The organism is Arthrobacter sedimenti (genome assembly GCF_042652025.1).
Lineage (GTDB): Bacteria > Actinomycetota > Actinomycetes > Actinomycetales > Micrococcaceae > Arthrobacter > Arthrobacter sedimenti.
Genome location: NZ_JBHSDQ010000002.1, coordinates 455514 through 568021 on the forward strand (window position 1 = coordinate 455514; position 112508 = coordinate 568021).

The window sequence follows — 112508 nt, forward strand, 5'->3', positions numbered from 1 at the left end:
GGGCCGGAAACCTTTGCTAATGTCATACCTGCTTCATTCCTCCTTAGCTCAATTGGCAGAGCATTCGACTGTTAATCGAAGGGTTGCTGGTTCAAGTCCAGCAGGAGGAGCGCAACGAAAAATCCCCGTTCCTCCGGCTGGAGGAACGGGGATTTTTCATTCCGCGGGGTGGGAAGCCTGGGGTGGGGAGATGGGCTCAGACGAAGTCCATTTCCACCTGCAGGAACCTTTCGGCCTCGGCGATGGCAGACTCGAAGGCCTCCCGCTCGGTGGGGGACTTCCGGGGTTCGCGGGGATTCCATTCGTGCGGGGCCGAGTGGATGCGGACAAAGCCGGCATCCGGCGGGGCGTAGAAGATGCCGAAGCGCTGGACGGGCCATTCCGGCGAGGTTTCCGGCGCTACCAGCAGGGCGGCCTTGAAGGCTGGATTGAACCACTGGGCGATGGGCCGGCGCCGGTCCTCCGTGAACAGCCCTGCCGCGTACAGCGCCGCTGATTGCTGGCCTGCCTGCGCGCACAGCCGCTCCCACCACAGTGGCAGGATCCTGGCGTCGCACCGTTGCCATGTGGCCGGAAGTGGCGGTTGGTTCTGCCAGCTGGACACGGGACCATTTTATCGCGCTGAGCTTTATCGTGCAGTGGAGCCGGACGGCAGGAACGGCCGGCGCCAAGCAGTATCCGGCAGCAGGAGCAGTCAGCGGCGGTTGCGGCGGCCCGGATTCACCCGGTACAGGAGCGCGGCACCCGCCAGCGTTCCCAGAATTATGCCCCAGGCGGGGTTGCCCACGGCACGGCCGGCAAAATAGCCGACGACGGCGCCAAGCACCGCCCCGAGGAAGAGTCCCCTTCCATTACGGTGCGGTCTGGGGGTCATGTGCTGCCTTCCTGGTGCCTGGCGGGTGCGGCCAGTGGGGTGTAGGTACTCAGTGGATCGAGGGTACCGTGCGCGGCCGGACCACCAGCCACAGGGCGCCAATGGCCACCAGGATGCATGCCGCCTGGACGGCCCCCATGGGCGCGGCGCTGGTGATGCCCACCCACCCCACTACGGGGGAGATCAGCCCGGCCATGAGGAACGTGGCCGCGCCGAGGAGGGATGCCGCGGTTCCCGCCTGGGAGGCGTGGCTTGCCAGGGCCAGCACCTGGACGCAGGGGAACATGAAGCCGGTGCCCAGGATGTAGAACCAGAGCGGCACCATGACACCCCACAGCCCCAGGCCCAGCTGGTCGAAGACCACGATCAGCAGGGCCATCAGGAACATCCATGCCGTGGCGGCGGCCAGGATCCATTGCGGCGGGACAATCCTGATCAGCCGTGAACTGGTCTGCACGCCTGCCACGATGCCCAGGGAGTTGATGCCGAAGAGCAGTCCGTACTGCTGGGCCGAAAACCCGAAGACGTCCTGGAACAGGAACGGGGAGGCCGACAGGTACGTGAAGAGGCCGCCGAAATTGAAGCCGGCCACCATGAGCAGCCCCACGAAGATCCGGTCGCTGAAGAGCGCCTTGTAGCGCTGCCTGGCCGTCATGCCGCTCTGGCCCCGCTTCTCCGGCGGAAGCGTTTCGCGCACCAGGAGCAGGGCGGCCACGATGACCAGAGTCCCGTACGCGGCCAGGAACACGAAGATGCCGGGCCACGGCATCACCAGGAGCAGTTGTGAGCCGATCACCGGGGCCAGGATGGGAGCCAGGCCGTTGACCAGGGCCATCCGCGAGAACATCCGCACCATGGCATACCCGGAGAACAGGTCGCGCACCATGGCCATGGCCACCACGCCGCCGCCGGCTGCGCCCACACCCATCAGGACACGGAACACCCCCAGTGTGGCGATGTCAGTGGACAGGGCGGCACCCAGGGACGCGGCAATGTGCAACGCGGTGGCAAGGATCAGCGGGGTTCGGCGCCCGAACTTGTCACTGAAGGGCCCTACCACCAGCTGGCCGAACGCAAATCCGACAGTGGTGCCCGCCAGGGTGAGCTGGACCTGCGCCTCGGTCACCCCCAGGCTTGCCTCCAGCGCGGGGAAGGCCGGCAGGTACAGGTCGATGGTGAATGGGCCAAGGGCCGTCAAGGCGCCCAGGAGGAGGATGTAGAGGAGCTTGCGGCGGCGGCTGAGCAAGTCGCCCGGATTGGGGGGATTGGTCACGGAGAACAATCCTAGGCCCCGCCGGGACTGTTTTTGCATCGTTGTAGGCCGCGCCGTCCGGCAAGCCCCCAAGTTCGCCCTGAACCTGAATGGTAGTTTTGGTGGCGTGGACTGTGCGGCTGCACATTTCCGCAATAAACGGAAGCAGTATCGACCCATGAAACCAGTAAGGCGGAACCGATGAGCGGACGTCACAGCGGGCGTACCAGCCCGGGATTGCGTATCACTGCACTGCCTGGAACGGCAAGACTCCTTTTCCGGTTGGCACCCCGCCAGCTCAACGACGAGATCGCCTTCGCCAAGATCGAACTCAAGCGCAAGGGCATCCAGGTGGGGGTGGCCGCCGCCTTCTTCGCGGTGGCGCTTCTCTTCCTGGCGTTCCTGGTGGTCGGCCTGATCGTGGCGGCAATCATGGGACTGGCCACCATCATGCCCGCCTGGCTGGCAGCCCTCCTGGTCTCCGCAGCCTTCCTGCTGATAGCCCTCATCGGCGGGCTGATTGGCCTCGCGAGGTTCAAGAAGGCCATGCCGCTGATGCCCGAGGAAACCATCCGTGGCATCAGGCACGATATCGGCGTTGCCCGGGAAGGCTCCGCCTTCAACCCCGCCATCCTGGACCCGGAGAGTCCCGAGGCGAAGGCTGCGAAGGCGGCCAAAGCCGAGGCCGCTGCCAAGGCAAAGGCCGAAAAGGAAGCAAAGGCCGCCCGCGAGCAGCAGGAGTTCCCGCACGCGTCCGAACCCGAGCTGGCACGCCGCCTGAGCCAGCGGAGGCACCACCTCACCGAAGTCCGCGACGACCTCGGTACCGAGCTGGACTTCAAAACCCAGGCCCGCTACCTGCTGGCCGCCGCACAAGTCAAGGCGCGCGAAGGCCAGGTGCTGGCGCAGCACGGCGTGGACGCAGCGGGCGAACGGTTCGCGGCGTTGTCCGGCTCCGCGGACCTGTCCAGGCGATGGAAGCCGCTGGCAGCCTTCGTGGCCGCAGGAACCGTCCTGGTTGTCCTCCTCCGCAGGCTGTTCCGTTCCAACTAGGCTGCTGCCTTATACGCACGGCCCGGTACACGGGGAATTACTGAACACTGCGCTCCGGCGCAGCAGGAAAGGAGAGGGGGACGGGTGAAGTTTATTGGTGCAGGCGCCCGCCCCGGCCGTCCCCAGGTGGACCATGACCTCGTGTTCACCATCCCCAACCTGCTCACCGTGGTGCGGTTCATGGGCGTTCCGCTCTTCATGTGGCTCGTCCTGGCCCAAAAGGAATACGGCGCCGGCGTGATCGTCCTGGCCGTCATGGCAGGCACGGACTGGATCGACGGCTACATTGCCCGGCGCTTCGACCAGGCCTCCAAGCTCGGCAGGGTCCTCGACCCCATCGCTGACCGGCTGGCTCTGCTGGCCGTGGCGTTTACCCTAGTGATTGCCGGCGTCGTGCATTGGCTCTACCTGGCCGCGCTTGTGGTGCCCGATGCCGTGTTGCTGGCCCTGACGCTCTCCTTCTTCCATGGCCACCCGGACCTCCCCGTCAGCGTGGTGGGCAAGGTGCGCACCGGGCTGCTGCTCCTGGGCACCCCGCTGCTGGTCCTCTCCCGCCTGGATACCGGCGTCTCGGACCAACTCCTTATCGCTGCCTGGGTGGTGTTGGGCCTGGGCCTGATCGGCCACTGGATTGCGGCCTACAACTACTTCTGGGCCATCCTGCGAAAGGGCAGGGAACTGAAACAGCACGACGGCGGGAACGGCTGATGGTGTGGCTTGCCGTCGGCCTGGCGGTGCTTGGTGCGTTCTGCCTCGCCCTGGGTGCCCAGCGCCAGGGCAGCGCCGTCAAAGCCGACACCGGCGGACTTGCCCTGAGTTCCAACGGCTTCCTGCGCCTGCTCCGCAATCCCCGGTGGATGTTCGGACTCCTGCTGCTCTGCACCGGGATGGCCATGAACGCCGTGGCTTTGGTGTCCGCACCGCTCACGGTGATCCAGCCCATCGGCGCCATCGCCCTGGTGATCACCACCGTGGTCAACGCCCGCGACCAGGACCTGACCATCAACCGCGCCACCGCCGTCTCCATCGGCGCCTGCGTCACCGGCTCGGCACTCTTTGTCCTCCTGGCGGTCAACGTCACGCAGGAAAGCCACCATGTCAGCCCCGAGGACGAGCTCACCATCGTCCTGCTGCTGGCCCTGGCTGTGGGGCTGTTCGGCACGCTGGCAGTGACGTTCAAGCACCGCATGAACGCCTTCATCTACATCCTGGGCGCCGGCATCCTCTTCGGCTTCGTGGCGGTCCTCACCCGGATCATCGGCAAACACCTCCTGGACCCCAACGGCCTCTTCCTGCTCAATGTCCAGTGGTACTCCGTGGTGGCCATCATTGCGGCCGGCGGCCTGGGCTCGTGGTTCGTGCAAAGCGCGTACTCCACAGGGCCGCCCGACCTGGTCATCGCCGGACTCACTGTGGTGGACCCGATGGTGGGCATTGCCATCGGCATCATCATCCTGGGCGAACTGCGTCCAGACGTCCATGCGGTCATGGCAATTGCGATGGGAACGGCTGCGTGCCTTGCTATCGTTGGGGTTATCGCCCTCTCCCGGCACCACCCGGAGGTCACCAAGCGCAAGAAGGATGCGCGGAAGGCCACCGGCAGGCCGTCCCACTAGCCCAGTTCCTTCCAGACCCAGCAAACCCACGAGGCCCGAGCCCCTGCGCCACCGGCCAACCGTGCTGTCAGTTCCATGCTGTCCGCACCGTGACCATCAGGAGTACTCCCATGACCACGCCAGCCGACCAGCGTCCCCTGACCATCCTCATTGCCGCCGACACCTATCCGCCGGACGTCAACGGTGCTGCCCAGTTCGGATACCGCCTGGCGAAGGGCATGACCGCCCGCGGCCACAACGTCCATGTCCTGGCCTCCCGCGACAGCAAGGGAAAGAGCTTCACCGAGTTCCGCGAGGAAGCAACCGTGCACCGGCTCCGCTCGCACAAGGCGTTCACCCATGAGAGCTTCCGCCTCTGCTTCCCTTGGGAAATCAAGAAGGAAATCAGCCTCCTCTTTGACCGCGTGAAGCCCGACGTCGTGCACATCCAGAGCCACTACATGATTGGCGAGCACGTGCTCTACGAAGCCGTGAAACGCGGCGTCCGGATCATCGCCACCAACCACTTCATGCCCGAAAACCTCAACCCCTTCCTGCCGTTCCCGCAGTGGTTCAAGGACATCATTGGACGGGTCTCCTGGAAGGACATGGGCAAGGTCATGGGCCAGGCGGACGTGGTGACAACCCCCACGCCGCTTGCCGCCCGGGCCATGCACGAACACGCTTTCCTGCGGAAGGTGCTCCCGCTGTCCAACGGGATCGATTCCGCCGCCTACGAGCTGCAGCCCGGCGAGCACATCGAGCCGCATGCCCACCCCACCGTCCTGTTCGCCGGGCGGCTTGCGGAGGAAAAGCACGTGGACGTGCTCATCCAGGCCATCGGCAAGACGCCGCCGGAGCTGAACGTTCATCTGGAGATCGTGGGCGGGGGAGAGGTGCGCCCTGCCCTGGAGGACCTGGTGCGGCGGCTGGGACTCACCAGCCGGGTCAAATTCCTGGGCCTTGCCAGCGACGACGAACTGCGCACCGCCTATATCCGGGCGGACCTGTTCTGCATGCCCGGAACGGCTGAGCTGCAGTCTCTGGTCACCCTGGAAGCCATGTCCGCCTCCACCCCCGTGGTCCTGGCCGACGCCATGGCCCTGCCGCACCTGGTGCGCGACGGCGAGAACGGCTACCTTTTCACGCCCAACGACAGTGACGACCTCGCCAAGAAGATCACCCAGGTCCTGGAGCTTCCCAAGGACCAGCAGCAGGCCATGGGCCGGGCCAGCCGCCACATGGTGGAACCGCACAGCATCCAGGGAACGCTGCAGACCTTCGAGGACCTGTACCGCGGCGCCACGTACGAGGACAAGGTGGTCTGAACCCGTTCCCGGGTTTGCTAGAGTGTTTTTGCCCTGCTGGAGCGTGGTGTTCCACGACGTTTTCGCGGGGTTTGGGGGCTATAGCTCAGCTGGTTAGAGCGCGGGACTCATAATCCTAAGGTCCTCGGTTCAAGTCCGAGTAGCCCTACCGAACAGCCAGGAAGAACCGCGGCCGACAGTTTTCGTCGGCCGCGGTTCTTCTTGGTTAACCCGGGGCCCTGCGGTAAGTTACTGCCCAGTAACATTCCGTGTCCGGTTCCGCGGCACGGCCAGCGCTGATCACCAAAGAAGGTACCCATGGCAACCTCCGCAGCCGAGTCCAACGAGCTTCCCTACGCCGACGGCGACTTCTTCGCCTTCGAGCAGCTTCTGTCCGGCAAGGAACAGGACAGGCTTGCCGAGGTCCGCGATTTCCTGGCGCGCGAAGTCAAGCCCCTTGCCGTGGACTGCTGGAACCGGGGGGAGTTCCCCATGGACCTGGTGCCCAAGTGCGCCGACCTGGACCTGGTCAGCCCGGTCCGGCGGCAGGGATACTCCAACCTCTTCGCCGGCATGCTGCACGCCGAGGTCACGCGCGCGGATGCCTCGATTGCCACCTTCCTGGGCGTGCACGACGGGCTCTTCACCGGATCCATCGAGCTGCTGGCATCCCAGGAGCAGAAGGACGAGTGGCTGCCGGACATCTACGCCTTGAAAAAGATCGGCGCCTTCGGCCTGACCGAGCCGCTGGGCGGCAGCGACGTGGCCGGCGGAACCCGCACCACGGCGCGCCGGGACGGCGGCAACTGGATCCTCAACGGGGCGAAGCGATGGATCGGCAACGCCACCTTCTCCGACTGGGTGGTCATCTATGCCCGCGACGTTGCCGACAACCAGGTCAAGGGCTTCCTGGTGGACACCAGGCTGGCTGGATTCAGCGCCACAAAGATCGAAAACAAGATCTCCCTGCGCACCGTCCAGAATGCCGACATCGTCCTCACGGACGTTGTAGTCCCGGACCACTTCAAACTGGCCAACGCCAACAGCTTCCGCGACGTCAACAAGGTACTCAAGGCCACCCGCCTGTCCGTTGCCTGGCAGGCCGTTGGGCTCCAGCTGGCCGCGTTCGACGTTGCCCGCCGCTATGCCGTGGAGCGGCACCAGTTCGGCCGGCCGCTTGCCTCCTTCCAGCTCATCCAGGACCAGCTGGTCCGGATCCTGGGCAATACCGTGAGCTCCATGGGCATGATGGTCCGCCTCTCCCAGCTGGAGGACGAAGGCACGGCCAAGGACGAACAGTCCGCCCTGGCCAAGGCTTTCGCCACGGGACGCATGCGGGACAGTGTGGCCCTGGGCCGCAGCATCCTGGGCGGCAACGGCATCGTGACCGACTATGAGATGGCCAAGATCTTCGCCGATGCCGAAGCCATCTACTCGTACGAGGGCACCGCCGAGATCAACACCCTGGTGACGGGCCGGGCCATCACCGGCATCTCAGCCATCGTCTAACCAGCTTCCTTCTACCCGGCCGCTTCCACCCGGCCTATGGCGGCCCGGGCAGTGGAAGCAGGATGGACGGGCGAAGGTCCAGGACGAACTGCAGGGGATTGACGTAGTCCTCTCCTTCCCGCACGCCCCAGTGCAGGCACTGCGCCGCGGGGCAGTGCCCAGGGATGGCTGTTCCGATCACCTGGCCGGCCGCGACGGTGGAACCCGCCACCAGAGTGCTGTCCACCGGTTCGAAACTGCTGCGCAGCCCGCCGCCATGGTCGATGGTGATCACGGGGCGGTCCACCACCACTCCCACGAAGCTGACCGTTCCGGCCGCCGGTGACACAACCTGTGATCCTGCCGCGAAATCCAGGTCCACGCCGCGGTGGCCGCTGAGCCAGGGCTTGGGTGGGGGATCGAAGCCCCGCAACACCCGCGGACGCGGTGCCAGCGGCCAGCGCCAGGAAGGCCTGGCACCCACCCCGGCAGCCGCCGTCGTCCTTTCTTCCCGGGTAATGGTGGACGGGGTGCGGAAGGGCTGCCCGTCGGCCGCGGTGTACTGGAAGGCCGGACCGGGGGAGGCCACGGATGCCGGCAGCAGCAGGAGCGCGGCCAGGAGGACTGGTGGTTTCATCCCACCAGCCTGCCCGGCTCGGTGCGGGCCGGGCAGGGCCTGTTCCGGCTATGTGGACAACGCCTCCGGCGGGGTGCTTCCCTGTCCGGCGGCCGGGGGTGCCTGTAGTACACTTGATGGAGCAGTTTGCTGCGCCCTCAACGCTTCCCGTCCCAGTGCTCCACCCTCGCGGTGCATTGCCCTGTCCGGATTGCGTCGGCACATCTCATTCAGGAGTGTGGGGGAGCAGCGGCTGACTACGCGCATCCAGCCCTCCGGCGGGCGACGCCCCGGCGTTCGTCCATGGAGGACCGCACTTCCTGCGGTCAGGCTTTGTTCCTGATGGGAAGAACGGTGGATGCCAGGAGCACGGCCCAACCGGGCCACGCTAATCAACCGTCAACTATTGGCAGGGTAAGAAGCCTCCGGGTTTTCTCATGAATGACCTGCCGGAAAATAAGGAGCGCCGGAATGCCCGTCGTAACCATGCGCCAGCTGCTTGACAGCGGCGTCCACTTTGGACACCAGACCCGCCGTTGGAACCCGAAGATGAAGCGCTTCATCTTCACCGAGCGCAACGGCATCTACATCATCGACCTGCAGCAGTCGCTGTCCTACATCGACCGCGCTTACGAGTTCGTCAAGGCCACTGTTGCCCACGGCGGCACCGTGCTCTTCGTCGGCACCAAGAAGCAGGCCCAGGAAGCAATTGCCGAGCAGGCAACCCGCGTGGGCCAGCCCTACGTCAACCAGCGCTGGCTCGGCGGTATGCTGACCAACTTCCAGACGGTCGCCAAGCGCATCCAGCGCATGAAGGAACTCGAAGAGATCGACTTCGACGACGTCGCCGGTTCCGCTTACACCAAGAAGGAACTGCTGCTCCTCAAGCGCGAGCTCACCAAGCTGGAGTCCAACCTGGGCGGTATCCGCAACCTGACCAAGGCACCCTCCGTGCTCTGGGTTGTCGACACCAAGAAGGAACACCTCGCCGTTGACGAGGCCAAGAAGCTGAACATCCCGGTTGTGGCCATCCTGGACACCAACTGCGATCCCGACGAAGTTGATTTCCCGATCCCGGGCAACGACGACGCCATCCGTTCCGTGAACCTCCTGACCCGCGTTGTTGCCGACGCCGTTGCCGAGGGCCTGATCGCCCGCAACAACCGCGGCACCGGCACCACCGAGGCTCCGGAAGAGCCGCTGGCCGAGTGGGAGCGCGAGCTCCTCGAAGGCAGCAAGGCAGAAGCCGCCGCCGCTCCGGCCGAGAACGCTGAAGCTCCGGCAGAGAACGCTGAAGCTCCGGCTGCCGCCGAGGCTCCCGCCGAAAACGCCAAGTAAGTCACTTAAATCCGGATTCTCCGCGCTGTCCGCAGCCGGAGCCGCTGACAGGATGGCAGCCCACCCCCGTGGGCTGCCGTCCTGTCGGTCCGTACACCACCACACATTTCTAGACAGAGGGGTTCACATGGCGAACTACACTGCCGCGGACATCAAGGCCCTGCGCGAGCGCACCGGCGCCGGCATGATGGACGTCAAGAAGGCTCTTGACGAAGCCAACGGTGACGCCGAGAAGGCCATCGAGATCATCCGCATCAAGGGCCTCAAGGGCGCTACCAAGCGTGAAGGCCGCTCCACCGCTGAAGGCCTCGTGGCCGCAAAGGTGAGCAATGGCGTCGGCGTCATGATCGAGGTCAACTGCGAGACCGACTTCGTTGCCAAGGCTGACAAGTTCATCCAGCTGGCCGACAAGGTCCTGGCCGTAGCTGTCGAGTCCGGCGCTGCCGACCTTGACACCCTGCTGGCCACCGACGTTGACGGCAAGCCGCTCTCCGAGGTCGTCGTCGAAGAGGGCGCCATCCTGGGCGAGAAGGTTGTTGTCCGCCGCATCTCCCGCGTTGAGGGTGCCACGGTTGACGCTTACCTGCACAAGACCTCCAAGGACCTCCCGGCCCAGGTTGGCGTGCTGTTCGCAGTCGACGGTGAAGGCGAAGCCGCTGCCACCGCCGCCCACGACGTCGCCGTGCACATCGCCGCCATGGCTCCGAACTACCTCACCCGCGAGGACGTTCCGGCCGAGCTCGTTGAGTCCGAGCGCCGCATCGCCGAAGAGACCGCCAAGGCCGAGGGCAAGCCCGAAGCCGCCCTCACCAAGATTGTGGAAGGCCGCGTGACGGGCTTCTACAAGGGTGAGGTCCTGGTTGACCAGGCATTCGCCAAGGACGCCAAGAAGTCCGTGGCACAGGTCCTCGAAGAGGCCGGTGTCAAGGGAACCGCGTTCACGCGCTTCCGCGTCGGCTCCTAGTCGAAACTGCAAGGGGTGGCCACTTCGGTGGCCGCCCCTTTTGCATGCGCCCAAACCACTGGAAGTCCAGTCCATGTGGAGCGCAGCCGGTTCCGGCCACCGGATCCGGCAGGATACCCTTTTTTCAGAGTCATCAACGGGAAGGCATCATGGAAGCCGTCAACACTGTCACGCATTCAGAGAAGAGCCGGCGGCGCGTCCTCCTGAAGCTCTCCGGCGAGGTCTTCGGCGGCGGAAAACTGGGTGTCGACCCCGAAACCGTCCGCGACGTTGCCAAACAGATCGCAGCCGCTGTCCCGCAGGTGGAAGTGGCCATCGTGGTGGGCGGCGGCAACTTCTTCCGCGGCGCCGAACTTTCCCAGAGCGGCATGGACCGCTCCCGGGCCGACTACATGGGCATGCTGGGTACGGTCATGAACTGCCTGGCCCTGCAAGACTTCCTGGAGCAGGCAGGCGTTGAAACCCGCGTGCAGAGCGCCATCACCATGGGACAGGTGGCCGAGGCCTACATTCCGCGCCGCGCCATCCGGCACATGGAAAAGGGCCGTGTGGTCATATTCGGCGCCGGCGCCGGCCTGCCATACTTCTCCACGGACACGGTTGCCGCCCAGCGCGCCCTGGAAGTGCATGCCGACGTGGTCCTCATGGCCAAGAGCGGAGTGGACGCCGTCTACACCGCAGATCCCAAGAAGGACCCCACCGCGGAGCGCCTGGAAACCCTCAGCTACGACGACGCCCTGCGCCGCGACATCCGCGTCATGGACCAGACCGCCATGACCATGTGCAAGGACAATAACCTTTCCATGGTGGTCTTTGGCATGGAGGGTGAAGGCAATGTCACCCGCGCCATCCTTGGCGAAAAGCTGGGCACCCTGGTCACCGCCTAGCTGCAGCTAGGATGATTTCAGGACAGTTCCGTCCCCGCCCCTCCCGGCGGGGACGGAAAACAGCAACCAAGAACCACGTGCGTGCAGATAACCGGCGCCCCGGACCGCACCAGAACCGTCAGGAGAGACCGTGATCGAAGAAACCTTGCTCGAAGCCGAAGAAAAGATGGACAAGGCGGTTGAGGTAGCCAAGGAAGACTTCGCTTCCGTCCGCACCGGCCGCGCCAACCCCGGCCTGTACAACAAGGTCCTGGTGGACTACTACGGTTCGCCCACGCCGCTGCAGCAGCTGGCTTCCTTTGCCATCCCGGACGCCCGGACCATCCTGATCACCCCGTTCGACAAGTCCGCCATGCGGGACATCGAGCGTGCCCTGAGCGATTCCGAGGTCGGCGCCAACCCGTCCAACGACGGCAACGTCATCAGGATCACCATTCCTGAGCTGACCAAGGAACGCCGCAAGGAATACGTCAAGATCGTCAAGACCAAGGGCGAGGACGCCAAGATCTCCATCCGCAACATCCGCCGCAAGGCCAAGGAGACGCTGGACCGCCTGGTCAAGGACGGGGAAGCCGGCGAGGACGAGGGCAACCGCGCCGAGAAGGAACTGGACAGCCTCACCAAGGCCCACGTGGACGGCATCGACGAGCTGCTCAAGCGCAAGGAAGCAGAGCTGCTCGAAGTCTGATGGGCCAGGCAGATCAGGCCCCCACACCCAGGGCGCGCACACGGGGGAAGCAGCCCAGGAGCAACCCGACACCAAAGGCCGGGCGCAACCTGCCCGCCGCCGTCGTGGTGGGGCTGGCCATGCTCATCGCCGTCCTGGGCGGGCTGCTGTTCCTCCCGCTGGTTTTCGTCGCCATCGTCACGGCCTTCGCTGTGTTCGGCGTCTGGGAGATCTACCGGGCGCTGGAGGCCAACGGTACAAGGATGCCCATTGTTCCGGTCATGACCGGAACCCTGGCCATGCCGTTCGCCGCCTACTTCGGCGGGATCGAGAGCCAGCTCTTTGCCCTCCTGCTCAGCGCCGTGGCGGTCCTGGTGTGGAGGTCCATCGAAAGTGCGGCCGGATCCGCGAACAGTATCTTCGCCGGCGTCTTCACCCTGGGCTGGGTGCCGTTCTTCATCAGCTTCGCAGCACTGCCGCTGCATGCCGCCGGCACGACACCGCTGGGACTCTGGCCGGGCGGCCTGGCCCCCATCGGAGCGTGGGAGATTGCGGTGATGCTGCTGCTGGTGGTCTCCAACGACACCTTCGGCTACCTGGTGGGCGCGTCGATCGGCAAGCACCCCATGGCGCCAAAGATCAGCCCGAAGAAGTCCTGGGAAGGATTCGCGGGATCGGTGGCGGGGGCCATGCTGATCGGCATCCTCGCAGCCCTTTTCGTGCTGGACAAGCCGTGGTGGGTCGGCGCCGTGCTGGCCGTGGGAACGGTGGCAGCCTCCACTGCCGGCGACCTCGCTGAATCCATGGTCAAACGTGAGTTGGGCGTCAAGGACATGAGCAGCATCCTGCCCGGACACGGAGGCGTGATGGACCGGCTGGACTCCATCGTGTTCGCCGCGCCTGTGGCCTTCATCCTGTACGGACTTGTGGCCGGCGCCTAGGCCCCTACAGCCAGGCGCACCCGGGCACTGACACAAACAGGGTCCGGACGGGCTTACCAGGCCCGGCACCCTAAACTGGTGCGGAAGCACTACGGCTGAAGAGCATTGAAGGAATCGAAGTGGCATTGGACATTCATCGGCAGATCCCTGCGTCCTTTGAGCGCGTGCAGCGCACCGAGTACGGCTACAACGCCAAGCAGGTGGACCAGTTCCTGCAGCGGGCGCGGGTTTCCCTGGAAACGCCTGAAGCTGCAACCGAGCCGGTCAACAGCTCCGACGTGCGGGCAGTGTCCTTCGATCCCGTCAAGGGCGGCTACTCGGCTGCCGTGGTGGACGCAGCGCTGGACCGGCTCGAGGACGCCTTCGCCCGCCGGGAGCGGGACGAATTGATCGCAGCGCAGGGCGAGGAAGCCTGGCTGCGCGAAATCGGAAACCTGTCCGGCATCCTCCGGGGACGGCTTCACCGGCCGGACGGCGACCGCTTCCGCCGGCCCAGCAAGAAGAAGGGGCGCAGCTACAACACGGACGACGTCGACCGGCTGTGCCATGAGCTCATCGCCTACCTTGAGCAGGACAAGCCGCTGAGCGTGGACAGTGTGCGGCGCGCAGTCTTCCGTCCTGCCGTGGGCCAGGAGGGATACGAGGAATCCCAGGTGGACGCCTTCCTGGACCGCGTAGTCGAGCTGATGGCAGCCATCGACTGACCTGCCCCTGCCGGAGGCCCTGCTCCTGGACGCTTAGTCCCCGGACGGCGGCGTGGGGGACAAGGGCGTAAAACGGCGCCACACATCGCGGTAGCTCCGGTACCCGCGGACCGCGGAGGCAGCCAGGAACGCGGCCCCGCACACTGCACCCGTCACTGCGGCCGGTGCCGTACCGGCGCCTGCCAGTGTCACCAGCAGGCCCGCCAGGATGGCAATCAAGGCAGCGTTCGCCGTCGTCATGAAGATCATGCTGCTGCCCGCCACATGGCTGAAGCTGCCGCGGTTGCCGAAGAAGTAGTAGGTCTGCACGGAGCCGGCCTCGTCGTCGTGGTGTGACGCCATCAAGTACGGAGCCACACCCGGATCGAGGTCCACGTAGGCGGCGCGCAGCCTTTTCATGGCCGTGACGTACATGAGGTCCTCGTGGGCCACGTTGTTCACCCGGAGTTGGGTCAGGAGCCCGACCGCCGCGTCGATGAACAACACCACCACTGCCAGCAGGACGAACGCATCCGAGAATCCGGTTGCCTGGCCCACCAGCGCCACACTGACCACGCTGGCTGAGGTGAAGGTGAGGAACATGCTGATGCGGGTCAGCACCTCCGCTTGTGCTGTGCTGCGGGACGCCAGCAGGCCCCAGTGTTCCGTAGCGAGCAGCTGTGCCCGCACGGAGGCCGGGACCCCGCCGTGCTGGTGGGACGCGCCGTCCTCGATGGACATGGCGCTATTGTCCTCCCGATCACCGTTCGGTTGCCAGTGGCCGTTCCGGAGTGTGCAGCCGGGTCATGACCCTTGGCATGGTGGCCGGGATCCGGCTGGCAGTGGCCCGTGACACGATGACCATCACGGCGAACGCGGCGGGAACGCTCCAGGCCGCGGGCTGAGCCAGCCAGGCCGGCGTGGGACCCGAGCCGGGGAGGGCCCCGGCGATCATGGCCCCGCCGCAAAGCACTCCGCCGGTCACCATTCCGGCAATGGCACCGGCATCGGTCAGGCCGCGCCACCAGATGCCCAGCAGCAGGACCGGGCACACGGTGGAGGCAGTGAAGGCGAAGACCAGGCCGACGCTGCCTGCCAGTGCCAGGGAACCCGTCATGAAGGCAAAGCCAAGGGGGACGACGGCGGACACGACGGCCGCGAGCCGGAAGCCCCGGACGCTGCCGCCAAGGACGTCCTGGCTGATGACGCCGGCCAGGGACACCACCAGGCCTGACGTAGTGGACAGGAAGGCCGCGAACGCCCCGGCCACCACCAGGGCGGTGAGCAGGTCGCCGGCCACCCCGCCGACGAGTTCGCCCGGCAGCCGCAGGACCATGGCGTCCGGCTGGCCGGACCGGGCAAGATCAGGGGCGAACATGCGGGCCACCAGGCCGTACGCGCTGGGGAAGAGGTAGAACACGGACAGCAGGCCCAGGACGATCAGCGTGGTGCGCCGCGCTGAGTGCCCGTCCGGGTTCGTGTAGAAACGCACCAGCACGTGCGGCAGGCCCAGGGTGCCGAACAGCAGCGCCACCAGCAGGGACACGTTCTGGTAGGGCCCGGCCGGCGCCAGGTCCGTGGGGTTGACAGCCGGCGCGGATTGCGGCTCCACGCCGGTCCCGGCCAGCACGAAGATGATGAACAGGATGGGTACGGCCAGGGCCGTCAGCTTGAGCCAGTACTGGAATGCCTGGACAAAGGTGATGGAGCGCATTCCGCCCGCCACCACCGTCAGGCACACCACCACCACGACAGCCACGGAGCCCACCCAGGACGGCAGGCCGGTGGCGATATGGATGGTCAGTGCGGCGCCGTGGAGCTGAGGCACGATGTACAGCCACCCCACCATCACCACCACGAGGCTGGTGACCCGGCGGACCGTGCGGGAAGCGAGCCGGGATTCGGTGAAGTCGGGGATGGTGTAGGCCCCCGACCGGCGCAGCGGAGCGGCGACGAAGAGCAGCAGCATCAGGTACCCGGCCGTGTAGCCCACGGGGAACCAGAGCGCGTCGGTGCCGGACAGCAGGATGAGTCCGGCCACACCCAGGAAGCTGGCCGCGGACAGGTACTCACCGCCGATCGCCGATGCATTCCACCAGGGCCGGACGGTCCGCGAGGCAACGTAGAAGTCCCCCGTGGTGCGCGAAATCCGCAGCCCATAGAACCCGATGATGGCGGTGGCGAGGGACACCACGGTGACGGCAGTGATGGCGACGCCGGCATTCACCCCTGCATCACTGTTCCCCTGCCAGGTCCCGGTACCGTGCCTCGTTGCGGGCCGCCGTCCTGACGTACAGCCACGCGCTCAACCCGATCACCGGGTAGATTCCGGCGCCCAGGAGCAGCCAGCCAAAGGGGATGCCGGCGATGCGGGCGTCGGCGAGGCCGGGCACCACCACCAGGATCAGCGGGAACGCGGCAAGGATCAGCAGGAAGCCACCCGCCACCACCAGGGCCAGCCGCAGCTGGGACCGGATCAGCGAGCGGACGAACACCTGTCCGACGTCGGACTCCTGCGCCGCTTCGCGCGATTCCAGGGGCTTCGCTGCGCCGCGCACCGGAATGAGCGGCGCAGCGTGCGGGGCCGTGACCCGGACCCGGGTCATGCGTGCGGCCTGATGCGGGTGGCCTCCAGCTTCTCCCGCACGATGGGCAGGTGCCGGCGGCTGATGGGTAGGCCGGCGCCGGCCACCGTCACGCGCGGCCCGTCGGCCGCCAGCTTCATGGAGGAAACATGTTTCAGGGCCACCAGGTAGGAGCGGTGGGTGCGGATGAAACCGGCATCGGCCCATTGCTGTTCCAGGTCGGCCAGCGGCACCCGGATGAGGTAGCTCGCGTCGGCGGTGTGCAGCCGCGCATAGTCCCCCTGGGCCTGGACGTACGTGACGTCGTCGCGTCGGATCATCCTGGTGGTCCCGCCCTGGTCCACGGTGATCATCTCCGGTGCCGCCCCGCCGTCGCGCAGTTCACTGATCCGCCCCACGGAACGGGCCAGGCGCTCGGAGCGCACAGGCTTGAGCAGGTAGTCCACGGCGGCGAGCTCGAAGGCGGCCAGGGCGTGGTCCTCGTCGGCGGTGACAAAGACGACGGCGGGCGGGTTGCTGCTCCGGGCGATGGCGCCGGCAATCTCCAGGCCGGACACGGCGGGCATGTGGATGTCCAGGAAGACAGCGTCGATGCCGCCGGCGGACAGGGCTGTAAGTGCCTCCGCGCCGGACGTGGCCCGCAGCACCTTTCCGATGCGTTCGTCCCTGCCCAGCAGGAACGCCAGTTCCTCAACGGCGGGCAGCTCATCATCAACGACGAGGACGTTAATCATTCTCCTAGGGTACTTCCAGGGGGAGGCCGGCCTTATGCATCATGCCCGGGCTGGGACTTGGGCACCCGCATGGTGATCAGCGTTCCCTCGCCCGGCGCCGTTTCCACCACCAGCCCGTGGTCGTTGCCGTACACCTGGCGCAGGCGGGCATCCACGTTCCGCAGTCCCACGTGGTCCCCGTCGGTGTGGCCCGCCAGGACCGACCGGAGCTGCTCCGGATCCATCCCCACGCCGTCGTCCTCGATGGTTACCTCAGCGAAGGCACCCGCGTCCTCCGCCGTGATGCTGATGTGGCCGGGCCCCGCCTTGGCTTCAAGCCCATGCCGGACGGCGTTTTCCACCAGCGGCTGGAGGCTGAGGAAGGGGATGACGGTGCTGAGGACTTCGGGTGCCACCCGCAGGCTGACCTGGACCCGGTCGCCAAACCTGGCCCGCTCCAGGAGCAGGTAACGGTCGATGCAGCGCAGCTCCTCGGCAAGCGTGGTGAAGTCGCCGTGCCGCCGGAACGAATAGCGGGTGAAGTCCGCAAACTCCACCACCAGCTCCCGGGCCCGCTCCGGGTCCGTGTTGATAAAGGACGCGATGGCGTTGAGGGAGTTGTAGATGAAGTGCGGGCTGATCTGGGCGCGCAGTGCCCGGACCTCCGCTTCCATGAGCAGCGTGCGGGAAGCGTCCAGTTCAGCCAGTTCCACCTGGACGGCCACCCAGTCCGCCACTTCCCCCGTCGCCCTGACCAGGCCTGCCCCAGCTGAAGGCGCGAAGGCGGCCACGGCACCCACCACCCGGGTGCCCGCCCGGACGGGGGCGATGACGCCGGCGAGGTGGCCGCCGGTTCCTTCCCCTCCAGCGGGGAGTACGGCTGTCCGGCCCGAAGCCAGGACCTCCGCGGCGAGTTCCATGAGGCGCGGCCTGATGTCCTCGCCGCCGCCGTCCCAGGCCAGCACGCCCGAGGTGTCCGTGATCGCCAGGGCGTCGCAGGCAAGCAGGGCGCGTAGCTGGCGGCTGGCCTTGGCGGCTCCGGCGGGGTTCAGGCCGCGCCGCAGGTGCTGCCCGGCCTGGGAGGCTGCATGGAGCGTGTGGTAGGTGGCGCGTTCGGCATCAGTGCCCAGCTCGCGGAAGGAACGGAGCACCTTGAGGCCCACGCCGACGACGACGGCAATGGCCATGGCGATCACCGCCACTGCCGCGGCGGTGAGGAGGGGGGAGTCCGGCATGGTGCCCAGCGTAGCGGCGGGTGCCGTTTGCCGCAGCATCGCGACCGTTGAGCGACGGTGGGGGATGATGTGCTGGAACACGGGCGGGGCCGGACGGCAAAGTGATTGGTGTCACATCTGCGGTGCCCCTGCGTGATCAGGGCCTGCCGCCCGGTGTGTTCCGGCAACTCAATGAGGAGGAACGATGGGTAACGATGCCCATACTCCGGACGCAGCGGCGTCCGTGGACTTTGAACAAGTCCAGTCGACCGGGCAGTTCCAGGAATTGCGCAAGCGTCACCGCAGCTTTGTCTTCCCCATGGCAGTGGCCTTCCTGCTGTGGTACTTCGCCTATGTCCTGCTGGCCGACTACGCGGTGGGATTCATGTCCACCAAGGTCTGGGGCAACATCAACATCGGCCTGATCCTGGGCCTGCTCCAGTTTGTCTCCACCTTCGCCATCACCGGCTGGTACGTGCACTACTCCAACAAGCGGCTGGACCCCATCGCTTCGGAGATCAGGCACGAGATCGAGGGGCATGAATTCGATAGGAACGGAAACCGAGTGGGCGGAGCCAACAAATGATCGCAATTCCCGCAGCGGTGGATGTCGCCGCCCTCAAGGACACCACCCTGCTGAATATGGGCATCTTCGGCCTGTTCGTGGCCGTGACCATGGTGATTGTGTTCCGCGCCAGCCGCAACAACAAGACCGCCGCCGACTACTACGCGGCAGGACGGTCGTTCACCGGATCACAGAACGGCACCGCCATCGCCGGCGACTACCTGTCCGCAGCATCCTTCCTGGGCATCACGGGCGCCATCGCCATCAACGGCTACGACGGGTTCATGTACTCCATCGGCTTCCTGGTGGCCTGGCTGGTGGCGCTGCTGCTGGTTGCTGAACTGCTGCGCAACACCGGCAAGTTCACCATGGCTGACGTGCTGTCCTTCCGGCTGAAGCAGCGCCCGGTCCGGATCGCCGCCGCCATCTCCACCCTCGCCGTCTGCTTCTTCTACCTGCTGGCCCAAATGGCCGGCGCGGGAAGCCTGATCTCCCTGCTGCTGGGCATCAGCGACTGGGGCGGCCAGGCCCTGGTGATCATCGTCGTCGGCGCCCTCATGATCATGTACGTCCTGATCGGCGGCATGAAGGGGACCACCTGGGTCCAGATCATCAAGGCCATGCTGCTCATCGCCGGTGCCGCCGTCATGACGCTGTGGGTCCTGGCCATCTACGGCTTCAACCTCTCCGCCCTGCTGGGCGGCGCCGTGGAGACCGCCAACAACCCGGCAGTTCTCAACCCGGGCCTGCAGTATGGCAAGACCGAAACCTCCAAGCTGGACTTCATGTCCCTGGGCCTGGCCCTGGTCCTGGGTACGGCAGCCCTGCCGCACGTGCTGATGCGCTTCTACACCGTCCCTACCGCCAAGGAAGCACGCAAGTCCGTGGTCTGGTCCATTTGGCTGATCGGCCTGTTCTACCTCTTCACCCTGGTGCTGGGGTACGGGGCCGCAGCCCTGGTGGGCGCGGACACCATCAAGTCCGCACCCGGCGGAGTCAACGCCGCCGCCCCGCTGCTGGCGTTCCACCTGGGCGGCCCGCTGCTGCTCGGGTTCATCTCGGCGGTCGCGTTCGCCACCATCCTGGCGGTGGTGGCCGGCCTGACCATTACGGCCGCGGCATCCTTTGCCCATGACATCTACGCCAACGTCATCGCCAAGGGCAAGGCCGACGCCGCCACCGAAGTCCGGGTAGCCCGCCGCACCGTGGTGGTGATCGGCATCCTGGCAATCCTCGGCGGCATCTTCGCCAACGGCCAGAACGTGGCCTTCCTGGTGGCGCTGGCCTTCGCCGTCGCGGCATCTGCGAACCTGCCCACCATCATCTACTCGCTGTTCTGGCGGAAGTTCACCACCCAGGGCGCCGTGTGGAGCATGTACGGCGGCCTGGCCTCCGCGATCCTGCTCATCGTGTTCTCCCCGGTGGTCTCGGGATTGAAGACCTCGATGATCCCGGGCGCCAACTTCGCCCTCTTCCCGCTCAGCAACCCGGGCATCGTGTCCATCCCGCTGGCCTTCTTCCTGGGCTGGCTGGGCACCACCCTGGACAAGCAGAAGGAGGATCCCGCCAAGCAGGCCGAGATGGAAGTCCGGTCGCTCACGGGCATCGGAGCCGAAAAGGCCGTGGACCACTAGGCAGGGTCCCTGAAGAGGGTCCACTGCCAACCAGCACCGGGACTTTTCCGGCGCAACGCGAAGAGCCTCCTGCCGCAGACTGAACTGCGGCACGGAGGCTCTTTCGTTGGGGCCGGGAGGGTCTTGCCGCGGGTGGCTCAACGCTGCCGGCTTAGCGCTGGTGGTGGCCGCGCGGTGCCAGGTTCCCGTGTCCACCGTGCGGTACGGCGTACTGGCCGGCGGTTGAAGCGGCAAGCCCCGGCGTCGTAATGCCCGCCACCAGGAGCGCGCCCGCGAACGCTGCCAGCAGCAGCCTGCCCGGGCGCATTGCCGCCCTTTCCCCGGCTGCCCGTCGCAGCCAACCCAGCGAGGCAAGAATCATCAGCGTCAGCAGCAGCGCCGAAAGCTGCGTCAAGCCCAGCCCGGAGGTCGCAGGGGTGGGGAAAGCGATGGCGGCGAGGTGGGCCACGGCCGCGGCTGCCAGCACAAACTGCATCCACCGGCCGCCCGCTGGCCTGTCCTTGGCCAGGAATACCACGGCACCGGCCAGCAGGGCCGCGCCCCAGAGTCCGGCCAGCGCGCCGGCGAGGACCCTTTCCGGCTCACCGGAACCAGCTGAAAAGACGCTCGACGAGATGGCCAGGTTGACCGACCCCGCGCCGAGTCCCGCGAACCCGGCGACCAGGCGGACCGAGGGGTGCCTCTGGGGCACCACCTCTTGCCGCGGCGCCGGGCGGTCCGCCCGTGCTGACAGCGGGAGGGCTGCTCCATCGTGCGCTGTCATGCGCTGGCCCGCCATGTCCTGTCCTGGCATGCTAGGCGCGGGCTGCGGCCGGGGACTTGTCCAGGGACAGGCCCACGCCGAGCAGGAGTACCGCGCTGGCCAGGTGGAGGACGTTGTCGGCACCGTTCAGCGCGATGATGTTCAGCGGCGAGTTCAGCAGGAACAGGCCAACGATGCCCACCAGGAGGTAGACGCCGCCCACGGTGGCGTTCACTGTGCGCGCGCTGGCCGTTCCGCGGAGTCCGGCGAACAGCAGCGCGGCGCCGATGGCCAGGTGGATGACGTTGTGCAGCGGGTTGACTTCAAAAATGATGAGGTTGGCGCCCTCGGTGGCGGCGAAACCGATGCCGGAGGTGACAGCGAAGCCCAGGAGGCCCACCAGCAGGTAGACGGCTCCGAAAATGGTGGCGACGAGGCGGTTGGGTGAGTTGCGCATGACCTGGATCCTTCCGATAGGGCGGGCGTGTCCACCCGCCGTGTGTGGTCCCTGGTCGGGACCCTCGGAAGCGATTCGGATCATGGCCGGAGGTGGATGGGTAAAAAGATCAGTACCCTTTCCACTTTCCCGGTGTTTCAGCCCTCCGCGTGGTCCCTAGGAGGCGGGACGCAGTTTGATGTTGGTCATCCGGAGCTGGTCGGTTCCCTCGAACTTGTAGGCCAGGTCCACCTTTTTGCCGGTGCAGCTGATCTGGCCCACCACCTCGGCCGACTTGACGCCGTTGTCCGTGGCGACCTTGAGGTTGTTGTAGGAAGGCTGGCAGGAGCTGTCCATTTCCAGGCTCTGCACCCCGGAGATGAATGCCTCCTTGGAGAGCTGCTTCTGCAGGGCGGGGTCAAGGTACTCGTCGTACGCACCGGAGGTGTCGCCGGCGATCACCTTTTTGGTGAAGTCGTCCGCAAGGCCCCTGGCCTGGTTGGTGGCACTGCCCACGATGTTCACCAGGATGACGACGCCGATGATCACCAGCAGCAGCACCCCGCCAATGCTGCCAAGGATGATCCACAGCTTCCGCCGGCTCCGCTGCCGGCGTCTCTGCAGAGGGGGCTCACCGGGCAGGCCGAACGGCGCCGGCTGCTGCGGCATCGGGGGAATCTGCTGCGGCGTGTAGCCCGCCGGGCCTTGCTGGTGTGGGCCTTGCTGGTACGGGCCCTGCTGGTACGGATCCTGGGAGCTGCCCTGGTCCTGGGGACTGCCCGCTTCCTGGGGACTAGTCAAGTGGGGTGCCTTTCATTGAACAGGCGCTCTGGCGCCGGCGGCGGACGGACCGGTCCCCGGCCCGCGCATGACTGAAACCAGCCTATAACCCGGCCCGCCGCCGTCGTGCTTTCAGCGCCGCCTCGAAATTTTGCCGCTACCCGCCCTCGGAGCCCCGGTCCAGCAGGGGCTGCACCCGGAAGGGGATCAGCTCGCCCATTGCCAAAGCGGTGTCCGCACGCTCCACGCCGTCACAGGCCAGGATCTTGCCGTTGATGCGGAACAGGTCCTCGGCATCCCGGGCCACCACGCGCAGCAGCAGGTCCGCCGATCCCGTCAGCCCGTATCCCTCCAGAACCTCCGGAATGGCCGCGATCTCCTCCGCCAGCCTCCCAAGCTTCTGCTGCTGGACATGCACGGAGATGAAGGCCATGAGCGGGTACCCCAGCGCCGCCGGATTAATGCGCCGTTGAAAGGACAGGAAGGCGTGCTTCTTTTCCAACTGGGCCATGCGCGCCTGGACGGTGTTGCGGGACAGGCCCAGCTTCTGGGCGAGCGCCACCACCGTCCGGCGCGGATCTTCCGCCAGCGCCGAGAGCAGGCGGGTGTCAGTGCCATCCAAAGCTTGCATAATGCGCAACGCTAGCACGGTGCCGATAGGGCGGACAGGGCATTTTGCTCAAAAAATGCCCGAGTGGTTGTACCCCATGGATGTTGTGAGTAGGGTCACAGTATCTGGGGCAATGACGCCCGGAAGGCCGGTGGCGGCAGGGCCAAAAGCCCGGAGGCCACGGGTCAACGACGTACGAAGGTTGCGGCAATCGTGTCTACAGACGAAACGGGCCATGGCGGCGCACAGACCCCCCAAAGCGCAGGAAATCCGGGCACGCCCGGGCAGGAACTTCTTCAACTGATCACCCCGGCAGGCGAACGCATCAGCCACCCGGAATTCGACTTCTGGGTCAGGGATATCACCGACGAACAGTTGTGTTCCCTGTTCGAGGACATGACCGTCATCCGCCGGATCGACGTGGAAGCCACCGCCCTGCAGCGGCAAGGTGAGCTGGCCCTGTGGCCCCCGCTGCTCGGACAGGAGGCGGCCCAGATTGGCTCCGGCAGGTCCCTGCGGGCGGACGACTTTGTGTTCTCCAGCTACCGCGAGAACGGCGTGGCGTACTGCCGCGGCGTGGATCTGACCGACCTCCTTCGGGTATGGCGCGGCAATGCGTCCGGCGGCTGGGACCCGTACACCATCAACATGGCCACGCCGCAGATCATCATCGGTGCCCAGACCCTGCACGCCACCGGCTATGCCATGGGGATCCAGAATGACGGCGCCGACGCGGCCGCCGTCACCTACTTCGGCGACGGTGCCACCAGCGAAGGCGACGTCAACGAGGCCATGGTGTTTGCCGCCAGCTTCCAGGTGCCCGTGGTGTTCTTCTGCACCAACAACCACTGGGCCATCTCCGAGCCGGTACGACTGCAGTCCCATATCCAGCTCGCGGACCGGGCCACCGGTTTCGGCATCCCCAGCCTGCGGGTGGACGGCAATGACGTCCTGGCGGTCATGGCCGCTACCCGGCTGGCACTGGACCGGGCACGGCGCGGCGGGGGTCCCACCTTCATCGAGGCGGTCAGCTACCGCATGGGGCCGCACACCACCGCGGACGATCCCACCCGCTACCGCGACGCGAATGAGCTGGAGGACTGGGCGGCGAAGGACCCCATCTCACGGCTGGCCGGCCTCCTGGACCGTAAGGGCCTGCTCAGCCCGGAACTGCAGAAACAGGTCAAGGACAAGGCAGACGCCGTTGCGGCGGAGATGCGCCGGGGCTGCACCACCATGCCCGATCCCCAGCCGATGGACATCTTCAAGCACGTCTACAGCACGCCCAACTCCTGGCTGGAACGCCAGCAGGACCACTACGCCCGTTATTTGGCGTCCTTCGGCGATCCCGCAGGAGCCGTTTCAGAGGAAGGTGCACGCTGATGACGCAGTTGACCTTCGCCCGTGCCATCAATGCCGGGCTGCGCAAGTCGCTGGAAAACGACGCAAAGGTGGTCCTCCTCGGCGAGGACATCGGCACCCTGGGCGGGGTGTTCCGGGTAACGGACGGCCTGCAAAAGGACTTCGGGACCCACCGCGTCGTGGACACGCCGCTGGCCGAGTCCGCCATCGTGGGCACCGCCGTGGGCCTGGCCTACCGGGGCTACCGGCCGGTGGTGGAGATCCAGTTCGACGGGTTCATCTACCCGGCGTTCGACCAGATTGTCAGCCAGGTGGCCAAGCTGCACTATCGCACCCGCGGGGCCGTCAAGATGCCCATCACCATCCGCGTCCCCTTCGGCGGCGGCATCGGATCACCCGAACATCACTCGGAATCCCCGGAAGCCTACTTCACCCACACCTCCGGGTTGCGGGTGGTGACAGTGGCCAACCCGCAGGACGCCTACACCGTGATCCAGCAGGCCATCTCCTGCGACGATCCCGTCCTGTACTTCGAGCCCAAGCGCCGCTACCACGACAAAGGCGAGGTGGACGAGTCCGTGGATCCGGCCAAGGCCCTGCCCATGGACAAGGCACGGATTCTGACAGACGGCAGCGACGTCACCCTGGTGGCCTACGGGCCCCTGGTCAAAACTGCCCTGGACGCCGCCTCCGCCGCTGCGGACGAAGGCATCTCGATTGAAGTCGTTGACCTGCGCTCGCTGGCCCCCGTGGACTACGAACCCGTGGTGGCCTCCGTGCGGAAGACCGGGCGGCTGGTGGTGACCCACGAGGCCGGGCAATCCGGCGGCCTCGGTGCGGAAGTGGCTGCCAGCATCACGGAGCGGTGCTTCTACCACCTGGAAGCAGCACCCGTGCGGGTGACCGGCTTCGACATTCCCTACCCGTACTCCAAGCTGGAAATGCACCACCTGCCGGGCCTGGACCGCATCCTGGACGGCGTTGACCGTGCCCTGGGCCGCCCCAATTCCCTGAGCGGGCTGGAAGGATGAGCGCCACCATGATCAAGGAATTCCGGCTCCCGGACCTGGGGGAGGGACTCACCGAGTCCGAGATCCTCAGCTGGAAAGTGGGTGTTGGCGACACCGTCAGCCTGAACCAGGTCATCGCCGAGGTGGAAACGGCCAAGGCCGTGGTGGAGCTTCCGTCGCCCTTTGCCGGGGTCATCAAGGAACTTCACGAGCAGCCCGGTTCCGTGGTGGAGGTGGGCAAGCCCATCGTCTCCTTCGAGGTGGCGGACGACGCCGGCGGGTCACCTTGTGTGCCGTCCGGCACCGTTCCGTCCGGTGCCGGAAACGAGGGGTCCGGGGAAGCTGCGGTGGAAACGCCCAAACGGGAACCGAACCTGGTGGGGTACGGTGCCGTCGTCGAAGGTTCCGGTCGCCCCACGCGCCGGGCACGGAACTTCGCCCCCGTGGCCGGGCCTGCCGAAACAACGCCCGCAGAAAGTGCAGTGCAGGTGGTTGAGCCTGCAGGCACCCGCCCTGCCGATACCAGGCCCACCGAACGGCCCAGGTCCACTCCTCCTGTCCGCAAGCTGGCCAAGGACCTGGGGCTGGACCTCGTGCAGATCCGCGGTACCGGTCCCGGCGGGCTGATCACGCGGGAAGACGTCCAGGAATTTGCCGGGCAGGCGGAAGAACCCTCCGCCCCTATGGCTGGCCAGGCGGTAACGCCTCGGGCCGGCGCGGGGGAGCGGGAGACCCGGACCTCCATCAAGGGCGTCCGGAAACACACCGCGGCCGCGATGGTGCAAAGCGCCTTTACCGCGCCGCATGCCACCGAGTTCCTCACCGTGGACGTCACGCCCAGCCTCGAGCTGCTGGCCAGGCTCAAGGACAGCAGGGCATTCGCCGGCATCAAGCTCACGCCCCTGACCCTCGCAGCCAAGGCGGTCCTCATCGCCCTGCGCCGGCAGCCGGCGTTGAATTCGCGCTGGGACGAGGAAAACCAGGAGATCGTCACGTTCCATTACGTGAACCTGGGCATCGCCGCAGCCACGCCCAGGGGACTTACCGTGCCCAACATCAAGGACGCCGACGCCCTGCAGCTCCCGGAGCTCGCCCAGGCCTTGGCGGAGCTCGCCGAAACCGCGCGGGCCGGCAAGACCACCCCTGCCGACCTTTCCGGCGGCACCATCTCCATCACCAACATCGGTGTCTTCGGCATCGACGCCGGCACCCCCATCCTCAACCCGGGGGAGGCAGCGATCCTTGGCCTCGGGGCTGTCCGGACCATGCCATGGGAATACCGGGGCGAAGTGGCGCTGCGCCAGGTGCTCACACTGAGCCTGTCCTTCGACCACCGCCTGGTGGACGGCGAGCAGGGCTCCCGTTTCCTTGCCGACGTCGGCGCCATCCTGGCCGAGCCGGGCATGGTCCTCACCATGGTCTAGCCGCGCGGCGGTGTGCTCTCCACCATCAGGGCTGCCAGCGCCATCCGTTCCAGCAGGGGCCGGGCAACGCTGGCAGCCATCCGCCGGCCGTGGCTGCGGACCGAGTGCGGGGTGGAGTTGATCAGGCCAAAGGTGGCGTGGGCGCGCATGCGCAGTTCTGCCGCATCGATACCGGGGTGGACCTTTGCCAGGACGTCCACCCACAGCTCCACGTAGCTGCGCTGCAGCGCGCGCACCGCGGACTGGTCCTGCTCCGACAGGTTGCTGAGGTCCCGGTCCTGCACCCGGATCACGTCGGGCTTGCCGAGCGCGAAATCCACCTGGAACTCCACCAGTCGACGCAGCGCCGCCAGGGGGTCGGCGGTCTGCTCCACAACCTGGCGCCCGCCGTCGAGCAGTTCCTGGCTCACGGTGACCAGCAGGTCGGCCAGGACGGCCTGCTTGCCGGGAAAGTGGCGGTAAACCGCGGGGCCGCTGACTCCCGCGGCCGCGCCCAGGTCCTCCAGGGACACCCGGTTGAAGCCGTTGACTGCGAACAGCGACGCCGCGGCAGTAAGCAACGCCTGCCGCCGGTTCTCCTTGGCCTTGCCGCGCTGCGTTGTGGGGGCGTGCGTGGCAGGGACCGGCTGCGCTGGATTGCTGGACACTTTTCCTCCTGGGGCCGACGCAGAGTCTAACAAGGAGCCCATGTGTTGGACATCACAGTTAATCGAGACTAACCTGAATTTCAGTTATTAGTCACTAACCGAGTTGGCGTGGAGCCGGCCGGTGCACACAGGACGGATCGTCAATGGAGACCCTGGCCACCCGGCTCGACCCGGCAAGCGAGTCCTTCCGCGCCAACCGTGAAGCGCAGCTGGCGCTCGCGGAGGATCTGCGGAAGAGGCTGGCGGATGCGGCGCTGGGCGGTCCCCAGAAGTCGCGGGACCGGCACGTGGCCCGGGGCAAGCTGCTCCCGCGGGACCGGATCGACCAGCTCCTGGATGACGGCAGCCCGTTCCTGGAAATCGCGCCCCTTGCCGCCAACGGCATGTACAACGACGATGCCCCGGGCGCCGGGGTCATTGCCGGGATTGGCCTGGTGCACGGCCGGCAGGTCCTGGTCATCTCGAATGACGCCACCGTCAAGGGCGGCACCTACTACCCCATGACCGTCAAGAAGCACCTGCGCGCCCAGGAAATCGCGCTGGAAAACCGCCTGCCGTGCGTCTACCTGGTGGATTCCGGCGGTGCCTTCCTCCCCAAGCAGGATGAGGTGTTCCCGGACAAGGAACACTTTGGCCGGATCTTCTACAACCAGGCCCGGCTCTCCGCCGCCAAGATCCCCCAGATTGCCGCCGTTATGGGCTCCTGCACGGCAGGCGGCGCCTACGTCCCCGCCATGAGCGACGAAACCGTCATCGTCCGGAACCAGGGCACCATCTTCCTGGGCGGACCGCCGCTGGTGAAAGCCGCCATCGGGGAGATTGTCACCGCAGAGGAACTCGGCGGCGGCGAGGTGCACTCCCGGATCTCAGGGGTGACGGACCACCTGGCCGAAAACGACGAACACGCCCTCCAGATCATCAGGGACATCGTTGCCACCCTGCCGCCGCCCGCCGCGCCCGCCTGGCAGGTGGAACCCGCCGTCGAACCGGCCGTTGACCCGGAAGGGCTCTACGGCGCCGTGCCCACGGACGTCAACGCACCCTACGACGTCCGCGAAGTCATCGCCCGGCTGGTGGACGGCAGCAGGTTCCACGAGTTCAAGAAGGACTACGGCACCACCCTGGTCACAGGGTTCGCCCGGATCAACGGACATCAGGTGGGCATCGTGGCCAACAACGGCGTGCTGTTCAGCGAGTCCTCGCTCAAGGGAGCCCATTTCATCGAACTGTGCGACCAGCGCGGCATCCCGCTGCTGTTCCTGCAGAACATCTCCGGCTTCATGGTGGGCAGGGACGCCGAACAGGGCGGCATCGCCAAAAACGGGGCCAAGATGGTCACCGCCGTCGCCACGGCCCGCGTCCCCAAGCTGACAGTGGTGATCGGCGGATCCTTTGGTGCCGGGAACTACTCCATGTGCGGCCGCGCCTATTCACCGCGATTCCTGTGGATGTGGCCGGCGGCCCGGATCTCCGTGATGGGCGGCAACCAGGCGGCCAGCGTGCTGGCCACCGTGAAGCGGGACCAGTATGAGGCGGCAGAGGAGGACTGGCCGGCGGGCGACGAGGAAGCCTTCAAGGCCCCCATCCGCCAGCAGTACGAGGACCAGGGCAGCCCCTACTACTCCACCGCCCGGCTGTGGGACGACGCCGTCATCGATCCCGCCGATACCCGCACCGTCCTGGGTCTCGCCCTGGACGTCGTCTCCCGCACCCCCTTGCCGGAGACCTCCTTCGGCCTCTTCCGGATGTGAGCCAGCAATGACCATGCAGACCAACACCGCCACGCAGACCACTGCCGACGCCGGGAGCGGGGCGGCCGCCAATGACGCCACGCCCCTCTTCAGCACGGTCCTGGTAGCCAACCGCGGCGAAATCGCCTGCCGCGTGATCCGGACCCTCCGCCAGCTGGGGATCCGCTCGGTGGCCGTCTACAGCGATGCCGACGCCGGCGCCCGCCACGTGCGCGAAGCCGACACTTCCGTCCGGATCGGCCCCGCCGCCGCGGCCGAGAGCTACCTGAACGCCGACGCGATCGTCGAAGCCTGCCGGCAGTCCGGCGCCGAGGCGGTCCATCCGGGCTACGGCTTCCTCAGTGAGAACGTGGACTTCGCCCGTGCCCTCGAAAAAGCCGGCATCTCCTTTATTGGCCCGGGCGTTGAAGCGCTCAACGTCATGGGTGACAAGATCCGCGCCAAGAACCATGTGGCGGGGTACGGCGTGCCCGTGGTCCCCGGCGTTGCCAGGCCCGGCATGACGGACAGCGAACTGGCGGAGTCCGCTGCCGCCGTCGGCTATCCACTCCTGATCAAGCCCTCCGCCGGTGGCGGCGGCAAAGGCATGCACGTGGTGGAAAGGCCGGCGGACCTGCCCGCCGTGCTGGCCACGGCGCGGCGTGTGGCCAGCGCGGCGTTCGGTGATGACACCCTGTTCCTGGAGCGCCTGGTGACCACACCGCGGCACATCGAAGTGCAGGTGCTGGCTGACAACCACGGCAATGTCATCCACCTGGGCGAGCGCGAGTGCTCCCTGCAGCGGCGGCACCAGAAAGTAATTGAGGAAGCCCCGTCGCCCCTGCTGGAGGGCCTGCTAAATGGGGCGGAGGTGCGGTCGCGGATCGGCGAGGCTGCATGCAATGCCGCCCGCAGCGTGGACTACACCGGGGCGGGAACCGTGGAATTCCTGGTGTCGGACGACGCCCCGGACGAGTTCTTCTTCATGGAGATGAACACCAGGCTGCAGGTGGAACACCCGGTAACGGAAATGATCACCGGCATCGACCTGGTGGAATGGCAGGTGCGGATCGCCGCCGGTGCGGAACTGACGCTGCGGCAGGCCGACGTCGAACTGTCCGGCCATGCAGTGGAGGCGCGCGTCTACGCCGAGGTGCCGGAGAAGAACTTCCTGCCGTCCACCGGGACTGTGCTGCAGCTGGATGAGGTGCCCCCGAACCCGGACGGCCGGGTCCGGGTGGATTCCTCCCTGGTGGAAGGACTGGAGCTCTCGGCACACTACGATCCCATGATCTCCAAGGTGGTCGCCTGGGGCGCGGACCGCGGAGCAGCACTCGCATCCCTGGACGCGGCACTGGCAGGTTACACGGCACTGGGCATCGAGACCAACGTCGAGTACCTGCGGCTCCTGCTCAACGATCCCGACGTCCGCGCCGGGCGACTGGACACCGGCCTGATCGAACGGAAGCTGCCCGCCCTCGAATTCCGCCGCATCGGGGAGCCCGAACTCGTGGCTGCCGCGCTCTACGCGCTCTCCCTGGAAGCGCAAAACGACCCCGCCCCGGACGCCGGGCCCTGGCAGGGCAGGAGCGGCTGGCGCCTTGGCGCGCCGGCGCCGCGCCGCATCAGCCTGGGAACGCCCGACGGCGGCGTGGCCAGCGTGCTGGTCAGCGGCAGCCCCAACGGGGGACAGACCGCCACGGTAACGGTCGACGGCGGCGCGACGCGACGTGCGGCGCTGCACTGGTCCAGCCGGCAAAGCATCAACCTCGACCTTGACGGCGAACGCCGGAGTTACCGGCTTGCGCCGGTCTTCACTGGGCCGGTGGAACCGACGTGGAGCAACCCACTGCCCGGACGTCCCACCCAGCTCTTCCTCGGCAACGGCGGCTGGTCCTGCCGGCTCGACGTCCTGACCCGCGAGGCGCGGCTGGAACGGGTGCTGGCAGCCGTCCAGCGGCAGGAAGGCGCCGCGGATCCCGAGGTGCGCTCGCCGATGCCCGGAACAGTGGTCGCCGTCCCGGTCAGTGACGGGGACGAGGTCCAGGCCGGGGAGGTCCTGGTGTCCGTGGAGGCCATGAAAATGGAGCACCATCTGGTGGCCCCGCAGGCAGGGACGGTCCACCTTGCCGCCCGCACCGGTGACCTGGTGAAGGCCGACCAGGTGCTGGCCACTGTCCACCCCCATCCCGCGGCTGCAGAACCCGCTTCCACGGACGCAGAAACAGCTACAGACGAAGACCAAGGCGAAGGAGCCTGACCATGACCGGTTTTGAACTCACCGAGGAATACCAGGACCTCAGCGACACCGTGCGCGACTTCGCGGACAACGTGGTGGCCCCCGTATCCGCCAAGCACGACGAAGAGCACAGCTTCCCCTATGAAGTGGTGAAGCAAATGGCGGAGATGGGCCTGTTCGGACTGCCGTTCCCGGAAGAATACGGCGGCATGGGCGGGGACTACTTCGCCCTTGCGCTCGCGCTGGAACAGTTGGGCCGCGTTGACCAGTCGGTGGCCATCACCCTGGAAGCCGGCGTTTCCCTCGGCGCCATGCCCGTGTACCGCTTCGGTACAGACGCGCAGAAGCAGGAGTGGCTGCCCATGCTGGCATCCGGCCAGGCGCTCGCCGGGTTCGGGCTCACCGAGCCCGAGGCAGGCTCGGACGCCGGCGGCACCAAGACCCACGCCAGGCGCGAGGACGGCAACTGGGTGATCAACGGCAACAAGGAGTTCATCACCAACTCCGGAACCGACATCACCCGCCTTGTCACCGTCACGGCTGTCACCGGACAGCAGCAGCGCCGGGACGGCAGCATCAAGAAGGAAATCTCCACCATCCTGGTTCCCACGGACACGCCGGGTTTCAAGGCGGAGAAGCCCTACAACAAGGTGGGCTGGAACGCCTCCGATACCCACCCGCTCACCCTGAAGGACGTCCGGGTGCCGGAAGAAAACCTGCTGGGCGCCGAGGGGCGCGGCTACGCGAACTTCCTCTCCATCCTGGACGAGGGCCGGATCGCCATCGCCGCCCTGGCAACGGGCGCCGCGCAGGGCTGCGTGGACCTGTCGGTCAGGTATGCCCGCGAGCGCCGGGCCTTTGGCCACGAAATCGGCAAGTACCAGGCGGTCTCCTTCAAGATCGCGCGCATGGAGGCGCGGGCCCACACCGCCCGGCTGGCCTACTACGACGCGGCCGCCCGGATGCTGGCCGGCAAGCCGTTCAAGACCCAGGCGGCCATCGCTAAGATGGTCGCAGGCGAGGCAGCCATGGACAACGCGCGGGATGCCACCCAGGTATTCGGCGGCTATGGCTTCATCAACGAGTTCACTGTGGCACGCCACTACCGCGACTCCAAGATCCTTGAAGTGGGGGAGGGCACCACGGAGGTCCAGCTGATGCTGATCGCCCGCGAACTGGGACTTTAGCCCTTGCGCCTGCCGCAGGGTACGTAAGCCGGCCTGAAAGGATCAATGATGATTGACAAGGTTGTTGCCAGCGCTGACGAGGCCGTGGCGGATATCCCCGACGGCGCCTCCCTGGCCGTGGGCGGGTTCGGCCTCTGCGGGATCCCGGTGGCCCTGATCGATGCCCTGCACCGGGCCGGCACAACGGATCTGGAAACCGTCAGCAACAACTGCGGCGTTGACGACTGGGGGCTTGGCATCCTGCTCCGGGACGGACGCATCCGCCGCACCATCAGCTCCTATGTAGGCGAAAACAAGGAGTTCGCCCGCCAGTACCTGGCCGGCGAGCTTGAGGTGGTGCTCACCCCGCAGGGCACGCTGGCAGAGAAACTACGCGCCGGCGGCGCGGGCATCCCGGCGTTCTACACCAAGGCGGGGGTGGGCACACAGGTGTCCGACGGCGGCCTGCCGCAGAGGTACGACGCCAACGGAGGCATCGCGGTTGCCTCGGCACCGAAGGAAGTTCGCCCGTTCGGCGGCGTCGACTACGTCCTCGAAGAGTCCCTCACCCCGGACTTCGGGCTGGTGCACGCGTGGAAGGGCGACCGCCACGGCAACCTCGTCTTCCACGCCACGGCCATGAACTTCAACCCGTTGTGTGCCATGGCCGGAAAGATCACCATCGCGGAGGTGGAGGAACTCGTGGAGCCGGGCGAACTGGACCCCGAACACATCCACACCCCCGGCATCTTCGTCCAGCGCGTCGTCCTGGTGCAGAACGGGGAGAAGCGCATTGAGAAGCGGACCGTGGCACTGACCGCCCCGTCTTCCAGGGGAACAGCCGGCAGCAACCAGGAGGCAGGAGCATGACCATGGATCCCAACAGCCCCGAAGCTCCGCGGCCGGAAGCCGTACGCCCGGAATACCGGCGCGCAGGCTCCCAGCAGCACGCCGGCCAAGGCGACTCAACATCGCCGGCTGAAACGAAAGGCTGGAACCGGAATGAACTGGCCGCCCGGGTGGCCAAGGAACTCCGGAACGGCCAGTACGTGAACCTGGGAATCGGCATGCCCACCCTGATTCCCAACTACATCCCGGACGGGGTGGAAGTGGTGCTGCACTCCGAGAACGGAATCCTCGGCGTCGGACCCTACCCCGCTGAAGACGCGCTGGACCCGGACCTGATCAACGCCGGCAAGGAAACCGTGACCGTCAACAGGGGAGCGGCGTTCTTCGACTCCGCAACGTCCTTTGGCATGATCCGCGGCGGCCACGTGGACGTGGCCGTGCTGGGCGCCATGGAGGTGGCTGCCAACGGCGACCTGGCCAACTGGATGATCCCGGGCAAGATGGTTAAGGGCATGGGCGGGGCCATGGACCTGGTGTTCGGGGCCAAGCGGGTGATCGTGATGATGGAGCACGTTGACCGCAACGGCAACCCCAAGATCGTCCAGCAATGCTCGCTGCCGCTGACGGGCAAGGGCTGCGTGGACCGGATCATCACGGACCTGGCCGTCATCGACGTCGTCAAGGATGGCGGTTCGTCACGGCTGGTCCTGCAGGAACTCGCCCCCAACGTCTCCGTCGAGGACGTGGTGGCCGCCACCGGCGCCGACCTGTTCGAGGAAGACCGGGAACTTACCGTATGACCGGCAACAGCCTTCCGGGCAGGGATTCCGCCAGCCCAACCACCGCCGGGGGCGATGGCGGCAGGCGGGTCGTCGAACAGCGCGGACTGTACTTCGACGAATTGGAGGAAGGCGTGGTGTACGCGCACCGCCCGGGGCGCACCGTGACCGAAGCCGACAACGTCCTGTTCACCACGCTCACCATGAACACCCAGGCCCTCCACCTGGACGCCGCCTGGAGCGCGGGGCAGCCCTTCGGCCAGCGGCTGATGAACTCGATGTTCACCCTTGCCACCATGGTGGGCCAGTCCGTAACCCAGCTGACCCAGGGGACCATCATTGCCCAGCTGGGCCTGACGGACGTGTCCTTCCCGCACCCGCTCTTTCACGGCGACACGCTTTACACGGAGACCGTCATCACCGGCAGGCGGCTTTCGGCCTCGCGCCCCGGCCAGGGGATCGTGACCATGGAACACACCGGCCGCAACCAGGATGGAACCGTGGTGGCCCGGGCCACGCGCAGCTGCCTGATGTGGACGCGGGACGCGTACCAGGACGCGCAAAACGTTCAAAACATCGGAGAATAGCCTTATGACTTTCGTGATGGGCCCCGCCCTGCTGTTCTGCCCCGCCGACCGGCCGGAGCGCTACCAAAAGGCCGCCGCCCGGGCCGATGCCGTGATCCTTGACCTGGAAGATGCGGTGGCGCCGGCGGACAAACAGCGCGCCCGCGGCGCCATCCTGGCCCAGTTGGGAACCACCGGGGTGGAACCGGAACTGGAACCCAGCTGCACCATCGTCAGGGTCAACCCGGTAGGAACGGAAGACTTCGAAAAGGACATGCACTGCCTGGCCCACACGCCCTACCGCACCGTGATGCTGGCCAAGGCCGAGTCCGCAGAACAGCTCAAGGCCCTTGAGGGGTACCAGGTGATCGCGCTGTGCGAGACGGCCCTTGGCGTGCTCAACGCACCGGCCATCGCCGCCGCCCCCAACGTGGTGGGCCTCATGTGGGGGGCGGAGGACCTGCTGGCCACGCTTGGCGGTACGTCCAGCAGGACGGACGACGGCGGCTACCGGGCTGTTGCGCTGCACGCCCGCTCGTCGGTGCTTGTGGCGGCCCGGGCGTTCGGCAAGGAAGCCGTGGATGCCGTCTACACCAACATTCCCGACCTTGAGGGCCTTGGGGCGGAGGCGGCCGACGCGGTGGCCTCAGGCTTCAGTTCGAAGGCCTGCATCCACCCGAGCCAGGCCGGGGTGGTCCGCAAGGCCTACGCGCCGTCCGATGACGAAGTTGCCGCGGCCCAGGCCCTTCTGGCTGCCGCGGAGTCAGCCGGGTCCGGAGTGTTCCGGTACGAGGGGAAAATGATCGACGGCCCCATCCTCAAACATGCCCAGGAGATCATCCGGCGGGCTGCCCAGAAGGTTTAGCTAGCGCTGCCGTCCCTGCGGCCGACGCAGGGACGTGGGCGGGATCGGTTCGTGCAGGAGGGTCCGCACCCAACGGTTCCCCGTCCCGCGGAACTCCTTGCGGCTGGCGAAACGGTAATGGAAGCTGCGCACGCGCACCCAACGGGGCGCGGCGCCGTCGAACGGGTCTCGCCGCAGCAGCCGCAGCATCTGCCGGTCCGCCGCCAGCAGCTTTGCCAGGAAGGCATAAAACCATTCCTCGTGCACGCTGCGCAGCGGCAGGAACCACATGAGCCAGTCAAGGCGCAGGTGGTACGGGGCCCACTGCCGGGGGATCCTGCGGACATCGCCAGGCTTGCCCTTGAAGCCGTACTCACGCCAGTCCGAGCTGTCGCCGGGGTCCTCGTCCAGGGTGCCCTCCACCACGATCTCGATGCGCTGCTTGGTTACGGAGCCAAACGCGCCGTAGGCGTTGACCAGCTGCCACCGGTTAAAGCTCGCGTTCATCAGCTGCCGGCGGGAGAAAAGGTTCCGCAACGGCCAGTAGCTCAGGGCAAGCAGCAGGAGGGACGCAGCCAGGGTGATGGCCAGCCACCACGGCGGGGTGGCCCGCTGCATTCCGGTGGCCGCGTCCCAGTCCGCCGGGATGGCCGGGATCACTGCGTGCGCCACGGGATCGCTGATCGCGGCGAACGCGAGCACTATCGCCATCCAGTTCAGCCAGGCGAAGTTGCCGCTGGCCACCAGCCACAGCTGGGTAACCACCACGACGGCGGCCGCAACACTGGCCACGGGCTGCGGCGCAAAGAGCAGGAACGGCACCACCAGCTGCGCGATGTGGTTCCCCACCACCTCGATGCGGTGCAACGGCTTGGGCAACAGGTGCGCCTGCCGGCTGAGCGGCCCCGGCATGGGTTGGGTTTCATGGTGGTAGTACAGCGCCGTCAGGTCCCGCCACTCCCGGCCGCCGCGGATCTTGATCATGCCCGCCCCGAACTCCAGCCGGAACACCAGCCACACGATCAGGATCAGGATGGTCCGGGGCGGCTCGGTCTGGTTGGAACCCAGGAAAGCCACGGTGAAGCCCGCCTCCAGGAGCAGCATCTCCCAGCCGAACCCGTAGAACGTCTGCCCCACGTTCACGATCGACATGTACAGGAGCCACAGGGCCAGGAAGGCAATCAGCGGCACCCAGGGCGGCCCCATCTGCGGAATTCCGGCCACGAGCAGCGCCGAGACCACCAGGCCGGCGGCGCAGACACCGCGCAGCAGCCGGTCCGAGTACCGCCACCGGAACAGCGTGGGCCGGCGCATCCGGGTAAACCCGGCCAGGAACTCCGGGACCGGCAGCAGGCCGCGCTCGCCAAGCAGGGCGGGAAACTGGTTCAGCGTGGACAGGAACGCCACCAAGTACAGTGCCGCCACACCCCGCTGCAGCACCTGCCGGGCGAATTCGTACTCCGGCGCATCAAACCATGAGAGCCAGTCCACGCAGTCCACGTTACGCCCGGCCACCCCGGGGTCAAGGCGCAGCAGCAGGTCAGCGGCGCGGGACGGCGCGCGGCCGGCCCCGGAGGGTGCGGGATACTTAACCCATGCAGCCACGCAGAGTCGTCCTCCTCGGATCCACCGGTTCCATCGGCACCCAGGCGATTGACGTCGTCGACGGCGCCCCGCACCTGTTCGAGGTGGTGGCACTGAGTGCCGGGGGCGGCAACCTGGAACTCCTGGCCCGGCAGGCCGTCCACACCGGTGCCGCAGCCGTGGGAATCGCAGGGGGAGACCCCGCCCGGCTGGAAGCACTGATCCGTGAAGCCGCGGCCGCAGCAGGCCGCCCCGGCTACCGGCCCCAAATCGTGGCCGGTCCGGATGCGTCTGCGCAGATCGCGGCGGTCGAAGCCGATGTGGTGCTCAACGGCATCACCGGATCGATCGGACTGGCCCCCACACTGGCGGCGCTCAAGTCCGGCGCCACCCTTGCCCTGGCCAACAAGGAGTCGCTGATTGTGGGCGGCAGCCTGGTCAAAGCCGCGGCCGCGGAGGGCCAGATTGTTCCGGTCGACTCCGAACACTCCGCCATTGCCCAGTGTCTGCGCTCCGGCACTGCGGACGAGGTGGACAAGTTGATCCTGACCGCTTCGGGCGGCCCGTTCCGTGGCAGGAGCCGGGCGGAACTCCACGGGGTGACGCCGCAGGAGGCCCTGGCCCACCCCACCTGGGACATGGGCATCATGGTTACCACCAACTCGGCCACGCTGGTCAACAAGGGCCTGGAAGTCATCGAGGCGCACCTGCTGTTCGATATTCCACTGGACCGGATTGACGTCGTGGTCCATCCTCAGTCCGTGGTGCACTCCATGGTGCAGTTCGTTGACGGCTCCACCATCGCCCAGGCTTCCCCGCCGGACATGCGGCTGCCCATCGCGCTGGGGCTCGGCTGGCCGGCCAGGGTGCCCAAAGCCGCCAGCGCGTGCGACTGGACCAAGGCCGCCACCTGGACCTTCGAGCCGCTGGACACTTCGGCGTTCCCCGCCGTGGGCCTTGCCAAGGATGCGGCCAAGCAGGGCAGCACGTTCCCTGCCGTGTTCAATGCGGCCAACGAGGAAGCTGTCACGGCGTTCCATGCCGGCAGGATCCGGTTCACCGACATCGTGGATACCATCGACACCGTGCTCAGCGAACACTCAGGCTCCTCCGGGCTGACGGTGGAATCAGTGCTGGATGCTGAAAGCTGGGCACGCGCCCGCGCCCACGAACGTTTAGCAGTCAGCAGTCTCTAGGAAGCAGCAGCACCTCCATGACCCCTGTTTTACTTTTCATCCTCGGCGTCGTCTTTGTGGCGGTGGGCATCGCCGTGTCCATTGCGCTTCACGAAGTGGGGCACCTCGTTCCCGCCAAATTGTTCAAGGTCCGCGTCACCAAGTACATGATCGGCTTCGGGCCTACGCTGTGGTCCCGCCGGAGGGGCGAAACCGAATACGGCGTCAAGGCCGTACCGCTGGGCGGCTACGTCTCCATGATCGGCATGTACCCGCCCAACAAGGAAGACGGCTCAGTCCGGCCCTCCAGCACCGGCATGTTCCAGACACTTGCCACCGAGGCGCGCTCCCAAGCGCACGAGGAAGTTGGCCCCGGCGACGAAAACCGGGTGTTCTACCGGCTGCCGGTTTGGAAAAAGATCATCGTGATGCTTGGCGGCCCGGCCATGAACATGATCCTCGGCCTGCTGTTCACGGCCGTGCTGCTCATGGGCTTTGGGGTTGCCACAGCCACCACCACCATCTCCGACGTGTCCAAGTGCCAGGTGGCCGCCGGCCAAACCGTTGATCCCAATTCCGCTGACTGCCAGCTGACGCCGGCAGCTGCTGCCGGGCTCAAGCCGAACGACACCATTACCTCCTTCGACGGCAAGGCCGTGACCAGTTGGAGCCAGCTGACGGAATGGATCCGTGCTTCTGCAGGCAAGGAAGTGGCCATCACCGTGCAGCGGGACGGCAACCCCGTGTCCACCACCGTGACTCCCGTTCTTTCGGCCCGGCCGGTGATGGGAAACGATGGACGCCAGGCCACCGACGCCGCCGGCACCCTCCAGTACCAGGACGTCGGTTTCCTTGGCATTGGTGCGCAAACGGCACTGGTGCCCCAGCCGGCGTCGTCCGTCCTGCCGATGGCGGGGGAGAACATCCGCCAGGTGGCCGGGGTGGTCTTCAACCTTCCTGCCCGCGTGGTGGGCGTGGCCAAGGCCGCGTTCAGCGAAGAGCCGCGCGACCCCAACGGGCCCATCAGCGTGGTGGGCGTAGGCAGGGTGGCAGGCGAAGTGGCCGCCATGGAGGCCGTGCCGCTGCAGTCCCGGGTGGCAACCCTCGTTGGCCTGCTGGCAGGCCTGAACTTCGCACTCGCGGTGTTCAACCTGATCCCGCTCCTGCCACTCGACGGCGGCCACGTTGCCGGGGCGCTCTATGAGGGCGTACGGCGCAAGGTGGCAAAGCTGCGCGGCCGGCCCGATCCCGGGGCCTTCGATATCGCCAAGCTGCTGCCCGTCACCTACGTGGTCGCGGCGCTGCTTATAGGCATGAGCGTGCTGTTGATCTACGCCGACATCGTCAAGCCGGTCAATCTCTTCGGGTAGCCGCGGCTTCTGTCGGGCCGGGTCGTTGGCCGGCACGGATGGCTTCCGTTCCGCTGGCGTGAGCCGATATCGGCTGATTCCGGAATATCAGCCAAATGTGATTGATTCGCTGGCATCAGCCACCTATGGTTGAGGAATGTTCGTTCTGACCATCGACCAGCGGGGAAGTACCGGCGCCCAGGACCTCGTCCCGGACCTTCTCGCCGGGATCGCAGCGCTGCAACTTCCCCGAACGGAGCAGCCGGTCTTCGAACGTACCGTCGGTGACGAAGTCCAGGGAGTAGTATCCGACGCTTTGGCTGTCGTGGAGATTGCCCTCCATGCACTCCGCGCCGGACGCTGGTACGTGGGGATCGGCGTCGGAACCGTCTCCCTGGCTCCAGGCGCCAGTCCCCGCGAAGGAACCGGTACTGCGTTTGTTGCCGCCCGCAAGGCCGTTGAGCTGGCCAAAGCCGCCGGGCCGCAGGTGCCGCTGTCAGTGGTGCCGGGCATCATGGCAAAGACCGGTGGGGGTGTCCCCGGCGGGGAAGGGAGCCAGGCGTGTGCAAATGCAGAGGCGGTGCTTCGGCTGCTCGGCCGGCTCGTCCAGGACCGCACGGAGGCCCAGTGGCGGGTGGTGGATGCCCTGCGCCGCCTGGGTTCGGACAGTGCGGGTTTGGGCCGCCAGGCCCCGCGCGGCCAGGGGCCGGGCCGGCATGGAAGCCAGAAACAGGTGGCGCTTGAACTCGGCATCTCGGAACAATCGGTGAGCCGCACCGTGCTTCGGTCCGGGTGGCAGGAAGAATGGGCAGCAAGGCCCGCTGCGGCGATGCTTCTTGGTTTCGCGGACTCGCAGATCAGCGGCCCCTTCAAAGACGACCGTAATGCAGACGACCCCAACGAAGGAGACAGGTGACTGCACTGTGGGTGGCAGTGGCCCTGGTGGTGGCCGGCTTCGCCGGCTGGCCGGTCACGGCGTGGGTGTTCAAGCTCGCACGGACCATCGATGACCGGGCCGATGCTGCGAAGGCAGCGGACGCAGCCCGCAGGGCCGAGCAGGATCCCGCTGCCGACGTCACCGTGGACGACGCCGCTGCGGCCCCGGATGCTGCCCTTGAAACAGCAGGCAGCGCAGCCGGCCAGACGGTTGACGGTGAGCTGACCGCGCCGCCTGTCCAGCCGCCGTCGGACGCTCCCGCCGCACCGCCGCTCTCCACCCAGCGCATCCTGCGCGGCGGCGCCATCATCGGCGTACTGGAGCGGCTGGGGGTCTGCCTCGCCATCCTCACCGGGCAGCCCGTGGCCATCGCCTACATCGTTGCCATCAAGGGCTTGGGCAGGTTCGCCGAGCTGAAGGAAACCCCGGTGGCAGCCGAGCGCTTCATCATCGGGACGCTGACATCGATGCTCTGGGCGGCCGGAACCGCTGCCGCAGTCAAAGTCCTCTTCCTGCACTGAGGTCACGGCCGCCCCGTCTTTGCCGCACCGCTGGTCTTTGCTGCATCCACCACCGGCCCTGCCTGCGATGTGTACGGTAGCAAGCCAGCCATGGCGATAGGGTAGCGGTATGACAGTTTTTGCCGTTGAGTACGTTTATGCCGCCAGCTCCACTGAAACCCGCAACGAGGTCCGGCCCGCACACCGCGAATGGACGGGGAACCTGGCGCAGGACGGCGTCATCGTAGCCAGCGGCCCTTACGGTGACGGTGCCGGTGCCCTGCTGATCTTCAAGGCCCTGGATGAAGCCGCCCTCAACTCGATCCTCAAACAGGACCCGTTCGCCGGATCCGGTGTGATCGCCGGTACCCGCATCACCGAATGGTCACCGGTAACCGGCATGCTGGCCGGGATTTCCGCGTAGCCGCCTCTTTACCCTTTCAACTCAAGGAGTCCACGTGACCTCGGTCAGCCTGGGAATGCCGTCAGCACCACCGCCCGTCCTTGCCCCCCGCCGCAAGACGCGCCAGATCAAAGTCGGCTCGGTAGGCGTAGGGTCTGATTTCCCCATCAGCGTGCAGTCCATGACCACCACGCCCACCACGGACATCAACGCCACGCTGCAGCAGATCGCCGAACTGACGGCGTCCGGCTGCGACATCGTGCGCGTCGCCTGCCCGTCCGCTGACGACGCCGAGGCGCTGCCCATCATTGCCCGGAAATCCCAGATCCCGGTTATCGCGGACATCCACTTCCAGCCCAAGTACGTCTTCGCGGCCATCGAAGCCGGTTGCGCGGCCGTGCGCGTGAACCCGGGAAACATCCGCAAGTTCGACGACCAGGTCAAGGAGATCGCAGCCGCCGCGAAGGACCACGGCACCTCCATCCGCATCGGCGTGAACGCAGGTTCCCTGGAGCCGGGGATCCTCAAGAAGTACGGCAAGGCCACGCCTGAGGCGCTGGTCGAGTCGGCGGTTTGGGAAGCCTCGCTGTTCGAGGAGCACGGCTTCCACGACTTCAAGATTTCCGTGAAGCACAACGACCCCGTGGTCATGGTGGCCGCATACGAGATGCTCGCGGAAAAGGGTGACTGGCCCCTGCACCTGGGCGTCACCGAAGCCGGCCCGGCCTTCCAGGGGACCATTAAGTCCGCCACGGCGTTCGGCGCACTCCTGTCGCGGGGGATCGGCGACACCATCCGCGTGTCCCTGTCCGCGCCGCCGGTGGAGGAGATCAAGGTGGGTAACCAGATCCTCCAGTCGCTGAACCTGCGGCCCCGCAAGCTGGAAATCGTGTCGTGCCCTTCCTGCGGCCGGGCCCAGGTGGACGTGTACACTCTGGCAGAACAGGTCACCGCCGGGCTGGAGGGAATGGAAATTCCGCTGCGCGTGGCGGTCATGGGCTGCGTGGTGAACGGCCCGGGCGAAGCGCGCGAGGCTGACCTTGGTGTCGCATCAGGCAACGGCAAGGGCCAGATCTTCGTTAAGGGCGAGGTCATCAAGACTGTTCCCGAGAGCGCAATTGTTGAGACACTGATCGAAGAGGCTATGCGTATCGCGGAAGAGATGGGGGAGGCCGATGGCGAAGATGCTGTCAAAGGTAGCCCCGTGGTTAGCGTCTCGTAGGGACGCACCAGACCCGGCAGGGCTTTCTGTCCGTGCGCTCGACGGCCAGGACACCCCCGCGCTGACATCGCTGGCCCAGCAGGATCCGGTGGCCAACGTATTCATCCTGGCCCACCTTCGCGGCACCGGGACGGCGGCACCCACCAGCGGCGGGGCCGGCGTCATCGGCGTTTTCGACGACGGCATCCTGACGGGTGCGTGCTGGGCCGGGGCCAACCTTGTTCCGGTCCAGCTCGACCCCGCCCTGGCCCCCCTGGTAGCGGAGGCCGCCAACAGTTCCGGTCGCAGGTACGCGTCCGCTTTCGGTCCCGCCGATGCCGTGCTGGCACTCAATGCCGAACTCACGGAACTGGGGCACCATGCCCACGAGGTCCGGGCGGACCAGCCGCTGATGGTCATCGACGGACCGCCCCGGGTACAGCCCCACCCGGGCCTGGCGCATGGGGACCTGGCCGACTTCGACCGCATCCTTCCCGCCTGCGCCGCCATGTTCGAGGAAGAAGTGGGGTACTCGCCCTACCTGGGCGGCAGGGAGTTCTACAGCCGGCGGGTGGAGGGCCTTATCAGGCAGGGACACTCCCTGGTCCATCTCAACGAAGCCCGCGAAGTGGTGTTCAAAGCCGAGCTGGGTGCAGTAACGGAGGACGTCACCCAGGTCCAGGGGGTGTGGATGAATCCTGCCTTCCGCGGCCAGGGGCTCAGCGCGGCGTACATGGCGGCAGTGGTTGAAAAAGCCCGGCAGATTGCGCCGATGACCAGCCTCTACGTCAACGGGTTCAACACCAGGGCCAGGTCCACCTACGAGCGTGTGGGCTTCCGCCAGGTGGGGACGTTCGCTACAGTCCTCTTCTAGCCGGTAAATGCCGGCTGTCTGCCGCGTGCTGAATATTGGGGGAAAAATTGAAGACGTCCGTGCTTGGAACTTTCGGGGCCTGCGCCCTTCTTGCCGTTAGTGTTTCTGCGTGCGGCGGGACATCCGCGCCGCAGGCAGGGGAATCCACAGCTGCCGCGTCTGCGGCCCCAGCAACACATACCCCCACCCCAACGGCAACCCCCACGCCAACCGCCAAGGCCTACACCACGGACGAACTCGCTGCCATCGTGGGACAGGTCCGGGACGCAGCCGACCGAAGGCTGTCCGTCCTGCCCAGTACTGACATCAACACCACGCTGGAACAAACCAAGGCGATGATGGCGTCCATCGACGTCAAGCCGGCAGAGTGCAAGGAACTCGCCGCGGCAAGCACGGTGCCTTCCGTCGACGGAGCAACCATGGCGATGGGCATGAGCACGGACTCCGGCACCGGGGCCGTCACAGCACTATCGCTGATTGCCGGCCTGGACCAAAGTTTCCTCGCCAAGGTCAAGGACCAGCCGGACCAGCTGGCCAAGTGCTCCTCCATGACCATGACCGCCTCCGGTGTGGAGGTTGCCGTCACCGTAAAACCGGTGGAGGGGGCCGGCAGCCTTCCCGGCACCGTTGCGTACCGGACCGACAGCGCCCTGCCCGATGGCCGCAAGCAGTCAACCGTCACTGCCCAGGTGGTCAAGCAGGGCGTGGTACTCACCTCGGTTGCGTCGGGCGGCGGGAGCGAGGCCGACGCCGTGCGGCGGGCAGGTGCCCTCCTGGACTCCGCTGCCGCGCTGGTTAAGTAACAACAGCCGTGTCGCGTAACAACAATTCGCCAAGAAACAACACCGGAAGTAATGCGCGGCGACATATATCGGGTAAACGAATTCCGAAAATAAAAACACTTGTCAAACTTGCGCACGATCACATAAATTCGTTATAGCTGCGCTGGAAGTGGGGTGGGCGGTCTCACCAGTCCTCACCAGTACTCAGGCGATAACGGCGTTGAGCCACGCCCGGATGCGATGACCAGCCTCATTGGGGGGCCAGGGGCTTTGCATTCCCGGGCGTGGCTCTACTGTTTCCGGCCCTTGCCGGGCACGTCGGCCCGGCTTGCTTCCGCGGCCCGTAATTGCCGCAGGTTCCGTGCCGGTAGATTAGTATCCAGACGAATTGTCCGGCCCTGCTGACCCAGCACTTCCCCAGAAACGGATACCACCCGTGGTCCTACGACTGTCCCAGCTTTTCCTGCGCACGCTGCGCGAAGACCCCGTCGATGCCGAGGTCGCCAGCCACAAACTCCTGGTCCGCGCCGGCTATATCCGCCGCGCTGCCCCCGGCATCTACACCTGGCTTCCGCTGGGACTGACCGTCCTGCGCAAGGTCGAGGAGATCATCCGCGAGGAAATGGCAGCCATTGGCGCCCAGGAAGTCCACTTCCCGGCCCTGCTGCCGCGCGAGCCCTACGAGGCTACCAACCGCTGGACCGAATACGGCGAGGGCCTGTTCCGGCTGCAGGACCGCAAGGGCGCCGACTACCTGCTGGCCCCCACGCATGAGGAGATGTTCACGCTCCTGGTCAAGGACCTGTACTCGTCCTACAAGGACCTGCCGCTGAGCCTGTACCAGATCCAGAACAAGTACCGCGATGAGGCCCGTCCCCGCGCCGGGCTCCTCCGCGGCCGCGAGTTCATCATGAAGGATTCCTACTCCTTCGACGTGGACGATGCCGGCCTCGATGCCAGCTACGCAGCTCACCGCGCCGCCTACCTGAAGATCTTCGAACGCCTGGGCCTCGAGGTGGTGCCCGTGGCTGCCACCGCTGGCGCCATGGGAGGTTCCAAGAGCGAGGAATTCCTCTTCCCCACCGAGATCGGCGAGGACACCTTTGTCCGGTCCGCCGGCGGCTACGCGGCCAACGTCGAGGCCGTCACCACGGTGGTCCCTGACGAAATCGACTTCAGCAGCGCCCCCGCCGCCGAGGTTTTGGACACCCCGGACACTCCCACCATCGAGACCTTGGTTGCCGCTTCAAACCAGATTGCCCCGCGCGCAGAGTCCGACGGCGGCGCCTGGACTGCAGCGGACACGCTCAAGAACGTGGTCCTCGCCGTCACGCTGCCCACCGGTGAGCGGCAGCTCGTGGTCATCGGCGTCCCCGGCGATCGCGCAGTGGACCTCAAGCGGGTGGAGGCAAACATTGGCGCCTTCCTGCCGATCGGTGGAGAGATCGGCCTGGAGCAGGCAGGCGAGGAAGACCTTAAGAAGCAGCCGCTGATCGTCAAGGGCTACCTTGGCCCCGGCCTGTCCCTGGACGAACCGCTCCTGGGCGCCGAAAGCGCCACCAACCTGCTCTACCTGGTGGACCCGCGGGTGGTCAGCGGAACTGCGTGGATTACGGGCGCCAACGAGGCCGGCAAGCACGTCTTCGGCTTGGTGGCTGGCCGCGACTTCACCTGGGACGGCGTCATAGAGTGCACCGAAGTCCGTGCCGGGGACCCCTCCCCGGACGGCTCCGGCCCGCTGGAGACCGCCCGTGGCATCGAAATGGGCCATATCTTCCAGCTCGGCCGCAAATACGCCGAAGCCCTGGACCTCAAGGTGCTGGACCAGAACGGCAAGCAGGTGGTGGTCACCATGGGTTCCTACGGCGTCGGAGTCACCCGCGCCGTGGCGGCCCTGGCGGAGGCCAATCACGATGACCGCGGACTGGTCTGGCCCCGGACGGTGGCTCCCGCCGATGTGCATGTGGTCGCTGTGGGCCGCGGTGACGAGATCTTCCAGACGGCGGAAAAGCTGTCGGTGGAACTCGAAGAAGCCGGCCTGTCCGTCATCTACGACGACCGGCCCAAGGTCTCGCCGGGCGTGAAGTTCGGCGACGCCGAGCTGGTGGGTGTCCCCACTATCCTGGCCGTGGGCCGTGGCCTGGTGGACGGCGTGGTGGAGATCAAGGACCGCCGCAGCGGCGCCGCCGAGAACGTGGCGGTAGACAAGGCCGTCGACTACGTGGTCAACGCCGTCCGCAACCAGTGACCTCCGGCTTCGAGTCGATTCAGCTCACCACCATCATCCTGATCGTGGTGGCTGGATTCGCAGCTGGCTGGGTGGATGCGGTGGTGGGAGGCGGAGGCCTCATCCAGCTTCCGGCGCTGCTCCTGGTTCCCGGGATCGCGCCGGTCCAGGCCTTGGCCACGAACAAGATGGGCTCCATCTTCGGCACCGCCACCAGTGCTGTCACGTATTACCGGCGGGTGGGGCCGGACCTTCGGACCGCGGTGCCCATGGCGGTGATAGCACTGGCAGGCAGCTTCGGCGGGGCAAGCCTGGCCGCCACCCTGCCGGCCGGGGTTTTCAAGCCCATCATCGTGGTGGCCCTGGTCGCCGTCGCGCTTTTCACGGCATTGAGGCCCAGCGTGGGCGAGCTGACGGCGCTGCGCCATGAAGGCCATAAGCACTACGTCGTAGCTTGCCTCATCGGTGCTGTGATCGGCTTCTATGACGGGCTTATCGGTCCGGGGACGGGCTCCTTCCTGGTCATCGCCCTGGTGTCCGCCATGGGCTATGCGTTCCTGGAAGCAAGCGCCAAGGCGAAGATCGTCAACATGGCCACCAACGCCGGCGCCCTGTTGTTCTTCCTGCCGCACGGGTCCATCCTGTGGGGGATCGGTCTGCTGCTCGGGGGAGCCAACATGGCCGGCGGCTACCTCGGCGCCCGCACTGCCGTGAAGCAGGGCAGCAAATTCGTCCGGGTTGTCTTCCTGGTGGTCGTGGCGGCCCTGATCGTCAAGCTCGGCTACGACGTGTGGCAGGAAAACTTCTCCTGAGCAGTCCGGGAAACTGGTCCTCGTCGCGTGGACCAGCCCGGCGTAGCATGCAGGTATGGCACACGGCGATGACGGGTTTGCCGCGGCACTGGCAGCCGCCGCAGGGTATTCGCAGGCCTGGCTGGACAGCCTTCCACACCGCCGCGTTGGACCCGGCCGGAACGCCTCAGAGCTCGCCGCAGTCTTCGGCGGGCCGCTGCCTGAAGCAGGAATGCCTGCGGCCGGCGTCATCGACTTCCTGGCCACCCAGGCAGAGCCCGGCCTCATGGCCATGCCCTCTGGCCGGTTCTTCGGCTGGGTGATCGGCGGCACCCTGCCCGCGGCGCTGGCTTCGGACTGGCTGGTCAGCGCCTGGGACCAGAACGCCGGCCTGCGCTACGCCACCCCGGCCACCGCTGCCATTGAGGAAGCCGCCGGGCATTGGCTGCTGGACCTGCTGGGCCTGCCCTCCACCGCCGACGTCGGATTCGTCACCGGCGCCACCATGGCTAACTTCACCGGAATGGCTGCCGCCCGCTGGCGGCTGCTCGCGGACGCCGGCTGGGACTTGGACCGCGACGGGCTCTTCGGCGCGCCCCGGATCCGGTGCTTCGTGGGACGGGAACGGCACGACACCGTAGACCTGGGCCTGCGCTACCTGGGCCTCGGAAAACCAACGGAAGTCGACGCCGACGGGCAGGGCCGCCTGCTCCCCGCCGCCCTGGACGCCGCGCTTGCCGGCGGCACCGGGCCCGCCCTGGTGTGCCTCCAGGCAGGCAACCTGCACTCAGGCGCCTTCGACCCCTTTGCCGAGGCCATCGCCGTCGCACGCAAACACGGCGCCTGGGTACATATCGACGGCGCGTTCGGCCTGTGGGCTGCCGCGGCGCCGGAACTGCAGCACCTCACCCGGTGCTATGAAGAGGCAGACTCCTGGGGCACCGATGCCCATAAAACCCTCAACGTGCCCTACGACTGCGGCATCGCCATCGTCCGCGACCCCTCGGCGCTGCGCGCAGCGATGGGACTGCACGCGAGCTACCTGGTGCACGACGCGGACGGCCCGGGCGATCCCTTCGAGAAGGTCCCGGAACTCTCCCGCCGGGCACGGGGAGTACCCGTGTGGGCCGCGCTGAAAAGCCTGGGCCGCGAGGGCGTGGCAGCCCAGGTCGGCGGCCTGGCGGGTGCCGCCGCGGCCATCGCGGAGGGGATGGCCGCCCTGGATGGGGTGGAGGTGCTCAACGACGTCGCCTACACCCAGGTGTGCCTGGCTTTCGGCGACGACGACACCACCCGCGCGGTCACGGCCCGCATCATTGAGGACGGGAAAGTGTGGATGTCCGGCTCGCGCTGGCGGGAGCGGGACATCCTCCGGGTTTCGGTGAGCAACTGGCATACGGCGGGGGAGGACGTGGGCACCGCCGTCGAGGCCGTGCGGTCAGCACTGGCCGCAGTACGGAACTTCTGACCGTTCCCGCGCCCCGTGCCGCCAGCCCTACCCGTCGTGTCCTGGCTCCGGCAGCGCATGGGGATCCGGCAGGCCGTCCAGTGTTTTGCCGGCCAGCGTGCTGGACACCCAGAGAGACCGGGCCAAACCGCCCCTGCGGCCCTGAGCGGCGTACCCCAGTGCGTTTTCGACTTCCCTGGCGATGCACCACTGCCGGGCCACGTCAGGGTCCAGGCCGGCAGCGGAGCTGAAGTCGTGGCAGCGCCTGAGCAGCGCCGCGCCGGCCTGGGATGCCGGGAGGTCCGCAAGGCGGTTCCACAGCAGCGGGGCCACGGCGAACTCGGGTTCGCCAATCATGGGCTGGGGGTCGATGGCCGCGTAGCCCGCCGCCGTCGGTACTGCACCTGCGGGCGGTATCCCCGGGCGCGCCAGGACATTCAGGAAATGCAGGTCCGTGTGAACCAGCAGGTCGTGCGCTGACCGGCGGCCCACGGTTCCGCGCGTCTGGCATACCTCCAGGGCTGCCTCCAGCAGCCAGCGGGGGAACGGGCGGCCCAACTGGTCCCAGTCCGCCGGCAGCTCGTCGCTCCACTGTTCCGCGCGGGCGGCGATGTGGGCGAACTCCCGCCATTCGGGCCGGTGGTCCGGGGCCAGCCCCAGTTGCCGCACCAGCCCGCCCCACACCACGGCACCGTCGTCCAGCGGTACGTCTGCCAGCGACCGGCCTGCGTCGAGGCGTTCCAGGAGCATCGCGCATGATTCCGCGTCCGAGGCCAGCAATGCAACAGCGCCATGGCCGCCCCAAAGCGCCAGCGCATGCCGCTCCACCCTGGCTTCATCTTGGGGGAAAGCAATCTTCAAGGCAGCGGGTGAACCGTCTTCCCGCCGCACCGGCACTACGATGCCGCCATGTCCGCTCCAGGGCAGGCTGCCGGGCGCCAGGTCAACGTCGAGCTGCCACTGCTCCAGGCGGTCAGCCAGCAGCCCCGGAAGACTGTCGAGCCAGGTCCGTCCCGCTCTGTCGCGCATGTAACGCGCCATGAGGTCCGGCGGGATGGGCGGCGCCGGCACCACGGGGTCAGACAACACCCGAGGCGCCCAGCAGGTTGCCGATCACAAACGTCGCCACCAGCGCCAACGCGCCACCCACCACCACGCGCACAGCCGCCCGCATCTTTGAGCCGCCTCCGATCCATGCCCCCAGGGCGCCCGTCAACGCCAAGGCCACCAGGACTGACGCAAACGTCAGCGGCACCCGGAGGTCGGGCGGAGGCAGCAGAATGGCGAGCATTGGCAGGATCGCGCCGATAGTGAACGCAATGGCGGAGGCGAATGCTGCGTGCCAGGGGCTTACGATGTCCTCCTCGGCGATGTTGAGCTCGGCGGACAGGTGCGCGGCCAGGACATCGTGGGCGGTCAGTTCCCGGGCGACCTTGGCCGCGGTCTCGGGGGTCAGCCCCTTGGCCAGGTAGATGGCGGTCAGTTCGGCGAGCTCCGCTTCCGGTTCTTCCTCCAGTTCGCGGCGTTCCTTCTCGATCAGGGCCCGCTGGCTGTCGCTTTGGCTGCTGACCGAGACATATTCGCCCAACGCCATCGACACCGCACCGCCCACCACCCCGGCCACCCCAGCCGTGAGGATTGGGCCCAGCTCAGCTGTGGCGCCTGCGACGCCCACCACGATGGCGGCCACGGAGACGATGCCGTCATTCGCTCCGAGGACGCCGGCGCGCAGCCAGTTCAGCCGGTGGGCAATGTCATTGCCGTGCGGTTCCGTCTCAAGGTGGCTGCCCAACTCCGGGCCTGCGGCACCGGTTCCCGGGACATCGGCTGGATCATCGGCGTTCATGCCTTCAGCAAACCACCCCTGCCTTCCCAGTGCCACCCTCTGCGTGGCCTTCTTTGCGCCCGGACATCCAGGAAGGCTGACTGCGGTTCAGGACCCCGGGGACGACGGCGCCGTGCTGGTATCGGCAGGAAGTCCAGTACCAGCGGGAAGGGCAGGCAGTTGGCCAACGTCCAGGGCGAGGCCCGGAACGGGTCCAGGGTCAGCGCCCCAGCGAAGCGCCCTTCCCGCGGCAGCCTGGAGCGCTGACAGTGCCCACATCCGGTCCTGGCCCTGGGACAGCGCCACCAGGTCGCCGTAGGAGGCGAGCGTCGCTGCCTCAAGCCTGCCCAGGCCTGCCGGCGGTGCGGCCAGGAAGCCCGGATCAAGGACATAGCCGGGCTGCTGCGGTACGGCAGTTCCACACGCGAGCCTGAGGCGTTCCTCCGCGGCGGCGGCCAGTTCCCGGTGCCGGGCCAGGAATTCCGACGCCGGCCCGGCCTCGGCGGGACCAAGGCGGGGGAGTGCCGCCTGGTATCCGTAGGCAGCCTCCTGCTCCGCGGTGATGGCAGCGGCCAGGGCCTGGCGCACACCGGCAGCAGTACCCGGGCCCCCGCCCTCCTCGGAGGCAGCCGGGGAAGGCGACGGGCACGGGGACGCGGTTGCCGGGCCGGACGTCTTTTCCACCGTTGCGGCGGCCGTTCCCTCAGGGGCGGGTACTCCTGTGGCGGCGGCCAGGCGTCCGGCGGCCAGTAGCTGCGCGGTGCCGGCGCCCGCGAGGAGGCGCGCCATGCCGCCGTCGGCTGTTTCTGCGTCCTTGAGGCGGGCGGTCCCGCTGCCGGCCAGCGCCTGGACCAGCCCGGCAACACCGGCGGGACCGGCGGTGGAAGACGGCCGGACAGAGGCTGCCGGCATGGCGGGCGCGGTTTCCGGCGCAGGGCCCCTCAACGCCCTGGCCTGGATGGTCAGCAAGGTCACAACGGGGTCCAGGAGGGTGGAATCCGCTGCGCCGGCGGAAGCCAGCTCCATCCCGGAAGCACGCAGGTCCATGGCAGCAGTGAGCGCCGCCGCCCTGGCCCGTTCCGTGAACGGCGGCTCGGCTGGGGCCGGCTTTTCCGCGGGAATCAAGGCGAAACCAAGGCTCAGGACCACCAGAGCCGCAAGGGCAAAGACGGCAAATCGGAACGGGCGCACGCGCGGGTGGGGATCCTTGAGGGGGTCTTTCACAACAGACCATGGTGTCACGCTGAGGGGGCACCCGGTTGCACCACTGGGCCGGTAAAATAGCTACGCTAGTAAACACCACATCATCTATAGGGAGGCGGCCGGCATCGTGAGCAACGCAGAAGCTACGGCTTCACCAGACCACACCGGCACGGGACGCGGAACCGCTCCGGCCCACAACCCCGAGGCTGCGCGGCTCCGGGCCCTCCTGGAACCCGCCGTTCACGCCAACCGCCTGTACCTCGAGGACGTGGCCATCATCCCCGGCTCCCACCGCGTGGTCCACGTCGTGGTGGACCTGCCGCAGGAGGAAACGGGCGGCGTCAGCCTGGACGTCATCGCGGACATCTCCAAGGTGCTTTCGGACGTGCTGGACAACGATCCCAACGACGACGGCCGTCCCTATGACCTCGAAGTGTCCTCGCCCGGCGTCGGCCGTCCCCTGACCGAACCGCGGCACTGGCACCGTGCCCGGGGCCGGATGGTCAAGGTCAACGTCATCCAGGGCGACAACATGACCGGCCGCATCAAGTCCGTGGATGACGGGGGAGTCACCCTCGTTCCGGAGATCGCCGTCAAGAAGGGCATGAAGCCCCGGCAGGGCGAACCCGTAAAGCTTCCTTTCGACAGGATCCGCAACGGAAAAGTCGAGATCGAATTCAGCCACCTCCCGGAGGACGGTCTGGAACCTGAACACAATGGACCTTCTGAGGAGGCCTGATGGATATTGACATGAGCGCACTGAGACTTTTGGAGCGTGAGCGTGAAATCCCGCTGGACCTCCTGATCCCCACCATCGAGCAGGCGCTCCTGGTGGCCTACCACAAGTCGCCCGGCGCCTTCGAAAAAGCGCGTGCCGAGCTGGACCGCAAGAGCGGCCACGTGACTATCTGGGCTGTGGAGATTGACGACGACGGCGCCCCCATCGGCGAATTCGAGCACACCCCCGAAGGCTTCGGCCGCATCGCTGCCAGCACCGCGCGCCAGATCATCCTGCAGCGGCTCCGCGACGTTGAGGACGACAACGTCCTGGGCGAGTTCAAGGGCCGCGAAGGCGAGCTGGTGTCCGGCACCATCCAGCAGGGCAACAACCCGCACATGATCCAGGTCAACCTCGGCTCGCTCGAGGCCCTGCTTCCGCCGCCCGAGCAGGTTCCCGGCGAGAAGTACATTCACGGAAACCGCCTGCGCGCCCTTGTCATCGACGTACACCGCGGCACCAAGGGCCCCTCTGTGACACTGTCCCGGTCACACCCGGGCCTGGTCCGGAAGCTCTTCGAACTGGAAGTCCCGGAAATCGCCGACCACTCCGTGGAGATTGTGGCGCTGGCCCGCGAGGCCGGCCACCGCACCAAGATCGCCGTTAAGGCGAACACCCCCGGGATCAATGCGAAGGGTGCCTGCATCGGTGAGATGGGTTCCCGCGTCCGTGCCGTCATGACCGAGCTGAACGACGAAAAGATCGACATTGTCGACTACAGCGAGAACCCGGCGACCTTCATCGCCAGTGCGTTGTCGCCGTCGCGGGTGAATTCGGTCACCATCACGGACGAGGCCACCCGCTCCGCGCGGGTGGTGGTCCCGGACTACCAGCTGTCCCTGGCCATCGGCAAGGAGGGTCAGAATGCCCGCCTCGCGGCAAAGCTGACCGGATGGCGCATCGACATCGTCTCCGACGCCGCGGTGGCCCGCGACAAGTAACTACCGGGATGGGGGTGGCTGGCGCACCGCGGCAGCCACCCGTTTCGGGCAGAATGGCCCCGAGGGGCTAGAATGGATAAGACCGCGCCTAAGAGCCGGTAGCCGTGTGCTTTGGGCGTGCTCGTTTCCGCAACTGCGGAGGCAGTAAAACCTGCGGCCAGCAGAAAGAACGTCAGGACGATGACCGTGGCAGAAATGCTTTCCACCGGGAATCAGCCCGAGCGTACCTGCATCGGATGCCGGAAGAAGGGGCCGCGGTCGCAGTTGCTCCGGCTCGTCGCCGAAGGCAGCGGGTCAACCGCTGTCCTGGTGGATGAACGACGCCGGATGGCTGGCCGGGGTGCATGGCTGCACCCCAGCGCATCGTGCCTGGCCCTGGCGGTCAAGCGGCGAGCATTCGGACGTGCCCTTCCGGGCGCAACTGAAGCAACCGCCGTCGAACGCTGGATCACGTCAGGCCCGAACGTTGACGCCGCCCCGGTGGCTGCAACACCAACCGTCCAACCTGAAAGCGGGTCAGAAATCTGATGGAAACCCGATGAGTTCCCAGCGATGAGTGCGTAACGATGACAACTTTGTTGCGCTCTGCAATGGGCCCCTTCGCATCAACAGCGGCTGGGGTCCGCAGTAAGAAGTAGACGGTTCGTGCCTGGCTCGGTGCGGACCGAGACAGGAGAAATGTGGCCAAGGTCCGCGTACATGAGCTCGCTAAAGAGCTCGGTATAACTTCCAAAGATGCAGTGACAAAACTGCAGGAACTGGGCGAATTCGTTCGCTCTGCCTCTTCAACCATTGAGGCCCCCGTTGTGCGTAAACTGCGCAACGCCTTCCCCGACGCCGCCGCAAAGTCGCCGGCTCCGGCCGCAGCGCCAGCCGCTGCGCCCAAGGCACCCGCTCCCGCGGCAGGAACACGCCCCTCAGCACCGGCTCCCGGCCCGGCTGCGCCCAAGGCTCCGGCTGCCAGGGCCCAGGCACCGGCTCCGGCCGCTCCTGCTGCTCCTGCACAGGCAGCAGCCCCGGCAGCCCCCGCCGCGCCTGCGGCCCCCGCGGCTCCGGCTTCCGGTGCGCCGGCCTCCAGTGCCCCGTCCGTTGGTGCCCCGTCCACCGGTGCCAAGCCGGGTGCACGTCCGGCGCCCAAGGCTGACGCCCCGGCTCCCTCCGCCCGTCCGGGTGGCTCAGGGCCCCGCCCCGGCGGTCCCCGTCCGGGCAACAACCCGTTCGCCACCTCGCAGGGCATGCCCCGCGGCCGTGGTGGAGACGGTGACCGTGCACCCCGTCCGGGCAACAACCCGTTTGCCACCTCCCAGGGCATGCCCCGTCCGGGCGGCAGCCGCACCGACGGCGACCGCCCCGGTGGTCCCCGCCCCGCAGCGGGTGCCGGCGGACCGCGCCCCGGTGGGCCGCGTCCCGCAGCAGGTGCCGGCGGTCCCCGCCCCGCAGCAGGCGCCGGTGGTCCCCGTCCGGGCGCACCCCGCCCCGGTGGTCCCCGTCCTACTCCCGGCATGATGCCCAACCGCACCGAGCGTCCCGCACCCGCAGGTGCAGGCCGTCCCGGTGGCGGCCGCGGTCCCGGACGCCCCGGTGGCGCTCCCGGCACCGGTGGTCCCGGTGGCGGCGGTGCTCCCGCCGGCGGTGGCTTCGGCAAGGGCGGCCGCGGCCGCGGCGGCACCCAGGGTGCCTTCGGCAAGGGCGGCGCAGGCCGTGGCAAGCAGCGCAAGTCCAAGCGCGCAAAGCGCCAGGAACTTGAGCAGATGAGTGCCCCGTCGCTGGGTGGCGTGAGCGTACCCCGCGGCGACGGCAACACCGTCATCCGGCTTCGCCGTGGTTCGTCCATCACGGACTTCGCCGACAAGATCGAGGCAAACCCCGCCGCGCTGGTCACCGTGCTGTTCCACCTTGGTGAAATGGCCACCGCCACCCAGTCGTTGGACGAGGACACCTTCGCCCTGCTCGGCGAGGAACTGGGCTACAAGCTCCAGGTCGTCTCCCCGGAGGACGAGGAGCGCGAGCTGCTCTCCAGCTTCGACATCGACTTTGAAGCCGAACTCGAAGCCGAAGGCGACGAGGAACTCGAGGCACGTCCGCCGGTAGTCACCGTCATGGGCCACGTTGACCACGGTAAAACCCGGTTGCTGGATGCCATCCGCAAGTCCGACGTCATGGCGGGCGAGCACGGCGGTATCACCCAGCACATCGGTGCCTACCAGGTCACGCACAACCACGAAGGCGACGATCGCAAGATCACCTTCATCGACACCCCGGGACACGAGGCGTTCACCGCCATGCGTGCCCGTGGTGCCAAGGTCACCGACATCGCCATCCTGGTGGTCGCAGCGGACGACGGCGTTATGCCGCAGACCGTTGAAGCCCTCAACCACGCCCAGGCGGCCAACGTGCCGATCGTCGTGGCCGTGAACAAGATCGACAAGGAAGGCGCCAATCCGGAGAAGGTCCGCGGCCAGCTGACCGAGTACGGCCTGGTTCCCGAGGAATACGGTGGCGACACCATGTTCGTGGAGGTCTCTGCCCGCCAGAACCTGCACATCGACGAGCTGCTCGAGGCCGTCCTGCTCACCGCAGACGCTGCCCTGGACATGCGCGCCAACCCGAACAAGGACGCCCGTGGCATCGCGATCGAAGCCAACCTGGACAAGGGCCGCGGTGCGGTTGCCACCGTCCTGGTGCAGTCCGGTACCCTGCGCGTCGGCGACACCATCGTGGCAGGCACGGCCCACGGCCGCGTCCGTGCGATGTTCGACGACGACGGCAGCGCGCTGACCGAGGCAGGCCCGTCCCGCCCCGTTCAGGTGCTGGGCCTGTCCAACGTGCCGCGCGCCGGTGACACCTTCTTCGTGACCGCTGACGAGCGAACCGCCCGCCAGATCGCCGAGAAGCGCGAAGCCGCCGACCGCAACGCCGCCCTGGCCAAGCGCCGCAAGCGCATCAGCCTGGAAGACTTCGACCAGGCCGTCGCCGAAGGCAAGATCGACACCCTCAACCTCATCCTCAAGGGTGACGTGTCCGGTGCCGTCGAAGCCCTCGAAGACGCGCTGCTCAAGATCGACGTCGGCGAAGGCGTGCAGCTGCGCGTCATCCACCGCGGTGTGGGTGCCATCACCCAGAACGACGTCAACCTGGCAACGGTCGACTCCGCCGTCATCATCGGCTTCAACGTCAAGCCCGCCGAGCGGGTTGCCGAACTGGCAGACCGCGAAGGCGTGGACATGCGCTTCTACTCCGTCATCTACGCAGCAATCGATGACATCGAAGCAGCGCTCAAGGGCATGCTCAAGCCGGAATACGAAGAAGTCCAGCTCGGTACCGCCGAGGTCCGCGAAGTCTTCCGCTCCTCCAAGTTCGGAAACATCGCCGGCTCGATCGTCCGCTCGGGCATCATCCGACGCAACGCCAAGGCACGCGTCAGCCGCGACGGCAAGATCATCGGTGACAACCTCACCGTTGAGTCGCTCAAGCGCTTCAAGGACGACGCCACCGAGGTCCGCACGGACTTCGAATGTGGTATCGGCCTCGGGTCGTACAACGACATCATCGAAGGTGACATCATCGAGACCTTCGAGATGCGCGAGAAGCCGCGCGTCTAGTCTGTCTGTTGTGGGGCCGTCGGAATTTTTCCGGCGGCCCTGCCCCTCGCTTTTCCACCGTGAAGGGGGCCCCGCCCCTTCGACGGGTGGCTGACGATCTGCGATCGTCAGCCACCCGTCTCCGGCAGGCCCGATGCCACTCCCGGGCCCCCTTCACGGCTCCAAAGCGCCGGCCCCCAAGACTCTTCGGCATCGTCGTTGGCTCGCCTTTAGTGTGCGGCACAAAACTGAAACGTGTGCTGGCAGCCTCTGCGTCGCCGTCGTACGTCCCTAATTTTTTCTTCTCATAGGAGTTGTTCATGGCTGATCCGGCACGTGCTGCCAAGTTGGCGCAGCGGATTAAGGTTGTTGTTGCTGAGGCCCTGGGCCGGAGGATCAAGGATCCGCGGGTTGAAGGCGTTACTGTCACCGATGCCCGCGTGACCAACGACCTGCAGCACGCCACTGTTTACTACACCGTCTTCGGGGACCAGGCTGTCCAGGCTGATGCTGCCAAGGGGCTTGAGAAGGCCAAGGGTGTGCTTCGGCAGGAGGTGGGCCGGAACATCACCGCCCGCCTGACCCCCACGCTGGAATTTGTCGCCGACCAGATCCCGGTCAACGCTTCCAACCTGGAGGAACTGCTGCGGGAAGCCCGCAAGCGGGACGCCGAGGTGGCAGCCCTTGCTGCCAACGCCCGCCACGCCGGGGACGCCGACCCGTACAAGTCCGATGCGTCCGGTGACGTGGACATCGACGAGGACGACTTCGACGAAGAGGACCTGGACCTCAACGACGATGAAGACCTCGACGAGGACCGCAACAAGTAAGACGCACACCAGGGCCCGGGAGCTTATCCCGGGCCCTGGCTGCTTTTAACCCACCCCGTCCTTACCCGGGGCTCCTCGCCGCCGGCTACGGCAGGTCTGCCTTGATGACCTTTCCTGCGGGCGGCTGCATCGGGTCACCCAGGACGTCGATCGTGGCGTAGAGGTTGTTCCCCTTGATGTCGACGTCAGCCGGCATGTTCACCTTCAGGAACGTCGAACGGTCACCGTTGCAGGTGAACGTCAGGATCTCGCCGCCGAACAGCGACGCAACGTACACGTCACCGTTGCCGGCCACAGCAAGTCCCGTGGGGCTCAGGATGTCGTCCGCCCACACGTCGGTGTCACCGTTCCACGGATTTACCTTGAAGATGGCACCGCGGGCCCCCAATTCGGGTCCTTCCGGTCCGCCGGGCAGTGACGTTACGTACAGCATGCCGTCAGGTCCGATCGCGACGTCCGTGGGGACGGGTTCGAAGGCATATTCATGCCCCACCACGCAGGCCGGCACCTCCACCGTGTTCCCCTGCATATCTGTAGGGATCCGCAGACCCGCCGGAATCACCGCCGGCCGTGGCGGCAGGACGGCGACGGTATCGATGTCGCCACTCTTCAGGTTGACCTTCAGGACAGCGTTCATGCCGGCGTCCGCAACGTACGCGGTGTTGTCCCTGACGGCCAGGGCGTATGGGTGGGAATCCACGGTGCCCTTGTAGGTGGCAGGCGGGAAGTTTGGCCAGTTGGCCAGGCACTGGGCGCTGACGTCATCCCCGAAGCCGTAACTTTGGTCGCCATCCGGGTTGTGGCGCCGCTCGTAATCGGCAAAGTTAGCGATGGTGTCCACGGTGCCCTTGGAGTCAATCGACTTCAGGTATCCGTGCAGCCCGGCGGGGTCCCCTTGCCCGGCGCCCACGCTTTCAAGGAAGTAGGTTGTGCTGCCGCGGGTATCGGAACCGGCTACTTCCCAGCCCTTGGGCGTGGCCGTATCCAGGTCTTCGGCTGATCCGTCACGGCTGATGCGCGTGAGTTTCCCGGCAAAATCCTGGGACACCAGGACGGCCTTGCCGGTTCCTGCGGCCACATGCAGCGGCGAGACCAGGCCGCCTGCAAGTACCTCGTAGTCCGGCGCCTTGGTGGAAGCGGCGGCCGGGCCTGCGGACGCTATGGCAGCGGCCGAGGCGGTGATACAAGCTAAGAGTGCGAGTCTTTTCTTCATTGGGTACTCCGGGGTGCGGGGCCCTTGCGGGCTGGATATGGAAGCCTCGGCTGAGGCAAAATATGTATCCCCCGGCGCAAGAGTAGGCCCCTACCGGCGGGTAGTGTTGGGGGTATCCCCCCTTCCTGGCCCCCTTTCCATCCCCCCTAGGGTCACCGGTGGCTAGGATCGTGCTATGAGCGCCGCAGAGCATGGAAACAGTTCCCTGGAACACTTCGAACGGGCCCAGCACCTTGAAGGCGCCCGGTACCTCGAACAGGCAGTGGACCTTGCCACCGCGAACGTGGGCCAGGGCGGCGGACCGTTTGGTGCGGTGGTGGTGACCCCCGACGGACGGGTCCACTCCGGCGTCAACAGGGTGACCCGGGACAACGATCCAACCGCCCATGCGGAGGTGGTGGCCATCCGCGCCGCCGCGGCCGCCACAGCTGATTTCGACCTCACCGGATCGGTTCTCTACGCCAGCTGCGAGCCCTGCCCCATGTGCCTGGCTTCAGCTTTGTGGGCTCGAATCGGGCACGTCTATTTCGCCGCGGACCGCCATGGCGCCGCAGCCGCCGGCTTCGACGACGCCCTCTTTTACGACTATTTCAGCGGCGCCGCACCGGAACTGATGCCGGTCACCCGGGGCGACATCCCGACGTCGGACGTCCCCTTCCAGACCTGGCGCGCCTTTGACAGCAGGAAGGAATACTGACCATGGAAACGACGCTGCTGAGCTGCCCTTCCTGCGGGAAGACCAACCGCGTGCCCGCCCAGGCCTCCGGCCACCCCCGCTGCGGCAACTGCAAGGCGGACCTGCCGTGGATCGTGGCCGCGGGCGACAACGACTTCGCTGCCGTGGCGGAGCAATCCGCCGTGCCGGTGCTGGTCGATTTCTGGGCCGCCTGGTGCGGACCCTGCCGGATGGTCAGCCCGGTCCTGGACAAGCTGGCGCGGGAATGCCCCGGGAAGATCAAGCTGGTGAAGGTGGACGTGGACAAGTCCCCGGGGCTCTCGCGGCGGTTCGACGTCCAGGCCATTCCCACGCTGATGGTGCTCATTGATGGGAAAGTAGCCGCGCGCCAGGCGGGTGCGGCGCCTGCAGAGGTCCTTCGGTCGTGGCTGGACAAGGCCCTCGCCGGCGCCCGCAGCTAAGGTACCCTTCCGGGCGGCTGCAGCTGAGACCCGGCGGACCTACTGCCGGGCGCCCGGCAGCCGGGACAGTCCCTCCAGCAGGTCCTCTTGCCGTCCGCACAGCGCGATCCGGACCCAGCCCTCGCCAATGGAGCCGAACGCCGTTCCCGGAGCCAGCGCCACGCCGGAGTCAGCGAGGAAGCGCCGGACCCAGGCACGGACATCGCCGCCGGTGACGTGGGACATATCGGCCCATAAGTAAAACGCGCCCTGCGCAGGCAGGTAGCGGATCCCCTTTGCGGCCAGGACCGACGACGCCGCATCCCGGTTCTCGCGGTAGTGCCGGTGTGCGTGCCGGACGTAGTCCTGCGGCCCAGTAAGCGCCGCCAGCGCCGCGTACTGTGGGGCGGACGCCACGCAGGAGACGATCGATTCCATGACGTTGTCCATCTTCTTTTCCAGCCCGGGCGGGCAGACCAGCGCGCCGATCCGCAGCCCGGTCAGCCCGTAGGTCTTGGACAGTGTCAGCGAAGTGAACACGCGCGCATCAGCCTCCGTGCCGCCGTCGAACCTCGCGGGACTGACGTGCGGGACGTCGTAGGTGAACGCCTCGTAGCACTCGTCCGAGATGACCCAGATGTCATGCCGGCGGGCCAGCTCCACCAGCTCCTGCACCAGTTCACCGTTGAGCACGGCACCCAGCGGGTTGGAGGGCGAGTTGAGCACCAGCACCCGGGTGCGGCTGGTGATGAGGGCCTCCACGTCGGCAACGCGCGGTTGGAAGCCGTGCTCCGGATGCAGCGGATAGCCCACTGGAACGGCGTTCAGCAGCCGGCTGGTCATGGCGAAAGTGGGGTAGCCGGGATTGGGGATCAGGATCTCGTCACCGGGGGAGAGCAGCATGCTCATGGCGAAGTGCAGGCCCTGCTGGGCGCCGGACACCACATACAGCCGCTCGGCGCCGACGTCCACACCCTGTTCCTCCCGGAACCTGGCGGCGAACGCCTCGCGCAGGGCCGGGATTCCGGCGTTGGGGGTGTAGTTGGTCTCGTCCCGGTCCAGGCAGGCCATACCCGCGTCCAGGACGTGACGGGGGAGCGGGAAGCCGGGCTCCCCGATGCTCAGCACGATGGCTCCGGGAGTCCGCCATGCGGCCTCGGTGATCTCCCGGATCTGGTTCACGGGCACGTCGCGGACATGGGCGGCAAGCTGGGGCATGCCAGTCATCCTAGCTGTCCCGGTGGTCCGTACGGCGCCCCCAACCTGCGCCGATATACTGGGAGGCGTGCTTTCTGGACTGGTGATAGTGGACAAGCCGCAGGGATGGACCAGCCATGATGTGGTTGGCAGGATGCGGCGCCTCGCAGGGACCCGGAAAGTAGGGCACGCTGGAACACTCGATCCCATGGCCACCGGCGTGCTGGTGCTCGGCATCAACAAAGCCACCCGCCTGCTGACCTACATCGTGGGCACCTCCAAGACCTACACCGCCACCATCCGGCTGGGACAGTCCACGGTGACGGATGACGCTGAGGGCGAGGTCACGTACACCACCAGCGCCGCCGGCATCACGGAGCAGGAAATTTACGACGGCGTCGCGGCGCTAACGGGGGAGCTGCAGCAGGTGCCCAGCAGCGTCAGCGCCATCAAGGTGAACGGCGAACGCGCCTACGCACGCGTGCGGTCCGGCGAGGACGTCAAGCTCGCCGCGCGCCCGGTCACCATCCACCGCTTCGACGTCCACGCCATCCGCAGGGACGCCGCGGCCAGCGTCGTGGACCTGGACGTGACGGTGGAGTGCTCCTCCGGTACGTACATCCGTGCCCTGGCCCGGGACCTGGGCAATGCCCTTGGTGTCGGCGGCCACCTCACCGCCCTCCGCCGGACCCAGGTGGGTCCCTACACCCTTGACCAGGCCCGCACTCTGGAACAGCTCGCCGAAGAGCTCAACGTCCTGGACATGTCCCTGGCCGCGCGTGCCCTGATGCCCAACCGCGAACTCACCGCCGAGGAAACCGCAGAAATCTCGTTCGGCCGGCGGATCACTGCCGGTACGGCTCCCGGTACCCCCGGCGCCGCCACCGCTGAGCACCCTGCGGCAGGCTTCGCCCCCGACGGCAGCCTGGTGGCGCTCCTCGCCGATGCGGGCAGCTACGCCAAACCGGTCCTGGTCTTCGCGCCCGGCAACGGGGCGGCCGCCACCGCGGCTGCGGAGGCATAAGCGTGGATGCGTATTTTTGGATCATCCTGGTCGTCGGCCTGGTGTCCACGGTGCTCTGCCTGGGGGCGGGAATCCTTAAGAAGGCGCCGAACGACGTCACCCTCCTGTCCGTCGTGGCCGTGGAAGTGGCCCTGGTGGTCTACCTGGTGGGTTCGATCGTCCGCGTCATCGCCGGCGAACCGATCGCCGGCGAAGCGTGGGAATTTTGGGGCTACATGGCCACCGCCATGCTCCTGCCGCCCGCGGCTATCTACTGGGCCATCCTGGAGCGGACGCGGTGGAGCAACTTTGTCCTGGCCGCGGTCGGTGTCACTGCACTGGTGATGGCTGCCCGAATGAACCAGATCTGGTACTGAAGTGGAAGAAGCAGCAAGCATGAAAGAGCAGCAGGCCCCCGGGGCCACCGGTGACGCACCCGTCCGCAACACCCGCAACACCGGTCCAGGCCGGCTGCTGATCGCGGTCTACGGAGTCTTCGCCATCTCGGCCACCGCCCGTGCCGGCTACCAGATCCTCACCAAATTTTCCGAGGCCCCGCTGGCATACCTGCTCTCCGCCTTCGCTGCCGTGGTGTACATCCTGGCTACGGTGTCGCTGGCCAAGGCAGGGACCACCTGGTTCAAAATCTCTGTTGCCGCCGTGCTGGTCGAGCTCGCGGGGGTCCTGGTGGTTGGGACGCTGAGCATCCTGGACTCGGTTCAGTTCCCGCATGAGACTGTCTGGTCCCTGTTCGGCCGTGGCTACGGCTTCATCCCCCTGCTGCTGCCCATCCTTGGCCTGGTGTGGCTGTACCGCCGCCGCCCCTCCGCGGCTGCGGCAGCTTCTGCCAAGGCTGCGGAGTGACGGCGAAAGCCGCGCAGCGAATCCGGGTAACCTTGAAGAGTTCCGCAGCCGCCCGGCCGGCGGAACGTCGATGCTTGCACGCAGCTTAAGGCGAGGGTGATGGTCTACATCTGGAACGATCCGTCCGATGTCCCGGCGGACTTCGGCCCATCTGTTGTCACTTTCGGCAACTTCGACGGCGTTCACCGCGGCCACCAGCAGGTGCTGTCCCAGCTGATCCGTTCGGCCAGGCTCTCCCAGGCCAAGGCCGTAGCCATCACCTTCGACCCCCACCCGGCAGTCATCCACCGGCCCGAAGCGGCGCCGGAGCTGATCATGGGACTGGATGACAAGCTGGAGGCGCTGGGGGAGCTTGGCCTGGACGCGATCCTGGTGGTCAAGTACTCGCTGGACCTTGCCAGCCTCACGGCCGAGGAGTTCGTGGAGCAGTACCTGGTGGACTGCCTCCACGCCAGCCACGTGGTCATCGGCCACGACGCACGCTTCGGTCGCAATAACTCCGGCGACCTTGAGACCATGAAGGCCCTGGGCGACAAGTTCGGCTTCGACGTCCAGGTCATCAGCGAGTTTGGGTCCGAGGGCTACCCGTTGCATGACGACGACGGCACGGACCGCCGCTGCTCCTCCACCTGGGTGCGCGAGGCGCTGCAGGAGGGTGATGTCGCCACCGCCGCGTCCGTCCTGGGCCGCCCGCACCGGATGCGCGGCGAAGTGGTCCACGGCGCTGCCCGGGGCAGGGCGCTTGGTTTCCCCACGGCCAACCTTTCCGCGAATGCCACGGGCCTGATCCCCGCTGACGGTATATACGCAGGCTGGCTGGTGGACCAGGCGGGCAAGCGCTGGCCTGCGGCAATCTCGGTAGGCTCCAACCCCACCTTCGACGGCGTCAGCCGCCAGGTCGAGGCGCACGTGATCGACAGGCCGGAGGAAGCCGTGGAGGACTTTGATCTGTACGACCAGACAGTCATCGTGGAATTCGTGCAGCGCCTCCGTGGCATGGTGGCCTACCGTGGCCCTGAGGCCCTGGTGGAACAAATGCGGCTGGACGTGGCCCAGGCCCACCAGATCCTGGCCGGCCCCTGACTCCGGCCTCATTTGCCCGGGGTGAAACCAACGAAAGGCAGTGCGTGTCCGTCGAGAAGAACACCCGCAAGCTGGATAAGGGGATTGTCCGCGACTTCAGCTCACGGATGAGCTACGCCTCCTACCTGCAGCTTCCCACGCTGCTCAGTGCCCAGCAGCCGGTCAGCCAGCCTGAACACCACGACGAGCTGCTGTTCATCATCCAGCACCAGACCACGGAGCTGTGGCTGAAACTGGTCCTGCACGAACTGCGCAGCGCCGCCGCCTGGCTCCGGGAGGACGACCTGGGCTCGGCGCTCAAGGGCATCGCCCGGGTCAAGCACATCCAGAAGACCCTCACCGAGCAGTGGTCCGTCCTGGCCACCCTCACACCAACCGAGTACTCGCAGTTCCGCGGCTTCCTGGGCAACTCCTCCGGTTTCCAGTCCGCCCAGTACCGCGCGGTGGAGTTTGTCCTGGGCAACAAGAACAGCAAAATGCTGCCCATCTTCGAGTCCGACCCGCAGGCCCACGGGATGCTGGCGGAGCTGCTGGCCGCCCCCAGCATCTACGACGAGTTCCTGGCCTACCTGTCCCGGCAGGGGTTCGACGTGCCCCGTTCCGTCATGGACCGCGATGTAACGCTGGCCCACGAGTTCGCCCCGGAACTTGTCCCGCTCTTCAAGCACATCTACGAAAACGCCGCGGACAACTGGGCCGCCTACGAGGCGTGCGAGGAACTCGTGGACCTGGAGGACAACTTCCAGCTCTGGCGGTTCCGGCACCTGCGCACCGTCCAGCGGACCATCGGCATGAAGACCGGCACCGGGGGATCCAGCGGTGTGACCTTCCTGCAGAAGGCCCTGGAACTGACGTTCTTCCCGGAACTATTCGCTGTCAGGACGGAGATCGGACAATGAGCATCCACCAGGAAAACCGCGCAGGCGTGACCGACGAGGACCTCCGCCGGCGGGCCGAAGGACTGGATGGCAAGGACGCCCTGGCGCGTTACCGGGACCTCTTCATCGGCACGGACACTGCGTTGTCCTACCTTGACGGCAACTCCCTGGGCCGACCCCTGAAGCGGACTGCCGACGATGTGGCCGCCTTTATCCGGGACGAATGGGGAGGCCGGCTCATCCGCGGCTGGGACGAGAAGTGGCTGGCCCTGCCCCATGCCATCGGCGACCAGCTGGGCCGCGCGGTCCTTGGCGCCGCTCCGGGGCAGACCATCATCGCCGACTCCACCACCGTGGTGCTCTATAAGCTGATCCGGGCAGCCCTTGCCGCGGTGCAGGACCCGGACCGCAACGAGCTGGTGCTGGACACGGAAAACTTCCCCACGGACCGGTACCTGGTGGAGGGCATCGCCCTCGAGGAGGGCCTGACCCTGCGCTGGATCCAGCCGGATCCCGCCGCCGGGGTGACCGTTGAACAGGTGCGCCAGGCCACCGGGCCGCGCACCGCCGTCGTACTCCTCAGCCAGATCGCCTACCGCTCCGGCCACCTCGCCGACCTGGCGGGCATCACCGCTGCAGTGCACGACGCCGGCGCTGTGGTGGTGTGGGACCTTTGCCATTCGGCGGGGTCGGTGGAGATCGACCTGGACGGCGCGGACGTGGACTTCGCCGCCGGGTGCACGTACAAGTACCTCAACGGAGGGCCGGGGTCGCCGGCGTTCGCCTACGTCAACGCCCGGCACCTGCCGTCTCTGAACCAGCCCATCTGGGGCTGGATGGGCCGCAAGGACGCCTTCGAAATGGCGGCGGGCTATGAACCGGCCGCGGGCATCCGGGGCTTCCTCAGCGGCACCCCCGCCATCTTCGGCATGATCGCCATGCAGGGCACCTTGGACCTCATCGAGGAAGCATCCATGGCCGCCATCCGGGAGAAGTCCGTGGCGCTGACCGGCTTCGCGGTGGACGTCTTCGACGCCTGGCTGGCACCCCTGGGCGCCGAACTGGCATCGCCCCGGGAACCGGGGGAGCGCGGGGGCCACATCACCGTGGACCACCCGGACTTCACCAAGGCCACCGTCGAGGCGCTTTGGGACGGGGACGTGATTCCGGACTTCCGCTCACCGCACGGCATCCGGGTGGGGCTGTCCCCGCTGAGCACCAGCTTCGCCGAAGTCCTGCAGGGCATGGCGGCCATCCGGGACCGGCTGCAGCGCTGAGCGCCCCGCTGTCACCGCTGCCCCGTTTCGGGCGCACTGTTTCGACAAGGTTAGGCCGGGGCCGGTAAACTGGACGATGGATCCGGCTGCAGTCCGTGGCGGCTGGCTCCTGTTGTTGGCGCCCCCTCCGGTTTTCCGGATCAGGACGCTGGCGGCAGACCCGGCAGTGAGTTACTGACCTGGGCCCTCACGGCACATTCCCAAGGAGTTATTGTGGCACTTGACGCCGCTGTAAAGCAGTCCATCATCAAGGAATACGCAACCGCCGAAGGCGACACCGGTTCACCCGAGGTCCAGGTTGCCGTCCTGACCCAGCGGATCAAGGATCTGACTGAGCACATGAAGGAGCACAAGCACGACTACCACACCCAGCGCGGTCTGCTGGCAATGGTTGGTCGCCGCAAGCGCATGCTGAGCTACCTCAAGAAGACTGACATCGCCCGCTACCGTTCGCTCATCGAGCGCCTCGGCCTGCGCCGCTAGTCTGGCTTTGGGGCGGCCCTTTCCCTCCGGATGGGGCCGCCTTCTTCAAATGAAAAACTAAACAGGAGGATCAACCGCATCACGCATTCGCGGTCCTCGGTAGTGATCTCCGGGAACGGCTTCGTTGACAGAAGCCGCCGGCCCGTGGGTCTCGATCGATGACCGGGTGCAGGGCCAGTAGACAGATGCTGGGCTGGGTTGATGCGGCTGGACTTCCGTGAAACAGAAACGGAGGTGACTCTCTTGGAGGGTCCCGAAATCCAGTTCTCAGAGGCAGTCATTGACAATGGCCGCTTCGGCAAGCGTGTAATCCGCTTCGAAACCGGCCGCCTCGCCAAGCAGGCCGCCGGCGCAGCCATGGTGTACATCGACGATGACACCGCGCTGCTGTCCGCCACCACCGCCGGCAAGCACCCGCGTGAGGGCTTCGACTTCTTCCCGCTGACCGTCGACGTCGAAGAGCGCATGTACGCCGCCGGCCGCATCCCGGGCTCGTTCTTCCGCCGCGAAGGCCGCCCGTCCACCGAAGCCATCCTGGCCTGCCGCCTGATGGACCGCCCGCTGCGCCCCGCCTTCATCAAGGGCCTGCGGAACGAAGTCCAGATCGTGGTGACCGTCCTGGCCATCAACCCCGACGAGCTGTACGACGTCGTGGCCATCAACGCTTCCTCGATGTCCACCCAGCTGTCCGGCCTGCCGTTCTCGGGCCCCATCGGCGGCGTCCGCGTTGCCCTGGTGAACGACGAAAACGGATCCCAGTGGGTTGCCTTCCCCAAGCACTCACAGCTCGAGAACTCCGTGTTCAACATGGTGGTTGCCGGCCGCGTCGCCGGTGACGATGTCGCCATCATGATGGTCGAGGCCGAAGCCACCGACAACTCCTGGAACCTCATCAAGGAACAGGGCGCCACCGCCCCCACCGAAGAGGTTGTGGCCGAGGGCCTGGAGGCTGCAAAGCCGTTCATCAAGGCACTCTGCGACGCCCAGGCCGATCTCGCCGCCCGCGCTGCCAAGCCCACGGTCGAGTTCCCGGTCTTCCTGGATTACGAGGACGACGCTTACGCCGCTGTCGAGTCCGCCGCAGCCGACAAGCTCGCCGCGGTCTTCCAGATCGCCGACAAGCAGGAACGCGACAACGCCTCCGACGCGCTCAAGGACGAGGTCCTCACTTCGCTGGCCGGCCAGTTCGAAGGCCGCGAGAAGGAACTGTCCGCAGCCTTCCGCTCCGTCACCAAGCACGTGGTGCGCCAGCGCATCCTGAAGGACCAGATCCGCATCGACGGCCGAGGCCTGACGGACATCCGCCAGCTCACCGCCGAGGTCGAGGTCCTGCCCCGCGTCCACGGCTCCGCCATCTTCGAGCGCGGCGAGACCCAGATCATGGGTGTCACCACGCTGAACATGCTCAAGATGGAACAGCAGATCGACTCGCTGTCGCCGGTGACGCGCAAGCGCTACATGCACAACTACAACTTCCCGCCGTACTCCACCGGTGAAACCGGCCGCGTGGGCTCGCCCAAGCGCCGCGAAATCGGCCACGGCGCCCTGGCCGAACGTGCACTCGTGCCCGTCCTGCCGTCCCGCGAGGAATTCCCGTACGCCATCCGCCAGGTGTCCGAGGCCCTCGGTTCCAACGGTTCGACGTCGATGGGTTCCGTCTGCGCCTCCACCCTGTCCCTGCTGAACGCCGGTGTGCCCCTGAAGGCCGCCGTCGCCGGCATCGCCATGGGCCTGGTTTCCGACCAGGTGGACGGCCAGACCCGCTACGCAGCCCTGACCGACATCCTCGGCGCCGAAGACGCCTTCGGTGACATGGACTTCAAGGTTGCCGGTACCTCGGAGTTCGTCACAGCCATCCAGCTGGACACCAAGCTCGACGGTATCCCCGCCTCCGTGCTGGCAGCAGCACTGAAGCAGGCCCGCGAAGCACGCCTGCACATCCTCGAGGTCATCAACTCGGCCATCGACACCCCGGACGAGCTCTCCGAGTTCGCGCCGCGCGTCATCGCCGTGAAGATCCCCGTGGACAAGATCGGCGAGGTCATTGGCCCCAAGGGCAAGATGATCAACCAGATCCAGGAGGACACCGGCGCCGACATCTCCATCGAGGACGACGGCACCGTCTACATTGGCGCCACGAACGGTCCGTCTGCCGACGCAGCACGCTCCGCCATCAACGCCATCGCGAACCCGCAGGTCCCGGAGATCGGCGAGCGCTACCTGGGTACGGTCGTCAAGACCACCACCTTCGGTGCCTTCGTGTCGCTGACCCCGGGCAAGGACGGCCTCCTTCACATCTCCGAGCTCCGCAAGCTGGCCAACGGCAAGCGCGTGGACAACGTGGAGGACGTGGTTTCCGTTGGCCAGAAGATCCAGGTGGAAATCACCAAGATCGACGACCGCGGAAAGCTCTCGCTCGCGCCGGTGGTTGCCGAGGAAGAAGCTCCGGCCGACACCGAGCGCGCCCACACCACGGAGCCCGCTGAAGGCGCTGACGTCTAACAGCCCGGGCTTTCCGGCACAAGCATGAATCGGCGGGACCGGTGGATGATCCACCGGTCCCGCCGCTGTTACGATGGCAGCCAGATCCGGCTGCCCCTCCTGAAAGGCATCAATGACTGTTGTACCCCTGCCGCTTGAGCAGAACCACGCCGGCGACACCCTGGTCCACGGCTCCGACGGCGGGTCCGAGGTCCGCCGTTCAGTGCTGCCAGGAGGCGTGCGGGTACTGACGGAGGCGATGCCGGGCCAGCGGTCAGCCACCATCGGGTTCTGGGTGGGCGTCGGGTCCCGCGACGAGGCCCCAGGCCAGCACGGGTCCACCCACTTCCTGGAGCACCTGCTCTTCAAGGGAACCAAGCGGCGCACCGCCCTGGAGATCGCCTCGGCCTTCGACGAGGTGGGCGGGGAATCCAACGCGGCAACAGCCAAGGAAAGCACCTGCTACTTCGCCCGGGTCCTGGACACGGACCTGCCCATGGCCATCGACGTTATTGCGGACATGATCACCGGGGCCGTGCTGGACCCTGACGAGATGGAGCAGGAACGCGACGTCATCCTGGAAGAAATCGCCATGGACAGCGATGACCCCACCGATGTCGCCCACGAGCACTTCGTGGCCAAGGTCCTTGGCAGCCACCCGCTGGGCCGCCCCATCGGCGGCACCCCCGCGGCGATCAGGGCGGTGGCCCGGGATGCGGTGTGGGAGCACTACCGCAGGTATTACAAGCCGGAGGAGCTGGTTATCACCGCCGCGGGCGGTTTGGACCACGACGTCGTATGCGGACTTGTGGTGGATGCCCTCGAGTCCGCGGGGTGGTCGCTGCAGTCCGACGCGGCGCCCGTGCAGCGCCGCTCCACCGAACGCGCCCTGATCACCGGGACAGCCGGGCTGCACGTGGTCAAGCGCGCCGTGGAGCAGGCAAACATCATCATGGGATGCCCCACGATCGTCGCCACCGATGAACGCCGCTACGTCATGAGCGTCCTGAACGCAGTCCTCGGCGGCGGCATGTCCTCCCGGCTGTTCCAGGAAGTCCGCGAGAAGCGTGGCCTGGTGTACTCCACCTACTCCTTTGCATCGTCCTACGCCGACGCCGGCTACTTCGGCATGTACGCCGGGTGCACTCCGTCCAAGGTCCGGCAGGTGGTGGACCTGCTCGGCGTGGAGCTGGACAAGCTCGCCGAACACGGCATTTCCGAGGATGAACTCCGCAAGGCAGTGGGACAGCTCGGCGGCGGAATCGTCCTGGCCCTGGAGGACACCGGCTCCCGTATGTCCCGGCTTGGCCGGGCCGAGCTGGTCTCCGGCGAATACCAGGACATCGACGAGACCCTGCGCCTGATCAAGGCAGTCACCGCCGAACAGGTCCAGGAACTGGCCGCCGAACTCGCTGCCGCGCCTCGGACCATTACCGTGGTGGGACCCTTCGAGGAGACGGAAACCTTCGGGCTGTAGGAACCGGCTCCAGTAACCCGGCCGCAGGACCCGAACCGCGGGCCGGCGCCCGCGTCAGGGACTTCTTTACAGCCGCAGGAGCGGGCGTGATGATGGTGGTCTGAAACGGGAAGCAGCGCGGAGGAAGCATGGACCGACCGTTGCCGCCGGGCCCGGTACCGGAAGCGCTGGGAGCCTTCCTGGGCCACTGGAGCGGCACCACGCACTGGGAAGCCACCGCCTGGAGCCCGGCACATACAGACGCGGTGGAAGTCGCCTTCGCCACGGCCGCCGGCGGCCACGCGGTCGCCATGACCTACCGCCACACGGAGCCCGACGGTTCCTGCTCCGAGGGTGTTGGGATCTTCGCCGCCGACCCCATCCACGCCAACACTTTCTGGTACCACACAACCGCTGCCGGCATGCCGCTCGAAAGCCGTGACCGCGCCACGTGGCGCGACGGCACCCTGACCGTGGAGCGCCGCCGGGGCTCCGCCACCGTCAGGCACGTGCTTAACGCGCGCGATGGCGTGCTGACGCACTCTGCCGGCCTGTGGCGCCGTCATCGCAATGAACTGGTCCCCCTGATGACCACCGTGTGCCAAAGGGTGCCCTCCGCGCCGCGTGATTAGCCGGGACCTTCCCGCGGGGTCGGTGCACCCCTGCCACCGAGAGGCCTGACGGCCGACTCACCTGCGCTTTTACCGTTGACAGAACCGAGGGTTGACTCTACATTTGCTGTAATCTGAATCACCTTTCAGGTACGGGGTTCTTCCCTCCCACACCACACCCGCGGATCTTCACCGAAAGGCATCCCGTGAAGGAAACAAAGAAGTTTTTGATGGCCGCCGTTATGGCGTCCGGGCTGGCCCTGAGCGCCTGCGCACCAACGGCGGGTGCAGGTGCTCCGTCCGGCTCCGGCAGTGCGGCCGCGCCGGTCAACGTTGGCATCATCTACTCAAAGACCGGTGCCCTCGCTGCCTATGGCGAAACCTACTACCAGGGCCTGCAGGCCGGCATCGATTACGCCACGAACGGCACCGGCGAGATCAACGGCGCCAAGATCAACCTGACCTACGCCGACGACGCAGGCGACCCCGACAAGGCGGTCACCGCCGCCAAGGACATGATCGGCAAGGGCTACAAGATCATCGGCGGCACCGCGTCCTCCGGCATCGCCGTCAAGCTTGCTGAGCAGGCGCAGCAGAACAAGATCCTCTACATTTCCGGTGCTGCCGCCACCGACGCGATCCAGGGCGTCAACAAGTACACTTTCCGTTCCGGCCGCCAGAGCCTGCAGGACGTCGCCACCGCAGGTACCTTCATCGACCCCAACGGCAAGAAGGTCGTCGTGTTCGCGCAGGACAACGCCTTCGGCCAAGGCAACGTCGCCGCGGTCAAGGCCGTGCTGGGAGCCAAGGGCGCCACGGTGAGCTCCGTGCTCGTCCCGGAAAACCAGGAGCTCACCCCCTTCGCGCGGCAGCTTCTGGACGCCAAGCCGGACATGGTTTTCGTGGCTTGGGCGGGTGCCACCACCGGCACCATGTGGCAGTCGCTTAGCCAACAGGGAGTGTTTGACGCCGCTCCCGTCGTCACCGGCTTGGGCGACGCGTCCAGCTTCGGCGCCTACGGCCCGGCAAGCTCCAAGATCAGCTTCCTGAGCCACTACTTCCCGGGCGCCTCCGGTACCGAGGTGGAAAAGAAAATGATTGCCGGCGTCGAAAAGGCCGGCGGCAAGGCGGACCTCTTCACCCCGGACGGGTTCGTCGCGGGCCAGCTGATCGCCCAGGCCATCAAGGAAGGCGGCGGAACCGACCCGGACGCCATGGTCAAGTCCCTCGAAGGCTTCAGCTTTGACGGCCCCAAGGGCAAGGAAACCGTCCGCGCCTCGGACCACGCCCTGATTCAGGACATGTACCAGGCAAAGCTGGTCCAGAAGGGTGACACGTGGGCCCCGCAACTGGTCAAGGCCGTCCCCGGCGACACCGTCGCCCCGCCGGAAAAGAAGTAGGACCCGTATGACAACCCCAGCCCTGCCCGCCCTCGCGGTGGACGGCCTCGGTCTGCAGATCGGCGGTGCACGCATCCTGCAGGATGTGGGCTTCGCGGTCGCCGCCGGCGAAATGATCGGCGTCATCGGCCCCAACGGGGCCGGCAAGACCACCTTGTTCAACCTGATTTCCGGCGTCTTGCGGCCCACCGCGGGCAGCATCACGCTGAACGGCAGGGAGATTACGGCAGCGCCGATCCACCGCCGGGCGTCGGCAGGGCTGGGACGGACCTTCCAGACCTCCAACCTGTTCCCGCGGCTCAGCGTGTTGGAGAATGTCAGGCTGGCCGCCCAGGCGAAACTGGGTGGCAGCTTCAGCATTCTGCGCTTCCCCTCGGCCTCGGACGAGGCTTCGCGGATCGCCAAGGGCACCATCGCCGAGGTAGGCCTCACCGGCAAGCTGACGACGGCGGCGGGGGACCTCTCGCACGGCGAGAAGCGCAAGGTGGAAATCGCCGTGCTGCTGGCCACTGATCCCGCCGTCGTCCTGCTCGACGAACCGATGGCCGGCGTGGCGTCGGGAGACGTCCCGTCCCTCACCGCCATCATCCGCGGCATGCACCGGGACCGCGGCTGCACCGTCATGATGGTCGAGCACCACATGGACGTCGTGCTGGGCCTGGTGGACCGGGTGGCCGTAATGCACCACGGCAGCCTGCTGGCCCTGGACAGCCCCGACGCCGTCATGGCCGACCCCACCGTGCAAAGCGCCTATCTCGGAGAACCAGTATGAGCACCGCAGCCGAACACCGCCCCGCCGAGGCCGCTCCCATCCTCAGGGTCGAGGGCCTCAGCGCCAGGATCGCCGGGCAGCAGGTCGTCGAGGACGTGTCCTTCACGGTGCCGGCCACGGGCATCACGGCACTGCTGGGCCGCAACGGCGTCGGGAAGACCAGCACCATCAAGGCCATTATCGGGCTGATCGACCGCACCGGCGTCGTGGAACTGGCCGGTGAAAGGATCGAAAAGGAAGCCACCTTCAAGATCATCCAGCGCGGCGTCGGCTACGTCCCGGAAGACCGCGAGGTCTTTTCCGGGCTGACCGTGGCGGAGAACCTCCGGCTCGCCGAACGGGACGCCAGCCCGCGCCGGCAGCTGGTCGAGGAGCTCTTCCCGGACCTGCTGGCCCGTGCGGGCCAGATGGCCGGCACCCTTTCCGGCGGACAGCAGCAGATGGTCTCGCTGGCCCGGGCCCTGCTCAACACCAATAAAATCCTGCTGGTCGACGAGCCCACCAAGGGCCTTGCACCCAAGATCGTCGGCGAGGTGGCCGACACCCTGGCCGAAGCAGCCAAGACGGTGCCGATCCTGCTCGTTGAACAGAACCTGCACGTGGTCCGCCAGCTCGCGGAGGGAGCCGTCGTGCTCTCCGGCGGACGCGTGGTCCACACCGGCCGTGCCCTCGACTTCCTTGATGACGCCGGCCTGATCCACAGGCATCTCGGTGTCTCCACCGACGCGGCGTCCCACGGGGACCCGGTCGAGAAAGGCGCTGCCCTGTGAGCACCGTCATCCTGCTGCTGTTCACCGGCCTTGGCCTGGGTGCGCTGTACTTCCTCGTTGCCGCCGGGCTGTCCCTGATCTACGGGCTGATGGGTGTGCTCAATTTCGCGCACGGGGCGTTCCTGACCCTGGGAGCCTTCACCGGGTGGGAGATTGCCCGCCGCGCGGGCTCCGACAACTGGGGTATCTTCCTGCTGTCCCTCATTATCGGGGCGGCGGCCGGGGCTGCTTTCGCCGCCTTCACCGAGTTCGTCCTGATCCGCCGGCTGTACCAGCGCCACATCGAGCAGGTGCTCATCACCCTGGGCCTCTCGCTCGCCACGGTGGCCCTCTTCGATGGCATCTGGGGCACCGACCCGGTCTACATCCAGGGCCCCGCCTGGTTCAAGGACACGACAGACATCTTCGGTGCCCGGATTCCCAATGACCGCTTCGTCTGTATCGTTGCCGCCGTCATGGTGCTGCTGGCCCTGGTGTACTTCCTGAAGAAGACCCGCTACGGCATGATCATTCGCGCCGGCGTCGAAAACCGGTCCATGGTCACCGCCCTCGGTATCGACGTCCGGAAGGCCTTCACCCTCGTCTTCACCATCGGCGGGGCGGCGGCGGGACTCGGCGGCGTCCTTGCCTCGCACTATTTCGGCTACGTTTCACCGATGCTCGGCGGATCGTTGCTGATCTTCGCTTTCATCGTCACGGTGATCGGTGGGCTCGGCTCGCTGACCGGCGCGGCCATCGCCGCCGTCGCCGTCGCCGTCCTGCAGCAGTTCGCGAACTTCTACCTCGGCGGCACCGGCGACTTCGTCGTTGTACTGGCGCTGGCGCTCGTGCTGCTGTTCCGTCCCTCCGGCCTGCTCGGGAGAACCGCATGACCACCGACACCGATACCAACAGCACCGGCCGGCCCGCGGTCGGCAGCGGCGCCACCCTCCAGACGGGGAAACGCCGGACCGGCAGGCGCGGGGCAGGGGGAGCGCCGGGCGGCGCCCCGGACACCGGCCGTCCTGGCATCACCGGCCGCCGCCTTGCGGCGTGGGCTGCCGGGCTGGCCGGCGTGCTGCTCCTGGTCCTGCTCCCGCTGCTGAACATCTCGCTGCCCGGCGTGCTGCCCGGTCCCAGCTACACCCCGGGATCCCTGCAACTGCTGGCCATGTGCATGCTGATGGCCGCCGCGGCCCTTACCTACCACCTGCTTCTCGGCGTTGCCGGCCTGCTCTCCTTCGGGCATGCGCTCTACTTTGGCGCCGGCGTCTATGGGCTGGCCATCATCCTGCAGAACCTGGACATCCCGCTGCTGCCGGCCATGGGGCTCACCCTGCTGGTCGTGATTGTGCTGGCCCACGTGGTGGGCAGCATCAGCCTGCGTGTCAGCGGCATCCCGTTCGCCATGGTTACCCTCGCCTTTGCCCAGGCCGGTTCGGTGATTGTGGGACGGAACCCCGACGGCAAAACCGGCGGGGACGAGGGCTTGACGCTGCGCACGGACAACCTGCCCGACTTCCTGGTCGGGGTTGTCAACACCCGCAACCTGTACTGGCTGGCGCTGGCCGTGCTGGTGGCCGTGTTCGTGATCGTCACCTGGGTGCAGTCCTCGCGGGCCGGGCACGCGGCCGCCGCCGTCCGGGAAAACGAACTGCGGGTCCGCGTCCTTGGCCTGCAGCCCTATCTGGTCAAACTGCTGATCTTTGTGCTCTCTGCGATCCTGGTCAGCGTGATCGGCATGGTCTTCCTGCTGCTGCAAAGCGGCGCTATCCCGCGGGCGATCTCCTCGGACCTGACCATAACGCTGCTGGTGATGGTGGTGCTGGGCGGCGTCGGGTCCCGCTGGGGCGCCGTGATCGGCGGCGTCTTCTACACCATCCTCGACCAGCGCCTCACCGCCCTCGCCAACTCCGAGGCCGTCAGGTCCCTCCCGGACATCCTGCGGGTACCGTTGTCTGAACCGTTGTTCATCCTTGGCACGCTCTTCATCCTCGTGGTGCTCTTCCTTCCCGGCGGCCTCGCTGGTACCGCCGAACGGCTGGGCCGCAGGCGCCGCGGACGGGCGGGGAACGGCGGCGCCGAAACACCCCGCGAGATTTTGGAGGACGCTGCATGACCGGCACCAACGGACCCACCGGCGACGGGCTGCACACCCTGGGCCGATGGACCACAGACCGCAGCCAGGCCACGCCCCACCGGATTGCCATTGACGATCGCGGCTGCACCCTGACCTACCGGGAACTGGAGCGCCGGGCCGCTGCCCTCGCCGCGGGGTTCCGGGCCGCCGGGTACGTGGTGGGCGACCGGATCGCCACTCTCACCGGCAATAGCTCGGACCACGTGGTGGCCTTCTTCGCCTGCGCCAAGGCCGGGCTGGTGCTGGTGCCCCTGTCCTGGCGGCTCGCGCCCCGGGAACTGGCCCTGCAACTGGAACTCGCCGAGCCGCAGCTGCTGCTCATGGAAGACGACCTGGAAGCACTCGGTGCGGCAGCCTGCGCCCTGCTTCCGCACCGGCTGCGTGGCTCCTCGCTGGGGCCCGGCGGCGTGGAGAAATCCGTGCCGCCGCCTACACGGGTAACACCGGTGCCCGAACCCTCGGCACGCCAGGACGTGCACGACGACGATGCCCTGATGATGATCTTCACCTCCGGAACCGAGGGGGCCGGCAAAGCCGCAGTGCTCACGCACGCCAACTGCTTCTGGAACAACCTTTCGCTGTCGCGCACCCTCGACATGGGCAGCAGCGATGTGGTCCTGGCCGTGCTGCCGCAGTTCCACGTGGGCGGCTGGAACATCCAGCCCCTGTTGGCGTGGTGGGTGGGGGCCACCGTGGTGCTGGAACGCGGATTCGATCCGGGCCGGGTCCTGCAGTTAATCCCCGAACGGCGCGTCACGATGTTGATGGGGGTGCCCACGCAGTACCTCATGCTTGCCGAACATCCGGACTTCGCCACTGCCGAACTGGGCAGCCTGCGGCATGCCGTGGTGGGCGGGGCCCCCATGCCGGCGCCGCTGCTGCGGATCTGGCACCGCAGGGGAGTGGCCCTGAGCCAGGGGTATGGGCTGACCGAGGCGTCCCCCAACGTGCTCTGCCTGCCCAATGAGGACGCCGAGCGGATGGTGGGCTACTCCGGCAAACCGTATCCCCATGTTTCCGTGGCAGTGGCGGATCCGGCCACCGGCGAAATCCTCGAGGGCGCGGCCAGCGGCGAACTGCTGGTGGGCGGCCCGGGCGTGTTCGCCGGCTACTTCCGGGATCCCGCGGCCACGGCGGCTGCCCTGGCCGGCGGCTGGCTCCATACAGGCGACCTGGTGGAACGGGACGCCGAGGGCTACATCCGGGTGGTGGACCGGCTCAAGGACATCTACATCTCCGGCGGGGAGAATGTGTCTCCGTCCGAAGTGGAAGCGGTCCTGCTGGGCCACCCGGCCGTGGCACAGGCCGCAGTGGTGGGCGTGGAGGACCCCCGCTGGGGTGAAAGCGGTCTGGCGTTCGTCGTGCTCCGCCCGGGCGTGGTCACCGACGAACAGGATCTGCTGGAACACTGCAGCTCACAGCTGGCCCGTTTCAAGGTCCCGGGACGGATCGAAATGGTTGCCGGCCTGCCGCGGACAGCCCTGAATAAGGTCCTGCGGGCCAAGCTGCGCGAGGACCTGTCCCGCCGTACCGCCCCGGGAGCGGCACCCGCCCCAGGACCAGCACCCGCGGCAGGAGGACAGGCATGAGCACGGCACCGCGCACCGCCAGGGGCAACCGCACCCGGGCCAAGCTGCTTGAGGCGGCCGAGTCGGTGTTCGCCTCGGTGGGCTACCACGAGGCCTCGATTGTGAAGATCACCGAGTCCGCCGGCGTGGGTCTGGGGACCTTCTACCTGTACTTTGACGGCAAGCAGGCCATCTTCGACGAGGTGGTGGAGGACCTCAACCGCAGGGTCCGGCACGCCATGACCGACGCGGCACGGAACGCCCCCAACCGGATGGAAGCGGAACGGGCAGGATTCCGCGCCTTCTTCCGCTTCACCGCCCAGCACCCTGCGCTGTACCGGATCATCCGGCAGGCCGAGTTCGTTTCCCCGGGCGCCTTGCGGTTGCACTACACCCGCATCGTGAACGGCTACATCGAAGGGTTGAAGACGGCGCAGGCCAGCGGCGAGGTCAGGGAGATGGATCCCACGGTCGCAGCCTGGGCCCTTATGGGCATCGGTGAACTGATCGGCATGCGCTGGGTCCTGTGGGACGCGGAAGGCGCACCGCCGGTCGAGGGAGCCAGGCCCGAGGTTCCCGAAGAAGTTTTTGAAGAAATGATGCAGTTCATCGAGCGTGGCCTTGCGCCTGACTCCGCTGCTAAAACCACCCCGCCCCAGGAAGGGACATTGCCATGACCCAGACAGCCAGCCAGGAAACGTACCGTACAGCGGAAGTGGCGGTGCGCGGCGGAACACTCCACACCGCCGTCTGGGGACCGGATGATCCTGCCGCTCCCACTATCCTTGCCGTCCACGGCGTCACGGCGTCACACAAGTCATGGGCCTATCTCGCCGCGGCACTGCCCGAGGTCCGGATCATCGCTCCGGACCTGCGCGGCCGCGGCCGCAGCAACCAACTGCCGGCACCGTACGGGATGACCTCGCACGCGCAGGACCTGGCCGCCGTCCTGGAGGAACTGGCCGAGGGGCCCGTCGTCGTGGTGGGGCACTCCATGGGCGGCTTCGCCTCGCTGGTCCTTGCAGACCTGTTCCCGGAGCGAGTCCGTTCGCTGATACTGGTGGATGGGGGCCTGCCGCTGCAGGTGCCGGCAGGCCTTTCGGACGAGGAAATCATCTCCTCGGTCCTGGGTCCAGCCGCCGAGCGGCTCAATGCCACCTTCCCAAGCAGGGAGGTGTACCGCTCCTTCTGGCGGCAGCACCCGGCCTTCAGCGCGGACTGGGGTCCGCTGGTGGATGCCTATGTGGACTACGACCTCACCGGCGAGGAGCCGGAACTTCGGCCCGCCACACGGTATGAGGCAATGGCGGAGGATACGGCGGACCTGCACCGCGGCGCTTCGCTGCTGGCTGCACTGGACCGCCTTACCGTCGAGGCCGAGGTCCTCCGGGCGCCCCGGGGACTGCTGAACGAACCGGCAGCCCTTTACGCCCCGGGATATTTGGAGTCTTGGGCAGCAAAGCTTCCCACGCTGCGGCTCACGCAGGTGCCGGACGTCAACCACTACACAATCATCATGGGCCAGACGGGGGCCGCTGCCGTTGCCGGGAGCGTCCGCGCTGCCTTGGCCGGAAAGTGAGCGGCGGCTAAAACCGCCGAACCAGGCCCGCTAGCCCCCCGCGAAGGGCGGCAGCACGTCCACCACGTCGTCGGGACCCAGCACGGTTGCATGGTCCCGCACGGCCACCTCATTGAGCAGGAAGCTGCTGCGGGAAAGGATCCGGGGAAGCGGCGGGGTTCCCGTTGGGGGCTCCGGCCGCTCCACGGCCGCTACAGCTTTCACCAGATCCGCAACTGTAGCGCCGTCGGGCAGGTTGAACTTTTCTTCCTCGAAACCCGCGGCGGCGCGTGCGGCAGCAAAGTAACGTACAAGCATTCCGGTCAGCCCCCGATGGCACTCATGCTGCGGTCCGGCTGGACGAAGTCCGGGGCGTCCAGTCCCACGTGGTCCATACCGTGGGCCTTTGGTTTGATCCACATTGCGTCCTGCCACCGCTGCGCCAGCTCCGCGTCGCCGGCGCCCGCACGCAGCAGGCCCAGCAGGTCGTATTCCTCGCGCGAGAACAGGCAGCTCATGATCTTGCCTTCGGCGGTGATCCTGGTGCGCCGGCAGTCGGAGCAGAACGGCTCGGTGACGGAGGCGATAATCCCCACGGTTCCCAGAACGGGACCCTCCGGATCCGCAGTGCCGGCCACCCGGCGTCGTACTTCAAAGCGTTCCGCAGGGGCGCCGTCGCGTTCCCGGGGATCGGGACTGAGGACGAAATCCCTGGACAGCAGCCCGCGGATTTCTGCGGCAGTAATCATGTTGCGGCGCGTCCAGCCGTGGTCCGCATCAAGGGGCATCTGCTCGATGAACCGCAGTTCGTATCCGCGCTCCAGGGCCCAGGCCAGCAGTTGCGGTGACTCGGCATCGTTGATCCCGCGCATCAGGACGGCGTTCAGTTTGACGGGTCCCAGCCCGGCAGCCCACGCGGCGTCCACACCGGCCAGGACCTGGTCGAGGAAGGGGCGGCGGGTCAGCTTGGTGAACGTTTCTTCATGCAGGGAATCCAGCGACACGTTGATGCGCGTCAGCCCGGCGTCCTTCAGGGCGGCGGCCTTCCTGGCCAGGCCAACGCCGTTGGTGGTCATGGAGATCGGAAGGCCGGGGTGGTTGCGCCGCAGGGCTGCGATGATGTCCACCAAGTCGTGCCGGACCAGCGGCTCGCCGCCCGTCAGCCGCAGCTCCCGGACGCCCAGCTGTTCTACGCCCACCTTGACGATCCGCACGACTTCTTCGCCGGTCATGACTGCCTGCTTGGCCAACCACTCGAGGCCTTCGGCAGGCATGCAGTAGGTGCAGCGGAGGTTGCATTTGTCGGTCAGGGACAGCCTCATGTCCGTGGCGCGGCGGCCGTACCGGTCCGCCAGGCCGGCCGGTGCATCCGCGGGGCGGCGTCCGGGCACAGCCGATGCTGCTTCCTCCGGCGGCTGGGGCATGCCTAGCTGGACACTCATGAATTCAGGCTACGCCACCTTGAGCCGCGCATCACACCATCAGAGGCCCGGCGTCATCCAGGTGCCACGAACCTATGCTGGGAGTTGTGAAGAGTTCCGGGCGCAGGTACGGGGCGGACGACGACGGCGGCGGCCTTCAGGGGCGGCCGGAACGTTCCGTCCGGCAACCGGGAGTCCCGCGCGCTAGGGTGCGGGACACAAAGGGGCGTTGGGCCGCTGCCGCCGGGATGGTGGCCGTCGCCGGCGGGGTCGCCGCGGGGGAGTTGCTGGCAGGATTCGCCAGCCCGTCCCTGTCCCCGTTGTCCGCCGTCGGCGGAGTGGTGATCGATGCCGTTCCTCCCGGTGTGAAGGACTGGGCCATCTCCCTTTTCGGTACGGCCGATAAGGCTGCCCTGCTGGCGGGCATGGCGCTGGTCATCGCGGGGCTGGCCGCGCTGGCTGGGGTGCTTGAGCTCCGCAGACGGTTCTCTGGGGCCGTCCTGGTGGGCATCTTCGGCCTCGCCGGGGCGGCAGCCGTGCTGACGCGTTCCCAGGTGACCCAGGTCCCTGTTGTCCTGCCGCTCCTGGCCGCGGCTGCCGCCGTCGTGCTGTTGCGGCTCCTGGTGGGGCGGCTGGCGGCGTGGGAGGGTACTGCTTCAACCCCAGACGGGGAAAGCACTCCGGATGCCACAGTTGCGCGCTCACGCCGCAGCTTCCTCCAGGCCCTTGCCGGCACGGCAGCGGCCGCTGGGGTTGCAGGGCTGCTGGCGGGCATCTGGCGCGGTGCCGCCAACGCGGTCAGCGAAGCCAGGGCCCGCATCACCCTTCCAACGCCGGCATCTCCGGCGCCGCCAATCCCGGCGGCCGCGGAGTCCGGCGTGGCGGGAATGCCGCCGCTGGTCACGCCAAACCGTGACTTCTACCGGATCGACACAGCCCTCACCGTCCCGGCGGTCAACCCGGATACCTGGCTGCTCAAAGTCACCGGTATGGTGGCCCGGGAGGTCCAGCTCTCCTTAGCGGACCTGATGGCCAAACCCCTGACCGAACGCCACATCACCATCGCCTGCGTCTCCAACAACGTGGGCGGCGACCTGATCGGCAACGCCCGCTGGCTGGGCTGGCCGGTCAGGGACCTGCTGGCACTGGCAGGACCGCAGCCGGGATCCGACATGGTGCTCTCGCGCAGCACCGACGGTTGGACCGCCGGAACGCCCTTGGAGGTGTTGACGGATAACCGGGATGCCCTGCTGGCCGTCGGCATGAACGGTGAACCGCTGCCGCTGGAGCACGGCTTCCCCGTCCGGTTGGTGGTCCCCGGCCTTTACGGTTATGTCTCGGCAACCAAGTGGCTGACGGAACTCAAGGTCACGAGGTTTGCCGACGACGCCGGGTACTGGACCCCGCGGGGCTGGTCCGAGCGCGGACCCATCAAGACGTCGTCGCGCATCGACGTGCCGCGCAGCGGGCGCCCGGTCAGCCCGGGAACCGTTGTATTTGCCGGCGTCGCCTGGGCCCAGCACACCGGCATCGGGAAGGTGGAAGTGCGGCTCAACCGGGGGCCCTGGCGGGAAGCTGAGCTGGCGCCCGGCATCTCCGCGGACACCTGGTACCAGTGGAAGCTGGCGGTCGACCTCTCACCGGGGCAGTACGAAGTCCAGGTCCGCGCCAGCGACATGAACGGCCGGCCCCAGGATGAAACATCACGGCCGCCCGCGCCTGACGGGGCCACCGGATTCCACACGGTTAGAGTGGACGTGAAATCCTGACGGCCGCGACCAAAGGCGTACCCATGACCACTGCGCATCACGCCCCTGCGGGCAAGGCCCACAACGCCCGCTCCGTCGCCGCGCATCTGGCCGCAGTCACTGACCTCCTCGCCCCGCTGGCGGCAGAATCCCGCGCTGAAGTTGTTCTCCTGCCTGATGCCCTGGGCCGGGCGCTGGTGCACGGAATCCTTGCTCCGCTCAATCTTCCCCCCTTCGCCAACTCCCAGATGGACGGGTATGCTGTCCGTTCCGCGGACATCCCCGACGGCGGCGCTGAGCTGCGCATCATGCCTCCCATTCCCGCCGGGTCGAGCCCGCAGCCGCTTGGGCCGGGGGCTGCGGCGCCCATCATGACAGGTGCGATGATCCCGGCGGGGGCTGACGCCGTCGTACCTATTGAAAAGGCGGTGCCCGACCACTTCCTTCCCGAGGGTGACGGCCGCGTTGTGAGTCTGCCTGCCACAGCCCCCGGAACGTACGTGCGCGCCGCCGGAAGCGACATTGCGGCGGGGGAGCGGGCGCTCGCCGCCCGAACCTGCCTGGGGCCGGCGCAGCTGGGACTGCTCGCCGCCCTTGGCATGGCGGAGGTGGAGGTGTACCGGACGGTGACCGTCCTGCTCGTCACCACTGGGGACGAAGTCGTGGAACCCGGGCAGGCGCTTCCGGAGGGCAAGATCTACGACTCCAACGGAACCCTCCTGGAAGCGGCCATGACGCAGGCAGGCCTCCACGTCCGCCGAGCCGGGATCTCCACGGACAGCCCTGCGGAACTCCAGGCGTTGCTGCGGACCGAAGGCCGGGACACGGACCTGATCGTCACCACCGGCGGCGTCAGCAAGGGAGCCTACGAGGTGGTGCGGCAGGCCATGGCGGAACAACCGGTCGACTTCCTGCACGTCGCCATGCAGCCCGGCGGCCCCCAGGGAATCGGAACGTTCGACGGCGTCCCCTTCCTTGGGTTTCCCGGCAATCCGGTCAGCTGCCTGGTGTCCTTCGAGATGTTCCTCCGCCCCGCCCTGTCGGCCTTGCTGGGGGCGCCGGCGCCCCGGCTGCCCCTGCGCGCCCGCCTTGATCTTGACGGGCATGACCGGCAGCTCACGTCGCCCGGCTCCAAACACCAGGTCCGCCGGGGGAACCTGCAGCCGGACGGGACGGTACGGCTGGAAGGCGGCGAGAGCTCGCACCTGATGCACGCGCTCGCGGGCTCGAATGTCCTGGTCCACATCCCCGAGGGCGTCACGGAGCTTGGGGCCGGGGAGGAGGTGGAAGTATGGATGCTGTGAATGCAGAACAGACCCCCGCGCTGACGCACCTGCGCCAGGACGGCAGCGCCCAGATGGTGGATGTTTCCGCCAAGGCAGAGACCACCCGGGAAGCGACGGCCACCGCCACAGTCCGGACCACCGCCGAAGTGATGCAGCTCCTGGGCACCGGCGGGCTCCCCAAGGGGGACGCCCTGGCCGTTGCCCGCGTGGCCGGCATCATGGCCGCCAAGAGGACGCCGGACCTGATCCCGCTCTGCCATCCGCTGCCGCTGTCCAAGGTCACGGTCGACTTTGACCTTGGCGCTGACGCCGTCACCATCGGCGCCACCGTCAAGACCAGGGGTGTCACCGGCGTGGAGATGGAGGCCCTGACCGCGGTGTCTGTGGCCGCCCTGAGCGTTTACGACATGATCAAGGCCGTAGACAAGCACGCCGTGCTGACTGACATCAAGGTGCTGGCCAAGAGTGGCGGCAAGAGCGGAGACTGGGCACTGTGACCTCACCCTTCAGCGCGGCGGCCCCGCACGTGCACGGCGAGGTGCAGGGGCGGAAGGCCGGCGTCGTCATCGCCTCCACCCGTGCCGCTGCCGGCATCTACGACGACGAAACCGGCCCCGTGATCACTGACTGGCTCGCCGAGCACGGCTTCGACGTGTTCCCGGCCATGGTTGTCCCCGACGGTGACCCGGCGGGTGCCGCCATCAGGGCGCTCCTCACCCAGCACCCCGCCGTCATCATCACCAGCGGCGGCACCGGGCTCAGCCCCGACGACCGCACGCCGGACGTCACCCTGCCGCTCCTGGACCGCGAAATTCCCGGGATCATGGAGGCGATCAGGAGGGCGGGCGCTGCCAAAACCCCGCTCGCCGCCCTGAGCCGTGGCTACGCCGGTGCCGCCGGGCACACGTTCATCGTCAACCTGCCCGGATCACCGAAGGGCGTCATGGACGGGCTCACCGTCCTGGACCCGCTGATCGGGCACCTCTGCGACCAGCTGGAAGGCGGACATGGGCACTGAAGCATTCGAAGTGGTTAGGGCAGTCCTGAGCGCGGATCCCATCTCCGTGGACCAGGCGATTGCCGCGGTGGAAAGCGATACGGCCGGCGCCGTGGTCAGCTTCAGCGGCGTGGTGCGGAACCACGACGGCGGCAAGGCCGTTCAGCGCCTCAGCTACAGCGCGCACCCCACGGCACACCAGGTGATGGCCGACGTCGTCGCGCGCCTTGTTGCCGAACAGGGCGCTGAAGGGGACGCCGGGGCTGAACAGCCTGTCCGGATCTGGGCAGCGCACCGGATCGGCATGCTGGAAATCGGCGACCCCGCGCTGGTGTGCGCCGTCTCCGCCGCGCACCGCGGCCAGGCCTTCGCCGTGTGCTCCGTACTCGTGGACCGCATCAAGGAACAGGTGCCCATCTGGAAGGAACAGTTTTTCTCCGACGGCACCGTGGAATGGGTTGGCGCCGGCGGCTGACCCCCACCACTGATCCCGATTGCGAGGTAACGCACGCCGCCCAGTTCCTGCACCAACCACCGGCGCCGGTAGGGTTAATGCCATGACCGAACAACACTCCGTTCCCAAGCTGGTGGCCGTCCTCGGCGCCAACGGACGCATGGGTGCCGAGGCCGTCAAGGCCATCGACGCCGCTCCCGACATGAAGCTCGTCGCAGCCCTGGGACGGGGTGACGCACTGGAGCAGCTGACCGCCTCAGGTGCCCAATACCTGGTGGACCTCACGGTCCCCGAAAGCACCGAAGCGAACGTCCGCTTCGCCGTCGAGCACGGAATCCACGCTGTGGTGGGCACCACCGGCTGGGACGCGGACCGCCTGTCCGCGCTGGAATCTTTGCTGGCGGAGCACCCTGAGACGGGCGTCCTCATCGCACCGAACTTCGCCCTGGGCTCCGTGCTGGCCTCCGCGTTCGCCGCGAAGGCGTCCAGGTACTTCGAATCGGTGGAGATCATCGAACTGCACCACCCGGACAAGGTGGATGCGCCTTCCGGCACCGCCGTCCGCACTGCACAGCTGATCGCCGCCGAACGTGCTGCCGCCCAGCTGCCGCCCAGCCCCGATGCCACCACCAGTGAACGCCCCGGTGCCCGCGGCTGCGAAGTGGATGGCGTCCGCGTGCACAGCGTGCGCCTCCGCGGGCTCGTGGCACACCAGGAAGTACTGCTGGGCGGTCCCGGTGAGCAGCTGACCCTCCGCCACGATTCCTTTGACCGTGCCTCCTTCATGCCGGGCGTGCTCCTGGGCGTCCGCAACGTTGCTGCGCACCCCGGCCTGACCGTGGGCCTGGACGGTTACCTGGACCTGGGACTCTAGGCCGTGCACGGGCTCGCAGCCGGCTTCCGGAAGAACCGCACCAAGATCTGGGTGGCAGCGGTGACGCTGTTGCTGGTGTTCTACCTGGTGGTGTCCTTCCAGCGCTCCCTCCTGCTCTTGTCGGACGCCAACCTGACCGCCAAGGCCATCGGCGCCGCCTACCTGGTGCTGCCCATTGTTGGCGCCTGGGCCCTGATCCGCGAGCTGATGTTCGGGGCCCGTACCGAACAGATGGCCAAGGTCCTGGAGGCCGAAGGCGGCCTGCCGGTGGACGAGCTTCCGCGCACGCCCGGTGGCCGGATCGTCCGGGCCGCTGCAGATGCCGAATTCGAAAAGTACCGGGCCGAGGCTGAGGCCGCTCCCGACGACTGGCGTTCCTGGTTCCGGTTGAGCTGCGCCTACGACGCCGCCGGGGACCGTAAACGTGCCCGGGCATCCATGCGCGACGCCGTGAAGCTTTTCACCGCCGCGTCCTAGCTTCCGGGGTGCTTCCCGCCGCGATGGGCATTTCTGCCCATCGCGGCTTTTTACCGTCCACGGTAGGTTGACTTAGTACACACTCTTTAGCTTTGGGGGAAAGCATGAGGATGGCCACTACCGTCGGCACTGTCCGCTCCACTGGTGCGGCAACATATCGCCGGCGCGGCCCCAGCAGCTCCACCCCTTTCCCGCAGACGCCGTCGTTCCGCGTGCCCGGACGCCGGAGGCCTGACGCTGCATCCTGACCACTGCACCCTTATCACCGCACCCCTGTTACCGCACAGAAGGACCATCAATGAGCCACCCGAATTACCCCCACCCGCAGCAGAACGGACCGTCGGCGCCCCCCATTCCGCCGCCGCCTTCCTCCTTTGGCGCGCAGCCCGCTTTCGAGGGGCAGTATCCGGCAGGTCCGCAGGGGGAATACCAGTCCGCGCCCTACGGCCAGGGCCCCTACTCCGATGCGCCGCGGAAGTCCTTCATGGTCACGTGGCTCCTTTCCCTCCTGCTGGGTACCTTCGGTGTGGACCGCTTCTACCTGGGCAAGATCGGCACCGGCGTGGCGAAGCTGCTCACGGCCGGCGGTGCGGGCATCTGGTCGATTGTGGACCTGATCATGACCCTGACCGGAAACACGCGGGACAAGGACGGCCGTCCGCTGGAGGGCTACCAGGAAAACAAGAAGAAGGCGTGGATCATCACTGCCGTCGTCTGGCTGGTCAGCATTATTACCGGGATTCTGTTGACTATCGCGTCCATCGCCATGGTTGGTGCGGCCATCGATGCCCGGAAGGTACCCGTGGCACCTGAACTTCCTTCGGCGTCCCAGGCCGCGCCTGCCCCCTCCGGCGGAAGCCAGACCGGCGGCAGCGCGGCCGGAGCGAACTCCACGGTGGCCACCGTGTCCGAAGGAAACACCGTGAAGGTCAGCGTTCTCGACTCCATCTACACGGACAAGATTCCCGGCATGGACTACATGACTGCAAAGAACGGTGGCTTCTTTGCCGTAGAGGTTTCCTGGGAGACGCAAACCGGCAGCAGCTTCTCCAGCCCCTCCAACTTCAGCGTCCTTGATGCCGACGGCAAGGAGGGCGAGATGGTGTACCTGGACGAGAAGCTGGGACCGCTGCCCACCGATGAGGTAGGTGCCGGCGATGCCCGCAAGGGGATTATTGCGTTCGACGTGAAAAAGGGTCCGGTCCAGGTAGTGGTCTTTGATGACTATGGCGACAAGGCGGCCACCTTCAACCTGACCGCCCAGTAAGCAGCCAACTCCCGGCAGGTGTTCAAAAAGGAACCCGCGGCCCCATCTTGTGGTGGGCCGCGGGTTCCTTTCCGTTAACCGACAAACGGATCGTCAGGTGGAAGCCGGTCTTTGGATGGCCGCCCGTCTCTGGATGGCCGCCCGTCCTTTGATGGCTGCCGTTCACTGCAGGGCTTTGAGGCCGCCCCGGCCCACGCGGCTCGCCGCGTGGCCGACCCATTCCAGCGGACCGCGCCACCCCATCACGGCAAACACCATGCCAATGACGATGGCGGCCGCTGCATGGGCAAAGTACATGCCGTCTTCGGTCCAGCCCGCGGGCAGGGGTTTGAGGTAGAAGCCGGAGACCACCCACACGTGCACGGTATACAGGGTCAGCGTCATGGCGCCGGCTCCCCGCAGCGGCAGCAGCAGGTCCAGGTCCACCCATTCTGCGAGCCGTCCCAGGAGCAGGCAGGCCCCGATGGCGGCCGCCGCCACGGCCGAGGTGTGCAGGAGGTCAAGCGGGGTGCCGGAGTGTGGTGCGGCGGATGCCAGCCACCACCACGAGCCCTCCTGCGGCAGTCCCGCCAGGTTGACCTGCAGCACGCTGCCCAGCGGATAGCCCGGCGAGTCGAGGACCTTCTCCAGTGCCGCCCGGCCGCCCCAGTCCTCCATGGCGGCTGTGCCCAGGGTCTTGGCGGCCACGGCCACCACGGTTCCGCCCACCAGCAGCAGGACGGGAACCAGCGCCTTGGTGAGGACCAGACGGCCGATGGCCAGGCCCACCAGCAGGTAGGACAGCCACTGCACCACCGGGTAATACCCGGTGAAGAACACGTCCGCGAGCAGCCTCGAAGGGGTTCCCAGGTCCTCCCAGTTTGGGTTTTGGCCCAGCTTCAGGGGCGGCTCGGGGGCAAGGAGCCAGGGCCGCAGCAGGTAAGCCAGCACCGGTGATACCAGGATCCAGCCTGCAGCCCACGCACACAGGCGTTTTACGCCGAGTCCCAGGAACGGCAGGATGCACAGGAACAGCACGGCGTAGTGGACCAGGATGATGGCCACGTTCACTTCCAGACCGCCCAGGGTGAGTCCGACGGCGGCAATCACCAGGGCGCGCAGCGCCACTCCTCGCCGGGCACCGGACAGTTCGGCGCCCTCCAGGGGCTTGTCCCTGCCGGTGGAGAGGGCAAGCCCCACGCCGGCCAGGACGGCGAAGAGCGCCGCGGCCCGCCCGGAGAATGTCAGGCCGATCCAGGTTGGGGTGAGGTTGGCATTCGATTCGAATGTCGGCAGCAGGTGCGTGGCCATCATGCCCAGCAGCGCCAGGCCGCGGGCGGCGTCGATGCCCCCAAGGCGCCCCGGTTGTGGCCGGCCTGGGGTCTTCCGGGACCGGGTGGCCGGGGTTCGGGACGTCATGACCAGATCGTCTCACATGCACTGGCGGCGTTGCTGTCAAGCAGGTGACCCTCAAACGGTGAAGGGGTCGCGGCGGTACGGGACCCCCTTGTATTCGAATATATGTTCGAATAGCATGGCTGCATGAAGACGCCATCATCCGGAGCCCCTGCCCCGCGGGGATCCAGCCAGCCGGGGAATCTGCGCACGGGACAGTTGCAGTCCGGGAACCTTCGGTCAGGGGAATTACCGGCAGGTTTCCGGCCGGCCGGTCCGTCGTCTGACGACGCCGCAGCCGGGGATGGCCCGCTGAAGGCAATGAGCCCCGGGGTGGTGGACTATCTTTTCCGGCAACTCGTCTCGGGTCGTCCGGCCGAGGATGTCCAGTGGGAGCGGGAGGGCATCAGTCTTGCTGCCCAGCCGGAAGGGGCCGAGCTGGCCCGGCGGCTGGCGGAGACCGACATTGATGCCCTGACGCCAACGGAGCTGTTCCACTATGTGCGGGCTGCGCAGCGGCTTGCGTCCTGGGCTGAGGACCTCCGGCAGGCCGCCGTCGGACGCTATTGCCATGCCGGAACAAACGCGCCACGGCCCGGCGGCCAGAGTATTTGACGTTCGTCACGCCCGTGGCATTGTCCTAACCAGCCGGGGACAGGGTAACGTTTTTTCCATGGCTGACTCTTCCGCGCACATCCCTGCCCTCGGTACCCTCCTGACCGCCATGGTCACGCCGTTCACCAAGGACGGCGCAGTGGATTACGACCAGGCGGCAGCGCTTGCCAGCAAGCTGGTCGACGACGGCTGTGACGGGCTGGTGGTCACCGGAACCACGGGTGAAACCTCCACCCTGACGGACGAAGAGAACCTCGGTATGTTCCGCGCCGTGAAGGATGCCGTCGGCGGCCGCGCTGCGATCATCGCCGGTACGGGCACCAACGACACCGCGCACTCGGTGCACCTTTCCCAGCAGGCGGCAGCCCTCGGCGTCGACGGCCTCCTCCTGGTGACCCCTTACTACAACAAGCCCAGCCAGGCCGGCGTCCGTGCCCACTTCGAGACCATCGCGTCCGCCGTGGACGTCCCCGTCATGCTTTATGACATCCCTGGCCGGTCCTCCATCGCGATCGAACCGGACACCATGATCCGGCTGGCGCAGCACCCCAATATCGTCGCCGTCAAGGACGCCAAGGCGGACCTCACCGCGGCCACGCGCGTCATGGCGGAAACCGACCTCCTGTTCTACTCGGGCGACGACGGACTGACCCTTCCCTGGATGGCGCTGGGCGCCGTCGGGCTGGTGGGTGTCACCACGCACGTCGCCACCCGCCGCTTCCGCGAAATGATTGACGCCGTCAACGCCAACGACCTTGGGACCGCCCGCAAGATCAACTTCGAGCTGCAGCCCGTGGTCCGCGCCACCATGACCCGCGTCCAGGGGGCCGTGGCGGCCAAACAGATTCTTAAATGGCAGGGAGTCCTGCCCAACTCGATTGTCCGTTTGCCCCTCGTGGAGCCGGACGAAACCGAGATCGAAACCATCCGCGGGGATTTGGCGGAAGCGGGGCTGGTCTTCTCCTAAGGCTAAGACCGGCACCCTTCCGCCTGGAAAGTAGTGCACTATGACCCAAACTGCCCTTACCGGCCTTGTCACCCCTCCGCGCCTGCCCCAGGGCACGCTGCGGATCGTCCCGCTTGGCGGGCTGGGGGAGATCGGCCGGAACATGGCCGTGTTCGAAATCGACGGCAAACTGCTGATCGTGGACTGCGGCGTCCTCTTTCCCGAGGAAACCCAACCCGGTGTTGACCTGATCCTGCCGGACTTCTCCTACATTGAGGACCGGCTGGACGACGTCGTGGCCGTGATCCTCACGCATGGCCACGAGGACCACATCGGCGCGGTGCCGTACCTGCTGAAACTGCGCAACGACATCCCGCTGGTGGGATCGCAGCTGACCCTCGCACTCATCGAGGCCAAGCTGCAGGAGCACCGCATCCGGCCCTACACGCTGACCGTCGAAGAAGGCCAGGTGGAAAAGTTCGGGCCCTTCGAATGCGAGTTCGTGGCCGTGAACCACTCCATCCCGGACGCCCTGGCCGTGTTCATCCGCACTGCGGGCGGCACCGTCCTGCACACCGGCGACTTCAAGATGGACCAGCTGCCGCTGGACGGGCGCATTACCGACCTCCGGCACTTCGCCAAGCTCGGCGAAGAGGGCGTGGACCTCTTCATGTCCGATTCCACCAACGCCGACGTCCCCGGATTCACCACGGCCGAGAAGGAAATCGGCCCCACGCTGGAGCGGCTGTTCGGCCAGGCCACCAAGCGCATCATCGTGGCGTCCTTCTCCTCCCACGTCCACCGCGTGCAGCAGGTGCTGGACGCGGCAGCCAAGCACAACCGCAAGGTGGCCTTCGTGGGCCGGTCCATGGTCCGCAATATGGCCATCGCGGAAAAACTGGGCTACCTGGACGTTCCCGCGGGACTGATTGTCGACATCAAGAACATCGACAACCTTCCCGACAACCGCGTGGTGCTCATGTCCACCGGTTCGCAGGGTGAGCCGATGGCCGCCCTGTCCCGCATGGCAAACGGCGACCACCGGGTGGTGGTGGGCGACGGCGATACCGTCATCCTGGCCTCCAGCCTCATCCCGGGCAACGAGAACGCCGTGTTCCGGATCATCAATGGCCTGCTCAAGCTCGGCGCCGACGTGATCCACAAGGGCAACGCCAAGGTCCACGTCTCCGGCCACGCTGCCGCCGGCGAGCTGCTGTACTGCTACAACATCCTGGAACCGCTCAACGCCATGCCCGTGCACGGCGAAACCCGCCACCTGATCGCCAACGGCAAGATCGCCATCGAGTCCGGCGTGCCGGAGGCCAGCGTCATCCTCGCGGACAACGGCAGCGTCATCGACCTTCGCGACCATCAGGCAGACATTGTCGGCCAGGTGGAGGTTGGCTTCGTCTACGTGGACGGCTCCAGCGTGGGCGAGATCACCGACGCCGACCTCAAGGACCGCCGCATCCTCGGTGACGAAGGCTTCATCTCCATCATCACGGTCATCCACCGCGCCACCGGCAAGGTGGTATCCGGTCCGGAGATCCACGCCCGCGGCGTGGCTGAGGACGACTCGGTTTTCGACGACATCATCCCCAAGATCAACGCGGCCCTGGAGGAAGCAGTCCAGAACCACGCCGACCACACCAGCCACCAGCTCCAGCAGGTTGTCCGCCGGGTTGTCGGAACGTGGGTCAACCGGAAGCTCCGCCGCAAGCCCATGATCATCCCCGTGGTGCTCGAAGCCTGACAACACCCGTACACTGGCTCCGGCCCGCACTCCCGCTGGCAGCAGGAGTGCGGGCCGGAGCGGTTTAACCAATGGGGCCGGGCACCTGCCCGGCCCCGATATCCCCGGAATCACAGCATGCTTCCGGTAGCGTGGCTACTATGGCCACACGTACTACTTCCGCGCCCAAAGGTACCGGCAGGGGCAGCTCCGGCAGCAAATCCGGGAGCTCCACAGGCCGCGGAACCGGCTCCACCGCCAGCAAGGCAGGACGCGGCGGCTCCTCCAGCACCGCCCGTACCCGCCAGCTTCCCGCCGTCGAACACCACCAGCCCTGGCTGCTGCGCGTGGTGGGTGGAGCCTGGCTGGGCGTGGGGCATCTGGTGGGCGGGGGAGTGCGCCGCATCGGCCATGACGTCAGTGATCTCCCTGCCGACGAGCGCCGCGACGGCGCCGCCCTGTTCAACCTGGCAATGGGCATCTTCATTGCCACCTTCGCTTGGTGGGGCCTGACAGGCTGGTTCCCGGACGCCGTCTACGCCGTGGTCAACGGTACGTTCGGCTGGATCTCCCTGCTGCTTCCGCTCATGCTTTTCGTGTGCGCGTTCCGGCTGTTCCGCCAGCCCTCCGACGGCCGGGGCAACAACCGGGTGGGCATCGGCTTCCTGATCATGGCGTTCGCCGGCTGCGGCCTGGCGCACATCCTGGGCGGCCAGCCAACGGTCGCGGACGGCTTCGACGGCCTGCGCAAAGCCGGCGGCATGCTTGGCTTCCTGGCTGCCGCGCCGCTGGCCGCCATCCACCCGGCCGTCCCCGTGCTCCTCTATGGGCTGCTGGCTTTCATTTCGCTGCTGATCCTCACCGCCACACCGTTCACGGCCATTCCACGGCGCCTTCGGGGAGCCTACGAACACCTCATGGGCATCGACCTGATGGACCAGGAGAGCCCCGGCGACACGCACGACCGCAGCTACCTGGAACGGACGCGGCCTGCCGCCCCGAAGAAAAAGAAGCGCAAGCTTTTCGGCAAGGATGAGGAGCCCGACGCCGGCCTTGAGGGCTACGTGGGCGACGAAGCCTTTGAACACGCAGTCATTGACGACGACGAGGGCGAACCTGCCCGGCCTGCGCCCGGCGTGCGGCGGCCCACCCAGGCGGAAATCGCCGTCGAGAAGATCAAGGCAGCCCAGGGCCTGGGCGCCGGGGCGCCGGCCGAAAACGCCACCGAGGCCATCCCGCTGGTCATTCCCGCTGCCGTCGGCAAGCCTGCCGCCGCGCCCACCGTGCCTTCCAACCCTGTTGCGCCCGCGCCGCCGCCCGTCCCGATCCCGCAACGCACCGAGCAGCTCTCGCTCGCGGGCGACGTCACCTACACCCTTCCGGCCTCGGACTTCCTGACGCCCGGCTCCATCCCCAAGGAGCGCACCGAAGCCAATGACGCCGTCGTCGCTGCCCTGACCGACACCCTGACCCAGTTCAATGTGGACGCCACCGTCACTGGCTTCAGCCGCGGCCCCACCGTCACCCGGTACGAGATCGAACTCTCGCCCGGCACCAAGGTGGAGCGCGTCACCGCCCTGTCCAAGAACATCTCCTACGCCGTCGCCTCCAGCGACGTCCGGATCCTCAGCCCCATCCCCGGCAAGTCGGCCATCGGCATCGAGATCCCCAACACGGACCGCGAAACCGTCTCCCTGGGCGATGTGCTCCGCAGCCAGAACGCGCGCCGCACGGACCACCCCATGGTGATGGGCGTCGGCAAGGACGTGGAGGGCGGCTACGTGGTGGCCAACCTGGCCAAGATGCCCCACCTCCTGGTCGCCGGTGCCACCGGTGCCGGTAAGTCGTCCTTCGTGAACTCGATGATCACGTCCATCCTGATGCGGGCCACCCCCGACGAGGTCCGCATGGTCATGGTGGACCCCAAGCGGGTGGAACTGACCGCCTACGAGGGCGTCCCGCACCTGATTACGCCCATCATCACCAACCCCAAAAAGGCCGCCGAAGCACTGCAGTGGGTGGTGCGGGAAATGGACGCCCGGTACGACGACCTCGCCAACTACGGGTTCAAGCACATCGACGACTTCAACAAGGCCGTCCGTGCCGGCAAGGTCCAGCCGCCGCCGGACTCCAAGCGCGTCATCCGGCCGTACCCGTACCTGCTGGTGATTGTCGACGAACTCGCGGACCTCATGATGGTCGCCCCGCGCGACGTCGAGGATTCGATCGTCCGCATCACCCAGCTGGCCCGTGCCGCCGGCATCCACCTGGTGCTGGCCACCCAGCGCCCCTCCGTGGACGTGGTCACCGGCCTCATCAAGGCCAACGTGCCGTCCCGCATGGCGTTCGCCACCTCCTCGGTCACCGACTCCCGCGTCGTGCTTGACCAGCCCGGCGCCGAAAAGCTCATCGGCCAAGGTGACGCGCTCTTCCTGCCCATGGGCGCCTCCAAGGCGATGCGCGTCCAGGGCGCTTGGGTCACCGAATCGGAGATCCACAAGGTGGTGGAGCACGTCAAGGGGCAGCTCCAGGCCGTGTACCGGGACGACGTCGCACCCGAGGCGGAAAAGAAGCAGATCGACGACGACATCGGGGACGACCTCGAGGTGCTGCTGCAGGCCACCGAACTGGTGGTCACCACGCAGTTCGGCTCCACCTCCATGCTGCAGCGCAAGCTGCGCGTCGGCTTCGCCAAGGCGGGCCGCCTCATGGACCTGCTCGAATCCAGGGGAGTGGTGGGTCCCTCCGAGGGCTCCAAGGCACGCGACGTGCTGGTCAAGCCGGACGACCTCGCCGCCGTCCTGGCCGCCATGAAGGGCCAGGAAGCACCGGCCACGGCCGACTCGCAGACGGCCGCGCTGAGCGACAATGCCAACGCCAACATCGCCCAGGGCGGCTACGCCGAAGACTTGGTGGCTGCGGACCTGGACAACAGGAAACAGAGCGTCGAATACTACGACGGCTCCGATTCCGCGCCCGGCGGCTACGGCGATGACGACGACGGGTCCGAAGATGCATGGTCCCTCACCGGGCGTTAGGCCGGTAGCCTAGAAACGTGACTAGCACCGATGCAACCGCCGCCGGCCAGGGCCGTGCCGGGGTCTGGAACCTCCCCAATGTCCTGACCATGATCCGCATCGCGCTGGTCCCGTTCTTCGTGTGGTTCCTCGTAGCGGACGCGCCCGGGCTGCACAGCGAATCCGGACCGTGGCGCTGGGCAGCGGTGGCGGCGTTCGCCGTCGCCATCTACACGGACAAGCTCGACGGCGACATCGCCAGGAGCCGGAACCTCGTCACCGACTTCGGCAAGATTGCCGACCCCATCGCTGACAAGCTCCTCATCGGTTCCGCGCTGGTGATGCTGTCCCTGCTGGGGGAGCTGCCCTGGTGGGCCACCCTTGTGATCCTGGTCCGGGAGTGGGGCATTACGGCGCTGCGCTTCTTCGTGATCCGGTACGGCGTCATCCCTGCCTCCCGCGGAGGCAAGCTCAAAACCGTGGTGCAGACGGCGGCGATCTTCCTGTACCTCCTGCCGTTCGGGTCGTTCGCACCGTGGATGTCCTGGGTGGCGTTCGCGGTCATGATGGCGGCCGTGGCCATCACGCTGTGGACCGGCGTCGAGTATGTTGTTGAGGCCCTGCGCCTCCGTGCGAAGGGCAAGCGCCAGGCCGGGACCGTGCAGGGGCAGGAGCAGGCATGAGCAATCTTCACCAGCTGGCAGCGCAGGCGGTCCGCCAGGCGCTTGAGTCCGGGCAGACCGTTGCCACCGCCGAATCCCTGACAGCGGGCATGGTGTCAGCGGTTCTCGCCGACACGCCCGGAGCGTCAGGAATGCTGCAGGGCGGGGTGGTGGCCTACCAGAACTCCGTGAAGGACAGGGTGCTGCACGTCCCCGCCGATCTTCTGGCCCGCGTCGGGTCGGTCGACCCGGACGTCGCCCGGGCCATGGCAGCCGGTGCGCGCGCTGAGCTCGGCGCCGACGTCGGACTTTCCACCACCGGGGTGGCAGGTCCCGATGCCCACGACGGCAAGCCCGTGGGGCGGGTCTACATCGGGATCTCAACCGCCGCCGGAACCGCCGCCTTCGAGTATTCCTTCACCGGCAGCCGGCCGGACATCCGCGCCGCAGCCTGCGCTGCCGCCCTGGAAAGGCTCGGGGAAGTGCTGTCCGCCTGAGGCTGTTGCCGCCTAAGTTACCGCGCGTAAAGTTGGCGGGAACAAAAGCCGGTACCGATTAGTTATTACATTGTGTCGCTTCCGGAGAGCGGAGGCGCCTAGGATGAAATGACCACGACGGTCCGCCAGGCGGCGGACCTGACCAATGAGGGAGCAAGGCGATACAGATGGTAAAGCAGCCCGTATCCGTAAACGGCGTTGTCCGCTGGAAGGATGTGGGCCTCGCCGAACAGGCTAAGAGCGAACAGAAGGAGCGCAAGATGGTAGTACTTCGTCACGAAATTGGTGATGTCCTGCGCGATGTCCGCCAGCGTCAGGGGCGTACGCTCCGTGAAGTTTCGCACAGCGCCCGCGTCTCCCTGGGATACCTCAGCGAAGTGGAGCGCGGCCAGAAGGAAGCATCGTCAGAGCTCCTGTCCTCGATTTGCTCGGCACTGGATGTTCCGCTGTCAAGCATGCTCCGCGAGGTCAGCGACCGCGTGGCAGTAGCCGAAGGTGTCGCCGTTCCGGACACCGTTCCGCAGGAATTCTCCCAGCGTTACGGCCGTGACCTCAACACTGAACTGGACGACGAACTCTCCACGGGCCTTCTCTCCGGCGCCCGCTAAAGGCAGCCGGCGCCCGCAGCGGGCCCGACGAACAGCAGGAAGCCCCCGGCCTGGCCGGGGGCTTCCTGCTGTATCTTTTCGTCCCGGTCCCCGCATGCTTGTCCGGTTGGGCTATTGGTCCTGGGCCGATGCTGCGCCTGCGGCTTCCCCGGGAAAGCCGTCACGCTCATACGTGGAGTTCAGCTTGGCCATGTAGCGGCCGAGTTCCTGCAGGTCCTCCACCGGCCACTCGCGCAGCCGTTCCTGGAAGACCTGGCGCCGCGCGTCCTGGACCTGGTGCATCTTCTCCTCACCCTTGGGTGTCAGGCGGATGGACTGCGCCCGCCGGTCCAGTGGGTCAGCCTCCTTGGATACCAGTCCCAGGCTTTCCAGGAACGCGATCTGCCGGCTGACTGACGGCTTGCCCACCCCGATGGTCATGGCAAGCTCGGTGAGCCGGATGGGTCCCTCCCGGCGGATTACCGTCAACAGCCCGTACGCGGCAGGCTCCATGTCGGGGTGGACTTCGCGTGAAAGCTGGTTTGAAATGGCCCGGGCCCGCCGCCAAAACAGGCTGATCTGGTGTTCGACATTCTGCAGCGCGGAGTCGGCGGCTTCTTGGCCAGCGTCGTGCCGCGGCGGGACATCGGGGGAGGTGCTCATGGCAATAATTCTATGGTCCACAATCATGAGAGGATTTACCGATGCGAATCAGCGAGTACTGGCGTCTCATGGATGACGAGTTCGGCGCGGGCTACTCCCGCATGCTGAGCAGCACCCTGGTCCTTGCCGGCGTAGGTGGCCGCACCGCCGACCAGGCCCTCGCTGCCGGCGTGGAGCCCCGGAAGGTTTGGCTTGCCGTCTGCGATGTCCAGGACGTACCGGCGGAACGCCGGCTGGGACGGGATATCGCGCCGCGGCGGGACTAGCCCGCCCCTTCCGCCGGACACGCCGGGGGAATCGCACTCTTCGAATACCTGTTCGGATAACGCTATGCTTTTTCTATTGGGTTTATCCACATAGCCGTCGTCCTCCGGCCGGAATGTCAGTGGGTCCCCTTAGCGTCAGAGATGACCAATACATCGGCCGCGTAGGCCACCATCGAGAAAGCATTAGAGGTGTCAACCATGGCGGCAGCCCCGGATCGTGCAAAAGCGCTGGAAGCAGCGCTTGCCCAGATTGACAAGCAGTTCGGCAAGGGCTCGGTCATGCGCCTGGGCGACGAAGTCCGTGCCCCCATCGAAGTCATTCCCACCGGCTCCATCGCGCTGGACGTCGCCCTGGGCATTGGCGGCCTCCCGCGCGGCCGCGTTATCGAAATCTACGGGCCTGAATCCTCGGGTAAGACCACTGTCGCCCTGCACGCCGTGGCCAACGCGCAGCGCGCCGGCGGCATCGCGGCATTCATCGACGCCGAGCACGCCCTGGATCCCGATTACGCCGCCAAGCTTGGGGTGGACACGGACGCCCTCCTCGTCTCGCAGCCGGACACCGGTGAACAGGCCTTGGAAATCATGGACATGCTGGTGGGCTCCGGCTCGCTGGACGTCATCGTCATCGACTCCGTTGCCGCCCTGGTGCCGCGTGCCGAAATCGAAGGCGACATGGGCGACAGCCACGTGGGCCTCCAGGCACGCCTCATGAGCCAGGCCCTGCGTAAGATCACCGGCCGCCTGAGCCAGACCAAGACCACCGCCATCTTCATCAACCAGCTGCGTGAGAAGATCGGCGTCTTCTTCGGTTCGCCCGAAACCACCACCGGTGGTAAGGCACTGAAGTTCTACGCTTCGGTCCGCATCGACGTCCGCAGGATCCAGACCCTCAAGGAGGGCGCCGATTCCGTGGGCAACCGGACCAAGGCCAAGATCGTCAAGAACAAGATGGCCCCGCCGTTTAAGGTTGCCGAGTTCGACATCATCTACGGCCAGGGCATCTCCCGCGAGGGCGGCATCATTGACATGGGCGTGGAGCACGGCATCATCAAGAAGTCCGGCTCCTGGTTCACCTACGATGGCGACCAGCTGGGGCAGGGCATGGAGAACTCGCGCCGGTTCCTGCGCGACAATCCTGAACTCGCTGCCGAGCTGGAGCGCCTCATCAAGGAAAAGCTTGGTGTCGGGGTCAAGCCCGCCGAAGACGACTCCAAGGATGCACCCAAGCTGAAAGCCGTCGACGGGTTCTAGCCCTTGGCTGGATCACGCTCACGGCGGTCCACGTCCGGCGGCCCCTTCCCTGGGCCGCCGGACGACTTCGATGTCCCTGAGGACCCCCAGTCCTTGGACGCCGAACCGGACCCCTTCTCTGTGGCACAGGCCATCGTGTACCGGCAGCTCACTGCAGCGCCCAAGAGCAGGCTGCAGCTTGCCCGGAAATTGGCAGAACGGAACATCCCCGACCATGTTGCCGAAGCGGTGCTGGACAAGTTCCAGGAAGTGCGGCTGATCAACGATGCCGAATTTGCCGACATGTGGGTTCGGAGCCGTGCCCAGTCCCGCAAACTGGCCAAGGGCGCGCTGCGGCGTGAGCTCGCGGAAAAAGGCATCGATCAGGAAACGGCGGCCTCGGCCCTGGAGCAACTGACCGACGATGACGAGGAAGCTGCGGCCCGCGCCCTGGTGGAGCGCAAGCTCCGGCCCGGGACGGACGTGTCCGGTCCGGGGGAACGGGACAAGGCTGTCCGGCGGCTGGCCTCGATGTTGGCCAGAAAAGGCTACCAGCCGTCCCAGGCGTTCCGGATCGTCAACGAGGTCCTCGATGCCCGGCAGGAGCCTGCCGATGGTCCGGACCAAAGCCGGTACCCTTAACGGGTGAGTTTGACCATTCCTTCCCCCCAATCCGACGCCACCCCTTCCGTCGAAGCCGGGGCTGTTCCGCAATCCGGAGCCCTGCAGCCGCGCACCTACCAGGTCCGCACCTTCGGCTGCCAAATGAACGTCCATGATTCGGAGCGGATGGCGGGCATGCTCGAGGACGCCGGCTACGTACCGGCGGAAGGCGATCATGCCGATGTCGTGGTGTTCAACACGTGCGCGGTTCGCGAAAACGCCGACAACAAGCTCTATGGGAACCTCGGCATTCTTGCCCCGGTCAAGGCGGCCAACCCGGGCATGCAGATCGCCGTGGGCGGATGCCTTGCCCAGAAGGACCGCGAAACCATCCTGAAAAAGGCGCCATGGGTGGATGCGGTTTTTGGCACCCATAACGTCGGCGCCCTGCCGGCCCTCCTGGACCGGGCGCGGCACAACAACGAGGCCCAGCTGGAGATCCTCGAATCCCTGGACGTCTTCCCGTCCACACTGCCAACCAAGCGGGACTCGGTCTACTCCGGTTGGGTGTCCATCTCCGTGGGTTGCAACAACACCTGCACCTTCTGCATCGTGCCGGCGCTCCGCGGGAAGGAAAAAGACCGGCGCCCCGGGGACATCCTCGCTGAAATCCAGGCGCTGGTGGACGACGGCGCCATCGAGGTGACCCTGCTCGGCCAGAACGTCAACTCCTACGGTGTGGAGTTCGGCGACCGCCAGGCCTTCTCCAAGCTGCTGCGCGCCTGCGGTGAGATCGAGGGCCTTGAACGGGTCCGCTTCACCAGCCCGCACCCGGCGGCCTTCACCGACGACGTCATCGACGCCATGGCTGAGACGCACAACGTCATGCCGCAGTTGCACATGCCGCTGCAGTCCGGCTCGGACCGCATCCTCAAAGCCATGAAGCGCTCCTACCGGTCCACGAAGTTCCTGGGCATCCTGGACAAGGTCCGGGAGAGGATCCCGCACGCCGCCATCTCCACGGACATCATCGTGGGGTTCCCCGGCGAAACTGAAGAGGACTTTCAGGCGACGCTGGACGTTGTGGAAAAGTCGCGGTTCGCAACGGCCTTTACGTTCCAGTATTCAAAACGCCCCGGAACCCCCGCCGCCGAGCTCCCCGACCAGCTGCCCAAGGCCGTGGTCCAGGAGCGCTTTGAACGGCTCACCGCCCTGCAGGACCGCATCGCCGCGGAGGAGAACCGGAAGCAGCTGGGCCGGAGGCTCGAGGTCATGGTCACCGCGCAGTCCGGCCGGAAATCGGAGGAGACCCACAGGTTGTCCGGCCGCTCCCAGGACCAGCGGCTGGTGCACTTCTCGGTTCCCGAGGGCGCACCCGCCCCCCGACCGGGGGACTTGGTCACCGTCACCATCACCGAGGCCGCCGCCTTCCACCTGGTGTCCGATCCAACGCTCGAGGACTACAGCCTGCGCCGGTCACGGGCAGGGGACGCCTGGGACAGGTCGCAGGCAGACTCCTGCGGAGCGCCCGCTCCCGGTTCCGCGCCGGGACAAAAGGGCGTCTCCCTCGGCATGCCCTCGCTGCCGCTGCGCACCCGCTGACAGGTGGCTGCCCCGCCCGTCATCGCCGTCGTCGGTCCCACCGGCTCCGGCAAGTCCGACCTTGCCGTCAGCCTTGCCCTGGAACTGGACGGCGAGGTTATCAACGCCGACGCCATGCAGTTCTACCGCGGCATGGACATCGGCACGGCCAAGATCACGCCGGCTGAGCGCAGAGGCGTTCCGCACCATCTCCTGGACATCCTGGACGTGACCCAGGAGGCCAGCGTCTCCGACTTCCAGCAACAGGCCCGGGCGGCCATCGCGGACATCCACGCCCGCGGCAAGCGCGCCATTCTGGCCGGGGGCTCGGGGCTGTACGTGCGCGCCGCCCTCGACGTCCTGGAGTTCCCGGGCACCGACCCCGCCGTGCGCGCCCGCCTGGAGGCAGAGCACGCCGAGGTCGGCACCCAGGAGCTCCTGGCCCGGCTGAAGAGCGTGGATCCAGTCTCCGCGGAAAGGGTCTCCGACGCCCGGCGGATCATCCGCGCGCTGGAGGTACATGAACTCACCGGGCGGCCTTTCAGTTCCTTCATGCCCCGCCGGGAGTACTCCCATCCTGCCATCCAGGTTGGCCTTGGCGTAGACCGGGAGGTACTTCGTGAGCGCCTGGCAGCACGGGTTCACCGCATGGTGGCCGCCGGCCTGCCCGAGGAGGTCCGGCGGCTCGACGCTTTGGGCCTGCGGCAGGGCAAGACCGCCTCCCGCGCACTGGGCTACTCGCAGTTCCTGCGGGTCATTGATGGCACCTCCACCGTCGAGGATGCCGCGGAGGAAACCATCGTGGCCACCCGGCAGTTCGCCCGGCGGCAGCTGACCTGGTTCCGCGCCGATCCCCGCATCATGTGGCTGGACTGGCAGGATCCGGAGCTCGTGGGCAAGGCAGCGGAGCTGGGCAGATAGGAAAGACATGGCGGCCCGCGGACTGAAGTGCGTCCCGCCAACTGCGGTTTCAGGACCTTGGTTTCAGCGCCGGACGGGTCCGCCGCTACGCTTGGGACCATGAATGCAACCCCCGCAGAAACCACCGGACCCGCCCTGCGCACACTGAGCGGGCTCCGCTTTTCCAAGGGGCACGGCACCGGCAACGACTTCGTCCTGGTAGCCGATCCCGACGGCACGCACGCCATTGGTGCGGACCAGGCCGCTGCGCTCTGCGACCGCCACCGCGGCATCGGGGGGGATGGCCTGATCAGGGCCGTGCCTTCCCGGTTCCTGCCCGAAGGCCGTGAACTGCTGGCCGGTGCCCCGAACGCCGAATGGTTCATGGACTACCGCAACGCGGACGGCTCATTGTCCGAAATGTGCGGCAACGGGGTGCGGGTGTTCGTCCACTTCCTGCGCACCCAGGGCCTGATCGACCTGCCCGACGGCGGCTCGCTCACCATTGGCACGCGCGGCGGGGTGAAGACCGTGGTCCGCACCGGCGACGGCTATGCGGTGGACATGGGGCCGTGGGAGTTCATTTTCCCCGGCGAGGCAAGTGCCAAGGCCATGGATTCACTGGTCACCGCCGACGGGCTGGAAGTTGCCCGGCCTGCGCTCTCCGTGAGCATGGGGAATCCGCACACAGTGGTGGCCCTCGCCGAACTTTCCGAACTGGCCGGCACCCGGCTCTTCACCGCGCCCAAGGTGGACCCCGTGCCGGCGAACGGGACCAACGTGGAGTTCGTGGTTCCCGCGGAGCCGCTGGTCCATGACGGCGTAGGTTCGGTGACCATGAGGGTGCATGAGCGCGGGGTGGGGGAGACGCAGTCCTGCGGAACGGGAGCCTGTGCTGCCGCCGTCGCCATCCGGCACTGGGCCGGAGCGGAAGCCCCGGATGCCTGGCGGGTCCACGTTCCCGGGGGCGTGGTGGGCGTGAAGTTCTTCGCCGGTCCCGGCGGCCACGAGCATGTCGAACTCAGCGGCCCCGCCGTCATTGTGGCGAGCGGGACGCTCTCGTAACCTTCAGGATCCGGAAGGACTTGGACGTTGACTCCCGGGTCACGGTGAACGAATCATCCAGTTCCGCAGCCAGCCAGCGCTGAAGCGAATCCGAACCCAGGTTCTTCTGCACCACCAGCCATGCCGTCCCGCCGTCGGCCAGGCGCGGCAGCCAGAGCTTGAGCAGGGCGTGCAGCTCGTCCTTGCCGATCCGGATCGGCGGGTTGGACCAGATGGTGTCGAAGCGTACGCCCGGGTCCACCTCCTGGGGCGTGCTGGCAACGATTTTGGACAGTCCCAGCGCGGCGGCGTTTTCGTTGGTCAGGGCGATACAGCGTTCATTGACGTCCACGGCGTAGACCTTGGACCCGGGGGCCAGCAGGGCCATGGTCAGCGCAACGGGACCCCAGCCGCAGCCGATGTCCAGGAGGTTGCCTTGGGGGTTCGGATCAGGAACCTCGGCCAGAAGCACGGCAGTGCCTTTGTCGATCCCATCCGGACTGAAGATGCCGGTGGAGGTGTGGAGGCTGCGCGGCTTGCCCGCCAACTCCACCTTGAGTGGCTTACGGGTGAAGGGGCCGGCGGGGGACGTGCTGAAATAGTGTGCTGACTCCATAACTCGCCAGAGTAGTTCCCCTTGCAGCGTAAAGGGAAACCGCGCTGCAGCCCCTCTGCTACGCTGGAACGCATGTTCCTGATCTTCGAGTAGCCGGCACGGGCCACGCCCGTCCCGCAGCCTGTCCTCTTGCGACAGTCCGTCCCGCAGCGACGCAGGTTCCACGCCTTCCGCTTGCGCACCGGCCAGACCACCCAGTCTGCCCGGCCGCCGGACAACACTCGAACGTCAGCCTCCTGCTGCACGTCCCGCCATTCTCCGGCCCTTTCCCGCCGTGCCGCCGTTTTAAGGCGGCATTCCCAGCCCGGCATCGCAGCCGGCGCAGACCATCAGGAGAACCATGACCGCAGGCCGTCAGCCCAGCGCGAATACTTTCCAACTTCCACCCAATCAGCACTATTCTGGAATTGCCGAATCTTCAAAGGAGACCATGACCAGCCAGCCCAACACCGGTTCCGATCCAGCCGCCCAGGACATGAGTCCGCAGGAAATCCAGGCTGTTATCGACCGGATCCTCGCCAAGGACGTACCGGCCAAGAATGTCAGCACGCCCCGGGGTGAGGGCAGCGGTGATGGAAAAGCGGTGCTTGGCAGGGCCCAGGCTATTTCCCGCCTCGACGAAGAACATTCAACGTACGACGGCGACCAGCAGGACCTTGAGGAACGTCGCGCGCTGCGCCGCAGGGCCGGCCTGTCCACCGAACTGGAAGACGTCACCGAAGTCGAATACCGCCAGCTGCGCCTTGAGCGGGTGGTCCTTGCCGGTCTCTGGTCCGAGGGAACCCTTGCCGACGCCGAAAACTCGCTGCGTGAGCTGGCCGCCCTCGCCGAGACCGCGGGTTCGGAAGTCCTCGACGGGCTGGTGCAGCGCCGCGACAAGCCGGACCCCGGAACCTTCCTGGGCTCGGGCAAGGCACAGGAACTCAAGGACATCGTGATGTCCACGGGAGCGGATACCGTGGTGGTGGACGCCGAACTGGCACCTTCGCAGCGGCGTGCTCTTGAAGACATCGTCAAGGTCAAGGTCATCGACCGGACTGCCCTGATCCTGGATATCTTCGCCCAGCACGCCAAGAGCCGCGAGGGCAAGGCGCAGGTGGAACTCGCCCAGCTGGAATACCTGCTTCCGCGCCTGCGCGGCTGGGGTGAGTCGATGTCCCGCCAGGCCGGTGGCCAGGTCGGTGGCGCCGCCGCCGGCATGGGCTCCCGTGGCCCCGGTGAAACCAAGATCGAACTGGACCGGCGCCGCATCCGTACCCGCATGGCCAAGCTGCGGCGCGAAATCGCCGCGATGAAGCCCGCGCGCGAAACCAAGCGGGCCAACCGCCGTCGTAATGAAGTGCCCTCCGTGGCCATCGCCGGATACACCAACGCCGGCAAGTCCTCCCTGCTCAACCGCCTCACCGACGCCGGGGTCCTCGTGGAGAACGCGCTGTTTGCCACGCTGGATCCCACGGTCCGCAAGGCGGAAACCGCCGACGGCCTGGGCTACACCCTGGCCGATACCGTGGGATTCGTCCGTTCGCTGCCAACCCAGCTGGTGGAGGCTTTCCGCTCCACGCTCGAGGAAGTGGCGGACGCGGACCTGATCCTGCACGTGGTGGACGTCTCGCACCCCGATCCGGAAGGCCAGATTGCTGCCGTCCGGAAGGTCTTCAGCGAAGTCGACGCCCGGAAGGTGCCGGAGATCATCGTGCTGAACAAGGCTGACGCCGCCGACCCCTTCGTGGTGGAGCGGCTGAGGCAGCGCGAACCGCGCCATGTGGTGGTGTCAGCACGCACGGGCGAAGGGATCCCGGAACTGCTGAAGGTCATCAGCGAATCCATTCCCCGGCCGTCGGTGAAGATGCAGCTGCTCATCCCGTACGACCGCGGCGACCTGATCAGCAAGCTTCACGAGTCCGACGCCGAGATCCTCAGCATGGACCACGTGGAGGCCGGCACCAGGGCTGCCGTCATGGTCCGGGAGGGCCTGGCGTCCGAACTGGTACCCTTCACCGTCAATGACTGACACCGCGGCGGACGAAGCCGCGCAGACGGCCGGCGAGCAGTTCGTCATCGAACTGCTCGACCGGGCCGTCGCAGGCATGGGTGGACAAAGCCGCACTGGACAGCACGAAATGGCCCTGCAGGTGGCCCGCGCCATCGAAACGGGCAACCACCTGCTGGTCCAGGCGGGCACCGGCACCGGCAAATCGCTTGCCTACCTCGTGCCGCTGATCGCCCATGCCCTGGAAAGCAACAAGCCTGCGCTGGTCTCCACGGCCACGCTTGCCCTGCAAACCCAGATCGTGGGCAGGGACCTGCCCCGGCTCCTGAAGAACATCACCCCGGCACTGGAACGTCCGGTCAAGGTCGCCTTGGTCAAAGGCCGTTCCAACTACGTCTGCCGCCACAAGCTCGAAGGCGGTTTCCCCTCCGAGGAGCCCTCCGAAGGGCAGCTTTTCTCGCTTGGCGAGGACACCAGCGTGCCGCACTTTGCCGCGTCCGTGGGCGGACCCTCCTCCCAGCTTGGGAAGGAAGTGGTCCGGCTCCGCGAGTGGGCGGAGAAAACGGCTACAGGGGACCGGGACGAATTGCTCCCGGGCGTGACCGACCGCGCCTGGCGGCAGGTCTCCGTAACGTCCATGGAGTGCCTGGGCGCCCAGAAATGCCCCATGGCTGCAGAGTGCTTCAGCGAACTCGCCCGGCAGGACGCTGCCGAAGCGGACGTTGTGGTGACCAACCACGCCATGCTCGCCGTCAGCGCCTTCGAAGGACTTGCCGTCCTGCCTGAATACGACGTCGTGGTGGTGGACGAAGCGCACGAACTCCAGGACCGGGTCACCGGAGCCGTGTCGGGGCAACTGTCCGTCGCGATGGTGCACGCCGCCGCTGCCGGTGCACGGAAACACACCGCCATCACCGTTGACGCCCTCAACGCCGCCGCCGCCAACCTTGAGCTGGCCCTCGCCGGCGCACCGAATGGCTTGCTTCCCAATGGCCTGAACGATGAACAGCTGGACTGTGTGGACCAGCTGCGTGAGGCCTGCCGGGCTGCACTGTCCGATTCCAAGGGGGACAGCAACACCACGGCCGACGGCGGCCGGCAGCTGGCCAGGTCCCGCCTCATGCTCATCCTGGAACTATGCGAGCGTCTGGTAGCCGCCCGGGAGAACCGGGAAGTGGTGTGGTTCTCCCGCGCCAGCACCTTCGACCCCGGCCAGGGCTACTCGCAGCCGGATGAGAATGCACCGGTGCTGATCAACATTGCCCCGCTGTCCGTCGCCGGGCGGCTGCGGGAAGGGCTCTTTGCCGACCATACGGTGGTGCTGACTTCCGCCACCTTGGCCATCGGTTCCGCTTTCGAACCCGCTGCAGGAGGGCTGGGCCTTCTCGGCGACGGCGCTCCCAGCTGGACCGGCGTGGACGTCGGCTCACCCTTCGACTACCCCAAGCAGGGCATCCTCTACGTCGCCGGACACCTGCCCAAGCCCGGCCGCGGCGTGTCCCCGGAGGCGCTGGAGGAACTGGAAGCACTGATCAAGGCGTCCGGCGGGGGAGCCCTGTGCCTGTTCTCCTCACGCCGCGCGGCCGAGGAAGCTGCCGACGCCCTCCGGCCCAAGCTGGACATGACCGTCCTCTGCCAAGGGGAATCGACCATGACTGCCCTGGTTAAGCAGTTCGCCGATGAACCGGACACCTGCCTTTTCGGAACCATGTCCCTGTGGCAGGGAGTCGACGTCCCGGGCGGTTCCTGCCGGCTGGTGGTGATTGACCGGATCCCGTTCCCGCGACCCGACGATCCGCTGATGACGGCGCGGTCGCGTGCCGTGGCGCAGGCGGGCGGCAATGGTTTCATGTCCGTTTCAGCCACCCACGCCGCGATCCGGCTGGCCCAGGGTGCCGGGCGGCTGATCAGGTCAACGGGAGACAAAGGTGTGGTGGCCGTACTCGACTCGCGGCTGGCTACCGAGCGCTACGCCGGATTCCTGCGGGGCGCCCTGCCTCCGTTCTGGGCCACCACTGACCGCAGCAAGGCGCTGGCAGCCCTCACCAGGCTGGGCGCGGACGCGCTCCGATAGACCCGGAAGTGCCCCAGGCCCGCCGCGGTAAAACAGGGGCGGACCTGGGGCAGATTAAGGCACTTTTCGGATGTGGGTTTGGGCCGGCCAGTACGCGCCGGGGGCAACGCGCTAGAGCGAACGCAGGACCGAGACGACTTTGCCCATGATGGTGGCGTGGTCGCCCAGGATGGGTTCGTACTGTGTGTTCTGGGGGAGCAGCCAGGTGTGGCCGTCGCGCTGGCGGAAAGTTTTGACCGTTGCTTCGTCGTCGAGCAGCGCAGCAACGATATCCCCGTTGGCGGCGTCGGCCTGGCGCCGGACCACCACCCAGTCGCCGTCGCAAATGGCGGCGTCCACCATGGAATCGCCGGCCACCCGCAGCATGAAGAGTTCGCCCTGGCCCACGAGCTGGCGGGGGAGCGGCATGACATCCTCGACCAGCTGTTCGGCCAGGATGGGACCGCCGGCAGCAATCCGGCCCACAAGCGGAACCATTGCGGTATCGAGCGCGGTGGGCAGTTCGGTGACCGATGCACCCGCACCGGCTGGCTGCGGTGCAGGAGAGTTGCCTGCTGCCTTGCCGGAACCGCCGTCCAGCGTGAGGGGCATCAGCACTTCCATGGCGCGCGGCCGTTTGGGATCGCGGCGCAGGTAACCCAGTTTCTCCAGCTGGGAGAGCTGGTGGGTCACGCTGGACAGGCTTGCCAGCCCCACGGTATCGCCGATTTCGCGCATGGAGGGCGGATACCCGTTCTCATTGACCGAGCGCTGGATGGTTTCGAGAATCTTCTTTTGCCGGGGGGTCAGGCCCTTGGCAGTCCTCTTGCTTTGCGGGGCGGTCCTGCCCCCGGCGGCTGCTGCTGCCATATTCGCCAATGCCTTTCGCTTGCCGCCGGATCTTCCACCCCGGTGCTGGTCTGCATGCACCGCCGGAAGGACTCCCACTGTCATTGTCAGACCCTGCTGTTCAACTTCAGGGGTGGTTGTTCTTTGGTTTCAAAGCTAGGCCAGCCGCATTGCTTTTTCAAACATTTGTTCTAGCGAGTCTCGACATTGTTCGTTGATAAGTGCTAAAACTTAACAAGCAAAGTTCGAACATGTATTCTAACCAGCGCATGCCCTATTCGAAAACGTGGCCGGAGGAAGTTCCGGACCGCGGTCTGAAGGGTCGGGGCAGCCGCGGGTGGACACCCGGGCAGCACGGCAGGTCCAGGAGGGCTCAGTTCATGTCAGCTTCATCTCGTCACCAGGTTTCAGCTTCACCCGCGCCCCTTCGGCTCACCCGGCGGGGACGGATCGTCCTGATCGGAGTTCCGCTGGTACTCCTCGCGGTTCTCCTGCTGTCGCTGTCGGGGTTCTTCAACTCGCCGGCCAAGGCCTCCGACTCCGCGGCGGACCTGGCGGTGACACCCACGGTCACCGTAACGGTGCAGCCGGGCCAGTCGCTGTGGACCATCGCCGGTGCGGTTGATCCGGACCGCGATGCCCGCGACGTGGTCGCGGATATCGTTCAGCTCAACAACCTCAGCGCCGGATCCGTCCTGCCGGGGCAGCAGCTGTTCGTCCCAACACACTGAGGCTCGCTCTCCGCCCGGCGCCAGGCTGTCGAGGCACACGCCGAGGGCGAACAAGACCCGTCACATTTTCCGGTCGTTGCCGCGGCAACTAAACTGTTCAGGTGAACGACCAGCTAGAGCGTCTGAACCGGCTTCCCCTTCGCAGCAACCTTCGCGGGCTCACCCCTTACGGGGCGCCCCAACTGGACGTCCCCATCCTTCTGAACGTCAATGAAAACACCCATGGTGTCCCCGCCGACGTGCGGGCAGCCATCAGCGCCGCCGTAACTGAAGCGGCCGCAGGCCTGAACCGCTACCCGGACCGGGAGTTCACCGAACTTCGGAAAGCCCTGGCGGAGTACCTCGGGCATGGCCTCGACGAGACCAACCTATGGGCAGCCAACGGCTCCAACGAGGTCCTGCAGCAGATCCTCCAGGCCTTCGGCGGCCCCGGACGCACAGCCTTGGGCTTCCCTCCCACGTACTCCATGTACCCCCTGCTGGCCAGCGGGACCGACACGCAGTACATCACCGGAGAGCGCGCCGAAGGATACGACCTGAGCGCAGAGTCAGCCGCGCGCCAGGTCAAGGAACTGCAACCGAACATTGTGTTCCTCTGCTCGCCCAACAATCCCACCGGGACCGGGCTCGGCCTGGATGTCGTGGAGGCTGTCTACGAGGCCGGGGAGGACAGCCAGGCCATTGTCATCGTGGACGAGGCCTACCATGAGTTCGCGCACGACGGCACGCCCAGCGCGCTGACCCTGCTTCCCGGCCGGGAGCGGCTCATCGTGTCCCGCACCATGAGCAAGGCGTTCGCCCTGGCAGGCGCCCGCCTTGGCTACATGGCTGCCGCACCGGAAGTCACCGACGCCCTGCGGCTGGTGCGCCTGCCCTACCACCTCTCAGCCATCACGCAGGCCACCGCGCTTGCCGCCCTTGAACACCGCGAGGCGCTGATGGCGGATGTCCAGGACATCAAGGCCCAGCGGGACCGGATCGTGGCGGAACTGACCCGGATGGGCCTGACGCCCGCGGCCTCCGACTCCAACTACGTGTTCTTCGGCGGCCTGGAAAACCCCCACCAGGTCTGGCAGGAACTGCTGGACGCCGGTGTCCTGATCCGCGACGTCGGAATTCCCGGTCATCTTCGGGTCACCGCAGGCACTGAGGCGGAGACCACAGCCTTCCTCACGTCCCTGGAACGCATCCTTGCGGGCCACGCCGCGCTTCCCGCCTAGACTTGTAGTGCGGCGCTGGACGCCTTGAACCACTTCTTCTCCCACTAAGGATCCCTTCACCATGAGTCCAACCGGATCGAATACGGCCGCGGCCCGGACCGCCCGCATGGAGCGTGCCACCAGCGAGTCCTCCGTACTCGTGGAGATCAACCTCGACGGAACCGGGGTATCGGACATCGATACCTCAGTGCCGTTCTACGACCACATGCTGACCGCCCTGTGCAAGCACTCCCTGATCGACATGACGGTCAAGGCCACCGGTGACACGCACATCGACGTACACCACACCGTGGAGGACGTTGCCATCACCTTCGGCGAGGTCCTACGCACTGCCCTGGGCAACAAAGCGGGAATCCGCCGTTTCGGCGAGGCCACCGTGCCGCTGGACGAGGCGCTTGCCAACGCAGTGGTCGATGTATCCGGGCGCCCTTACCTGGTCCACGGCGGCGAGCCGGCGGGCCAGGAGTACCACCTGATCGGCGGCCACTTCACTGGCTCCCTGACCCGCCACGTCTTCGAAGCCATCACGCTGCACGCCGGCATCTGCCTGCACATGAACGTGTTGGCCGGCCGGGACCCGCACCACATCGTCGAGGCACAGTTCAAAGCCTTCGCCCGTGCCCTGCGCGCCGCCGTCGAACCGGATCCCCGCGTTGAGGGCATCCCGTCCACCAAGGGCGCACTGTGAGCGGCCAGGTCCTCAAGGACGGGGCCATCATCGACCCCTCCGCATCACGGAAGCTGCCTTCACCCGAGGGTAAGCCGACCGTCACCGTGCTGGACTACGGTTCCGGGAACGTCCGGTCAGCCGTGCGCGCACTGGAACGTGCCGGCGCGGAGGTGATCCTGAGCTCCAAGCCGGAGGACGTCCTGAACGCGGACGGACTGGTGGTGCCCGGCGTCGGCGCTTTCGAGACCGTGATGCGCGAACTCAAGGCCGTGGACGGCATCCGGCTCATCGGCAGGCG

Annotated in this window: 112 protein-coding genes and 2 tRNA genes (1 of these 114 only partly in view); 88 read left to right on the forward strand and 26 right to left on the reverse strand. The window is 66.9% G+C overall.

From position 1 onward, the window contains the following. The first annotated feature begins 37 nt into the window (after nt 1-37). Nucleotides 38-110, forward strand: a tRNA-Asn gene (locus tag ACFO0G_RS07300). Between the two features lie 86 nt (nt 111-196). Here ACFO0G_RS07300 and ACFO0G_RS07305 read toward each other — a convergent pair. The 3 genes from ACFO0G_RS07305 to ACFO0G_RS07315 all read right to left on the reverse strand — a co-directional run bounded on the left by ACFO0G_RS07305 (nt 197) and on the right by ACFO0G_RS07315 (nt 2147). Then, nucleotides 197-604 carry a hypothetical protein gene (locus ACFO0G_RS07305; RefSeq protein ID WP_236801857.1) on the reverse strand — a complete coding sequence of 136 codons (408 nt, stop codon included), beginning with the start codon at nt 602-604 and terminating at the stop codon, nt 197-199. A gap of 90 nt (nt 605-694) precedes the next feature. Next, entirely contained in the window at nt 695-874 is a 180-nt protein-coding gene (locus ACFO0G_RS07310; RefSeq protein WP_286403035.1) for a glycine zipper 2TM domain-containing protein, read from the reverse strand. A 49-nt stretch (nt 875-923) separates the two neighbouring features. Beyond that, a complete protein-coding gene (locus ACFO0G_RS07315) occupies nt 924-2147 on the reverse strand; it encodes a multidrug effflux MFS transporter (protein ID WP_376976923.1) in 1224 nt (407 codons plus the stop codon). A 180-nt stretch (nt 2148-2327) separates the two neighbouring features. Here ACFO0G_RS07315 and ACFO0G_RS07320 point away from each other — a divergent pair, with 180 nt between their 5' ends. The 6 genes from ACFO0G_RS07320 (at nt 2328) to ACFO0G_RS07345 (ending at nt 7590) form a co-directional block, all read left to right on the forward strand. Then, nucleotides 2328-3179 carry a phage holin family protein gene (locus ACFO0G_RS07320; protein WP_376976924.1) on the forward strand — a complete coding sequence of 284 codons (852 nt, stop codon included), beginning with the start codon at nt 2328-2330 and terminating at the stop codon, nt 3177-3179. 84 nt (nt 3180-3263) lie between these two features. Further along, entirely contained in the window at nt 3264-3887 is a 624-nt protein-coding gene (locus tag ACFO0G_RS07325; RefSeq protein WP_376976925.1) for a CDP-alcohol phosphatidyltransferase family protein, read from the forward strand. Further along, on the forward strand, nt 3887-4795 hold the full coding sequence (locus ACFO0G_RS07330) for a DMT family transporter (protein ID WP_286403042.1): 909 nt from the start codon (nt 3887-3889) through the stop codon (nt 4793-4795). Before ACFO0G_RS07325 ends, ACFO0G_RS07330 begins: the two co-directional genes overlap by 1 nt. Before the next feature lie 110 nt (nt 4796-4905). After that, complete coding sequence (locus tag ACFO0G_RS07335) at nt 4906-6102, forward strand: glycosyltransferase (protein WP_376976926.1); 1197 nt, start codon at nt 4906-4908, stop codon at nt 6100-6102. A 74-nt stretch (nt 6103-6176) separates the two neighbouring features. After that, nucleotides 6177-6250: transfer RNA gene (locus ACFO0G_RS07340), tRNA-Ile, on the forward strand. Between the two features lie 149 nt (nt 6251-6399). After that, nucleotides 6400-7590 (forward strand): acyl-CoA dehydrogenase family protein, encoded by a 1191-nt coding sequence (locus ACFO0G_RS07345; protein ID WP_376976927.1) that lies wholly within the window; start codon nt 6400-6402, stop codon nt 7588-7590. A gap of 34 nt (nt 7591-7624) precedes the next feature. Here the strand turns inward: ACFO0G_RS07345 and ACFO0G_RS07350 are convergent, their stop codons facing one another. After that, complete coding sequence (locus ACFO0G_RS07350; RefSeq protein WP_376976928.1) at nt 7625-8206, reverse strand: murein hydrolase activator EnvC family protein; 582 nt, start codon at nt 8204-8206, stop codon at nt 7625-7627. Between the two features lie 450 nt (nt 8207-8656). On the opposite strand from ACFO0G_RS07350, the gene rpsB reads away from it, so the two are divergent. The 6 genes from rpsB (at nt 8657) to ACFO0G_RS07380 (ending at nt 13686) form a co-directional block, all read left to right on the forward strand. Continuing rightward, the gene (gene rpsB / locus ACFO0G_RS07355) at nt 8657-9523 is read left to right on the forward strand and encodes a 30S ribosomal protein S2 (RefSeq protein WP_376976929.1); all 867 of its coding nucleotides are present in this window, start codon (nt 8657-8659) and stop codon (nt 9521-9523) included. A gap of 127 nt (nt 9524-9650) precedes the next feature. Further along, complete coding sequence (gene tsf / locus ACFO0G_RS07360) at nt 9651-10487, forward strand: translation elongation factor Ts (protein ID WP_376976930.1); 837 nt, start codon at nt 9651-9653, stop codon at nt 10485-10487. Nucleotides 10488-10636: 149 nt separating this feature from the next. Continuing rightward, the gene (gene pyrH / locus ACFO0G_RS07365) at nt 10637-11374 is read left to right on the forward strand and encodes a UMP kinase (protein ID WP_043452869.1); all 738 of its coding nucleotides are present in this window, start codon (nt 10637-10639) and stop codon (nt 11372-11374) included. Nucleotides 11375-11504: 130 nt separating this feature from the next. Then, nucleotides 11505-12062: a ribosome recycling factor gene (frr, locus tag ACFO0G_RS07370; RefSeq protein ID WP_043452867.1), complete on the forward strand. Its 558-nt coding sequence runs from the start codon at nt 11505-11507 to the stop codon at nt 12060-12062. Beyond that, nucleotides 12062-12982: a phosphatidate cytidylyltransferase gene (locus tag ACFO0G_RS07375; protein ID WP_286403054.1), complete on the forward strand. Its 921-nt coding sequence runs from the start codon at nt 12062-12064 to the stop codon at nt 12980-12982. Before frr ends, ACFO0G_RS07375 begins: the two co-directional genes overlap by 1 nt. Nucleotides 12983-13101: 119 nt before the next feature. Continuing rightward, the gene (locus ACFO0G_RS07380) at nt 13102-13686 is read left to right on the forward strand and encodes a DivIVA domain-containing protein (RefSeq protein ID WP_286403055.1); all 585 of its coding nucleotides are present in this window, start codon (nt 13102-13104) and stop codon (nt 13684-13686) included. 33 nt (nt 13687-13719) lie between these two features. Here the strand turns inward: ACFO0G_RS07380 and ACFO0G_RS07385 are convergent, their stop codons facing one another. Genes ACFO0G_RS07385 through ACFO0G_RS07405 form a run of 5 tightly spaced genes read right to left on the reverse strand, consistent with a single transcriptional unit; the run spans nt 13720 to nt 18198 of the window. Beyond that, nucleotides 13720-14406, reverse strand: a complete 687-nt coding sequence (locus tag ACFO0G_RS07385) for a hypothetical protein (RefSeq protein WP_376976931.1) — start codon at nt 14404-14406, stop codon at nt 13720-13722. A 19-nt stretch (nt 14407-14425) separates the two neighbouring features. Beyond that, complete coding sequence (locus ACFO0G_RS07390; RefSeq protein WP_286403058.1) at nt 14426-15892, reverse strand: sodium/solute symporter; 1467 nt, start codon at nt 15890-15892, stop codon at nt 14426-14428. A gap of 7 nt (nt 15893-15899) precedes the next feature. Beyond that, a complete protein-coding gene (locus ACFO0G_RS07395; RefSeq protein WP_286403060.1) occupies nt 15900-16271 on the reverse strand; it encodes a DUF485 domain-containing protein in 372 nt (123 codons plus the stop codon). After that, nucleotides 16268-16984 (reverse strand): LytR/AlgR family response regulator transcription factor, encoded by a 717-nt coding sequence (locus tag ACFO0G_RS07400; RefSeq protein ID WP_286403061.1) that lies wholly within the window; start codon nt 16982-16984, stop codon nt 16268-16270. Before ACFO0G_RS07400 ends, ACFO0G_RS07395 begins: the two co-directional genes overlap by 4 nt. Nucleotides 16985-17016: 32 nt before the next feature. Next, nucleotides 17017-18198 carry a sensor histidine kinase gene (locus tag ACFO0G_RS07405; RefSeq protein ID WP_286403063.1) on the reverse strand — a complete coding sequence of 394 codons (1182 nt, stop codon included), beginning with the start codon at nt 18196-18198 and terminating at the stop codon, nt 17017-17019. Between the two features lie 184 nt (nt 18199-18382). Between ACFO0G_RS07405 and ACFO0G_RS07410 the strand changes: the two genes are divergently transcribed. Then, entirely contained in the window at nt 18383-18763 is a 381-nt protein-coding gene (locus ACFO0G_RS07410) for a DUF485 domain-containing protein (protein WP_286403065.1), read from the forward strand. Further along, entirely contained in the window at nt 18760-20376 is a 1617-nt protein-coding gene (locus ACFO0G_RS07415) for a solute symporter family protein (protein WP_286403066.1), read from the forward strand. Before ACFO0G_RS07410 ends, ACFO0G_RS07415 begins: the two co-directional genes overlap by 4 nt. A gap of 151 nt (nt 20377-20527) precedes the next feature. Here ACFO0G_RS07415 and ACFO0G_RS07420 read toward each other — a convergent pair whose 3' ends face one another. The 4 genes from ACFO0G_RS07420 to ACFO0G_RS07435 all read right to left on the reverse strand — a co-directional run bounded on the left by ACFO0G_RS07420 (nt 20528) and on the right by ACFO0G_RS07435 (nt 22965). Next, complete coding sequence (locus ACFO0G_RS07420; protein ID WP_376976932.1) at nt 20528-21139, reverse strand: hypothetical protein; 612 nt, start codon at nt 21137-21139, stop codon at nt 20528-20530. Between the two features lie 31 nt (nt 21140-21170). Further along, the gene (locus tag ACFO0G_RS07425; RefSeq protein ID WP_286403070.1) at nt 21171-21575 is read right to left on the reverse strand and encodes a DUF4383 domain-containing protein; all 405 of its coding nucleotides are present in this window, start codon (nt 21573-21575) and stop codon (nt 21171-21173) included. A 156-nt stretch (nt 21576-21731) separates the two neighbouring features. After that, entirely contained in the window at nt 21732-22355 is a 624-nt protein-coding gene (locus tag ACFO0G_RS07430) for a hypothetical protein (protein WP_376976933.1), read from the reverse strand. Between the two features lie 136 nt (nt 22356-22491). Beyond that, a complete protein-coding gene (locus tag ACFO0G_RS07435; RefSeq protein ID WP_376976934.1) occupies nt 22492-22965 on the reverse strand; it encodes an Lrp/AsnC family transcriptional regulator in 474 nt (157 codons plus the stop codon). Between the two features lie 192 nt (nt 22966-23157). Here ACFO0G_RS07435 and pdhA point away from each other — a divergent pair, with 192 nt between their 5' ends. Genes pdhA through ACFO0G_RS07450 form a run of 3 tightly spaced genes read left to right on the forward strand, consistent with a single transcriptional unit; the run spans nt 23158 to nt 26740 of the window. After that, a complete protein-coding gene (gene pdhA, locus ACFO0G_RS07440) occupies nt 23158-24327 on the forward strand; it encodes a pyruvate dehydrogenase (acetyl-transferring) E1 component subunit alpha (protein WP_286403073.1) in 1170 nt (389 codons plus the stop codon). Next, nucleotides 24327-25337: an alpha-ketoacid dehydrogenase subunit beta gene (locus tag ACFO0G_RS07445; RefSeq protein WP_376976935.1), complete on the forward strand. Its 1011-nt coding sequence runs from the start codon at nt 24327-24329 to the stop codon at nt 25335-25337. The genes pdhA and ACFO0G_RS07445 overlap by 1 nt, the downstream gene beginning before the upstream one ends. An 8-nt stretch (nt 25338-25345) precedes the next feature. Continuing rightward, on the forward strand, nt 25346-26740 hold the full coding sequence (locus tag ACFO0G_RS07450; protein ID WP_376976936.1) for a dihydrolipoamide acetyltransferase family protein: 1395 nt from the start codon (nt 25346-25348) through the stop codon (nt 26738-26740). Here ACFO0G_RS07450 and ACFO0G_RS07455 read toward each other — a convergent pair. Next, complete coding sequence (locus ACFO0G_RS07455; protein WP_376976937.1) at nt 26737-27429, reverse strand: SACE_7040 family transcriptional regulator; 693 nt, start codon at nt 27427-27429, stop codon at nt 26737-26739. The two genes, ACFO0G_RS07450 and ACFO0G_RS07455, sit on opposite strands and share 4 nt — an antisense overlap. A gap of 101 nt (nt 27430-27530) precedes the next feature. On the opposite strand from ACFO0G_RS07455, the gene ACFO0G_RS07460 reads away from it, so the two are divergent. Genes ACFO0G_RS07460 through ACFO0G_RS07490 form a run of 7 tightly spaced genes read left to right on the forward strand, consistent with a single transcriptional unit; the run spans nt 27531 to nt 35581 of the window. Continuing rightward, a complete protein-coding gene (locus ACFO0G_RS07460) occupies nt 27531-29138 on the forward strand; it encodes a carboxyl transferase domain-containing protein (protein ID WP_376976938.1) in 1608 nt (535 codons plus the stop codon). Nucleotides 29139-29145: 7 nt separating this feature from the next. Beyond that, entirely contained in the window at nt 29146-31377 is a 2232-nt protein-coding gene (locus ACFO0G_RS07465; RefSeq protein WP_376976939.1) for an ATP-binding protein, read from the forward strand. 2 nt (nt 31378-31379) lie between these two features. Then, entirely contained in the window at nt 31380-32543 is a 1164-nt protein-coding gene (locus ACFO0G_RS07470) for an acyl-CoA dehydrogenase family protein (RefSeq protein ID WP_286403087.1), read from the forward strand. Nucleotides 32544-32591: 48 nt separating this feature from the next. Next, complete coding sequence (locus tag ACFO0G_RS07475; RefSeq protein ID WP_286404340.1) at nt 32592-33392, forward strand: CoA transferase subunit A; 801 nt, start codon at nt 32592-32594, stop codon at nt 33390-33392. Next, a complete protein-coding gene (locus ACFO0G_RS07480; protein ID WP_376976940.1) occupies nt 33389-34171 on the forward strand; it encodes a CoA transferase subunit B in 783 nt (260 codons plus the stop codon). The genes ACFO0G_RS07475 and ACFO0G_RS07480 overlap by 4 nt, the downstream gene beginning before the upstream one ends. After that, nucleotides 34168-34737, forward strand: a complete 570-nt coding sequence (locus ACFO0G_RS07485) for a MaoC family dehydratase (RefSeq protein WP_286403089.1) — start codon at nt 34168-34170, stop codon at nt 34735-34737. The genes ACFO0G_RS07480 and ACFO0G_RS07485 overlap by 4 nt, the downstream gene beginning before the upstream one ends. A 4-nt stretch (nt 34738-34741) precedes the next feature. Continuing rightward, on the forward strand, nt 34742-35581 hold the full coding sequence (locus ACFO0G_RS07490) for an HpcH/HpaI aldolase/citrate lyase family protein (protein WP_286403091.1): 840 nt from the start codon (nt 34742-34744) through the stop codon (nt 35579-35581). Here the strand turns inward: ACFO0G_RS07490 and ACFO0G_RS07495 are convergent, their stop codons facing one another. Next, nucleotides 35582-37051 (reverse strand): lipase maturation factor family protein, encoded by a 1470-nt coding sequence (locus ACFO0G_RS07495; RefSeq protein WP_286404344.1) that lies wholly within the window; start codon nt 37049-37051, stop codon nt 35582-35584. 104 nt (nt 37052-37155) lie between these two features. Here ACFO0G_RS07495 and dxr point away from each other — a divergent pair, with 104 nt between their 5' ends. The 11 genes from dxr to ACFO0G_RS07550 all read left to right on the forward strand — a co-directional run bounded on the left by dxr (nt 37156) and on the right by ACFO0G_RS07550 (nt 48851). After that, nucleotides 37156-38340, forward strand: a complete 1185-nt coding sequence (dxr, locus tag ACFO0G_RS07500; protein WP_286403094.1) for a 1-deoxy-D-xylulose-5-phosphate reductoisomerase — start codon at nt 37156-37158, stop codon at nt 38338-38340. 17 nt (nt 38341-38357) lie between these two features. After that, nucleotides 38358-39689 (forward strand): M50 family metallopeptidase, encoded by a 1332-nt coding sequence (locus ACFO0G_RS07505; protein ID WP_376976941.1) that lies wholly within the window; start codon nt 38358-38360, stop codon nt 39687-39689. A gap of 136 nt (nt 39690-39825) precedes the next feature. After that, nucleotides 39826-40584 carry a MarR family transcriptional regulator gene (locus ACFO0G_RS07510; protein ID WP_286403097.1) on the forward strand — a complete coding sequence of 253 codons (759 nt, stop codon included), beginning with the start codon at nt 39826-39828 and terminating at the stop codon, nt 40582-40584. Continuing rightward, the gene (locus ACFO0G_RS07515; protein WP_286403099.1) at nt 40581-41126 is read left to right on the forward strand and encodes a hypothetical protein; all 546 of its coding nucleotides are present in this window, start codon (nt 40581-40583) and stop codon (nt 41124-41126) included. The genes ACFO0G_RS07510 and ACFO0G_RS07515 overlap by 4 nt, the downstream gene beginning before the upstream one ends. Nucleotides 41127-41235: 109 nt before the next feature. Next, nucleotides 41236-41529, forward strand: coding sequence for a YciI family protein (locus ACFO0G_RS07520; protein ID WP_286403100.1), 294 nt, complete (start codon nt 41236-41238; stop codon nt 41527-41529). A 34-nt stretch (nt 41530-41563) separates the two neighbouring features. Beyond that, nucleotides 41564-42730 (forward strand): flavodoxin-dependent (E)-4-hydroxy-3-methylbut-2-enyl-diphosphate synthase, encoded by a 1167-nt coding sequence (gene ispG, locus ACFO0G_RS07525; protein ID WP_141161002.1) that lies wholly within the window; start codon nt 41564-41566, stop codon nt 42728-42730. Continuing rightward, nucleotides 42693-43583, forward strand: a complete 891-nt coding sequence (locus tag ACFO0G_RS07530) for a GNAT family N-acetyltransferase (RefSeq protein WP_286404347.1) — start codon at nt 42693-42695, stop codon at nt 43581-43583. The genes ispG and ACFO0G_RS07530 overlap by 38 nt, the downstream gene beginning before the upstream one ends. Nucleotides 43584-43642: 59 nt before the next feature. Beyond that, on the forward strand, nt 43643-44386 hold the full coding sequence (locus tag ACFO0G_RS07535; RefSeq protein WP_286403103.1) for a hypothetical protein: 744 nt from the start codon (nt 43643-43645) through the stop codon (nt 44384-44386). A 415-nt stretch (nt 44387-44801) separates the two neighbouring features. Next, on the forward strand, nt 44802-46613 hold the full coding sequence (locus ACFO0G_RS07540) for a proline--tRNA ligase (RefSeq protein WP_286403105.1): 1812 nt from the start codon (nt 44802-44804) through the stop codon (nt 46611-46613). Next, nucleotides 46610-47404: a sulfite exporter TauE/SafE family protein gene (locus ACFO0G_RS07545; RefSeq protein ID WP_286403107.1), complete on the forward strand. Its 795-nt coding sequence runs from the start codon at nt 46610-46612 to the stop codon at nt 47402-47404. Before ACFO0G_RS07540 ends, ACFO0G_RS07545 begins: the two co-directional genes overlap by 4 nt. Nucleotides 47405-47459: 55 nt before the next feature. Next, nucleotides 47460-48851 carry a pyridoxal phosphate-dependent decarboxylase family protein gene (locus ACFO0G_RS07550; RefSeq protein ID WP_376976942.1) on the forward strand — a complete coding sequence of 464 codons (1392 nt, stop codon included), beginning with the start codon at nt 47460-47462 and terminating at the stop codon, nt 48849-48851. Between the two features lie 27 nt (nt 48852-48878). On the opposite strand, the gene ACFO0G_RS07555 is transcribed toward ACFO0G_RS07550, so the two are convergent. From ACFO0G_RS07555 to ACFO0G_RS07565, 3 genes are all read right to left on the reverse strand, one after another. Continuing rightward, on the reverse strand, nt 48879-49859 hold the full coding sequence (locus ACFO0G_RS07555; RefSeq protein ID WP_376976943.1) for an aminoglycoside phosphotransferase family protein: 981 nt from the start codon (nt 49857-49859) through the stop codon (nt 48879-48881). Nucleotides 49860-49908: 49 nt separating this feature from the next. Continuing rightward, nucleotides 49909-50676, reverse strand: coding sequence for a VIT1/CCC1 transporter family protein (locus tag ACFO0G_RS07560; protein WP_376976944.1), 768 nt, complete (start codon nt 50674-50676; stop codon nt 49909-49911). Between the two features lie 87 nt (nt 50677-50763). Next, nucleotides 50764-51879 carry a DUF4439 domain-containing protein gene (locus ACFO0G_RS07565; protein ID WP_376976945.1) on the reverse strand — a complete coding sequence of 372 codons (1116 nt, stop codon included), beginning with the start codon at nt 51877-51879 and terminating at the stop codon, nt 50764-50766. Between the two features lie 106 nt (nt 51880-51985). Between ACFO0G_RS07565 and ACFO0G_RS07570 the strand changes: the two genes are divergently transcribed. The 5 genes from ACFO0G_RS07570 (at nt 51986) to rbfA (ending at nt 57988) form a co-directional block, all read left to right on the forward strand. Then, complete coding sequence (locus ACFO0G_RS07570) at nt 51986-52597, forward strand: ribosome maturation factor RimP (RefSeq protein ID WP_286403114.1); 612 nt, start codon at nt 51986-51988, stop codon at nt 52595-52597. Further along, nucleotides 52597-53577 (forward strand): transcription termination factor NusA, encoded by a 981-nt coding sequence (nusA, locus tag ACFO0G_RS07575; protein ID WP_142134579.1) that lies wholly within the window; start codon nt 52597-52599, stop codon nt 53575-53577. Before ACFO0G_RS07570 ends, nusA begins: the two co-directional genes overlap by 1 nt. A gap of 180 nt (nt 53578-53757) precedes the next feature. Then, entirely contained in the window at nt 53758-54105 is a 348-nt protein-coding gene (locus ACFO0G_RS07580) for a YlxR family protein (protein WP_286403117.1), read from the forward strand. Between the two features lie 152 nt (nt 54106-54257). Next, nucleotides 54258-57179, forward strand: coding sequence for a translation initiation factor IF-2 (gene infB / locus ACFO0G_RS07585; protein WP_286403119.1), 2922 nt, complete (start codon nt 54258-54260; stop codon nt 57177-57179). A gap of 299 nt (nt 57180-57478) precedes the next feature. Next, nucleotides 57479-57988, forward strand: coding sequence for a 30S ribosome-binding factor RbfA (rbfA, locus tag ACFO0G_RS07590; RefSeq protein WP_286403121.1), 510 nt, complete (start codon nt 57479-57481; stop codon nt 57986-57988). An 85-nt stretch (nt 57989-58073) separates the two neighbouring features. On the opposite strand, the gene ACFO0G_RS07595 is transcribed toward rbfA, so the two are convergent. Next, a complete protein-coding gene (locus ACFO0G_RS07595) occupies nt 58074-59201 on the reverse strand; it encodes a ScyD/ScyE family protein (protein WP_286403123.1) in 1128 nt (375 codons plus the stop codon). A 175-nt stretch (nt 59202-59376) separates the two neighbouring features. Here ACFO0G_RS07595 and ACFO0G_RS07600 point away from each other — a divergent pair, with 175 nt between their 5' ends. Both ACFO0G_RS07600 and trxA read left to right on the forward strand, forming a co-directional pair. Beyond that, on the forward strand, nt 59377-59898 hold the full coding sequence (locus ACFO0G_RS07600; protein ID WP_286403125.1) for a nucleoside deaminase: 522 nt from the start codon (nt 59377-59379) through the stop codon (nt 59896-59898). Between the two features lie 2 nt (nt 59899-59900). Then, nucleotides 59901-60338 carry a thioredoxin gene (gene trxA, locus ACFO0G_RS07605; RefSeq protein WP_286403127.1) on the forward strand — a complete coding sequence of 146 codons (438 nt, stop codon included), beginning with the start codon at nt 59901-59903 and terminating at the stop codon, nt 60336-60338. Nucleotides 60339-60377: 39 nt separating this feature from the next. Here trxA and ACFO0G_RS07610 read toward each other — a convergent pair whose 3' ends face one another. Beyond that, nucleotides 60378-61535 (reverse strand): pyridoxal phosphate-dependent aminotransferase, encoded by a 1158-nt coding sequence (locus tag ACFO0G_RS07610; protein ID WP_286403129.1) that lies wholly within the window; start codon nt 61533-61535, stop codon nt 60378-60380. Nucleotides 61536-61602: 67 nt separating this feature from the next. Between ACFO0G_RS07610 and truB the strand changes: the two genes are divergently transcribed. From truB to ACFO0G_RS07700, 18 genes are all read left to right on the forward strand, one after another. Next, entirely contained in the window at nt 61603-62538 is a 936-nt protein-coding gene (gene truB / locus ACFO0G_RS07615) for a tRNA pseudouridine(55) synthase TruB (RefSeq protein WP_286403130.1), read from the forward strand. Nucleotides 62539-62540: 2 nt separating this feature from the next. Next, on the forward strand, nt 62541-62894 hold the full coding sequence (locus ACFO0G_RS07620; RefSeq protein ID WP_286403131.1) for a hypothetical protein: 354 nt from the start codon (nt 62541-62543) through the stop codon (nt 62892-62894). Nucleotides 62895-62913: 19 nt separating this feature from the next. Further along, nucleotides 62914-63381 (forward strand): hypothetical protein, encoded by a 468-nt coding sequence (locus ACFO0G_RS07625; RefSeq protein WP_286403133.1) that lies wholly within the window; start codon nt 62914-62916, stop codon nt 63379-63381. A 99-nt stretch (nt 63382-63480) separates the two neighbouring features. After that, nucleotides 63481-64464, forward strand: a complete 984-nt coding sequence (locus ACFO0G_RS07630; protein WP_376976946.1) for a bifunctional riboflavin kinase/FAD synthetase — start codon at nt 63481-63483, stop codon at nt 64462-64464. A gap of 44 nt (nt 64465-64508) precedes the next feature. After that, nucleotides 64509-65363, forward strand: a complete 855-nt coding sequence (gene kynA, locus ACFO0G_RS07635) for a tryptophan 2,3-dioxygenase (RefSeq protein WP_286403137.1) — start codon at nt 64509-64511, stop codon at nt 65361-65363. Beyond that, nucleotides 65360-66619, forward strand: a complete 1260-nt coding sequence (locus tag ACFO0G_RS07640) for a kynureninase (RefSeq protein ID WP_376976947.1) — start codon at nt 65360-65362, stop codon at nt 66617-66619. The genes kynA and ACFO0G_RS07640 overlap by 4 nt, the downstream gene beginning before the upstream one ends. A 213-nt stretch (nt 66620-66832) precedes the next feature. Then, the gene (rpsO, locus tag ACFO0G_RS07645) at nt 66833-67102 is read left to right on the forward strand and encodes a 30S ribosomal protein S15 (RefSeq protein ID WP_043452786.1); all 270 of its coding nucleotides are present in this window, start codon (nt 66833-66835) and stop codon (nt 67100-67102) included. Between the two features lie 243 nt (nt 67103-67345). Further along, nucleotides 67346-69604 carry a polyribonucleotide nucleotidyltransferase gene (locus ACFO0G_RS07650; RefSeq protein WP_286404351.1) on the forward strand — a complete coding sequence of 753 codons (2259 nt, stop codon included), beginning with the start codon at nt 67346-67348 and terminating at the stop codon, nt 69602-69604. Nucleotides 69605-69716: 112 nt separating this feature from the next. After that, nucleotides 69717-71060: a M16 family metallopeptidase gene (locus ACFO0G_RS07655; protein ID WP_286403142.1), complete on the forward strand. Its 1344-nt coding sequence runs from the start codon at nt 69717-69719 to the stop codon at nt 71058-71060. A 128-nt stretch (nt 71061-71188) separates the two neighbouring features. Next, entirely contained in the window at nt 71189-71671 is a 483-nt protein-coding gene (locus tag ACFO0G_RS07660; protein WP_286403144.1) for a DUF1579 domain-containing protein, read from the forward strand. A 185-nt stretch (nt 71672-71856) separates the two neighbouring features. Then, a complete protein-coding gene (locus ACFO0G_RS07665) occupies nt 71857-73050 on the forward strand; it encodes a substrate-binding domain-containing protein (protein WP_286403146.1) in 1194 nt (397 codons plus the stop codon). A gap of 7 nt (nt 73051-73057) precedes the next feature. Then, nucleotides 73058-73822 carry an ABC transporter ATP-binding protein gene (locus tag ACFO0G_RS07670; RefSeq protein ID WP_286403148.1) on the forward strand — a complete coding sequence of 255 codons (765 nt, stop codon included), beginning with the start codon at nt 73058-73060 and terminating at the stop codon, nt 73820-73822. After that, nucleotides 73819-74592 carry an ABC transporter ATP-binding protein gene (locus ACFO0G_RS07675; RefSeq protein ID WP_286403150.1) on the forward strand — a complete coding sequence of 258 codons (774 nt, stop codon included), beginning with the start codon at nt 73819-73821 and terminating at the stop codon, nt 74590-74592. The genes ACFO0G_RS07670 and ACFO0G_RS07675 overlap by 4 nt, the downstream gene beginning before the upstream one ends. Continuing rightward, nucleotides 74589-75464: a branched-chain amino acid ABC transporter permease gene (locus tag ACFO0G_RS07680; protein ID WP_376976948.1), complete on the forward strand. Its 876-nt coding sequence runs from the start codon at nt 74589-74591 to the stop codon at nt 75462-75464. The genes ACFO0G_RS07675 and ACFO0G_RS07680 overlap by 4 nt, the downstream gene beginning before the upstream one ends. Continuing rightward, the gene (locus tag ACFO0G_RS07685) at nt 75461-76690 is read left to right on the forward strand and encodes a branched-chain amino acid ABC transporter permease (RefSeq protein ID WP_376976949.1); all 1230 of its coding nucleotides are present in this window, start codon (nt 75461-75463) and stop codon (nt 76688-76690) included. Before ACFO0G_RS07680 ends, ACFO0G_RS07685 begins: the two co-directional genes overlap by 4 nt. Further along, a complete protein-coding gene (locus tag ACFO0G_RS07690) occupies nt 76687-78300 on the forward strand; it encodes a class I adenylate-forming enzyme family protein (RefSeq protein WP_286403155.1) in 1614 nt (537 codons plus the stop codon). Before ACFO0G_RS07685 ends, ACFO0G_RS07690 begins: the two co-directional genes overlap by 4 nt. Then, entirely contained in the window at nt 78297-78956 is a 660-nt protein-coding gene (locus ACFO0G_RS07695; protein ID WP_286403157.1) for a TetR/AcrR family transcriptional regulator, read from the forward strand. The genes ACFO0G_RS07690 and ACFO0G_RS07695 overlap by 4 nt, the downstream gene beginning before the upstream one ends. After that, a complete protein-coding gene (locus ACFO0G_RS07700; RefSeq protein WP_286403159.1) occupies nt 78953-79858 on the forward strand; it encodes an alpha/beta hydrolase in 906 nt (301 codons plus the stop codon). The genes ACFO0G_RS07695 and ACFO0G_RS07700 overlap by 4 nt, the downstream gene beginning before the upstream one ends. A gap of 30 nt (nt 79859-79888) precedes the next feature. On the opposite strand, the gene ACFO0G_RS07705 is transcribed toward ACFO0G_RS07700, so the two are convergent. Beyond that, nucleotides 79889-80155, reverse strand: a complete 267-nt coding sequence (locus ACFO0G_RS07705; protein WP_286403161.1) for a MoaD/ThiS family protein — start codon at nt 80153-80155, stop codon at nt 79889-79891. Between the two features lie 5 nt (nt 80156-80160). After that, on the reverse strand, nt 80161-81279 hold the full coding sequence (moaA, locus tag ACFO0G_RS07710) for a GTP 3',8-cyclase MoaA (protein WP_376976950.1): 1119 nt from the start codon (nt 81277-81279) through the stop codon (nt 80161-80163). A gap of 227 nt (nt 81280-81506) precedes the next feature. On the opposite strand from moaA, the gene ACFO0G_RS07715 reads away from it, so the two are divergent. From ACFO0G_RS07715 to ACFO0G_RS07750, 8 genes are all read left to right on the forward strand, one after another. After that, nucleotides 81507-83027, forward strand: coding sequence for a molybdopterin-dependent oxidoreductase (locus tag ACFO0G_RS07715; RefSeq protein ID WP_376976993.1), 1521 nt, complete (start codon nt 81507-81509; stop codon nt 83025-83027). A gap of 23 nt (nt 83028-83050) precedes the next feature. Then, nucleotides 83051-84310 carry a molybdopterin molybdotransferase MoeA gene (locus ACFO0G_RS07720; RefSeq protein WP_376976951.1) on the forward strand — a complete coding sequence of 420 codons (1260 nt, stop codon included), beginning with the start codon at nt 83051-83053 and terminating at the stop codon, nt 84308-84310. Beyond that, nucleotides 84298-84789 (forward strand): cyclic pyranopterin monophosphate synthase MoaC, encoded by a 492-nt coding sequence (gene moaC, locus ACFO0G_RS07725; RefSeq protein ID WP_376976952.1) that lies wholly within the window; start codon nt 84298-84300, stop codon nt 84787-84789. The genes ACFO0G_RS07720 and moaC overlap by 13 nt, the downstream gene beginning before the upstream one ends. Then, nucleotides 84786-85310, forward strand: coding sequence for a MogA/MoaB family molybdenum cofactor biosynthesis protein (locus ACFO0G_RS07730; protein WP_376976953.1), 525 nt, complete (start codon nt 84786-84788; stop codon nt 85308-85310). Before moaC ends, ACFO0G_RS07730 begins: the two co-directional genes overlap by 4 nt. Next, nucleotides 85300-85764 (forward strand): molybdenum cofactor biosynthesis protein MoaE, encoded by a 465-nt coding sequence (locus ACFO0G_RS07735; protein ID WP_376976954.1) that lies wholly within the window; start codon nt 85300-85302, stop codon nt 85762-85764. Before ACFO0G_RS07730 ends, ACFO0G_RS07735 begins: the two co-directional genes overlap by 11 nt. Nucleotides 85765-85846: 82 nt before the next feature. Then, the gene (dapB, locus tag ACFO0G_RS07740) at nt 85847-86617 is read left to right on the forward strand and encodes a 4-hydroxy-tetrahydrodipicolinate reductase (RefSeq protein ID WP_376976955.1); all 771 of its coding nucleotides are present in this window, start codon (nt 85847-85849) and stop codon (nt 86615-86617) included. Nucleotides 86618-86620: 3 nt separating this feature from the next. Then, nucleotides 86621-87094, forward strand: a complete 474-nt coding sequence (locus tag ACFO0G_RS07745; RefSeq protein WP_376976956.1) for a hypothetical protein — start codon at nt 86621-86623, stop codon at nt 87092-87094. Between the two features lie 298 nt (nt 87095-87392). Further along, complete coding sequence (locus ACFO0G_RS07750) at nt 87393-88361, forward strand: TM2 domain-containing protein (RefSeq protein WP_376976957.1); 969 nt, start codon at nt 87393-87395, stop codon at nt 88359-88361. Nucleotides 88362-88523: 162 nt separating this feature from the next. Here the strand turns inward: ACFO0G_RS07750 and ACFO0G_RS07755 are convergent, their stop codons facing one another. Beyond that, nucleotides 88524-89759 carry a heparan-alpha-glucosaminide N-acetyltransferase domain-containing protein gene (locus ACFO0G_RS07755; protein WP_376976958.1) on the reverse strand — a complete coding sequence of 412 codons (1236 nt, stop codon included), beginning with the start codon at nt 89757-89759 and terminating at the stop codon, nt 88524-88526. 123 nt (nt 89760-89882) lie between these two features. Here ACFO0G_RS07755 and ACFO0G_RS07760 point away from each other — a divergent pair, with 123 nt between their 5' ends. The 7 genes from ACFO0G_RS07760 to ACFO0G_RS07790 all read left to right on the forward strand — a co-directional run bounded on the left by ACFO0G_RS07760 (nt 89883) and on the right by ACFO0G_RS07790 (nt 97812). After that, entirely contained in the window at nt 89883-90350 is a 468-nt protein-coding gene (locus tag ACFO0G_RS07760; RefSeq protein ID WP_376976959.1) for a hypothetical protein, read from the forward strand. Between the two features lie 58 nt (nt 90351-90408). Next, a complete protein-coding gene (gene dapA / locus ACFO0G_RS07765) occupies nt 90409-91317 on the forward strand; it encodes a 4-hydroxy-tetrahydrodipicolinate synthase (protein WP_286403182.1) in 909 nt (302 codons plus the stop codon). Between the two features lie 40 nt (nt 91318-91357). Beyond that, entirely contained in the window at nt 91358-93049 is a 1692-nt protein-coding gene (locus ACFO0G_RS07770; RefSeq protein WP_142134536.1) for a ribonuclease J, read from the forward strand. A gap of 140 nt (nt 93050-93189) precedes the next feature. Next, nucleotides 93190-96066 carry an FtsK/SpoIIIE family DNA translocase gene (locus ACFO0G_RS07775; protein WP_376976960.1) on the forward strand — a complete coding sequence of 959 codons (2877 nt, stop codon included), beginning with the start codon at nt 93190-93192 and terminating at the stop codon, nt 96064-96066. A gap of 17 nt (nt 96067-96083) precedes the next feature. Then, complete coding sequence (gene pgsA, locus ACFO0G_RS07780; protein ID WP_286403185.1) at nt 96084-96728, forward strand: CDP-diacylglycerol--glycerol-3-phosphate 3-phosphatidyltransferase; 645 nt, start codon at nt 96084-96086, stop codon at nt 96726-96728. Then, nucleotides 96725-97204, forward strand: a complete 480-nt coding sequence (locus ACFO0G_RS07785) for a CinA family protein (protein ID WP_376976961.1) — start codon at nt 96725-96727, stop codon at nt 97202-97204. The genes pgsA and ACFO0G_RS07785 overlap by 4 nt, the downstream gene beginning before the upstream one ends. A 167-nt stretch (nt 97205-97371) precedes the next feature. Continuing rightward, complete coding sequence (locus ACFO0G_RS07790) at nt 97372-97812, forward strand: helix-turn-helix domain-containing protein (protein ID WP_142134528.1); 441 nt, start codon at nt 97372-97374, stop codon at nt 97810-97812. 111 nt (nt 97813-97923) lie between these two features. Here ACFO0G_RS07790 and ACFO0G_RS07795 read toward each other — a convergent pair whose 3' ends face one another. Then, the gene (locus tag ACFO0G_RS07795) at nt 97924-98454 is read right to left on the reverse strand and encodes a MarR family winged helix-turn-helix transcriptional regulator (protein WP_286403189.1); all 531 of its coding nucleotides are present in this window, start codon (nt 98452-98454) and stop codon (nt 97924-97926) included. A gap of 41 nt (nt 98455-98495) precedes the next feature. Here ACFO0G_RS07795 and ACFO0G_RS07800 point away from each other — a divergent pair, with 41 nt between their 5' ends. The 6 genes from ACFO0G_RS07800 to dapF all read left to right on the forward strand — a co-directional run bounded on the left by ACFO0G_RS07800 (nt 98496) and on the right by dapF (nt 104102). Beyond that, nucleotides 98496-98720, forward strand: a complete 225-nt coding sequence (locus ACFO0G_RS07800) for a DUF3046 domain-containing protein (protein WP_376976962.1) — start codon at nt 98496-98498, stop codon at nt 98718-98720. Between the two features lie 198 nt (nt 98721-98918). Next, on the forward strand, nt 98919-99974 hold the full coding sequence (gene recA / locus ACFO0G_RS07805; RefSeq protein ID WP_142135479.1) for a recombinase RecA: 1056 nt from the start codon (nt 98919-98921) through the stop codon (nt 99972-99974). 120 nt (nt 99975-100094) lie between these two features. Then, complete coding sequence (locus ACFO0G_RS07810) at nt 100095-100595, forward strand: regulatory protein RecX (protein WP_376976994.1); 501 nt, start codon at nt 100095-100097, stop codon at nt 100593-100595. 3 nt (nt 100596-100598) lie between these two features. Further along, the gene (gene miaB, locus ACFO0G_RS07815) at nt 100599-102158 is read left to right on the forward strand and encodes a tRNA (N6-isopentenyl adenosine(37)-C2)-methylthiotransferase MiaB (protein ID WP_376976963.1); all 1560 of its coding nucleotides are present in this window, start codon (nt 100599-100601) and stop codon (nt 102156-102158) included. 3 nt (nt 102159-102161) lie between these two features. Further along, the gene (miaA, locus tag ACFO0G_RS07820; RefSeq protein ID WP_376976964.1) at nt 102162-103058 is read left to right on the forward strand and encodes a tRNA (adenosine(37)-N6)-dimethylallyltransferase MiaA; all 897 of its coding nucleotides are present in this window, start codon (nt 102162-102164) and stop codon (nt 103056-103058) included. A 99-nt stretch (nt 103059-103157) separates the two neighbouring features. Then, nucleotides 103158-104102 carry a diaminopimelate epimerase gene (dapF, locus tag ACFO0G_RS07825; RefSeq protein WP_286403196.1) on the forward strand — a complete coding sequence of 315 codons (945 nt, stop codon included), beginning with the start codon at nt 103158-103160 and terminating at the stop codon, nt 104100-104102. Here dapF and ACFO0G_RS07830 read toward each other — a convergent pair. Further along, nucleotides 104074-104697: a class I SAM-dependent methyltransferase gene (locus ACFO0G_RS07830; protein ID WP_376976965.1), complete on the reverse strand. Its 624-nt coding sequence runs from the start codon at nt 104695-104697 to the stop codon at nt 104074-104076. The two genes, dapF and ACFO0G_RS07830, sit on opposite strands and share 29 nt — an antisense overlap. Before the next feature lie 430 nt (nt 104698-105127). Here ACFO0G_RS07830 and hflX point away from each other — a divergent pair, with 430 nt between their 5' ends. Continuing rightward, nucleotides 105128-106708, forward strand: coding sequence for a GTPase HflX (gene hflX, locus ACFO0G_RS07835; protein ID WP_376976966.1), 1581 nt, complete (start codon nt 105128-105130; stop codon nt 106706-106708). Beyond that, nucleotides 106701-108761: an ATP-dependent DNA helicase gene (locus tag ACFO0G_RS07840; protein ID WP_286403202.1), complete on the forward strand. Its 2061-nt coding sequence runs from the start codon at nt 106701-106703 to the stop codon at nt 108759-108761. The genes hflX and ACFO0G_RS07840 overlap by 8 nt, the downstream gene beginning before the upstream one ends. Nucleotides 108762-108872: 111 nt before the next feature. Here the strand turns inward: ACFO0G_RS07840 and lexA are convergent, their stop codons facing one another. Further along, complete coding sequence (gene lexA, locus ACFO0G_RS07845) at nt 108873-109610, reverse strand: transcriptional repressor LexA (RefSeq protein WP_286403204.1); 738 nt, start codon at nt 109608-109610, stop codon at nt 108873-108875. Between the two features lie 359 nt (nt 109611-109969). On the opposite strand from lexA, the gene ACFO0G_RS07850 reads away from it, so the two are divergent. The 4 genes from ACFO0G_RS07850 to hisH form a co-directional block, all read left to right on the forward strand. After that, entirely contained in the window at nt 109970-110320 is a 351-nt protein-coding gene (locus tag ACFO0G_RS07850) for a LysM peptidoglycan-binding domain-containing protein (protein ID WP_286403206.1), read from the forward strand. 101 nt (nt 110321-110421) lie between these two features. Further along, entirely contained in the window at nt 110422-111540 is a 1119-nt protein-coding gene (locus ACFO0G_RS07855) for a histidinol-phosphate transaminase (RefSeq protein ID WP_286403208.1), read from the forward strand. A gap of 61 nt (nt 111541-111601) precedes the next feature. Next, nucleotides 111602-112228 (forward strand): imidazoleglycerol-phosphate dehydratase HisB, encoded by a 627-nt coding sequence (gene hisB / locus ACFO0G_RS07860; RefSeq protein ID WP_018771583.1) that lies wholly within the window; start codon nt 111602-111604, stop codon nt 112226-112228. Then, nucleotides 112225-112508, forward strand: the 5' portion of a protein-coding gene (gene hisH / locus ACFO0G_RS07865; RefSeq protein WP_286403212.1) for an imidazole glycerol phosphate synthase subunit HisH. Its footprint extends 481 nt past the window's final position; 284 of the gene's 765 nt are visible here — the first part of the coding sequence; its start codon is at nt 112225-112227; the stop codon falls past the right edge of the window. Before hisB ends, hisH begins: the two co-directional genes overlap by 4 nt.

Bases quoted from the DNA above. Each gene is read 5' to 3' on its own strand.
- nusA (WP_142134579.1), top strand. From the start codon at position 52,597: ATGGATATTGACATGAGCGCACTGAGACTTTTGGAGCGTGAGCGTGAA.
- ACFO0G_RS07690 (WP_286403155.1), top strand. From the start codon at position 76,687: ATGACCGGCACCAACGGACCCACCGGCGACGGGCTGCACACCCTGGGC.
- ACFO0G_RS07395 (WP_286403060.1), bottom strand. From the start codon at position 16,271: ATGACCCGGGTCCGGGTCACGGCCCCGCACGCTGCGCCGCTCATTCCG.
- ACFO0G_RS07840 (WP_286403202.1), top strand. From the start codon at position 106,701: ATGACTGACACCGCGGCGGACGAAGCCGCGCAGACGGCCGGCGAGCAG.
- dapF (WP_286403196.1), top strand. From the start codon at position 103,158: ATGAATGCAACCCCCGCAGAAACCACCGGACCCGCCCTGCGCACACTG.
- hisB (WP_018771583.1), top strand. From the start codon at position 111,602: ATGAGTCCAACCGGATCGAATACGGCCGCGGCCCGGACCGCCCGCATG.
- ACFO0G_RS07490 (WP_286403091.1), top strand. From the start codon at position 34,742: ATGACTTTCGTGATGGGCCCCGCCCTGCTGTTCTGCCCCGCCGACCGG.
- pyrH (WP_043452869.1), top strand. From the start codon at position 10,637: ATGGAAGCCGTCAACACTGTCACGCATTCAGAGAAGAGCCGGCGGCGC.
- ACFO0G_RS07775 (WP_376976960.1), top strand. From the start codon at position 93,190: ATGGCCACACGTACTACTTCCGCGCCCAAAGGTACCGGCAGGGGCAGC.
- ACFO0G_RS07715 (WP_376976993.1), top strand. From the start codon at position 81,507: ATGGTGGCCGTCGCCGGCGGGGTCGCCGCGGGGGAGTTGCTGGCAGGA.
- ACFO0G_RS07465 (WP_376976939.1), top strand. From the start codon at position 29,146: ATGACCATGCAGACCAACACCGCCACGCAGACCACTGCCGACGCCGGG.
- ACFO0G_RS07420 (WP_376976932.1), bottom strand. From the start codon at position 21,139: ATGACAGCGCACGATGGAGCAGCCCTCCCGCTGTCAGCACGGGCGGAC.
- lexA (WP_286403204.1), bottom strand. From the start codon at position 109,610: ATGGCAGCAGCAGCCGCCGGGGGCAGGACCGCCCCGCAAAGCAAGAGG.
- ACFO0G_RS07410 (WP_286403065.1), top strand. From the start codon at position 18,383: ATGGGTAACGATGCCCATACTCCGGACGCAGCGGCGTCCGTGGACTTT.
- ACFO0G_RS07330 (WP_286403042.1), top strand. From the start codon at position 3,887: ATGGTGTGGCTTGCCGTCGGCCTGGCGGTGCTTGGTGCGTTCTGCCTC.
- ACFO0G_RS07630 (WP_376976946.1), top strand. From the start codon at position 63,481: ATGGTCTACATCTGGAACGATCCGTCCGATGTCCCGGCGGACTTCGGC.
- ACFO0G_RS07550 (WP_376976942.1), top strand. From the start codon at position 47,460: ATGGCACACGGCGATGACGGGTTTGCCGCGGCACTGGCAGCCGCCGCA.
- ACFO0G_RS07320 (WP_376976924.1), top strand. From the start codon at position 2,328: ATGAGCGGACGTCACAGCGGGCGTACCAGCCCGGGATTGCGTATCACT.
- ACFO0G_RS07705 (WP_286403161.1), bottom strand. From the start codon at position 80,155: ATGCTTGTACGTTACTTTGCTGCCGCACGCGCCGCCGCGGGTTTCGAG.
- rbfA (WP_286403121.1), top strand. From the start codon at position 57,479: ATGGCTGATCCGGCACGTGCTGCCAAGTTGGCGCAGCGGATTAAGGTT.
- moaA (WP_376976950.1), bottom strand. From the start codon at position 81,279: ATGAGTGTCCAGCTAGGCATGCCCCAGCCGCCGGAGGAAGCAGCATCG.
- ACFO0G_RS07770 (WP_142134536.1), top strand. From the start codon at position 91,358: ATGACCCAAACTGCCCTTACCGGCCTTGTCACCCCTCCGCGCCTGCCC.
- ACFO0G_RS07685 (WP_376976949.1), top strand. From the start codon at position 75,461: ATGACCACCGACACCGATACCAACAGCACCGGCCGGCCCGCGGTCGGC.
- ACFO0G_RS07790 (WP_142134528.1), top strand. From the start codon at position 97,372: ATGGTAAAGCAGCCCGTATCCGTAAACGGCGTTGTCCGCTGGAAGGAT.
- ACFO0G_RS07610 (WP_286403129.1), bottom strand. From the start codon at position 61,535: ATGCCCCAGCTTGCCGCCCATGTCCGCGACGTGCCCGTGAACCAGATC.
- ACFO0G_RS07655 (WP_286403142.1), top strand. From the start codon at position 69,717: ATGACTGTTGTACCCCTGCCGCTTGAGCAGAACCACGCCGGCGACACC.
- moaC (WP_376976952.1), top strand. From the start codon at position 84,298: ATGGATGCTGTGAATGCAGAACAGACCCCCGCGCTGACGCACCTGCGC.
- ACFO0G_RS07425 (WP_286403070.1), bottom strand. From the start codon at position 21,575: ATGCGCAACTCACCCAACCGCCTCGTCGCCACCATTTTCGGAGCCGTC.
- ACFO0G_RS07830 (WP_376976965.1), bottom strand. From the start codon at position 104,697: ATGGAGTCAGCACACTATTTCAGCACGTCCCCCGCCGGCCCCTTCACC.
- ACFO0G_RS07640 (WP_376976947.1), top strand. From the start codon at position 65,360: ATGAGCATCCACCAGGAAAACCGCGCAGGCGTGACCGACGAGGACCTC.
- ACFO0G_RS07560 (WP_376976944.1), bottom strand. From the start codon at position 50,676: ATGAACGCCGATGATCCAGCCGATGTCCCGGGAACCGGTGCCGCAGGC.
- ACFO0G_RS07595 (WP_286403123.1), bottom strand. From the start codon at position 59,201: ATGAAGAAAAGACTCGCACTCTTAGCTTGTATCACCGCCTCGGCCGCT.
- tsf (WP_376976930.1), top strand. From the start codon at position 9,651: ATGGCGAACTACACTGCCGCGGACATCAAGGCCCTGCGCGAGCGCACC.
- dapA (WP_286403182.1), top strand. From the start codon at position 90,409: ATGGCTGACTCTTCCGCGCACATCCCTGCCCTCGGTACCCTCCTGACC.
- ACFO0G_RS07755 (WP_376976958.1), bottom strand. From the start codon at position 89,759: ATGACGTCCCGAACCCCGGCCACCCGGTCCCGGAAGACCCCAGGCCGG.
- ACFO0G_RS07850 (WP_286403206.1), top strand. From the start codon at position 109,970: ATGTCAGCTTCATCTCGTCACCAGGTTTCAGCTTCACCCGCGCCCCTT.
- ACFO0G_RS07555 (WP_376976943.1), bottom strand. From the start codon at position 49,859: ATGCGCGACAGAGCGGGACGGACCTGGCTCGACAGTCTTCCGGGGCTG.
- ACFO0G_RS07345 (WP_376976927.1), top strand. From the start codon at position 6,400: ATGGCAACCTCCGCAGCCGAGTCCAACGAGCTTCCCTACGCCGACGGC.
- ACFO0G_RS07600 (WP_286403125.1), top strand. From the start codon at position 59,377: ATGAGCGCCGCAGAGCATGGAAACAGTTCCCTGGAACACTTCGAACGG.
- dapB (WP_376976955.1), top strand. From the start codon at position 85,847: ATGACCGAACAACACTCCGTTCCCAAGCTGGTGGCCGTCCTCGGCGCC.
- ACFO0G_RS07580 (WP_286403117.1), top strand. From the start codon at position 53,758: ATGACCGTGGCAGAAATGCTTTCCACCGGGAATCAGCCCGAGCGTACC.
- ACFO0G_RS07520 (WP_286403100.1), top strand. From the start codon at position 41,236: ATGACAGTTTTTGCCGTTGAGTACGTTTATGCCGCCAGCTCCACTGAA.
- ACFO0G_RS07700 (WP_286403159.1), top strand. From the start codon at position 78,953: ATGACCCAGACAGCCAGCCAGGAAACGTACCGTACAGCGGAAGTGGCG.
- ACFO0G_RS07695 (WP_286403157.1), top strand. From the start codon at position 78,297: ATGAGCACGGCACCGCGCACCGCCAGGGGCAACCGCACCCGGGCCAAG.
- ACFO0G_RS07450 (WP_376976936.1), top strand. From the start codon at position 25,346: ATGATCAAGGAATTCCGGCTCCCGGACCTGGGGGAGGGACTCACCGAG.
- ACFO0G_RS07455 (WP_376976937.1), bottom strand. From the start codon at position 27,429: ATGGGCTCCTTGTTAGACTCTGCGTCGGCCCCAGGAGGAAAAGTGTCC.
- ACFO0G_RS07335 (WP_376976926.1), top strand. From the start codon at position 4,906: ATGACCACGCCAGCCGACCAGCGTCCCCTGACCATCCTCATTGCCGCC.
- ACFO0G_RS07660 (WP_286403144.1), top strand. From the start codon at position 71,189: ATGGACCGACCGTTGCCGCCGGGCCCGGTACCGGAAGCGCTGGGAGCC.
- ACFO0G_RS07350 (WP_376976928.1), bottom strand. From the start codon at position 8,206: ATGAAACCACCAGTCCTCCTGGCCGCGCTCCTGCTGCTGCCGGCATCC.
- ACFO0G_RS07800 (WP_376976962.1), top strand. From the start codon at position 98,496: ATGCGAATCAGCGAGTACTGGCGTCTCATGGATGACGAGTTCGGCGCG.
- ACFO0G_RS07750 (WP_376976957.1), top strand. From the start codon at position 87,393: ATGAGCCACCCGAATTACCCCCACCCGCAGCAGAACGGACCGTCGGCG.
- rpsB (WP_376976929.1), top strand. From the start codon at position 8,657: ATGCCCGTCGTAACCATGCGCCAGCTGCTTGACAGCGGCGTCCACTTT.
- ACFO0G_RS07445 (WP_376976935.1), top strand. From the start codon at position 24,327: ATGACGCAGTTGACCTTCGCCCGTGCCATCAATGCCGGGCTGCGCAAG.
- ACFO0G_RS07375 (WP_286403054.1), top strand. From the start codon at position 12,062: ATGGGCCAGGCAGATCAGGCCCCCACACCCAGGGCGCGCACACGGGGG.
- ACFO0G_RS07385 (WP_376976931.1), bottom strand. From the start codon at position 14,406: ATGTCCATCGAGGACGGCGCGTCCCACCAGCACGGCGGGGTCCCGGCC.
- ACFO0G_RS07720 (WP_376976951.1), top strand. From the start codon at position 83,051: ATGACCACTGCGCATCACGCCCCTGCGGGCAAGGCCCACAACGCCCGC.
- ACFO0G_RS07480 (WP_376976940.1), top strand. From the start codon at position 33,389: ATGACCATGGATCCCAACAGCCCCGAAGCTCCGCGGCCGGAAGCCGTA.
- ACFO0G_RS07510 (WP_286403097.1), top strand. From the start codon at position 39,826: ATGTTCGTTCTGACCATCGACCAGCGGGGAAGTACCGGCGCCCAGGAC.
- dxr (WP_286403094.1), top strand. From the start codon at position 37,156: ATGCAGCCACGCAGAGTCGTCCTCCTCGGATCCACCGGTTCCATCGGC.
- ACFO0G_RS07475 (WP_286404340.1), top strand. From the start codon at position 32,592: ATGATTGACAAGGTTGTTGCCAGCGCTGACGAGGCCGTGGCGGATATC.
- ACFO0G_RS07785 (WP_376976961.1), top strand. From the start codon at position 96,725: ATGAGCAATCTTCACCAGCTGGCAGCGCAGGCGGTCCGCCAGGCGCTT.
- ACFO0G_RS07670 (WP_286403148.1), top strand. From the start codon at position 73,058: ATGACAACCCCAGCCCTGCCCGCCCTCGCGGTGGACGGCCTCGGTCTG.
- ACFO0G_RS07415 (WP_286403066.1), top strand. From the start codon at position 18,760: ATGATCGCAATTCCCGCAGCGGTGGATGTCGCCGCCCTCAAGGACACC.
- recA (WP_142135479.1), top strand. From the start codon at position 98,919: ATGGCGGCAGCCCCGGATCGTGCAAAAGCGCTGGAAGCAGCGCTTGCC.
- hflX (WP_376976966.1), top strand. From the start codon at position 105,128: ATGACCAGCCAGCCCAACACCGGTTCCGATCCAGCCGCCCAGGACATG.
- ACFO0G_RS07735 (WP_376976954.1), top strand. From the start codon at position 85,300: ATGGGCACTGAAGCATTCGAAGTGGTTAGGGCAGTCCTGAGCGCGGAT.
- ACFO0G_RS07435 (WP_376976934.1), bottom strand. From the start codon at position 22,965: ATGCAAGCTTTGGATGGCACTGACACCCGCCTGCTCTCGGCGCTGGCG.
- ACFO0G_RS07405 (WP_286403063.1), bottom strand. From the start codon at position 18,198: ATGCCGGACTCCCCCCTCCTCACCGCCGCGGCAGTGGCGGTGATCGCC.
- ACFO0G_RS07530 (WP_286404347.1), top strand. From the start codon at position 42,693: ATGCTGTCAAAGGTAGCCCCGTGGTTAGCGTCTCGTAGGGACGCACCA.
- ACFO0G_RS07795 (WP_286403189.1), bottom strand. From the start codon at position 98,454: ATGAGCACCTCCCCCGATGTCCCGCCGCGGCACGACGCTGGCCAAGAA.
- ACFO0G_RS07505 (WP_376976941.1), top strand. From the start codon at position 38,358: ATGACCCCTGTTTTACTTTTCATCCTCGGCGTCGTCTTTGTGGCGGTG.
- ACFO0G_RS07310 (WP_286403035.1), bottom strand. From the start codon at position 874: ATGACCCCCAGACCGCACCGTAATGGAAGGGGACTCTTCCTCGGGGCG.
- ACFO0G_RS07675 (WP_286403150.1), top strand. From the start codon at position 73,819: ATGAGCACCGCAGCCGAACACCGCCCCGCCGAGGCCGCTCCCATCCTC.
- ACFO0G_RS07470 (WP_286403087.1), top strand. From the start codon at position 31,380: ATGACCGGTTTTGAACTCACCGAGGAATACCAGGACCTCAGCGACACC.
- ACFO0G_RS07485 (WP_286403089.1), top strand. From the start codon at position 34,168: ATGACCGGCAACAGCCTTCCGGGCAGGGATTCCGCCAGCCCAACCACC.
- ACFO0G_RS07400 (WP_286403061.1), bottom strand. From the start codon at position 16,984: ATGATTAACGTCCTCGTCGTTGATGATGAGCTGCCCGCCGTTGAGGAA.
- ACFO0G_RS07460 (WP_376976938.1), top strand. From the start codon at position 27,531: ATGGAGACCCTGGCCACCCGGCTCGACCCGGCAAGCGAGTCCTTCCGC.
- trxA (WP_286403127.1), top strand. From the start codon at position 59,901: ATGGAAACGACGCTGCTGAGCTGCCCTTCCTGCGGGAAGACCAACCGC.
- ACFO0G_RS07760 (WP_376976959.1), top strand. From the start codon at position 89,883: ATGAAGACGCCATCATCCGGAGCCCCTGCCCCGCGGGGATCCAGCCAG.
- ACFO0G_RS07625 (WP_286403133.1), top strand. From the start codon at position 62,914: ATGAAAGAGCAGCAGGCCCCCGGGGCCACCGGTGACGCACCCGTCCGC.